Here is a 115,343-nt window from a genome sequence, read left to right on the forward strand (position 1 = left end):
GCTGATGGATATTGAGCACAAGCTTCGAGATGAGACGCATGTTCTGTTCCTGCTTCATAAGAAATATCAGATGTACTATAATCCGCATATTAAAGGTATCGGTGTGAATTCGCTGGGCTGGATCGACTTCAAGGACATTTGGCTGGAAAAAGTATCGGGTTAATGTATATGCGCTATTGATCGAATTAGATGATCAAAACTTATAAAGAATGATCAAATTGATAATCAATATGATCATTCTTTTTATTGCGAAAAGGGGGGATAGACCTCTTATGATCGACAAGCTCCTGTTTATTTCTTTTAAATGTAAGGAGAATCAATGGACTGGGGGTACTTAAAAAGGGAAAGGGACCTCTTTTTGTCGATTAAAGAGGAATTAATCGTTGAAACGGCAATGAAAGGGTTTACAATTCATGAAAAGTTGTTTATGATCATTTTAAGATTTATATTGATCAATTTATGATAATTATTGATTTGAATTTGATTGATGTGATATTATACAAACAAGGAGATTGATTGCCATGTCAACTGAAAGAGAGAAGCAAATCATCAGCTTATTGCATGAGAATTCGCCGCTTACCGTTGAAGAGCTTGCCGGATTTCTCGACGTATCGGAAGTGACGGTACGGCGCGACCTGGTCGCGATGGAGAAGAAAGGCGTCATCTCAAGACGGAGAGGCGGGGCTGCGCTACCTGATCAGGGGGCAGAGCCGTTGTTCGTCCAGCGGGAGAAGAAGAACCACGACCTGAAGCGGAGGATCGGCCAGTACGCGGCTGACCAAATTCGCGAAGGGGAGGTTATCGCTCTGGATGTAGGAACGACGACGGCCGAGCTTGCGAAAGCGCTCGTCAAGAGGAGAGGCATCACCGTATTTACTTCTTCCTTCCAGGTGGCATCCATCTTGTCCAAGAGCAATCTCCATGTGTATATGATAGGCGGACTTATTCGTTTTAATGAAATGTCGATGGTAGGCAGTGTCGCGATCGAATCGATCAAAAAATTCAACTTCGACCGTTATTACTTAGGCCTTGCTGCAGTGAATAAGGAACGCGGCTTAACGGATTACAGCGTGGAGGAAGCGGAAGTGAAGCAAACCTTCATCGCCCAGTCCAAGGAAGTGATTGCACTGGTGGACCGCACGAAAGTTGGCGAGTCCTCCCTGCTCAAAGTATGTGAATTTGATCAATTAAGCGAAATTATTACGAACCGAAGCGATGAGGAAAGTGAGCATCCGGTATTTGACCTCGGCTTCCAAGGGAAGATTACACTTGTATAGCCTTTAGAAACAGGAAGGATTCGTGAAGCCGACTGAGGGGGGACATCAGATGTCATACGTACTCGGCATTGACATTGGAACATACGAATCCAAAGGGGTGCTGGTTGACCGAGAGGGCAAGATCATCGCGCAATGCGCCGTCCCGCATAAGCTGGAAATCCCGCATCGAGGCTGGGCCGAGCATGACGCGGAAGCGACGTGGTGGCATGATTTTAAGCAATTGTCGCAAACGCTTACCCATATGGCGCGAATGAAATATGGCATATCGGCGGATGAGATCGCGGCTGTAGGCGTCAGCTCCATTGCTCCTGCTGTTCTGCCGATCGACATAGAAGGGAATCCGCTTCGTAAAGCGATTCTGTACGGCGTCGATACAAGGGCAGAACGCGAGATTGCAGCGTTGAATGATGCGATCGGAGAAGAGCGCGTGTTCCAGATTGGCGGCCAGTCACTCTCATCGCAGGCAGCGGGACCGAAGATCAAATGGATCAAGGATCATGAGCCGGAGGTTTACGAGAAGACATACAAGTTTTTATGCGGCTCCGGCTATCTGGTCTACAAATTGACGGGACGATGCGTAATCGATCGTTATACCGCTGTCAACTACGCACCATTGTTTGACATCCATACGCTGGAGTGGAATGACGAGACCGTCTCCTGTACGACGGAGGTCGATAAGCTTCCGGATTTGACATGGAGCACGGATATTGTTGGAGTTGTTGCTGCGCGAGCTGCAGAAGAGACGGGATTGGCACCGGGTACACGAGTGATAGCCGGCACAGCGGATGCCATGGCGGAGGCCATTAGTATCGGCGCTATCCATCAAGGCGATCTGATGATGATGTATGGCAGCTCCACCTTCTTTATCCTGACGACGGACCGGATAATGAAAACCAGAGAGCTATGGCCCAATGTCCATATCGTGCCGGGGGCCAATACGCTGACTGGCGGCACGGCGACAGCAGGTTCGCTTACCCGATGGTTTGTCGACCAATGTCTGGGACGTGACAAGGGAAGCGGGGAAACGTCAGGCTGGTCGGTGGAGCAGGCATACATCCATATGGCCGCACAAGCGGAACTAAGCCCGCCTGGTTCTAACGGATTAATCACGCTGCCGTTCTTCAGCGGAGAGCGAACGCCGCTTCATGATGCTTCAGCCAAAGGCATGATGTTCGGCTTATCCTTAAATCATACAACAGCGGATATGTACCGCTCGCTGCTGGAAGGCATCTCATTCTCTATACGCCATAACCTGGATGTCATGAGGGAGCTTGGCGCATCGGTTGAGCGAATCGTATCTGTGGGAGGCGGCGTCAAAAATAAGCTATGGCTGCAAAGCGTTAGCGATATCTGTCAGGTGCGTCAAGCGATTCCTGAGGTTACAGTTGGCGCCGCATATGGAAACGCTTACATTTGTGGACTGGCATTGGGCTGGCATGATCGGCTGGAGGAAATCGACGAATGGGTGAACATCATCCGTTATATTGAACCGGGGTCTGATCATCGGGATGTGTATGAACGGCATTACGCCATCTATCATCGCTTGTATGAGCGGACGAAGGATCTGATGAAAGACTTGTAGGACTTGTATGTATCAAGATTACAGAGAAGACAGTCAGATAAGCTTGGGAGGCTAGCGAATGGAAGAGCAAATGACCTACATGAAAAAGAGATTGCAGGAATTAACCTCGCTTGCGGCAGTTTCCGGTTATGAAGATCCGGTGATCCGGTATGTGACAGATCAGTTGAAGTCGACAGGGGAAGATGTTCAGGTCGACGCGCTCGGCAATGTGACGGTACGCATGAACAAGATTGAAGGCAAAGAGCCGTTCCGTGTCATGATCTTCGCCCATATGGATGAGTTGGGCCTTGTCGTAAACAAGATGGAGGAGGGCGGCTTCCTTCGGGTGGAGCGGCTGGGCGGCATTCCTGAGAAAAGCCTGGCGGGCCAGACCGTAATCGCGGAGGCGAACGGCCGGACATGGCAAGGCATTATCGGGACAAAGGCACATCATGTGACACCTTCAGAGGAGAAGTACCGCGTCCTGCCCGTAAGTGAAGTATTCGCAGACTTCGGGTTCCGGTCGAGGAAAGAAGCGGAAGATGCAGGCTTCGAGGTCGGCATGCCTGTCATGTACGCACGCCAATACTTCGATAACGGCTCACGCGTATTCTCCAATGCGCTCGACAATCGCGTGGGGTGCCTGGCTCTGCTTGAATTGGCAGACCGGGTGAAGGGTAGCGAGCTTCCTTGCGAGCTCTACCTCGTCTTCTCGGTCCAAGAGGAGTTCAATCTGCGCGGCGTGCTGCCGGCAGTGCGCCGCATTAATCCGCATCTGGCGATTACGCTTGACATTACGATTGCTACGGACACGCCGGATCTGAAATCGAAAGGTGATATTGCGCTAGGCGGCGGCCCAAGCATCGGGATGTATACGTTCCATGGCAGAGGCACGCTGGGCGGCTTGATTCCGAATCCGAAGCTGGTCAAACATATTAAGCAAGTGGCTGCCTGCCGCCAAATTCCGCTTCAGCCCGCCGTATTTATGGGCATCTTGACGGACGCCTCGTTCAGCCAGCTGGAAAACGACGGCTTGCCGATGGTCGATCTGGGCTACCCTGCGAGATATACGCATGCGCCGGTGGAATCCGTCGATCTGGACGATGTGAGCAAGCTGATTGAACTGCTGGAGCAATTGGTGCACACGCTTGACGGCAATGTGGACTTCAGCAGGGGATAATGACGCGTCGGCAAGCTCTAATAGAAGGAACTTAATCAACAAGATGAGATAGACACATTCTGGGGAGGATGAACGATATGACATGGTTGAAGGATGTACTCGGTACGGAGAAAGCGGTTATTGCGATGTGCCATTTGATGGCATTGCCCGGAGATCCCTACTTCAATAGCGAAAAAGGGATGGACTACGTCGTAGAGATGGCCAGAAAAGACTTGAAGGCGCTCCAGGACGGCGGGGTAGACGCCGTTATGTTCTCCAACGAATTCAGCTTGCCGTACCTGACGGAAGTGAAGACGGAGACGGTGGCAGCCATGGCCCGTATAGTCGGCGAGTTGAAGCCGGACATTCGAATCCCATTCGGCGTGAACGTACTCTGGGATGCAAAGAAGTCGCTTGATCTGGCAGCGGCAACCGGAGCGCTCTTCATCCGCGAAATCTTCACCGGCGTATATGCCAGCGACTTTGGCCTCTGGAATACGAACGTTGGCGAGACAGTGCGCCATCAGCAGCGAATCGGGGCCGGCAATGTTAAGCTGCTGTTCAACATCGTACCGGAAGCGGCAAAATACGTTGCGGACCGCGATATCGAAAGCGTCGCCAAGTCGACCGTATTCAACAACCGCCCTGACGCCCTGTGCGTGTCCGGCCTGACGGCAGGAGCGCAGACCGATTCGCAAATTTTGAAGAAAGTAAAAGATTCAGTCCCGGAGACGGTCGTGCTTGCCAATACAGGCGTTCGCCGTGAGAATCTGGTTGAGCAATTATCGATTGCCGACGGAGCCGTAGTCGGAACGGCCTTCAAAATAGACGGAAAATTCGAAAATCATGTGGATCAGGCAAGAGTGAAAGCTTTTATGGATGATGTGAAGGCGTTTAGGCAGCGGTAATTCCGCTGCTGGACGTTTTGACATAAAATTTAAATCATCTTTAGGGGGAAGCAATCAATGGTCAAGAAACGTTCGATGTCAGCAGTTGCTATGTTACTTATCTTTTGCATGGTGATCCTCACCGCTTGCGGCGGAAGCAATTCGGGAAGCAACAATGGAAGCGGTGGGACGAACAACGGCGGCAATGAAGGCGGCAAGAAATACAAAATCGCTACCGTTGTTAAACTGACCGGTGTAGCCTGGTTCGATCGGATGGAGGAAGGCGTAAAGGAATTCGGCAAGACGACCGGACACGATACGTTCATGCAAGGTCCTCAGAAAGCGGATGCGGCTCTCCAAGTGCAAATTATCGAAGATTTGATTGCCCAGAAGGTGGATGCGATTACGGTGGTTCCGTTTTCCGCGGAGGCGCTTGAGCCCGTGCTGAAGAAAGCCCGCGACAAAGGCATCGTCGTCATCACGCATGAAGCGGACGGTATGGTGAATACGGACTTCAACATAGAAGCATTCGACAACCTGGAATACGGCGCATTCCTGATGGATAACCTGGCGAAGGCTATGGGCGAGGAAGGCGAATATATGACGACAGTAGGCAGCTTGACAACCAAATCTCACATGCAGTGGGAAGAAGGCGCTTATAACCGTCAGCAGGAAAAATACCCGAATATGAAAGCGGTTGCCCGCCAGCTGGAGACGAATGACGACCAGAAGATTGCCAGCGAGAAGCTGCGCGAGACGTTCAAGGCATTCCCTAATCTAAGGGGCTTCCAAGGCGCATCCGGCAACGATGCGGCTGGCGCGGCGCTGGCGATTGAAGAGTCCGGCCTGATCGGCAAGGTGAACGTGGTCGGCACTAGCGTTCCGTCCGTATCGCAGAAGTATCTGGATAGCGGCGCGATGTCGATGATCGGTTTCTGGGACCCGGCTGAAGCGGCGAAAGCAATGAACTCCCTAGCTGTGAAGGTGCTGGAAGGTAAAGCAGGCGAGATCAAAGAAGGCTACGACCTGGGCGTGCCTGGCTACGAGAAGCTGATTGTGAAGGACGGCAAATATTTGTATGGCGCTGCATGGGTGGGCGTTACGAAAGAAAATGTAACCGATTACGATTTCTAGGAGAGGGTGACCCGAACATGCCTAAAGCCCTGATTGAACTGAACCATATTAATAAATCGTTCGCCGGCGTCCATGCCTTGAAGGATGTGTCGCTGCGGATCGATTATGGCGAAGTCCATTGTTTGGCCGGGGAGAACGGCTGCGGGAAATCCACTCTGATCAAGGTCATGTCCGGCGTTCACGCGCCGGATCATGGCGAGATAAGAATCGATGGAGAACTGCGCAGTCAGCTGAACCCGATTGAAGCGATCAATTCCGGAATTCAAGTGATTTATCAGGATTTCTCAATCTTCCCTAACTTGACGGTAGCCGAAAATATCGCCTTGAACGGCGAGCTTGCCGCGAGGAAAAAATGGATCAATTGGAGCAAGATGCGCGTAGCGGCGCGGCAGGCGCTGGATAAGGTTGGCGTTGACCTGGATCTGAGTGCGAAAGTGGAGCATTTGTCTGTTGCCGACAAGCAGTTGATCGCGATCTCGCGGGCGCTTATGCACGAAGCCAAGCTGATCGTTATGGATGAACCGACCACCGCGCTTACTCAGAAGGAAGTACGCGCTTTATTTCGTGTCATTGAGGGATTGAAGCGGGATGGCATCTCGATTTTGTTCGTAAGCCACAAGCTGGAAGAAGTGTTCGAGCTCTCGGAGCGAATTACGATTATGCGTAATGGAAAAAACGTCATCTCCGAACGCGCGGATCAATTGAACCGCGAGAAGCTGGTCTATTATATGACCGGGCGTCAAATTGACGAAAGCTATTATGAGATCGGAAAGCAATCAGGCATGCCGCTGCTCAGAACAGACAACTTGTCGTTAAAGGGCTGCTTTGAACATATATCGCTTAGCATTCATCCCGGTGAAATTGTGGGCTTAACGGGCTTGCTCGGCTCTGGCAGGACGGAGCTGGCGGAAGCGCTATTCGGTCTGACTCCCGCAACATCGGGAGGGATCTATCGTGACGGTGAGCCCGTCAGCATCCGGTCCGTTCAGGATGCGGAGGCGCACGGAATCGCCTATGTGCCGGAGGACCGGCTGACAGAGGGACTATTCCTGGAGCAATCGATTGAGCGCAACATGGTTGTCAGCGTCATCGACGAGCAGAAGGACAAATGGGGCATGATCGACAGGCGCAAAGTGAAGTCGACTGTTCGGAGCTGGATTGAAAAGCTGGGCATTGTCGCTCATTCGCCGCTCTCTCCGGTGAAGACGCTCTCCGGCGGCAACCAGCAGCGCGTCGTGCTTGCCCGATGGCTTGCAGCGGGACCCAAACTGCTGATTCTCAATGGTCCGTCCGTCGGCGTAGACATTGGCTCGAAGGAAGATATTCATCAGGTCATTCGGGAGCTGGCGGGACAAGGGCTGGGCGTTCTCATGATCTCTGACGATTTACCGGAGCTGCGGCAGAGCTGCAATCGGGTGCTGGTTATGAAGCGCGGACGAATCATCGGGGAAGCGGAAGGCAAGACGTTCACGCAGGATGTATGGTCGCGGCTGCACGACGCTCATGAAGAAGAGGCAGGGGCTGCAGAGCACAGGGGGAACACCGCATGAGAAAATGGACAAAAACAAGCGAGTTTTATGTGGCGGTAATTATACTGGTGCTGTTCGCCGCTATCGGCAGCCAAAACGGCGCTTTCTTCAGCTCTGCGAATATGTTCGATCTGATTCGGAGCAGCATTGTTCCGGGCATCTTCGTGATCTGTACGATGATGGTCATTATATCGGGCGGCATTGATGTGTCATTCCCGGCCATTGCGACGTTCAGCATGTTCTCGGCTACGAAGATCATCTTGCTGCTGGGCTTTGATGTTCCTGTCTACGCGGCATTCCTGCTGGCGGGCATCATCGGGCTAGGCTTGGGTTTGATCAATGGCTTGCTGATTGCTTTCTTCAAGCTGCCTACGCTGATCGTCACCTTAGGCACCTCATCGATGTTCAGCGGCTTCCTGCTTACCTTCGTTGGCAGCCGCCAAATTAGCAATCTGCCAGCACCGCTGGAACAATTCGGTAAGACATCAGTGATCAAATTTACGACGGATGCGGGCATTACGGTCGGCTTGCCGATGTCTGTCCTTATTACAGCAGCTGTCATCATCCTGGTGGCCATTATGATGAAGTATACGATGATTGGCCGCGGCATCTACGCGCTTGGCGGTGATCCGGTATCGGCAGAGCGCATTGGCTTCAATACAAAGTTCCTGCAATGCTTCGTATACGGCTTCGTCGGCTTCCTGGCCGGCATCGCCGGCATGATCCAGACAACGATGATGAGAAGCTCCAATCCGGTCGATCTGCTTGGCACGGAGCTCCTGATCATTGCGGCGGTGGTGCTGGGCGGTGTAAGGATTACGGGCGGCCACGGCACGGTAACGGGGGCATTGCTCGGTTTGCTGTTGATCGTAACGATTCAGAACAGCCTCATTCTGGTCGGCATTCCGTCTTACTGGCAGCGCTTCGTGATCGGCGCGCTTATCCTGATCGGAACAGGCATCGCCGCTTATCAAATTAAACGTTCGTCATCAAACCAATCATCCATCTTGACCTGACGACAGTCTTTAGGAGGTACTTATGACCAATCAAGCTACAAAACGTACGGGACCGGATGCGTCATACGACGATCTGTCGTTCTCCTTGAAGCGTTGGCTATCCTCGGACGGAAACCTGACCCGGCTGTTCGTCATTATGGTCCTGGTATTCATTACGATGACGATTCTTAGTCCGGGCACGTTCTTGACGCTCGACAGCTTCAGCTCTATGGCATTTCAATTTCCTGTCCTCGGCATCCTGTCGCTTGCGATGATGCTGACGATGGTCTCAGGCGGTATCGATCTATCGATTGTCGGCATTGCGAATTTGACATCGATCCTCGCTGCCATGGTCATGGTCCGGCTTGTGCCGGAAGGAGCATCGGCTGGAACAAGCCTGTTGTATATGCTGCTTGGAATCGTATGCGCCCTTATCGTAGGGGGGCTGTGCGGCTTGCTCAACGGATTTGCCGTTGCGAAGATCGGCATTCCGCCGATTCTTGTGACGCTGGGCAGCATGCAGCTGTTCATGGGTCTTGCTATCGTCATTACGAAGGGGCAGGCTGTTGTCGGATTGCCGGAGCAATTCTCCACAATCGGGAATGGCAGTCTTATCGGCATTCCCGTTCCGCTCCTGATATTCACTCTCTGTGTAGTAGCCGCTTATCTCTTGTTGAATCGCCGTCCGTACGGCATGAAGCTGCAGCTGCTCGGCAGTAACCCGACTGCCTCGCGCTATGGAGGCATCAACAATACGGTAGTTCTGTTGAAGACGTATGCATTTAGTGGTCTGCTTGCCTCTATTGCCGGTCTGGTCATGATTGCATTGACCAATTCGGCCAAAGCCGACTATGGAACATCATATATTCTGCAAGCAATTCTTGTCGTAGTGCTTGGCGGCGTCAATCCGAACGGAGGATTCGGCAAGATCGCCGGCGTCGTAATGGCCGTTCTGACGCTTCAATTCCTGTCCAGCGGTCTCAACGCGCTTCATGTGGGCAACTTCTTTAAGGATTTCATTTGGGGAATCGTACTGATTCTTGTGATGGTGATCAATGCAGTTAGTCCGAGGTTGAAGTGGAAGAGGAGATCCGCGAGATCATCAAGCTCGTCTTCATAGTAATACTGTAACAGGATAAGAGCCGGTCCAATTCAGCCATTGCTGAGTGGGATCGGTTTTGCTTTATGCCCAGCAAGTCGGTATTCAATGTACACGAAATGCCATGCCAAGCGTTCTCTGTTAAAATAAGGAGATCACTATTCTGGCATAAGCGCCAGGGTACGAGTGGGGAGGTTATTGCTTTGAGCAAAAAGCAATGGATTGCAAGATGGAGCGAGGATCAGATCATAGATTTGAACCAGGCGCTGGATGCAGTTACGGGCAAGCAAAACTTGCATAAGAAAGGACGCGCTTTTCCATCGTCTCCCTTCGGCTTGACTGATGATGGACGGGAAGATTATCGTGGATTCACGTTGAATACAACGATTCAATATTTGAAGACGGAGCGAATCGATCTGTCATATGCTTTATTTGCAGAGTCGAGCCTGAATACTTCCGAATTTACGAATTGCTGTTTTGACGGGGTAAAGCTGGATGGCAGATATATGACCAGGCAATTCAACGAGTGTTCGTTCCGGGGGGCGAAGCTGAACAATGCCAGACTTGGCGAGCGCTTTGAGGATTGTGATTTTACAGGCTGTAATTTAAGCAAGGCAATAGCGAGTGATGCGACGTTCATCCGATGCCGGTTCGACGATGTGCAATTTCGAGGTGCGATGTTCATGCACTGCCGCTTTGAGGATTGCAGCTTTGAAGGGGCCAAGCTACATCATAGCTCATTCGCTGGAAGCCGGTTCTCGGGCGAAGCCATCAGGCTTCCCGAATGGGGCAATACAATCATTGAAGGTGTCAAGCTCAATGGGGAGGCACTAGGCGGAAATTGAACTTATTCCTTCAAACAGCTGACTGCTATCCGCTTCTGTATGAAAAAACCAGCCTATCTCAGCGTTTGCTGAAATGGGCTGGATTTTGCTGTCCGTCTAAACGTTAGCGATCGATTGCTTTGGCGGCTGTTCTCTTTTGCAGCAAATGCTTACGCCACTTCATGAATAGGAAGATGGTGAGCGCTGCGCCTACGCCGATGGTAATGTACAGCAAGGATTGCTCTACCCATACCAGCACATGCTTCCACTGATCGCCGAAGAGGAAGCCAATGCCGGTGAACAGGATAACCCATATAGCCGCTCCTGTGTAGGCGTAGAGTGCGAATGTGCGGAAAGGCACACGAATGATGCCAGTCGCATAGCCGATAAATTGCCGTACACCCGGCATCAAAAATGAAAAAAGCAGCAGCTTGTTGCCGTGTTTTTCATAAGCTTGCTTGGTCCTCTCCATATGTACCGGCTTCAAGAACAACCGCTCGCCATACCGGTCGATCAGCGGCTGCCCGAACTTGTATCCAATCCAATAGGTAACGGTCATGCCGATAATCGCGCCAGCATACGCCGATGCTACAGCCGGCAGCCAGTGAAGCACGCCTTTATACGCCAGATAACCGGTATACGTCAGCGTTGTGTTGCCCGGCGGAATCGGGAGAGCGATGGCATCCAGCGGCAGACCGATCAACAACACAAGATAGCCGTATTGAGCAAATAATTGTTCGACGATTGCAAGTAGCTTCAACTGCGATAACTCCTTTTGCTTAAATCCGAGTGGCTTATTGTCGTGCGGCATTACTGGGAGCCGCTTCTACTAAAACAGCGTGCCCATGTCTGCCATTGTTAGCATACCTTACAGGCTGCCTGTGTGATAACCGACCCGCGAAGGGACGGAGACTGGTCTTAGGTCTGGGACGGAAACTAGACCTCCACCAATTGTTGGATTGCGGTTATACCTATAGGATTACAGTAGACGTATTTACGGCGTTGTACGCAGGTCAAAAAAAGGAGTCACCGACAGACTGCGGGATAGGAGCACGGGGCAATTGCTAGAGGATATCATCAACTATTTACTGAATTATGGCGCTTGGGCTTATTTATTCACTCATTCGCAGATGCGGTGATCTTCCCGATTCCCGCTTTGTTTACACAAGTATCATTAAGCTTGCTTGATCCGTCCAATGCGCTGTGGCTGGCGACGATCGGATTCATCGGATGTTTGCTGGGCACACCGCTGGGCTATTGGATTGGAAAAGGGCTAGGGCATTCGGTCATGAACAGGATGCTGAAAAAATCATGGGTCGATGCCGCCAGCAACTTGATTCAGAGAAACGGAGAAGCTGCGATTCTGCTCGGCTCCTTTACGCCGATTCCTTTTAAAGTGTTTACAATCTTGTCCGGCTGTCTGAATTTCCCGTTATGGCGATTGATGGCTTATGCAGCTATAGGGCGTGCGGCCAAGTTCTACATTGTAGGCACATTGTTCTATCTCTACGGCCGGTCCGCCGAAGGAATGGTCAAGGATGTATCGTTATATTTGTTGATAGGAATTGTTCCTATCGTGCTCATTATTATCTATATTCGGAAGCGTAAAAAAAGAAAAGCGAAGCAAGTGGAACTTGCGCAAGAAGGACAACAAGAGCAGCTTGGGCAGGAGATCGGTTCCTAAGCCTGAAGAACAGCTCTCCTCCGTCTGAGGTCGGAGGGCAAAACAATACCTTAGCCTGTTAAGGGATCATCATGGATGGGCTATAATGACCATATTGATAGAATAAGAGCAATTCAGTATCGGAATGAAGACGGCGCCCGGCTCCAAGATGCGTCCGCGTTGGCAGCGTCTCATCTCACATTAGGAGGACGAATAATCATGAAACAAGAGAAAATATTGATTTTGTCCGGGACGCTGGGCGACGGGCATATGCAAGCGGCAAAAGCGATTGTAGAGGCATCGGAAATCTGCAAACCCGGCATGTCGGTTAAGGTCATCGATCTGATGGAATGGATTCATCCCCGGATGCATGTCATTGAACGTTATTGCTTTCTGCAAGGCGTGAAGCATCTTCCTTCGCTCTACGGATTCCTGTATCAAAAAACACGTGAGGCCAATCCGCTCACCGGATGGCTTAAGAAATTCCGCCAATCCAGTCTGCACCGGCTTCTGGAGTTGATCCAGCAGGAGCAGCCGACCGTGCTTGTCAGCACGTTCCCGCCAGCGTCCGCCGCGCTTTCTTTGATGAAAGAAAAAAGGTTGACATCCTTGACCGCTGTGACGATCATTACGGATCACTCGGATCACAGTTACTGGATTCATCCTTATACGGACTTGTATTTGGTCGGTTCGCAAGAGGTTGGCGAAGCGCTGCTGAAAAAGGATGTTCCGCTGCACAAAATCGTAGTAACGGGCATTCCGGTTCGTCCGTCCTACCATAAGTCCAGCTGCAAGAAGCAGCTGCGCGAGAAGCTGGGTCTGAATCCTGATGCTTTTGTCGTCATGGTCATGGGCGGAGGCTTCGGGATGATTAAGGGGAGCTTTATCGAGCAACTAAAATCCAATAAATTCCCATCTCATGTGCAGTTTGTGTTCGTATGCGGCCGGAATGTGAAGCTGCTGCATCGGATGAGCGAAGCGCTGCATGGGCGCGATAACGTCTTACTGAAAGGCTATATCGACGGCATCCAGGATTGGATGGCTTGTGCGGACGTGCTCATTACAAAGCCGGGCGGCCTTACAACTTCCGAAGCGCAGGCGCTCCAGCTGCCAATGATGCTATTCGAATCGACGCTTGGCCAGGAGCAAGATAATGCCAATTATTTGACTCGCAAGGGCGTTGCGGTATGGTGTCAGGATGATCGTCTTCCGGAGCAGCTTCAGCAATTGATGAACAATCCTGCATTGCTGCAAACGATGAGAGAGAAGGCGGGAAAAAGCAGGCAGCAGCATGCTGCAATGCTCGCTGTCAGGCAGATTATGAGCCTGTCTGCGCCTGCTATGAAGTATGGGTATGTCTGATGCTTTGATCAACATAGGGAAGATCAGCAATTAGTGAGCTGTGTGATGCACCAAACCTTCTGGATTGACGCGGTTCCATATTTCATCTACGGTCTGCTCAGGTGTCAGTTTAGACGTATCCAGCCAAAGCCCCAGCTTGGGCGTGTCCTCTTGAAGGAGACGATTCAATCCTGCTACGGTCCAGATGCCGTAGCCTTTTTTGCCTCGCTGCGCTTCTCTTCGGGCAAGCTCTTCTTCATCCGGCGCCAGCACGATCAGGTAGACCGGACGGCTCTTGATGCGGGAGATAAATGTCACGAGCGCAGGTCCAACGATGACGTCCTGGACGACAACGGCAAATCCCGCCTCGTAATAGACATCAGCGGCTGACGCTGTCAGACGATACCTCAGGTCAAGCTGCCTGAGCGCCTCATCCGACGGTTCGGGAAGCATCTCCTCCCGGCCCTTCACAATCATTCTTCTAAAGGTATCTCCGCGCAAATGAACGGCTCGTTCCAGACGGCGGGCCAGGAGCTCGGCTACGGTCGACTTTCCGCTTGCCATGGCTCCTGTAACGATATAAATGCCCCTTTCCATATCTGTATCCTCCTTCATTCCATGATTACGGCCCTGGTGGGATTACCGCTCACATTCTTATTTTCTATTGTACAATACATCCAGTAAAAGGAAGTGCCAAACAGAATTGGGGACATCTGATGGGATGCCTTCTTTTCAGGCTGCCCGCGGCATGAGAAGTTCTTTAAATCTTCATAGTTTTGTGATTGGATGCTGAACAATGACCAAAAAAATCCACTACAATGAGAGTGGTGCTATCATAGTGTGATTAAAGCTGCGCCACGCCCGTTTCTGTTACATACATCACTTCTGAGCATAGGAGCAGGAAACAATGAAAAAATGCCCGTTCTCGGCTATATCAAGCCAACTGATGGGGAATAAGAAGCCGTTCGAGCTGCCGGAATGGCAGGAGACGGAAGTGCTGAGGACGGCGACAATTGATATTGACGATCCGGTTATTCTGAAGCAGCTAGAAATGATTGAATTAACATTGGATGACATTCGGCTGGCCCAGTCGTTACAAACCTTGATTGCCAAGCATATCGATACGATTGTAGCTGCGTTCTATCGTACGATTACGAATGTGGATCAGTTGAAAAAAATTATTGTGGAGAATAGCACAATCGAGCGTCTTCAATTGACGCTGAAAGCTCATTTGATTGAGATGTTCAGCGGTCATATTGACGAGGATTTCCTGATGAAAAGGCAGCGCGTTGCCAGTGTTCACTACCGGATTGGACTGGAGCCGAAGTGGTATATGGGCGCTTTTCAAAACTTGCAGGATACGCTCCTGAATTTGGTCTATCGTCATATCGAGGATCGGGACGAGCTTATGCGCATAAGCACGGTTATTACGAAAATTCTTAATTTCGAGCAGCAAATTGTGCTGGAAGCTTATGAGAAAGAAAATTTGCGTCAAAGAGGGCTCCAGTATGAGCGGGTTAAAGCGGAATTAAAGCATAAAATTACGATTGTGAGCGAGGATATGACAGTCATTGCGGAGCAGACAAGGACATCCGTACAGCATCTGATTGCCAGCAGCAGCGAAGTGAACGGTTCCGTCCAGCGCGGGGCGGAGGCGTCTAGACTTACGCAGGCGCTTGCAGCGGAAGGCCAATCCAAGCTTACGGGATTGGAGAATCGCATCGCATCCATACTGCAGCGGACAAGCTCGATAGAAGATGTGGTGAAGCAATTGAACCATTCTGTGCAGGATATCGGTCATGTCGTAAATCTGGTACAGGATATTGCGGTACAGACGAATCTGCTGGCGCTCAACTCCGCGATTGAAGCGGCACGGGCGGGTGAGCACGGACGGGGATTTGCGGTTGTCGCCCAAGAAGTGCGCAAGCTGTCGGATCAGACGAAGCAATCCGTCAGCCAGATCCATACATACATCATGCAAACCCGTGATTATTCGGAGAAAGTGGCGGCTTCAATCGCTGACGTTCACCGCATCGTGCAGGAGAGCAAATCGGAATCCGAAGCGACTGAGGTTTCTTTTCAGCATATTGTACAGTCCATGTCGAGCAGTCTCGACAATGTTGAGATGGTTGAGAAGGGGATGCAGGCGCTAGTGCAGTCGATTGAAGAGATTGGACAGGCTACCGATAAGGTAGTCAATTCGGCGGAATCCCTGCATCAAGCGGCACAGCTGGCGTAAGTGCGGGTTGGGTCATTGGATAGATGTGTTATCAATAAGTTCAATCGCAAGAAGCTGCTTCCACAGAGCTTCTTTTTGCTGATCAGAAATATTGGATTAAAGTCAAGGATTGGTGGGACGCTATACACGTACATTTTGGGGAGAAATAGAGCGAAAGGAGTATGAAAACTTTGCTGAAATTTTTATTGAAATGGCTTGTAAATGGAGCCATTGTGGTAGCGTTGCTGCTTTATTATTCCGAAGCGTCGTTTTGGGGAGCGGTATTGGCTGCAACAGGACTAACGGTAATGGCTTATGTCATAGGCGATCAGCTGCTGCTTCGCTTAACCAATAACCTATTCGCTACGATTGCAGATTTTCTGTTAGCTGCTGTCTATCTTTATGTGATATCCGACATGTTCAATTGGACGTTAAGCATGGGTGAAATTGTGACCATCTCGTTGATTCTTGGATTGGCTGAATGGTTCTTTCATCGTTACGTGTTTAATGAGGAGCTTGAGGTTCCTGCCTAACTATCCGCAAAAAAGGAGCGTTGTATGTGTATTATTACAAAGAGGAATTGATTAATATTATTGAACCGGATCAGCCAGATCCGGCAGCAGCCAAAGTGTTGCAGGAAGCATTAGGCGGACAGTTCGGCGAGATGCGCACCATGATGCAGTATTTTTTCCAAAGCTCGAACTTTCGAGGCAAAGAAAAGCAGTTCCGTGATTTGTTAAGAGGTGTATTTCTGGAAGAAATCGCTCATGTGGAGCTGGTCCAAAACACGATTAATCAGCTGTTAAACGGCGCAGGTGATTCTGCTCCCGGAAATGCTGGCGTAGATGGCGCACCTATCGATGAGGCAATCAAGCACGCCAACCCGCATCACTTTATTATGGGTGCGCAAAGCTCGCTGCCTGTCGACGCAGGCGGGAATCCATGGAACGGGTCATGGGTGTACAGTCACGGGAATTTGATTAGCGATATGCTGAACAATGTTGTGCTTGAATCAACCGGTGTTCTTCAGAAGACAAGGATTTATGAGATGAGCTCTAACAAAACATTCCGTGAAACGCTTGGTTTTCTAATTGTAAGAGATAATGCGCATCAGAATGCATTCGCCAAAGCGCTGGAAACGCTAGGAGTGGAGTGGGGGAAATTGTTCCCGATTCCGAATTACGATATTAATAAATATCCGGAATGTCGGAAGTACGTTGATTTGGGTTATCATAATGTTCAATTCAACTTCCGACTGGATCAGACTCGCATAGCTGAAGTTTTGCGAGGCCAATCGCCTAGCCGCAATGGCGGGGAGTATACGGTAACTGAGCCGCCTGCGGGATTCCCTGTGCCGCAAATGCCGGAAATGCCCAATGAGCATAGCCCCGGATTAGTGGATATGTACCGATAGTTGATAGAAGACGAAACCCGTTGCCCAGTGGCAACGGGTTTTTGTCATGATCAATCAAAATTGACACATGAACCAAAAACCATTACGATAAAATTAGTACTAGGTACTAAAAAGTTCTGATCAGTGTGGATCAGAGGAGGTACAGGAAGATGCAAGGACTAATGAATGGAAAGACCATTGTTGTGATGGGTGTGGCGAATAATCGCAGCTTGGCTTGGGGTGTGGCAAAGGCATTGCATACGCAAGGCGCCAAGCTCATCTTCACGTATAGGAAGGAACGCTCCTTCTTGAAGCTGCAGGAGCTGCTGCAGGAGAACGGAATAGAGCCGCTTATGTGCGTATCTTGCGATGCGAATGATGATCCCAGCATCGAGGGCGCGTTCAGGGAAATAAAAGAGAAGACCGGGGTTATTCACGGGCTTGTTCATTCCATCGCCTTTGCGGACAAGGAGGACTTGAAGGGCGGCTACATTGCTACGACGCGAGAGGGCTATACGCTGGCCCAGCATTCGAGTTCTTATTCGCTGGTTGCAATAGCAAGAGCGGCAAGTCCAATCATGACTGAAGGCGGAAGCATCGTTACCCAATCCTATATCGGCGCTGAGCGCGTCGTCAAAAACTATAACGTTATGGGTGTCGCCAAAGCGGCGCTGGAAGCCAGCGTCAGATATTTGGCGGAGGATCTGGGGAAACTCGGAATTCGGGTCAATACGATATCGGCTGGGCCAATTCGCACCTTGTCTGCGAAGGGCGTATCCGGCTTCAACGACATTATGACAACGATCGAGGAGAAAGCGCCGCTTAGACGCAATGTCGACCAGGACGAAGTGGGGGACGCGACGCTGTTCCTGCTTAGCGATCTCGCGCGCGGCATTACCGGAGAAGTGCTACATGTCGATGCAGGCTATCACATTATGGGGATGTAGCGCGAGCTGCCTCCCTTTTTTTATGTAGCTTATTGCGATGCAGATTAGGAGGCAGTGCGGGAGATGTGAACGCATTATTTTGAGAGTCTAACCATTGAGCTGCAGTTTATTGAGGTTGCTTTTGAAGTAGTTGTATCCAGAATTTGCAATCATAGCTACAGCAGTTACCATTAGCATGTAATCGATCGGAACATTGGTGAGATAGGAAAACGGGTAATTGCCTAACAAGACAGCGGTAATGGCAGCCACCTCGGGGCCGATTACATAAGCTTCCGGCATGTGCATGGCATCACCCTTTCTGTTGGCGGCAAGTCGAACAAACGCCTGCAATACAATGCTTTTGTTAGAGGAGAATGGCTGTGAAAGAAGTAGATATTGCCGCAATTAGAGCGGGTCAAGCAGGTCTGGCTGTCGGCTATGAGCTGGTGCGGGCGAATCGGGACGTGCTTCTACTTGATCAAAGCAGCTTCATCGGCGAAAGCTGGAAAAATCGCTATGATTCGCTGGTATTTCATTATTACCAATCGAGGTGAGTTGGCCGCCAATCAAGTCGTTGTTACGACCGGACCGTTCCAGCAGCCGTTCCTTCCTGAATTTCATAATGGGTTATTTCCCGATATTGAACAGCTGTACAAATCGGCGTATAGAAACCCGGATCAATTGTTCGGCAAAAAGATTCTTGTGGTAGGAGCAGGCAATTCCGGCGCTCAGATTGCGCTTGAGCTAGCCAGAACGAAGCATGTCTTCTTGTCAGCTTCTCATGATTCGGTATTTCCCTAGGCGCGTTCTGGGGCGAAGTATGTTCTGGTGGTACGATATGTTGGGCTTGCTGGGCAAGGGACCGGATAGCCGAAGGCTTATGGCGCAGAAGGACCATCTGTATGGCTATGAGCTGAGGAATGCGATCGAGCGCGGCAATCTGGAGCTTCTTCCCCGGACGACAGGGGCGGAGGGGAGGAGGGTTAAAGTAGAGGTAGGCAGGATCGTCGAACCCGATACTATCGACTGGATTTCGATCCGACTACAGCTGGATCAGCATACCCAAGGCGTTTAGCGCTGGAGGAGTCATTACTCAAGACCGTGGCGTGAGCCCTGTTACAGGTCTCTATTATGCCGGCGCCTTGGCAAAGCTCCCGCGGTTCGACCCTCATCGGCTGGGTTGGCCGCGACGCGAAATATATTGTGGAACGGGTTTGCAAGGTGGAACGGAAGGTTTGGGTGGGGGAAAGGCTAGAGGTTAGTCTATACCAATAATTACTATATGATCCCGTAGCACTGATTAGGTGCTACGGGTGTTTTATTTCTCAGGATCTCAGAACAGGACTGATGCAGATCGCGCATTTTATATGACATTTTTGCCGCTCTCATCAATTGGTATGAACGGCATAAGTCATGTCTTAGTTGGTATCTGATTTGACATCTCCCTGCGATATTCCGTCGGAGACATCCCGTTCCATTTTCGAAATTGCTTGGTAAAGAAGAGCGGATCGTTATAGCCAACAGAGGAAGCAACTTGAGCGATGGTCAGATCGCCTTCCAGCAGCTTCTCTGCCTTTTTCATCCTCACTTTGAACAAATATTGCATAGGCGACATGCCTGTTGCCTCTTTGAACAGCCTTGTCAGATGCGAACGATGGTAGCTTAGCGTTCGTGCAATGCCTTCTATGGTCAGCGGATGTGCATACTGCAGCGTCATGAGACGAATCGCCTGATCAATACGACGATAAGGCAGTGGATGGCTCCGCTCTTCTTGCTCCCGTTCTGCTCCCTGTTCTGAACCGCTTTCTGCCCACAACGTTTTGCCCAGCGCATGTAAAATAAGCCGCAGCCACCCCGATGCCTCAAGGTTGCCGAGTGCCGACCGCTGATTGCCCTCCAAGGCGGCACGCAATCTCTTGAAATGACGTTGCATCCTTGATTGTCGACATCCTCGAATGACCGCATGATCCGGCGTTATCCCTACTTCCGAGAGAGCTAATTCAACGAGCTCCCCCGAGAAGCCAATCCATATGTACTTCCAAGGACGCTCCATGCTCGCCTGATATTTCACAAGAATATCGGGGAAGATGACAAAGGCATCGCCAGCCCCTAACTTATGTGTCTCTCCCAGCGTCTCGAATGTTCCTTCTCCGTCCAATACAACATGGATTAAATAATAGTCATGAACAGCCGGTCCTATGTAGTGGCCCTCTCGCGGTTCTCCCTCTCCGCTGAATAAAAGGGACATTTCTCCCTTTAACGGAGCCTCGTTAATTGTATTGGAGTGTTGGTAATGTGTGGCATCCAATGTTCATTCCCCCGTGCATTGTTTCTCTTCATTGTAGCTAATCATGCAACATTACTCCATACTATGTCTTCTTCCTTCCATATGAATCAACGGTTTCAGAACTTATACTGAAAGTGTTATGAGGAGTACAGGAAATCACTATTAGCCATATGAGGAGGACGTATAACCATGTCCAAAATTACTTTTATCGGAGCGGGAAGTACCGTGTTTGCCAAAAACGTGCTCGGTGACGTAATGCTGACACCAGCTCTGCAAGGGTTTGAGATCGCACTGTTTGAAATTGATGCCGAGCGACTGCGTGATTCCGAGATGATGCTGCTTAATATGAAGAAGAACTGCGGCAGCACATGCAGCATTAAGTCTTATTCCGACCGCAAAGAAGCGCTTAGAGACGCCAAGTATGTCGTTAACGCCATTCAAGTCGGCGGATATGATCCTTGTACCATTACGGACTTCGAAATTCCGAAGAAGTATGGCTTACGCCAAACGATCGCCGACACGGTGGGCATCGGCGGGATATTCCGCAATTTGCGTACAATTCCGGTCATGCTTGATTTTGCACGCGATATGAATGAGGTGTGTCCGGATGCCTTGTTCCTCAACTACACGAATCCAATGGCCGTGCTCACGAATGTTTTGAATACGTATGGCGGTGTGAATACAGTTGGTCTATGCCATAGCGTTCAAGTATGCGTACCAGGCATTCTTCATGACCTTGGCATGGAGGACCAAGATGTAAAGTGGAAAATCGCAGGCATCAACCATATGGCTTGGCTGCTTGAAGTGAGCAGAGACGGCGTCGATTTGTACCCGGATATTAAACGCCGTGCAGCAGAGAAGCAGAAGGAAAAGCATCATGATATGGTCCGCTACGAAATGATGCTTAAGTTCGGCTACTATATTACAGAGTCTTCCGAGCACAATGCCGAGTATCATCCATACTTCATTAAGAAGAGCTATCCAGAGCTGATCGACCGCTTCAACATTCCGCTGGACGAATATCCGCGCCGCTGTATCAACCAAATTCAGCATTGGGCTGAGATGCGCGAATCGCTCGTTCACGACAAGAATCTGGAGCATGTGCGCACGCATGAGTATGCATCTTATATTTTTGAAGCGATGGAGAGGGATGTTCCATTCAAAATCGGCGGCAATGTCATGAATACGGGCCTTATTACCAATCTGCCGAAGGAAGCTTGCGTAGAGGTGCCATGTCTGGTTGACCGCAACGGCGTAACGCCAACTTATGTAGGCAATCTGCCACCGCAATGTGCTGCTTTGAACCGAACGAACATTAATACACAGTTGCTTACGATTGAAGCTGCAATTACAGGCAAGCGCGAGCACATTTATCATGCAGCAATGCTTGATCCCCATACGTCAGCTGAACTGTCACTGGATGATATTGTGGCCATGTGTGACGATCTTATTGAAGCACATGGCGATTGGCTGCCTAAGTATAAATAAGGAGTTTACGGAAGAAGAACCTTCTGAAATCGTTAAGAGTGAACTGACCCCGTAAGAAGGACACTTTGGAAAAAGTGACTTTTTGCGGGTTGTTTTGTGTTTTGTTGGCTGCAGGTATTTTCTCCTGATAGAAAAGCGAGAAAAAGAATCTGAAGGTGGGTGATTCATCAAACAGTATAAATATATGTATATTTCAAATGGTCTTCCTGAAATATGTTAAGCTAATTGACCCATGATTATAACTATTCATATTTTTAATGGTAAGCGCTAAATGAATTAGTACATCTCAATAGCTCTGGCTTCATTTTAAAGAAATTCGATTATGGTTATGATGTTAACGGGAACATCAATAAAAGAGTAGAGTTTGTTGACGAAGGTGTAACAGAGTCGTTCACTTTTGCCTACGACCATATGAATTGAATATTGACTTCTTCAATATTTAATGAGACTTATACGTAAGATGGAAGAACCATTCGAGCTTCATTTAGCCACAGATAGCTTTCTAAATATGCTGTCAAGCAATGCGAATTATTAATATGCTTCCTTCAACAGACTATCGAAGTAGATTATAAATATGACGAAGGTGGCCGGCTAACCGGAACTGGTATTACGATGTTTCATATAATAATGCTGGTGTTCAAGGAGGTAAGTATGGAGATGGTAGGCAATTGAATAAAGTTAGAATTGTAGTTAACATGACAATCAGATAATAACAGCATTCCCTATCTGATGTCCCTATAAGGAGATAACAATGATTGAGAGATTTGAACACAAAGTTGATTGGTGTGAAGTGTGTGGACAAGGTTGGGTAGAAATAAAAAGAAATAGTATTTCCAAAGATATTAATTTTAGATGCTCGGAGTGTTTTGTGGAATATGATAGTTACGAGCATATAAATAAAAAAACACTTCATGGAAAAGTGGATTACTCACCGATATCACTAACTGAACAAGAAATAATAGTGGAATTTGGTTATTAAAGAATGGGAAAACTACAAATTAGTTAGAAATGACCGAAAGGTTATAAAAATTTGGTCACGTGAAAAGATGAAATTTGAGTCAATAACGTTTTAAGATATTATCATAGCCTTAAGGGTTTGCACCCTTAAGGCTTAATTTTTCTATAAAAATCTTGAAAAAGGAAGAAGCATAAAGTTCGATATTGCACCTCGTTAGTTGTTTTTTGTAGATAATGTTATACAAAACTAAGTTTATGTTGATACAGTTGGTTATATCATCATGATATATTATAATCACAATGCGAACTTGTTACCATGAATATTACTATGTTAACTTAGTCATTTCATTATATAATAGGAATTAAGAACTAATGGCAGGCCATCAAGCGCCTAAGCGAGACAAAGGAGCGTAGTGGAATGAGTATTACGAACCGCGGAATCCATATTGGACCGCCACGATTCAAGATAGCCGTTCATGCGGTCATTTGGCTTGCAAAGAGCGGTGGTGTGTTATCCAGCGCCAGAATTGCTTGCCTGGTCAAGTCGCATGCGACCTTCATGCGCCGAGTGCTGCAATCGCTTGCCACAGCCGGGATCGTCGAATCCAAAGGCGGGCGAGAGGGCGGTTATGCTCTACTTAAATGCCCGAATGAGATTACGCTCGGTGATATTTATTACGCTGTCAATCGGGAAGCCTCGGAGATCGAATTGGAGATGCAATGCGGCGATGCGGGGGAGCAGCTGGATATGGAGCTTGAAAAAATCCTGTTCGAAACCGAACAACATACCATCAATTACTTGCGAAAATATACAATCGATGATGTAGCCAAACGAATTGATCATTGCACGCTTTGAGAAGCGCATTTGCCCCACGGCAGATGCGTTTTTTTCATTCTAGATGAAATTATGATGAAAATGTGACGAAAAATCTGTTAATAACGATAAATAAGCTACTTTCCTTAAATTAGTGTGCTTCTATTAGTTGCAATTAGAAAAACGATGCTTTATAATGTGCTTTGGATAGGCACATTATAAGGATGAACTTAGGATGAAGGAGCAAATAACCATGGCAAACGTTCTATTTATTAAAGCTAACAACCGCCCGAGCGAGCAAGCGGTAAGCGTGAAGATGTACGATACATTCCTGAAACAATACAAGGAGGCTAACCCTTCTGACTCGGTTTCCGAGCTGGATCTATTCCAGGAGCATCTTCCATACTACGGCAACGAGGCGATTACAGGAACGTTCAAGCAAAACCAAGGCTTCGACTTGACGCCTAGCGAGCAAGCGGCAGCGGAGACAGCGAACCGTCTTCTGGAGCAGTTCCTGGCAGCGGACAAAATTGTCATTGCATTCCCGCTTTGGAACTATGTAGCTCCTGCACCATTGACCAGCTACATGTCGTACATTGCGCAAGCAGGCAAAACATTTAAGTATACAGCAGAAGGTCCGGTTGGACTTGTCGGCGACAAAAAAGTAGCATTGCTGAATGCTCGCGGCGGCGTATACTCTTCCGGTCCAATGGCTGAAGTGGAGTCCGCTGTTAGACCGCTTCTCGGTGCTTTCGGATTGTTCGGCATTAAACCTGAAGTGGTCGTAATTGAAGGCCATAATCAATTCCAGGACAAAACGGCTGAAATTATTGCAGACGGATTGGCTGAAACAGCTAAAGTTGCGGCATCATTCTAATTTTGCCTGAATGTACGGACTTCTTTATGCACTCATAAACCCAAGATCAAAAAACCGCGATTTTCGCGGTTTTTTTGTTGTACATTGGTAAAGAATAACTATAGCTATGTTGTTGTTAGACATCAGCGGGCTGCAGACCTATAATAAAAATCAACGAAACCCGAGGAGGCTGTTAGATATGAGAAACTTGAACATGACAATCGTTCGCTCCAGAAACTCAATATGCTTCGGCCCCTATAGATCTATGCATTCTATTAGCTAAAAAGACCGTCGTTTGTTGCTCGTATTCATCATGAGCAATGGATTTAACTTATTTTTAAGCTAACAGCCGCAGGAGAGCCGAAATTAGGCTTACTGCGGTTTTTTGATGCCGCCGCAGGAGTATTTCCTGCGGTTTTTCGTGTTTATTTTTAACTAAAAGGAGAAATGAAATGACTACTCAACTTACAGATTTGCAAGCATTCGGCTGGAATGAACAATGGAGCAATAAAAGCGCCGCCTGCTCCGAAAAGCTCGGAAATGCAGCTCCAGCAAGGGTCATCGCCCAATATTCACATGCCTACAAGGTAATCACATCGACTGGTGAACGACTGGCGAATGTATCCGGCCGATTCGAATTTCAAGCAACGGGCAAGGGAGATTTCCCTGCTGTAGGCGACTGGGTTATGGCCGATATGCTGGATGAAACTCCGCCTCGGGCTGTGATTCAAGCTGTCTTACCCAGACAATCGTCGATGGCGCGCAAGGTTGCCGGATCGATCCCGGATGAGCAAATTATTGGTGCCAACATGGACTATTTGTTCATTACATTAGCTATGAATGGCGACTTTAATGTACGTAAGCTGGAACGGTATCTGATTGCCGCTTGGGAGAGCGGAGCAACGCCTGTTGTCCTGCTTACGAAGTCGGATCTGTGCGAAAATCCCGAGCGGTATATAACAGAGGTGGAGGATGTTGCTCCGGGCGTAGCTGTGCATATGGTTAGTGCTTTGGAGGATCAAGGGAAGGACGCGCTACTGAGCTATTTGAAGCCTGGCAAAACGGTTGCTGTAACGGGTTCCTCGGGAGTCGGCAAGTCGACACTTCTGAACTGGCTGGCGGAGGATGAATGGCAATCGACTTCAGGCATTCGGGAAAGCGATGCAAGAGGCAGACATACGACGACACACCGCGAGCTGTTCCTGCTTCCAAGCGGCGCGTTGATGATGGATACGCCGGGTATGCGGGAGCTTCAGCTTTGGGATTCCGAGGAAGGCTGGCAGCAAGCTTTTTCAGATATTGAAGACTTGGCTGGCCAATGCCGATTCCGCGACTGTAAGCATGAGGGGGAAGCGGGCTGTGCAGTTCAGGCAGCCATTCGCAGCGGCGAATTGGATGGCGACAGATACAGCAATTACAAGAAAACGGAACGCGAGCTGGCAAGACTAGCCCGGAAGGAGAATTCCACGCTGCGGCAGCGAGACAGGAAGCAATCGGCGTCGAAAACTTCCCGATCGCGCGGCCATAGCCGGAGCATGATGGAGGATTGGGGGGACTGATTTCCATTCGAATTGACTCGCAAATAGAGGATTTTTGGAAGAAAAAGACGAATAAGGTTATTTAATCGCTTGGTTATGTCCAATTGTTTGCTTTCATGGCATCAATCAGATAGATCACCAAATCTTGATGAGGAGTGGCATGACCATGAAGGAAATTATAATCGGAGCGTCCTTCCATTCAGAAGACGACGAAAGCGAGCTAATCGAGCGGGCGCAGAGCGGCGACCAGGATGCCTTCAGCGAACTGGTTCGCCGCCATCGAGCGAAAGCCCATAATTGGGCGAAGAGTCTTGCTCAGGATCCGTATCTTGCGGAGGATATTGTACAGGAAGCGCTAATGAAAGCTTTTGTACATCTCGGGACGTTAGTAGATGTCACTCGTTTTCTTCCCTGGCTTCACCGCATTGTGCGCAACCAGGCGATGATGAAGCTGCGGCGAGGCGGAGCGTATCGTCATGAGCAGCCCTTCACGAGCCTGGCAAAGCGCTCCTCTTCCAACCAAGTGGACTGGGAAGATGTGGAGAGCATCATGACTTACATGATGAGCGTCAGAATACAGGAGACGGAGTCTGCCTCTAACCCGGAGGAGCAAATCGTCCGCCAGGAGACCATGGAGACGATTCTGAATCTTTTTACCTGTCTTAAGCCGCGGGAACGCGGTATATTCGAAGCTTATTTCTTCCGGCAGCTCTCCCCGCAGGAAATTGCGGCTTTGTTCGATATGACCATGAGCAGTGTCTACAAATCGATTGCAAGAACACGGCAGAAGCTTCAGCAAGAGCGTATTCGCGTGTATATACAGGAGCATTTGATCAGGCGAAGAGACGAGAAGGCCACTTCCTTTCGATTACTTGGACGACCGAATATTTACACCCAGCGGATAGGGGACAGTCATTTTCTAGGAGCGAGACCTTCGGTTACGTATTGCTTATGGGGAATGCTGCAGTATACAAATCAAAAGAACCTGTCGCTTGCGGAAGTGAATGCGTTGACGGGTCAAGCGTTCAGCCTCCATATTATTAAGGAAACCGTACATATCGGAGGTCCGTTCACACTTGCTGGTGATCCATCCTTTCATCGACTGCTTACGAACTTAGGTTTTGAGTTTAAAGTGCTGACTTATCTTCCGGCGCAGCCGAATATCGTTACGGATGTCATTCAAACGGCACAAAAATCGATTGATCGCGGACTTCCGGTTATGGTCTGGGATCTGTTTCATGCGGAATATGGCATGGTTTATGGCTACGATGATCATGAGCAGAAGCTGACTGCGCTCGATAAGCTTCAGGAAGGCGAAGTGCCATATGAGCAGATTGGCAAAGGTAAAACATCGGAGATCGGACTTATCGCCATTCAAGAGGAGCGTCCTGTCGATCGTAAATCCGCGCTGTTGCGTCTGCTGGATGCCGTTCTTGAGTATGGGTATTCGGAGGAATCACGTAATTCGGGCGATGGCGCGCTTGTGCGCGGGTTTTCCGCCTATGATGCATGGATGGAGGCTTTTCGTGGAGACAGGATTGTCCCGTTCTTCAATGCCTACAACGCAGCGGTATACGCAGAGCTTCGCGGCTTCGCCAGGGATTTTCTTCAAGGTCTGTTGGATGAGCCGGATTTTGAACAGGACCGTGAGTTGTTAGAGAGTGCGTGGACTTGCTACAAGTTAACGGCCCATGCGTTGAATGAGCTATCTAACTTATTCCCATTCCCGATGGGCGGTGATCCGAAGAACGAGCAGGCAGTCCAGAAAGCCATCTCCTTGCTCCAACAAGCCAAGGCAGCGGAGCAGGATGGGTTCATCGTATTAGCGAAATGGCGGGATCGGTTGCAAATGCTGATGTACTGATTCATGGTGTTTTTTCAAACGCGTTTCTTCTAATGAGCTGTCCGATTATATACAATAGAGTTAATTGTTGGATCTATTTAATTATTTCAACTTTAAAAGGAGATAGGGGGAAGATGATGAAGATCGTGTCCAGGCTGGCGATGCTGCTCCTAGTTCTTATCTCAAGTGTGGGATGTGTCGCCTCTAACTCTTCCAATGATAGTGTGAAAATTAAAGCGGAGTTTGCACCAATTAATGAGGACGCTTTTCTGGCGGACAGTATGCATCAGGACTTGGATGGCGACGGGGAACTGGAGCAGATTCGTATGTACATTGATCCGGCACCTGTCGAGGACCAGAGTAAGCCCGGCCAATACTTGTGGAATGAACGCCATCATTGGCAGCTGGTCGTTAAGCGCGGCGACGATACCTATTTTTTATACAACAATTATTTGAGCGGTAAGCTTAAGTTTTGGATAGAGAACCGCGGCTCCCATAAAGCCATAGTATTGTTGGAGGAAGGCAAGGGGCTGCGCATGGATAGCTTTACATTAAATAATGAGAAAATGTTTGAAAGAAGAATGGATTATCATCAATATGATTCTGTACTCGTGAAGAGCTCCACCACATTCAAATAAATTGTTCGATACACTATCGACAAATTTCTCCAGAAGTGTTACGATATCGTCAATGAATATCTACTAAGTCGATTTCGGAAGCACCGAGCGGATAGGGATTTATTTTCCTATGTGTTTGGTGCTTTTTTGCGTCTATGATGAGCGCTTTGTTGATTTGGTAGAGATTAAACATGAGAGAATTTGCGCTGATGATTGACAATGATGGAACAATATGTCGATATATAAGGGTCAGTGGTTTTCTCTTAGGTGTAACATGCGAGGTTGAGAGCATATATCATTTTAACGATTGGAGTGAATGACATGAAGAAGATGACGTATGTAGTAGCTTTTTTCCTATTAATGAGCGTACTGATGGTTCCCGCTGCAGGTGCCTCAGGCAAAGTGCCGCAAATCAAGATTAACGGAACTGTATTCGTGACACCCGCTGGAGAGCCTCAGCCTTATATTAATAAAGATTATCGCACAATGGGTTCCGTACGTCTGGTCGGTAACGCGCTTGGCGTGCTTGATGACCATATCGAGTGGGATGACCAAGCCCGTACGGTGACCATGGAGAAAAACAAGACGGTCATCGTCATTACAGTAGGGCAGCAGGAGCTCAGAGTGAATGGTAAGACGGTTACCATGGACACCGTTGCGGAGTTGAAGAACGGACGTGTGTTTATACCGTTGCGCTTTATTGCGGAGTCACTTGGGGCTGGGATTGATTTTGATGATAAGACGAGGACAGTACTGATTACGTCGGATGATCCTTCGGTGGGGAAGCATAATTTGAGTGCATTTAAGGAATTGAAGGTTGTCACGAATTTCCCTATTATTCTGGAAGCTGCTGGTTTGAAGTTAACTGTACATGATGTTTATTTGTATAAAGCAGACTCAAAGGAAGCAAGGGATCTCCATAAAAAATATAATCTCCAGTATTTTTCTCGCGCAAAGTATATTGTAATGAGCAAGATCACACTGGAGAATACATCCAAAAAAACAATTAGATATGATGGGCTAGACTTAAATGAAAAAGTTGGGTGGTTTATAGCTACAAGTGAAACTAATGGACGTTCACTAAACTCTAGTTCTATTACTTATGGAACGATGAATAATACCGAAATACTGGATGGTTGGATTCTTAAACCAGGTGAATTAATTATGAGCACTAATGTTCAGATTGACTATTTAAGTGAGAAGTCATTTGACACGATTGGAGTTTTCTTAACTTATAATAATGTAACATCGAGTGAATTAATTGCGGTTGGAAAGGAATAACTGCATTGAAGAAGACATTAACTTTGATCTTACTATTTAGTGTTTTATCGTCTCTTCTTTTAATTACTAACCCCACTGTAAATGCTAATACGACTTTGCAAAGCACCTATTTTATAGCGGATTCATCATCTGATAAAGAGGCTCAAATTGAACTTGCAATTGAGTGGCCCAAAGAAGCCGGAACTATTATACCAAGTGGCTATTCTCTAAAAGGTAAAGGCAGAATTGTTGCGTTTAAATCAGATGCAAATATTAAAACAATAAATGTCGTGATCGCAGGAGAAAAGAAACAAGTTAAAGAAACAGTCAAAGGCTTTGACTCTGCATTCAATGGAAAAGGCATGGTGTTTGAAAAAACTCCAGGTAATGCATTTTGCCGGTATAGTGATGGTCGGAAGTGGCAGATAAACAGTTTCAGTACCGATACACATTCTCAATTTAGAAAAGACTATTTTCGGGAGGCAGCTGCTTCCCTGCCAACGTATTACCCACCATATGAGCAAATGGCAGAAATAGTGGGATACATAAATATAGACCTCAATAATCACCCTGCAGTATGGCTCAACAATAAAGGTGAAACTGTTGATGCAAAATTCGTGAAAAAAAATACGGTCATTATTCCGCCTAAAACTCATTCATCTTCGATGAATAAGCATACTGCACTAGGATTAAAGGATTATGACCCGAAAAATCCAAGATTGGCGTTACAGTACAAAGCGGAATTCTATCCATTCTCAGATAAGAACCAAATTCCAGCATCTAAACCAGAGTTTTATACGGGTCATGCCCAATGTTACGGTTATCCATTCAATTTGCAATATTATCTTCAAGCAGAAGCAGAATATGAAAACTATACTTACGGCGGTACAATCACATTTAATTACGCCAAAACTGCAACAGCTTATATTTCAGGAGAAGTACAACCTGATCCTAATAGTGTTCGCTTCGAGAACAAGGATGTAAAAGTTAAGGTTACCATTAATGCTGAAATATCAGACATTAAAGATCCCGGAGCAATTGATTACTACGATGTGTATTTAAACAACGAGCTCGGTGATCAAAAGTTTGAAGCCAAAGCGATTCCTGCAAACAGAAACATGAAGATCAGTAAGACCTTTGATTTTGTCATACCGGCCTCTAGGATGACAAACAAGAACTCACATGATGAAGTGTATATTGGGCGTGTAAGAGCTTGTTATAAACCAAGCTCGTATTATGTTGATCCTGTAAACGGTAAATGTATGGACACGGGCAAAATTCATGCTTCCACCAATGTGTACAAGGAGAAAGCGCCTGACCCGCCTGTTAAGGGCTTGGGGCCAGTTGCCATTATCAATGCGCCAACCGAGGTCATGCTTGGTGACGATATCACACTTGATGGTACAAGCTCCTACGATCCGGACGGCACAATTGAAAAGTATGTATGGAATACGCCGAATGCGATCGGCAGTCTTTTTGATGTTCCTGCTGGAGAAATCTATTACAACAAACTTGGTCCACAGAAAGTACAGCTTTGTGTTTGGGATAATGACGGTGAGCGAGACTGTGCGCAGCATAGTCTAGTCGTTACTGAACCATTCGTTAAGGCCAATATCTTTCAGTCTGGAACGCTTAAAGAAAATCGAAAAGTTACTTTTTCCGAATTTTCTTTTACCTCATCACGTTATCCGGTTGTCGAAAGTAAAACCAAATGGACAATTAAATCGTTGTATGATGATATACCTCAGAGCATGATCAAATATAGCGGCAGTTTAAATGGCAGGAGCAGCTTTGATGTGCTATTTAAGCAGCCTGGGGATTATATCGTTAGTATCAGTGTCGAAAATACGGCTGGTTACAAGGACAGCACTTCGCGCATTGTGACCATTAAACCCGACCTGCCGCCTGTTACGGTCATATCGGCTGAGTCCATGATTGAATACCGTGATCCCAAACATATGAATAGAGCGAAGTTTGTATTAAAAGACAATTCTTATTCTCCAGATGGAGACATTGTTGCCTGGGGAAAATGGTATGTTATCTTTGATGCTAATAATGACGGAATATTCAGAGAACAGCGCAAGCTGATTTACGAAGGCGATGCAAAGGAAGTTATCTATTATGCCGATCATGTGGGAAAGTATCAATTTCATAAAGAAACGATAGAAGAATTTGGTCAGGAGACTATTCCGGCTTTTGTTACGGCAGATGACCGTCGTCGAAGCCAAACATGGGAATGAAGGAGATCATATGTACAAACCACTTGCCCAAGAGGGCCTGATTAAACGCAGGCCCTTTTCTTTTACACTCATACTGATATGGATATTAATCATTACGCTTTTTTTGCCTTCCGTAAGCGCGAGCCCTATAGATACAGAGGTCAAGAACTTAGCTCCATTCGTCGACTTCGAAGTGAAGGAAAAGAAGAAAGTAGACGTAATCGTGGATGTAGGCAATACCAAGTATAAAAAGAATGAGGTGCAGAGTCGGGTGAACGAGTTGCTTATCCCAGCCCTGCAAGCATCCGGCGTCGATTATAACGTCATAGTCGACGAGTCTAACGAAGGGAATAATGCCATCTATTTTACAGGTAGTAATGGACAGCCTGGTAGTCGCACTTCGGATTTATATAAATACGATTTGATCACGGATGAAACTTCTTTAGTCGTAGCAGGAGCCGTAGAAGCTGGAGGCATGGTGTTACCTAATGGTTTGATCCTTATGAACTATCATCAGGGTTATATGGGGGTACTAGATCCTCAAAGTAAACTTTTTAATTCCGTACCCAATACAACTGAATCTTATGGCGATTGGGTAGTTGCACCGGATGGTAATATCTATGTTTTAACCGGCGGTCATCCGATTTGGTCAGGAACTTATCGTATAAATTGGCAAAATTATAAGGTTGATCCGAATGCTAGTTACAATAAAGTTACTTTTCCGGACTCTGAGAGGATAGTCTCTCAGTCACCATCTGAAAATTCAAAGAACCTAATTATGGGCAAAAACAATTATTATTATCAATATCACTTCTGGAATGAAACGAGCAAAAGCTTATATGTTCTAAAAAACTACCGGACACCACAACAGCAACAGATATCTTTAGGAAGTTCGAATGTAGATAAATCGATGCAGCTATCGCGCGATGGTTTATTTTTTTGGTCGGTAAAAACACCGGGAAATTCATCTTCCACGTACGATATATGGGTTTACAACCAAGAAGATGATTCTAAGACCAAGATATTAGAGAAATTGCCTTATATCTATGATTTTCGGGCTCTGGATGATGGTCGGTTATTATTGATGTGGCCGAAAGAGGTGTTTGTTGACTTCACCAGAACATATTGGATTATGGAGGATGTTTACGATCCCAACTCTCTTCGTCCAATTTCGTTTCAGTATCCTGGTTCATCTAACATGGTAAGTATAAACAGTATACAAGGCTCAAATATTATTTACAGCCATGGGGATGATAGAACCGGTTACGGCCTTAGAATACTAAATGTTGATACAGGTGAGGAAAAGAAAATTGCTAACTTTAGACTCAATAGTATTCTGAGATATCCTCACTGGTACAATTCGAACACTCGCACGATCCAAGATATTATCGCTGAAGCTCCATTGAGGCCTGATGCTGAAAAGATTTATGTGCGGGTAGACGACATTTCCCTGAACACCATTGCCCGAGCAAGTGGCATGGGCGAAATTGCGGCATTGCTCACGCAACACAATATGTCCTTCATCGGACTTGGTACACCATCCAATCAGGATCAAATCTATAGGCTGCTGGAGAACATTGGCCACAACGGAACCTTCTTCAATAACGGGAACTTGAAAACGGCTTTCTCCGATCTCAGCAGCTTCATCACCGACCGGAGAGAAGTCAACTTGCATGTGATTATCGGTGACACGCCTTATACCGAGCAGGAAATCCGCAATCGATTCAACCAACGCCTAATCGACCTGCGGCTTGCGAACATTCGCGTGAACATGCAGGTCATCAAGGCAGATCGGAAGAACCTGCAGGAGCTGCTATACCTGGCTCATTGGGATTACAACAAGAACAACTATATTGCCTATGTCCATAGTCCGTTGATGCCAGCGCTGGACGATGAACTGGTCTATGACGATACCATTACAACATTGAAAGAGTATAACGCTCACTTCTTAGGCATTGGCAGCATGACGAATCGAACGACCCTCAATAACATCGTCGCTTCTAACAATAAATGGGGAGCCTTCTATGACAACATTAATTTAATTTCTGCTGTCACGAGCACGATAAACTACATCAAGGGTACGGCGATTACGAATGTCAAAAAGCTAACTAACTATATCGTACTGAATGCAGATCCAGCCACAGGGGAGTATTCATCAGAAATTGCCGTTCAGACGTATTACGAGGATGCCGAATCCGATCCGAAGCGAACGGAACGCTGGCGAACCACGCATGACCCGAATATTTACGAGAACAACATGGGGATGCTCGAAGGGACAGGCCAATATATGCTGGAGCCGATCAAGCATTTTACGAAGGTCGGCATGTATGAAATCGTAGCCCAAGTACAAGACAATCCCTCTGCGAATCCGCTATTTGATGAATATCGTCAGTGGAGCAAGGATTCACTTTCGCGAATGGTTGTGTACGTGCATCGTGCGCCTGTGGCCGACTTCAAGGCCATTGTTGATCCAACTCGCAAGCTAACAATTACAGACTTATCCTATGACCTTGATCGTTATTCCTATCCCGATCGAGGCGTTATTCAAAAGGTATGGAAGTGGAAGCGCGTAGACGATGCCGGTTGGACAGACGGCCAAGCGTCAAGCGTGCTAAATCCGAACACAGATTATTTTATTTCTTTAAGAGTCAAGGACTTGGACGGCGCGTGGTCGCCGGAGACGATTCGTTTCGTATCCACGAATCCATTTAACAGGCCGCCGGTTGCGCTCTTTACGATTGACAACAAAACAATATCCTTAAACGGTACGGCGACGTTCTTGGACCAATCTTATGACCCGGACAACGATCCGATCGGGCAAAGGGTATGGACAGTGAAGAAAGGCAGCGTACAGCTTTATCAGGGTTCCAACAAACCGTCAAGCACGCTCATTAAACAGTATGCAGCGCAGCAAGGTTTACCGGCTCTTGGCAAATACACCATCACGCTCCGCGTAAAGGATCACCCGCGCGTGGCAGAGCCTTTGTGGTCTAATACATATACGGACTTTATGGATATTGTGAACCATCCGCCAATTGCGCAGTTCGATTCGCTAGAGCCGGTTTATCGGGACGATCTGAACAAGGCTATTAACCGTACTATTAACCCGGACAGGGACGGCGATCCTGTCAGCTATCAATGGACGCTCATTTATGGCTCTAAGGAATTTGCAATGGGAACAACCAAGGACTTGTCATTCCGGATCCGCGATCGAGGACTTGGCAAAGCGGCGGTCGGCACATGGATGCTTCAGCTCAAAGCTTCCGACCCGCATGGAGCTTCGACCTACGAAACCCATTCCTTCGATGTGCTCAATCATGCACCGGTATCGGCCATTACGAGCGGCACCTGGACAGGCTATATCTATGAGCCTTATACGTACACGTCTACACGAACAGATAAGGACACGGAAGACGTTGCCAGCCTGAAGTCTTACTGGAAGCTTACGGCACCAGACGGCCAAATTCGATCGTTTGATAAGCAAAATATATCGATCACTTTTGACCAAAAAGGTAAGTACCTGCTTGAAAATTGGGCAGTCGATCAACTGAGCGCGGTGAGTGAAATTGAATCGAGAGAAATCCATATCGTCAACCAAAAGCCGATCCCTGGATTTACGATGATGCCAACGCCTGCCTTTATCGATACGATTGTAAGGATCACCAGCACAGCAACGGATATGGATGGTTATATTGACAAGCATCAATACTTTGTAACGCCGCCAAATGGTGCACAGGGACCCTATACGCAGCTGGCCGACTTTGATCGCGTCTTTGCCTCAATCGGACAATGGCATATTCGTCAAATTGTTACAGACAATGATGGAGCGACTGCGGAGATTACACAAAACTTAACGGTTCATAATCGACCGCCAAGCGTTGTGATCACAACGCCAACCGGCGCAACAAGCGCGACAGCCACCGAGTTCAATACTTTAACGCCGCGTATCATTTGGCAGATGAGCGATCCGGACGGCCATACCGGACAACGGTATCGATTGCAGATCAAGCGTGAGAATGGAGCGCTCATCTATGATACTCAATCGGTTACGGCGTCGAGGAATTACCATGACGTACCATCAAGTGCAGGGCTTGCAGAACATACAAGATACCGGGCAGAGGTGCAAGTGTATGACGGATATGATTGGAGCCCATATTCAGCGCCAAAATACTTCTATATCGTATTGAATCGACCGCCGACAGGCGATTTCGATTGGTCACCTCAGCCTATCTATGAAGGAGATACGGTGACTTTCAAAACTAATGTCAGCGATGAAGACAAGGATGTATTGTCCATTCAGTACGAGCTCACCAGTCCCTCAGGCACTAAGCTTCCTTACAGCTATACCTTCAATCATACTTATCCTGCTAACGGGCCTGTTGTACGATTAAACCAGCTCGGGACATGGTCGATGAAGTTAACAGTTAGCGACGGGAAAGCAGCTCCTGTCATCGTTACGAAAACATTACAAGTATTGCCGCTAGGCGTTACTGGGGCTGTGGAGCATACGGATCTGTGGAATGAGCATCGCCAAGCCTTTAATATAAAACAATCCGGCAACAAGGAGTCACCGCGAGGTTACCATGTATTCTGGGCAGGAGAGAAGTTTATTCTCGAAGCGGGCACGACAGCTACGGGAACAGCCACAAGAGCGGAACGCGTTGAGGTAACGATGGGTGCATTCCGGACAGAGCTGAGGGCATCCGGGAATATCCATGTCAGATGGAAGGGCGAACTATGGGATTCAACCTTCGAGAACCTGCCGGACGGCACGCTAACTTTCGTTTTTATGGCACATTACAACAATGGAACGGTGAAGAGAGAGGAGATTGACGTCCAAATCGGGGGCAATATGAATGGCTATCTCCAAGTTCATCGTGTAAAGTGAGGGGCACATGCTCATTCTAAGGTTTGATACAGCCGCTCAAAATATTAGCTATTAAGTTAGCCTGCACAACTATATGATCACGTCAACATAAGAAGCCCCGCTTGAATAGCGGGTTTCAATGTCCTTGGGATGGGTATTCTTGTCTGCGTTCATTTGAACAGTTTATTCAGTTTGAACTATAATGGACAGTACACACCTGATCGAATGACCATGCTGCATGGGAATGACAACATCATACGCGTATGTGAGCGAGAAGAGGACGGTTGGCTTATGTTTCTAAGAAGAGAAAGTTTACGGGAGTATATGAGGCTGTATCCGGTGATCAGCATCATTATTGTAATTAATCTGGTTATGTTTGGCCTATTGGAATTGTCGGGAGGCTCTACGCAAGTCGAGACGCTGTACCGATTCGGCGCAATGTTCGGCGGAGGGGCGATAGAGCCGGAGCTATGGCGCTACATCACCTCGATTTTTCTGCACATTGGCTTTATGCATTTGCTTATGAACAGCTTCTCGCTATACGTTTTTGCGGCACCGCTGGAGAGGATGCTGGGTGTGTGGAAATTCGCCGTGCTCTACTTGGCCTCCGGTATTGTAGGCAATATCTTCAGTTATTTCCTGCATCATGATTTGTATATCGGGGCGGGGGCATCGGGAGGAATCTATGGCATCTACGGCGCGTACTTGTTCCTGTCGCTCTTCAGAAAAGATGTACTGGATGCGGATAGCTCCAAGACGGTCACGATTATTCTTATTGTCGGTATTGTATACTCCATAATTGTACCGAATGTGGATTTGTATGCCCATGTGGGGGGATTCGTTGGCGGATTCGTATTCATGGCGATTCTTAGTACAATTATTAAAAGAAGAGCAAGGCGTAATGGCATGTAACAAGCAGGGCAGCCTGCATTTATTTTCAGAGAGAGCCGCATGTATGACGTTGCGGTTCTTAAAACAAGGAGCTCCAAGCGCAAGCGCGCAAGGAGCTCCTTGTTTTCGTTGTCACGACAGATGCTATTGCAAATAATGAGGGTCCTCGGAAATTTCACTTAACGCGATACCGGCATCGCGTCCGGTTGTGCTGCCGAGCGACAGATCGCCAAGCGTAATAATACCAACCAGATTGCCGTCTTCCACCACAGGGAGCCTGCGAATTTGATGCTGAGCCATCAAATCTGCTGCAGCTTCTGCATCTTGATCCGGCGAGATGGTAATCAAAGAACCGCTCATGACGTCCTGCACCGGACAGGAGCCCGGACGTTTCTGCGCATACCCCCGAAGCACCAAGTCACGGTCAGTTACGACTCCGATAATTTTCTTGTGGTCTTCTGTCTCGACTACCGGTACGAATCCGGTATCATTCTCAGCCATTATGACTGCAATTTCATGGACATTGTCTTGCAGGGTTACCGTTTTACATTCGGTAGACATTAAATCCCGTACAGCTTTCATGAACATAGCTCCTTTGTTTCGATTCAACTATTGAGACATCCATGATCCCCCAATGGCAATAGGGTGCATCAGGAACGCTCAGATTATCCTTCGAGGTACAAGTCGATAAGCTTAATGTCCGCGCTTTCCATGTTTATTGAAATGCATAGGCATTACTTCCAAACATAGGAAATAAATGTTGATCATCTTGGAAACGCATACATTTTCCGTAGAAATGCTTCTATAGCTTCGGCGAATCCATTTCTATAATGAAAATGTATGGCAAGCAAGGCGGTGCCTGCTACTTGTCTGAAGGGAGGAGGAGAAGGATGGATATAGCGATACAGTGAACCCAATAAATTGTAATCGCTTTCAAACCTGGACATAGGATTCACCCTTTCTCGCATCTAAAAAAATGGAGGAGGAATAAAATGCGGACCAAGTATGTTGCATGGTCGCTTGTTGCAGCCTTGCTATTAACAACATTGTTCCAATCGATTGGACCGGGCGAACCGGCGGAAGCAGCAGGAGGACCTAATCTGACGCTAGGCAAAAACATAACGGCAAGCGGCCAATCTCAAACCTATAGCCCGAATCATGTAAAAGACAGCAATCAAGGGACGTATTGGGAAAGTACGAATAACGCATTCCCGCAATGGATTCAAGTGGACCTCGGAGCAAGCACAAGCATCGATCAGATTGTGCTGAAGCTTCCGGCGAACTGGGAGACACGGACGCAGACGCTCGCCATTCAAGGCAGCACGAATGGATCTAGCTATTCGACGCTCGTCGGTTCATCGAACTATGTGTTTAATCCGTCTGTAGCGGGCAACTCCGTTACGATCAACTTTGATGCCACAAGCACACGGTATGTCCGCCTGCAAGTGACGAACAATTCAGGCTGGCCTGCGGCACAGCTATCCGAATTCGAAATCTATGGCGCAAGCGGACCGACACCAACGCCTACTGCGACTCCACAGCCGACAGGCTCGTATCAAGCGGAAGCGGCTGCCTTATCCGGCGGAGCCAAAGTGAATACGGATCATACCGGTTACTCCGGAACAGGCTTCGTCGACGGCTATTGGACTCAAGGGGCGTCTACAACCTTTACCGTTCAAGCGCAAGCGGGCGGCAATCATAATGTGACGCTGAAATACGCCAATGCAAGTGGTAGCGACAAGACGCTTAGTCTCTATGTGAACGGCACGAAGCTGCGGCAAACCAGCCTGCCTAATCTCGTCAACTGGGATACATGGGGCAACAAGGTGGAGAGCGTCAATCTGAATGCAGGAACGAACACCATCGCATACAAATATGATTCAGGCGATTCTGGCAACGTTAATCTTGATCAAATTACCGTAGAGGCGGCCAGCTCAACGCCAACTCCGACATCCACGCCAACACCAACACCAACACCAACGCCAACAGCAACACCAACGCCAACAGCAACACCAACACCAACACCAACACCAACACCAACACCGACTATAACGCCAACCGCGACGCCAACGCCGCCTCCGGGCAGTAATATCGCGATCGGTAAGTCCATTACTGCATCCTCCAGCACATTCACATTTGTGGCTGCTAATGCCAATGACAACAGCACCGACACGTATTGGGAGGGAGGCAGCCATCCGAGTACGCTGACACTTGACTTGGGAGCGAACCATGACATTACGTCCATTGTGCTTAAGCTGAATCCATCGACGGCATGGAGCTCGCGCAATCAGACGATTCAAGTACTGGGACATAACCAGGCTGCTACGACGTTCAGCAATCTGGTATCGGCTCAGTCTTATTCATTTAACCCTGCGTCCGGTAATACAGTGTCGATCCCGGTTACAGCAACCGTGAAGCGTCTGCAATTGAACTTCACAGCGAATTCCGGCGCGCCAGCCGGACAAGTGGCTGAATTCCAGGTTTTCGGTACAGCATCAGCAAACCCGGACCTGGTTATTACGGGCATGTCCTGGTCGCCGGCATCTCCGATAGAGACCAATGCCATTACGCTAAATGCTACAGTCAAAAACAATGGCACAGCTCCTTCGGGAGCCACGACCGTAAATTTCTACCTGAACAACACACTAGCGGGCTCTGCGCCAGTTAACGGGCTTGCAGCAGGGGCATCGACAACGGTGTCGCTGAATGCAGGCAATCGGACTGCGGCATCTTATTCCGTTCATGCGAAGGTGGATGAGAACAATTCAGTCATCGAACTGAATGAATCCAACAACAGCTACACCCATTCTACACCGCTTGTTGTTGCGCCAGTCGCGAGCTCCGATCTGGTCGGTACGGTATCCTGGACGCCAAGCAATCCGGTAGCGGGCAATACTGTGTCATTGACCGTCAATTTGAAGAACCAAGGCAATATGGCTTCAACTGGCGGCGCCCATGGCATTACAGTAGCCCTGAAAAATCCGGCGGGTTCCACACTTCAATCGTTTAGCGGATCTTATAACGGTGTACTTGCTGCTGGTGCATCCGCAAACGTGACCTTGCCCGGGACTTGGACAGCAACACCAGGCAACTATACATTGACCACTACGATTGCAGCCGATGGGAATGAATTGCCAATTAAACAATCCAATAATGTCAGCAACACGAACCTGGTTGTCTACTCCCAGCGCGGAGCCAGCATGCCATATACCCGTTACGACACGGACGACGCCACGAGAGGCGGCGGGGCTGCTTTGCAATCCGCACCTACATTCGATCAAGCGTTGACCGCATCGGAAGCTTCTGGGCAACGTTATATCTCCCTACCTTCGAACGGCTCCTATGCTCAGTGGACGATTCGGCCGGGAGAGGGCGGGGACGGCGTAACGATGAGATTCACGATGCCGGATTCGGCTAATGGCATGGGCTTGAACGGATCGCTGGATGTGTATGTCAATGGTGTCAAAGCCAAGACGGTGCCGCTCACATCTTATTACAGCTGGCAATACTTCTCCAGCGATCATCCGGCCGATACGCCGGCTGGCGGCCGTCCGCTCTTCCGGTTCGACGAGGTTCATTGGAAGATGGATACGCCTTTGCAGCCGGGAGACACCATTCGCATTCAGAAATCCAATGCTGACAGTCTGGAGTACGGCGTAGACTTCCTGGAGATCGAATCCGTACCGGCGGCTATTGCCCGACCGGCCAATTCGGTATCCGTTACCGACTTCGGTGCGGTCGCGAATGACGGCCAAGACGATCTTGCAGCATTCGAAGCTGCGGTGGAGGCGGCTGTCTCTTCCGGCAAAATCCTGTACATTCCTGCCGGTACGTTCCATCTCGGCAATATGTGGAAGGTAGGCAGCGTAGCCAATAAAATCAACAATATCACCATTATGGGCGCGGGAATCTGGCATACCAATATCCAGTTTACGAACCCGAATCAGGCATCAGGCGGCATTTCATTCCGCGTGACTGGCCAGCTTGATTTCAGCCACATATATATGAACTCCAATCTGCGCTCACGTTATGGGGAGCAAGCGATCTACAAGGGCTTCATGGATAACTTCGGCACCAACTCCAAGGTGCACAACGTATGGGTAGAGCATTTTGAATGCGGCTTCTGGGTAGGCGATTATGCTCATACACCGGCAATTATAGCAAGCGGTCTGATTATCGAGAACAGTCGTATCCGAAATAACCTAGCGGACGGGGTTAACTTCGCGCAAGGCACCAGCAATTCCACTGTACGGAATAGCAGCATCCGCAATAACGGCGATGACGGTCTGGCTGTATGGACGAGTAACGTAAATGCTGCGCCTGCAGGCGTGAACAACACGTTCTCCTACAATACAATCGAGAACAACTGGCGTGCAGCGGCTATCGCTTTCTTCGGCGGCAGCGGTCACAAAGCGACCCATAATCTGATCGTCGACACGGTCGGCGGCTCCGCGATCCGAATGAATACGGTATTCCCGGGGTATCACTTCCAGAACAATACCGGCATCCTGTTCTCGGATACGACCATTATTAACAGCGGCACCAGCAAAGATCTATACAATGGCGAACGAGGTGCCATCGATCTGGAAGCGTCCAATGATCCGATCAAAAACGTGACGTTCACGAACATCGATATCCTCAACACGCAGCGCAGCGCCATTCAGTTCGGCTACGGCGGCGGCTTCGAGAATATCGTATTCAACAATATTAATATTAACGGCACTGGCAAGGACGGCATCTTGACCTCGCGCTTCACGTCACCGCATCCTGGTGCTGCCATCTACACGTATACAGGCAATGGCTCCGCAACATTCAACAACTTGACGACGAATGACATTGCGCATCCGAACGTGTACTTGATTCAAAACGGATTCAATCTGACCATTCAGTAATCAAGCGGGAACGGCAAGAGGAAGGGCTCATTAGAGCCCTTCCTCTTTCGATTGTATGGGAAGCTATATTCTCTTACCGGACTATGGTTAAATGAAAGTATCCGCCATTGTCGCCATTCTGCTTCTCGCGGCAGATGAAGAGACGATAGCATTCATCAAGCAATACGTTAAGGAGAAGACTTATGATTCGATTATTATCACCCGAGGAGATGGATGCCATCTTGGCTGTCATGGACAGAGAGAGGCACTTTTTATACTACTCTTATCTTACTGCGCGCAGAGCACGTACAGTTCAAGTTGGTCATTACTCCGCGAATGGAGAACTGCTAGGCGTGCTGGCTTACTTGAGAGGCATGCCCTTTCACGCCTTTTCCGTCTATCCGGTGCATGAATCCTTCCGATTGAAGCCGCTTATGATCGACATGTTAGAGAGGTTGAAGCTGCCACAAGAGGCGGTCGGGAGTTGTATGGTGAATGCGGAAGACAAGCACTTGTTGGAAGAGCAGCTGGAGATCATAAGCCCCGCTACTCCGATTATACTGATGAAGCATCGTCACCCGGAGGCGCTTCCGCCGGTTGATGAGCAAGTTGTTCGGCTTGAGCCGGAGAGCTACAACCGGATCGAATCGAGGCTGGCTGAATGGAACACGATGGCATTTACCAGGGAAGAGCTGCAGTATCCTTTTTACGGTATATGGGCGGGTCAGGAGCTTATCGCTCTGGGGGGTTATCATATTTACTCAGAGGACTATGTGGAACTGGGCAATATCGGCACGGATGCGAGCTGGCGAAATCGTGGATATGGCAGGAAGATATGCGCACAGCTGACACGTACGGGCTACGCGATTAGCGAGCACATTTATTTGAACGTTGTCGAGGATAATAAAACCGCGATTCGCCTATACCAATCCTTGGGATATGAGAACGTATGCCGTCAATACATCGTACCATTTAAGCTGTGAACGATAGAAAGTGGAGAAAAGTCGGTATCCGTAGAAGCAGAGCCTCGGCTACCTTTGTTACTGCCATGTCATCTGGATATTCACAGCGGGAATGGACAAGCTATTGCCAAATGAAGCCAGATGAAAGGCGGACATCAGCAAATGGGCAGCGGTCTTCTCCACCCATTCCCCAAGCGAAGGCAAAGGGAACGGTATAGAGGCATATTTTTCATATTGGGGCTGAATGCTGCAACGGATTCCTTTGCGGTGGGGCTGTACGAAGGTCGTACAATCGTACCGATGGGAGCCTTCCTTCGTGGCTTGAATGCAAGGGATAAAGAAACATTGAGGCAAACTATTCAGCAAAATCAAATTCAGTCTGAAGGAGCGTTCATAGCTGTCGCACCGGCCATCTGTGTCGAGTTATCCTTCCAAGCCGTCGAGCAGCGCGAGCTGATCGATCCGGCTTTTATCTCGTTTCAGCTGGCCGTACCTTCTGCGGAATGCACATGGGATAAGCTCATCAGGGATAATACGATCGTCCACTCCGAGGTTCGGATTACGCATCCCGAGAAGCTGGTATGGAAGGACCTTCATATCGACAAAGAGGGCTATCTTGCCTATCTCATTCAAATCTCGCCTTATATGCTGCCGTTTCTGCAGAACCGGACATTAACGCTAATTCGCTATCCGCAAGGGATACCGGGGGAATCGTTTTTCCAGAAGGATTGCCCTGATTATGCCCCTTCCTTCATTGCTACCGAGCGAGAAGGCGACAAATCGTATATCGTCTGCAATGATTTGTCCACGTTATGCTGGCTTGGCAATCAACTGGCGATCGAATATCATATTCCGTTTCAAGCGATTGGAAACGATCGTCCGCTAGAAATTGTGCTTGATCTGGATCCGCCAAGCCGTGAGAAGTTCCAGTTGGCGGTGAAAGCGGCTACGGAGATGAAACGCATTTTCGATTCGTTCGGAATTATCAGCTTTCCCAAGATTTCAGGCGGAAAAGGTCTGCAAATTCATATCCCTGTATCATCGAACAGCCAGTTGACGTATGACGATGCCAGAGTGTTTACGTCCTTTTTAGCGAATTATTTGGTCGAGCAGTTTCCGGACGATTTTACCATTGAGCGATTGAAGAAGAACCGGGGCGGAAGATTGTACATCGACTACATTCAGCATGCTGCGGGCAAAACGATCATCAGTCCTTACTCGACGCGCGGGAACGAAGATGCGACTGTCGCCACACCGCTTTATTGGGAGGAGGTTAATGAGCAGTTATCGGTACGAACCTTTAATATTCCGTATGTTCTGGATCGACTTACTCGCGTAGCCTGTCCGATGAGCGATTTTTTCAAGCAGGAGAACAAAGGACTCGAACAGGTCATTGCCAAGCTGAAGGAGCGGAGCATCGTCCGCTCATGACGGTCTGCCGGATGGGGATGAAACCTCTAATCTTGCATGATAACCGCAAGTATTGCGGTTTTTTGGTATGCCATGCAGCAGGATATCGCTGAACTTCTGTGCAACAATGATCGCTAATCGAGTATAATGGGTTAAAAATCTTAGTCGGGTGACGGTATGAAAAATATTGTTTTTACAGGGGGCGGGTCTGCGGGCCACGTCACTGTGAACATCGCTTTAATACCGAAGCTTGCGGAGAAGGGCTGGTCTACAACCTATATCGGGTCGAGTGACGGCATTGAAAGACGGCTTGTCTCCGAGCTTCCGCAGGTCAGCTATTATCCTATATCCACAGGCAAGCTTAGAAGGTACCTATCCTGGCAAAACGTGAAGGACCCGTTCCGAGTAGTCAAAGGTATCTTCCAAGCCTACCGGATTATAAAACAGGAAAAGCCCGATGTTGTGTTCTCCAAAGGCGGGTTCGTCTCCGTGCCGGTTGTCATGGCGGCATGGATGAATAAAATACCTGTGATTATTCATGAATCTGATATTACCCCGGGACTTGCGAACAGGCTGGCCAGCCCGTTCGCTACGGTCATATGCACGACCTTTCCGGAGACTGCGCAGGCGATCGGAGAGAAGAAGAGCCGTTATGTAGGAGCTGTAATCCGCGAGAGTTTAAAGAAAGGCTGCGCGGAGCGCGGACGGTCGTTCACCGGACTGCCGGATAACGGTAAGCCGTCGCTTCTCATTATGGGCGGTAGTCTGGGGGCCCGGCGAATTAATGAAGCTGTGCGCCAGGCCTTGCCAGAGCTGACGAAGGCGTATCAGGTCATTCATATATGCGGGAAGGGCCAACTGGATCAGAAGGTTGTGAGTTCGGAGTATCGCCAATATGAATATGTGAATGAGCAACTGCCCGATATATTGGCCATGAGTGATTTTGTTATTTCGCGGGCAGGCTCCAATTCGATCTTTGAGTTTCTATATTTAAGGAAGCCGATGCTTCTTATTCCGCTTACCAAGCAACAGAGCAGAGGCGATCAGCTTCTGAATGCGGCATCGTTCGAGCGAAGCGGGTATTGCAAAGTGCTGCTTGAAGAGAAACTAAATTCGGAATCGCTGCTGGCATCCGTGCAAGACATCTCCCGCAACAAACAAACCTATCTACGCAGCATGAATCGCTATGATGCACAAGATGCGTTGACGACCGTCTATAAGATCATTATTGAGACCGCAAAAGGCTAACAGAGTGCAATCATACGAAGCCCCTCGATCATTCTGTCGTGCGGCTTGACGGTTCCATTCGCTTCATGTAAAGTAATGTAAATTAACTTGGGATTGAGGAAGGATTGGAGCATGCCCGAAATGTAGTGTCCCTTGGCAACGGGTATTGAGAAGGGCAGTTCTCTCTTCTAGGTCATAAGCCCTGACTTCTGGAATGGAAGCAAGTCGCAAATTCCGCCCTATTCGTCGTCCCATCCTGCAATGAACCGCGAGTGATCGCGGTTTTTTTGATTGCGAATGAAAGGGGATCGTCTGTTGCGTCTGTTATTAGGTATAATAGGAGACATACAAGTTCATGGCATACGCACGGAAAGAGGAGGTCTATTCTTTGACTCTGCAGCAGTTGAAATATGTGATAGAAGTGGCCAATCGAGGCTCCATTAATGAAGCGGCCAAGCGGCTGTTCATCTCCCAGCCCAGCTTGTCCAATGCGATTAAGGATCTGGAAGAGGAAATGAATATTTCGATCTTCGAGCGTACCAATAAAGGCATCTCGCTCTCCAAGGAAGGCGCGGAATTTCTCAGCTATGCCCGGCAGGTGGTGGAGCAAGCCGAATTGCTAGAGAGCCGCTATCTGAATGCGAAGCCTTCTCCGCAGCACTTCTCGGTATCCACCCAGCACTATGCCTTTGCCGTTAATGCATTCGTAAGCTTGGTGCAGGAGTACGGCCAGGACGAATACGAGCTGGCTCTGCGCGAGACCAAAACCTATGAGATTATCGAGGACGTCAAGAGCATGCGCAGCGAGATCGGCATTCTGTATTTGAATGAGTTCAACGGGAAAGTGATCAACAAGCTGCTGAAGTCGGCCAATCTTCAGTTCACCAGCCTGTTCACGGCGAAGCCGCATATTTTTGTCAGCATTAAAAATCCGTTAGCAAAACAATCCAGCGTTAAAATAGAAGATCTGCAGCCTTACCCGAATCTGTCATTCGATCAAGGCGAATACAACTCGTTCCACTTTTCCGAGGAAATTCTAAGTACACTGATTCATAAGAAGAGCATTCGGGTGAACGACAGGGCGACGCTGTTCAACCTTCTGATTGGCTTGAACGGATATACGATCTCTACAGGCGTGCTCAGCTCCGATCTGAATGGCAACGAGATTATCCCGGTCCCGCTGGATGTGAATGAAAGCATTAATGTAGGTTGGATATCCCATAAGAACGTCGCTTTGTCCAAGCTGGGCACGTCATATGTAGAGGCACTGAAGCAAGCAATAGGGCAATAGCCATTCGTTAAAGGGGCTGTCAACCCCTATGCGCTTTGCTATAGCTATTGGCTATAACTAGTCATAGTATAATCCAGTTATGCTATATCCATAAATCCATGTTATCTTTCTTGTAACAATTCATTTAGGGGTGTTGCGAGAATGGTGAAGAGCAGTGTATTGGGATATCCGCGCATCGGAGCGGATCGTGAATGGAAGAAGGCGCTTGAGGCATTCTGGGGAGGCAAGCTGGAGGAATCGGCATTCGAGAGCCAGCTTCAAGATATCCGGTTGAATCACCTGCGCAAGCAGAAGGAACAAGGCATCGATCTTATTCCAGTAAATGACTTCAGCTATTATGATCATATCCTGGATACTGCGGCAATGTTCGGCATTGTGCCGAAGAGATTCCCTTACGAGGGCGGCGCTGTACCGCTTTCGGTATACTACGGCATGGCTCGCGGTACGAAGGAAGCGACTGCAAGTGAAATGACGAAATGGTTCAATACGAACTATCATTATATTGTGCCTGAGCTGGATGGCGCTACGCCTGCCCTGACGGAGAACAAGCCGCTGAACGCTTACCGTGAAGCGAAGGAGAAGCTGGGCATTGAAGGCAAGCCGGTCATTGTAGGCCCGCTTACCTTCCTGAAGCTGTCGAAAGGTTATGAAGCTTCCGAGACTGACGCATGGCTGGATCGCTTGGTTCCGCTGTATGTACAAGTTCTGACAGAGCTGGCGCAGGAAGGCGTACAGTGGGTTCAGATCGATGAGCCGATTCTGGTTACAAATGTGGATGAGGCGGATATTCAGCGTCTTAGCAGCATTTATGAGACGATCAACAGGGCTGTTCCTGGTTTAAACATTTTGCTGCAAACCTACTTCGAATCGGTCGACAACTATGAAGCGATCGTTCAGCTTCCGGTTCAAGGCATTGGCCTTGACTTCGTACACGGCTTGAAGGGCAATCTTGCAGCGATCAAGCAGTTCGGCTTCCCGTCGGACAAGGTGCTGGGCGCCGGCATTATCGACGGCCGCGGCATTTGGAAAGCGTCGCTTCGCGAGAAGCTGGCACTGGCACAGGAGCTGGCTGGACTCGTGTCCGCAGACCGATTGATCGTACAATCCTCTTGCAGCTTGCTGCATGTGCCGGTAACGGTAAGCAAGGAAGCGAAGCTTCTGCCTGAGCTGAAAGGCGCCCTTGCTTTTGCAGACGAGAAGCTAGTCGAGCTTGTATTGCTGACGAAAGCTTTGACTTCCGGAGAAGCTTCAATTGCCGGGGAAATCGCACAATGCGACAAAGATTTACTTGCCCTTAGCGAGTCTAGCCAGCGCAACCGCAATGATGTGAAGCAAGCAGTTGCGGCCATTAGCGCAGGCGAGCCAAGCCGTGTGCCGTTCGCGGAGCGTCATGTTGCGCAGCAGAACAAGTGGCAGCTTCCTATTCTGCCTACGACAACGATCGGCAGCTTCCCGCAATCCGCAGAGGTTCGCAAAGCTCGTCAGCTGTGGCGTAAGGGAGAATGGAGCGAGGCTCAATACGAAACATTTATCCAAGAGCAAATTGACCTTTGGATTAAACTTCAAGAGGAAATCGGACTGGACGTTCTGGTACACGGCGAGTTCGAGCGTACAGATATGGTAGAATTCTTCGGTGAGAAGCTGGCCGGCTTTGCGTTCACACAGTATGGCTGGGTTCAATCCTATGGCTCCCGTTGCGTGAAGCCGCCAATCATCTTCGGTGACGTGGCATTCGAGCAAGCGATGACGGTTGAAGAGACGAAGTATGCGCAATCGAAGACAGCTCGCCCTGTCAAAGGCATGCTGACAGGTCCGATTACGATCATGAACTGGTCTTTCGTACGAGACGATATTACACGCGAGCAGATTGCTTATCAGCTGGCTTATGCGCTTAGACAAGAAGTAGAAGCACTTGAGCAAGCAGGCATAGGCATGATCCAGGTGGATGAGCCGGCTGTCCGTGAAGGCTTGCCGCTGAAAGAAGAGGATCAGGCCGCTTACTTGGCATGGTCGGTCAAGGCATTCCGCTTGACGACGGCTACAGTACAGCCTGAGACACAAATTCATACGCATATGTGCTATTGCGAATTCCATGACATGATCGGTTCCATCGAAGCGATGGATGCGGACGTTATCTCCATTGAGACTTCCCGCAGCCATGGAGAGTTGATTCACAGCTTCGAGGAGAACACGTATGAACTGGGCATCGGTCTTGGCGTATACGACATTCACAGCCCGCGCGTTCCTGGTGTTGGCGAGATGACCAATATGATCGACCGCGCGCTGCGCGTACTTGATCCGAAGCTGTTCTGGATCAACCCGGACTGCGGTCTGAAGACACGCGGCCAGGAAGAGACAGTAGCATCCTTGCGCAACATGGTAGAAGCTACCCAGATTGCTCGCGAGAAGCATGCCGTACAGGCATAATACAAGTTCTATTCATCAGATATAGAGAACGATTGGATAGGGTTCATATAGAGGAGCAGACGCTTGGGCGTTCTGTTCCTTTTTTTATTTCCTTTTTACCGTAAATAATGATAGCTTTATCTCATCCTTCACACGAAAACAGCTATTGTGGTAATATGATTTAATCCATTTCATGGGTTAGCTCATCAAGGATAGGAGAGGCCAACATGTCCCATTGCTTAACGCCAGCGCAGCAGCTGGCAATTGATCATATTGCCGCATACGCGCAATCCCGCAAGGGCGATGCGGCGTCGGTCATAAAAGAAGTTCTTGCGATGTCCAATATACCCGGCGAGACGCTGGAGCAAGCAGTGGCTAGTATAAATCAATATGCGCGTGTCGCCTTGCATTTTCATCCCGACCGGCTGAATCCGGCCATGAAGAGTATTGCGGAAGCGCTGCTGGAGGAAGGCGTCTATAAAAGTCAGTTCGAGACGCTTCTATCGAATGGAAGTGTATCCGCCTATCCTGGCGGCCAAAGGGATATCTGGGAGGAGCGTCTGTTCGGAGGGGCTTATCAGACGAAAGGGACGACGAATGCTGATCGGCCTAAGTATGGAGCGCTAAACCTGATGCTTCATCCCGATGGTCCAGCTCCCCGATTCGGCTCATGTTATTTTCTATTGCGGCCGAATGTTACCCGCCGCTGTACGTTCACGTATATGGATTCGCATCAGGAGCCGGAGGAGAAGGGGACTTGCGAACAATTCAATATGGTATTGGCCGCTTTGTTGAAGGATGCCTTTCATAACGAGTGTGCCTTGGGGGAGAGAGAATTGACACCTGGCAAGCTGGTGGAGCATCTGATTCACAAGCTTGGCCTTCCATTTATCGAACTGTCGAAGAGACCCGCCATGCGCAATTTGAATCACTATATTGAAGCGCAAGTACATGGGGCCGTTTCATTGAAAGAAGATGCGGATACGCTTGTCGCCGACCCATCCTTTAAGGGTACGAAGACGGGCGAGCTGCTGGAGCGCATATGCCGCCTATATGACATCAGGCTGTATTGGCACATGGGATTTTCACTGAAGGCTGCGGATGTACCCTCTAATTTCCGAGGACCGGCGATGCCGTCCTTGGCCCAAAGAATTGCGGTGAACGGAAGGATCGATGCGCATGCCATCGGAGCGGCGGCAGCGGAGGTTGTTAGGCATCCCGATGCATGGAGCGATCGGGGTAGCGCCAAGGACATGCTGCAAGAGCTGAAATTGCTCTGGCATGTGCTGGTTCGATACGGCAGTCCTACTTCGTATTAGTTTGTGCGTGTCGGTCATAACGTTTCGGATTGCGATCAACTGACTCCCAGCTCGATTTAATAGATAAACGTTAACGACATTAAGGACAATTCAACTATTATTAGTAAAAGGGGACACACCATATGACTTATAAAATTGCAGCTTATCAAAGCAACATGCACGACCAGTTGGTCGACATCTGGCACCGGTCCGTCCGCGCGACGCATCATTTCCTGACGGAGGAAGATATTGCGTTCTTTTACACCATGGTAAGCGGAGGAGTCCTAGCCGCTGTGGAGATCTGGACGGCGGTTGATCAAGCCGGGAGTCCGCTAGGCTTTATCGGTCTTGACGGCAAGAAGGTCGAGATGCTGTTTGTCGATCCTCAAAGCCATGGGCAGGGAATTGGCAAGGCTCTGCTTACCCATGCCATTGAATTAAAGGGCACTGATTTGGAAGTTGATGTGAATGAACAGAATGAAGGCGCCCACGCGTTTTATATCAGATTCGGCTTCGAGCAGATCGGCCGCTCGCCGCTGGACGGTTCGGGAAAGCCTTATCCGCTGCTTCATCTGAAGCTGCGCACCCGCGAGGACAGCAATAGCTAGAATCTCAACAGCTTGTTAGACTATGCCGCCTATCAGAAAAATCGTGCCGACGATGATAAGAACAATACCGCCAGATCGGGTCATCATCAGATAGCCTTGACTAGGCTCCGAGTCGTCTTTCACCTTCCAGCTTTCATTGATATACCATGCAAAATCCGGTTTGACGAGATAAAGGATGCCAAATGCAATAAAGATCAAACCAATAAATACGTACATTTGATCAACTCCTTTATAGATAAATACACGCACAAGACAAGGATTAGGTCTAATATGTTCCTTTTTTTGAGTGGACTATCCGCTAGAGAGCCGTCTACAGTTGAGAAGCTTAGGCGGTTGTTATTTTCTGTAAAATTTTGGGCTTATGAAAGAGTCAAGGTTACAGCTATAATAAATGCATCCAAATGATAGTAGAGAGAGAAGGGACATTTGCTATGCCGAAAGCGGCACAGATGACGATTATTATTCCGGGCATAATCCTGTTCGTATGTCTATTCGCGATGATGCCAGTCGTGCTTCACTTCGGTTCCGGCGACGGCGGGCTGCAATTTTCATGGGGACAAGGCTTCCAGAGCTTCAAGGCATACGTTGCGGGTCTAGGAACAGGGGAATCATTCACCTATTATTCGGGCAAAAACGAACATCACTTCTGGGATCGCATTGGCAGCTATTTTCTCACTTCATTTTATTATGTAACGGCTGCAAGCATTCTGGGTACATTGATCGGCATATTCGTCGGAATCTATTTTGCCATCTCGAAGGCGGGGTGGGCGAAGAGCCTTGCCGATTTTGTCGGCGCGCTTCCTGATTTTGTAATCGTGCTGCTCTTGCAATTTATCATTGTGCTTATTGCCAAAGCAACCGGCGTTGTCTTGTTCGATGTAGCGACATTAAGTGCAGATGATCCAGCAGTCGTGCTTCCGCTGCTGGCGATGATTATTATTCCGGCAAATTATATGCTGCGCAATGTGGCCATGCAGATGAAGCTGACGCTAACGGAAGATTATATTAGCAACGCCAAAGCCAAGGGCTTGGGCAAGCTGTATATCATTTTCTATCACGGCCTGCCGAATGTGCTGCCTTATGTGAAAGGTGATCTGCATAAGCTGATGGGCATTGTGATGGGCAATCTATTTATCGTGGAATACCTGTTCAACAATAAAGGCGTGTCGATGCTTATCTTCGCTCATGCCTTCGTTGGAGGAGAGTATCAATATGACATCGTCGTAAACGGATTGTTGTCATTCCTTCTCCTCTATGGGCTAGGCTACAGCTTATTGAGAGTCTGTTTATTTGCATTGGGGAAGGTGTTTGAGCGATGAACAAGACGTTGCTTGCAGGCTTGATCATTACTGGAATGATGATCTTCATCGGTCTCTTTGGTCCGCTTCTTGCTCCGCACGGGCTGGAGGATCAGCTGAAAATTGAATACATAGTGGGTGAGGACGGGGAAGGCATGGTCATTGCGCCTCCCGTTGCTCCAAGCGCAGAATACCCGCTGGGGACGGATAAGAACGGTTATGATCTCTTGACGAAGCTCTTGCATGGCGCCAAGTATACCATCTTCCTTGCGATTGGCATTGCGGTCGCTCGGGTCGTTATTGGCGGATTAATCGGCTTGATGCTGGGCTATTACGGCAAGCAGGGCACGGAGAAAAAAGGCAATTCGTTCTGGAGTATGCTGAACGGGATTCCGATCTTTCTAATTGTATGGCTGATTATGATTGGCATCTCCATTAATCCGAATGCATCTTCATTTATGATGTCGATGTTGCTAGCGGTTGTACTGCTTGTCATCGGCGTGCCGTCTGTGGCTTCGACTATAAAGGAAAAGACAATGGTTATTCGCGAGAAGCAGTTCGTTCAGGCTTCCGAATCGCTTGGTGCGGGAGGCTGGAAAATTATTCGCTCCCACCTGCTCCCGCACCTGAAGGAAAGCTTCCTTATATTGATTGTGCAAGAGATCATACTTATTTTGACGTTGTTCGGACAGCTGGCAATCTTCCATATATTCGTTGGCGGTACAACGATGTATCCTGATCCGTTGGAATACTACAGCCGCACGAACGAATGGAGTGGGCTAATCGGCCAGAACCGAATGAACTTCTATGCTAATCAGTGGATCTTCTATGTGCCTCTGGCTGCTTATGTTGTATTGATCCTTGGGTTCCATCTGGTATCCCAAGGTCTTGAGAAGCGGTACGGCAAGATGTTTTCCAAGTTCTCTCATCTATAATCTGATCTGTGAAGGCTGGTGATCTATTGGATCATCAGCCTTTACGTATGCATTTTCTACATTTGCAGGTTGCCGGACATCCGTTCGGCAGCCTTTTTTATTTTAATGTGAAGGATGCGAGATGCAACATTTTATCCTCTCTTTGAGTTTATTGGTATAAGATGTAAATTGAAACGGGCGATGGGAGGCGGAGTAGTTGAGGCGTCAATGGATCATGGCTGTCATGTTAATCGGATTGTTGATATCCGGTTGTACTTATGAGCGTGAAGTATCGGTCACAAATGAATCGCTGCTGGAGACGGAATCAACACGATTACGCGCACAGCTTGAACAGTTACAAGCGGAGCTCCGTGCGTCCGAGAAGAATGCCGCGGCATGGAAGGCAAAGCTCGAAGCGAATCAAGCAACGCCCTCCGTAACGGAGCAATATCCGAAGCTGGCATTTTTGGCGAGCCTTCCCGAAATGGAGAAAATCGAGATAAGAGATGAACTAGGCTCCGTTTTCATAACGGATTCCGATGTTCTATCTTCTGTGTCGCATTTATTTGCTGTGCAGTCAACGATACAACCAGGCAGCCCGCCAATGCCTGATGTCGAGCCGGTAGAGTTAGTGCTGACCACCGATCAGGGAGTTGTACGCGCACGAATCATCCAGCGCAACATCATTCAATTCGAGGAGATGTATCCCAACGAGTATTATGTAGCAAACTCAGACGTCTATCTATTAGCAAAAGCTTTTATGCACCGGCCGCAGTATGTCCCAGCTGAGCAATCCACGACCTTGAAGATGATCGACAGTGGGCTTATGAGAGTGGACGCAGATGTCTATCTCACCCATCCCGGCAGGATGTTGGCTATGGCAAAGGCATTCTTTTACTTGGAAAATAAGGCTGTTGAAAAGCCTGTTGATCCGGCAATGCTCGAGATGGCACTCACGTTTTACTATTACGGCGAGGAAATTAAGCTTCATCTTTACCGGAACCACGCACAGCTTCTCGATGGGGAGCAGGAAATCTGGTTTGAACTGCAAGAAGGTGATTTGGCGTCCATGAAAAGCATTATAAATGCAGGCTGATGCAGAAATGAAGGAAAAGAGGTTAATGATGATAATGAAAAAGTTGTTCTACGGTTTTCTAATTATACTGCTCGCAGGATGCGCTGACCCTGAAACTGAAATCAATATTCCGCATTCACCTACTCCATCCAATACAACAATATCTTTGGAATCGGCACTGCCAATGCCGAGCAGTCAGCCGGATCTGCCTGTTTTTACAGAAGCAGAGATGCTTCAATTCGAACTGCTGAGAGCGGATTGGACCAAGGAACAGATGGAGGCAGAAGTGTTGGAGAAGGAAGTGAATGAATTAGCCAGTACGACGGTCTACTCCGATGAAAACATATCGTATACTTACTTGGATTGGTTTAAAACGCTAACGCCAGCTGTCGTAGATGTTTTTGGGGATATATCTGGTCCGCGAGGTTTGCGGGTAGGTGATTCATTTGAGGAAGTGATGACATTATTCCCTCAGGATAAGGATTGGAAATCCGATCCCCTTGGCTTTTTTTATGGAGATGTTGACAATGAATATGAGCAATTAGATTATGCATTAACGGGATATGTGACGGAATATGAAGCTGGTAATGAAATAACGCTAGTTGTTGAAGGCGGTTTTCCGTTTTTGAGAGTGTTTTTTGAGGATGACATCATGACTCATTATACGTTTTATTTGATATCAGCCCATTAGAAGAAATGAAATCTCCTGACTGGCGTTAGAGGCATCAAGTGAATCGTTGTGGTACGATAGAGTTCGAAGTGAAATGAACGGAACAGCGTGCGCAGCGAGAAGAAGGAGAGGATGTCGTTGAAATTCCGAAAAGCAGGGAAGGAAGATGTGCGGGAGATTGTTCGCCTCCTGGCTGATGACGAGCTGGGAACGAAGCGGGAGCGGTACGAAGACCCGCTGCCAGAGGTTTATTACGAGGCATTCGCAGATATGGAAGCGCAAAGCGGCAACCATATTTTGCTCGCAGTAGATGGGGATGCAGTATTGGGCTGTCTCCAGCTTGTGATTATCCCTGGTTTAGGCAGACAAGGCATGAAACGCGCTATTATAGAGGCTGTTCGGGTTGACCGGGCTTATCGGGGACAAGGCATCGGACAAGCGATGATGAAGGAAGCGATTGAACGGGCAAGGCAAGAGAACTGCCAATTGGTACAGCTGACAACGGACAAGACGCGAAGCGACGCTCACCGGTTCTATGACCGGTTAGGCTTTGTGGCGAGCCACGAAGGCATGAAGCTGTTTTTGTAAGAGGAATCGAGGCTGCCGAAAGGAATTAAGCAATGAAACTATTAGTTAGCTCCTGCTTGGCAGGCATGAAGGTACGATACAACGGAACGGATGCGCTGGACGCTACGATCCAGACCTTGGTAACAGAGGGGACGGCGGTGACCGTCTGTCCTGAACTGCTTGGCGGCTTTGCGACTCCGAGGGAGCCGGCAGAGATTGAAGGCGGTCTTGGCGAGGATGTGTGGAAAGGAAACGCGAAGGTCATCGAGAAGTCGGGCCGAGACGTGACCGAGCTATATGTGAAGGGAGCGCTGGCGACGCTGGAGCTTGCCAAGCGGCATGGCGCGACACATGTTGTCCTGAAGGAAGGCAGCCCCTCCTGCGGCAGCTCCTTTATCTATGACGGAATGTTCCGCAACGTTAAGCAGCCGGGAGACGGCGTGACGACAGCGCTGTTAAGACAGGAAGGCTACACCGTTCTATCCGAGCATGACCTGGCCGAATGGCTGACACAAGAAAACTTCCGCGCATAGCTACGCGGAAGTTTTTTTCCGTTTTGCCCCCTTGGATAGGGTGAAGCGACCACCATCAGTACGATTTGTCCCCTTAATAGACAGCTAGCAGCAGACCTATGAACGGACAGAGAACCGCAACGGCAGCGAGCCAGATGAACGAACCGCGGCGGTTGTTTTTATAGCTCAGGATAAGCAAGCTTAATGCCGTGACTCCCACGGCGAGAAGGGCGAGAGAAGGAAGGCTCCAGTGCCAGCGCATAGACATCAGCGGTACATCGCCGTGCAGCCAGGTGAACAGGAGGGACGGTACGGGATCTTCGAATTCACCTTCATGCGGAGGCTCTTGCATGCCCATGTACGCGGTTATAGCCAGAATAGCGACGGCGATAACAGTCTCTGCCCGCAGCCACCAGATCAGCTTACGCTCATTCGTGCCTTGATCCGTCACTTTCGATAGAAAGCCGTTCATAAAGGCGAGCAGCAGGAGCGGCAGAAAAACAAGGTGCTTGAGCAGAAGCGCTTCGCCATAATTGATTCCCCACGAACGAATATAGCCGTCCACCAAAATGTACATCATGGCGAGTCCGGCAATGAGGATCAGAATCATGCATCCGATAGCCATCGGCGTGTACCAACGGACGAAAGGCTTCCAGTTCAAGGCTCCTCTCGTATACCAGGCGACCAGAATCAAGACGCCCAGCCAGACTGATACGGCTCCAACGTGTACAGATTGGTAGACAAAGCCCCAACTGGAGAAGCCAGCAGGGTGGCTGGCCCAGCCGTGAGCCAGCACAGTCAGCACCCACAACACGGCAAGCGGCCATTTGAAGTGATGAATCTTGGTCTGGAACAGCTGTGTGATGACATACATGCCCGTCCCGCCGATCAAGATCCAAATCCATGCGTTTCCGTACTTGTAATCTTTCAGCACAATAAGCAGCAGCTCGTAATAAGGCATGGTTTCTGCAAATTCACGCAAAATGAAGCTGGTACGCAAGATGGACATAAACGAGAAGACGGGAATCGCCAATAATCCATACTGAAACAGGTCGAACGGTACGATTAATTGCGGCTTGGAGCGATCCGCTATGAACAGGAGCAAGATATAGCCGCCAGTAACGGCGAAGGATAAGTAGAGCAGCGTCTCAAAAAAGTAGATATACACGTCATCAGCTCCGACGGAAGAATAAATGCCAGAACTAATCTTATCATATCGACTCTTAAATCAATATATGTTCATATAAAAGTTGTTTTTTTAGCCGAGTATTCTGTGATAAGCTGTTTATATCCATATTTATCTAACCAATTGTAACCGGATTTGAGAGAGTCATAAGATAGGGAGCTGGATGTGCAGATGCTGCAATTGAAAAAAATCGTAGGAAACAAATGGGTGCGAGGGACGTTAGGTTTTCTCTTGGTGTTAATCATCGCTTTTGCCGTGTTGCTATACTTTCTGGCGAACTCGGCCCCGGTATCCTATGCAGAGGGAACCGTTGAGGCCAAGTATGCGGCACCAGGCGAATATCTGGTAGATACGCTGGAGGTTAAGGATGCTCAAGGAGCGTTGCTGTACAAAATTTATTACCAGCCAAACTCGCAACAGGCACATCCCCTTATTGCATGGGGCAACGGGACAGGGGCGCTGCCTGCCAATTACGATGAGCTGTTCCGCCATTTAGCATCCTGGGGATTTGTAGTGATAGATACGTATAGTACAACGACCGGTACGGGTCATGAAATTGCCAATTCAATCAGATATATGCTAGCCCATAATGGCGATTCAGCAAGTCCTCTGTATAAGCGTATCGATCCGGATCAAATTGCGGTGGCAGGCCATTCTCAAGGCTCCACCGGCGTTATTAACGCTCATACCAATCATGATGTCGGGGTTGCTATACGTACCGTGGTCTCGATTGCATTGCCTGATTTAAAGTGGTGCGACCCGGAGGACATCTATGATACATCGGCACTGAAGGTTCCATTTTTCATTATGGGGGGAACCCGGGACTTTATCGTATCGCCGACCTCATCCAATAAGCTGGCGCTGGAGAACGCTAATCCAGACATACCGGTCATGATGGCTATGGCGAAAGGGGCGGCACATACCGCCATCGAGGGAGACGGCGGTAAACACAGAGGTTATTTGACAGCATGGATGAGGTATCAGCTTATGGATGACCGTGAAGCGATGGCCGCTTTTGCCGGGGATGAAGCGGAGATATTACGGAACAAAGACTGGAAGAGTGCACAATCTACAGGACTAGAAGATAGATCATAACCTGAGTAAGCATGACAATTGCAGATGAAAGAGTTGAAGGATTGAGATGAGCCAATATCTATGGATCGAAAATGTGAAAGAGAACGAAACCTACCGAGAGAGCTTTTTTGAGCTGGCCAAGCTTGTGTTCGAATTGGACTTCCGTGCTTGGTATGATAACGGAGGCTGGAATGACCAGTATGTGTGCTATTCTTATGCAGACCAAGGCAAAGTCATCGCCAACGCTTCTATTAACAAGATGACCCTGGTATCGGATGGCAGGATATATCAAGCCATTCAAATCGGCACCGTGATGACGCATCCTGATTATCGCAATCAGGGCTTATCTGGCAAGCTGATGCAACGGATCTTAGACATCTATGAGAACAAATGCGACTTCATCTATCTATTCGCCAATGATACCGTACATGATTTTTATCCCAAATTCGGCTTTCAACGTGTGGCGGAGAGCAGCTTCTCGCTACAGGTAACGTCGCTTGGGCAGTTGCCGGCACCTTCAGGTCCGATTCGCCGGCTGGATCTCCAACATGCGGAGGATCAAGAGCTGCTTCAATCCATGGCAGCGAGCAGAGTGCCTGTCTCGAATAAGCTTGGCGTCATAAGGGATGAGCACTTGCTTACGTTTTACAGCACGTTAGCTTTCCCTGACGACTTCTATTACTTTGAAAAGCTAGAGGCGATCGTTCTTTTCAAGCATGAGGAAAGTGAGCTCCATCTATTCGATATAGTTAGCAGAACCAGCATCGATATCGAGTCTATAGTAGCAAGCTTGATTAATGAGGAGACGAAAATCGTCCATTTTCATTTCACGCCTGATGTGGAATGGAAGGAGCTTCGGGTTGAACCTCTGGATGGAGAGGACGACGCGTTATTCGTCAAGCCTGGGTTGCCTTGGCCTTCGAATCCATTCTTATTCCCGGTCACCTCGCATGCTTAACATTGTGTTAGCCAAGAAAGCTTCCGCTTAAGCGAAAGCTTTCTTTTTTTGTCCCGCAATGGTGATATATCTCACAGCACCGCCGCCGCGAAGCCTCTATACTACAAGGGACAATGAGCTGATTGAACTATAACTGGAGGTGGAGATGATGTTCCATACCCCGTCTAAAACAGTGAAATTGGACCCCAACGATTCTGCAAGGCCAAGCGCATTCATGCAGCTGGCCATTCGACTTCAGACGGAGCATGAGCAATTAAAGGCAAGCTGTGTATCGCTGGGCGAGCTCAGCGCAAGGACGGCAGCCAGCAACGGCGATTACGGCACGCTGCAGATGTTGAAGGAGCTTCGGGCGCAAGCGGAAGAGCTGCTGCAAGTATTGGAGCGCCATGCAAAGTGGGAAGACGAGGAGCTATTCCCTGTATTCTCCCGTTACTACAAGCAGAAGGACGAACCAACCATCTTGCCGTCCTTGTGGGTGCTGGAGAAGGATCATGAGCTGGCGCTGCAATTTTTTGATTCATTCCTGCAAACGAGCCGCACGTTGATCGGTATGCTGATGTTGGATAAGGGCCGTCCGGACTTGACGCTGATGAAGATGTTGAAGGACGGCTGTGACCAGTTGACGCAAGGCTGCTTGATCCTGACCGGACACTTCGAAATGGAGGAAGAGCTAATCTTCCCGCTGGCAGAGGAAATATTGACGGACCTGGACTATTTATTCTCATAAAAAATATTAAAATTTCCATTTAATTGTGATTTATGTCACCGTCTTCTATGCGGCATTCCGTTAAGATGAGGTCAACAAGGAGATAGAGAAACTAAACGGAGATCTCCAAGGAGGAGGAACCTATGGCGGTAAAAGCAAGCCAATTAGATGTTCAGAGTTCAGTTCTTGAGGAAGTGGGCCAACTGGTCGAACGCGCAAGAGCTGCACAGGAAGCCTATCTGTCCATGACACAGGAGCAAATTGACCGTATCGTTCAAGCGATGGCGCTGGCTGGTCTCGATCAGCACATGCCGCTGGCCAAGATGGCGGTGGAGGAGACGGGCCGCGGCGTCTATGAAGACAAAATGACCAAAAACATCTTTGCGACGGAATACATCTACCATAACATCAAGTCCGCCAAGACCGTTGGTGTCATCGAAGAGAACGCTTATGAGAATTACCGGATGGTTGCGGAGCCAGTAGGCATTATCGCTGGCGTAACCCCGGTGACGAATCCGACATCGACGACGATGTTCAAGGCACTGATTGCTACGAAGACGCGCAATCCGATCATCTTTGCTTTCCACCCGTCCGCACAGAATAGCAGTGCAGCCGCAGCCCAGACGCTATTGAAAGCAGCCGTGGCAAGCGGTGCGCCTGCTCACTGTATCCAGTGGATCGCGACTCCTTCTGTGGAAGCGACACAGCAGCTGATGAATCACCCTGATGTTGCCCTTGTGCTAGCAACCGGGGGATCGGCGATGGTGAAGTCCGCGTACAGTACAGGCAAGCCGGCGCTTGGCGTAGGACCGGGCAACGTACCGTGCTTTATTGAACAATCGGCGGACCTGAGGCAAGCTGTTACCGACCTGATTCTGTCCAAGACGTTCGACAACGGTATGATCTGCGCATCCGAGCAAGCTGTCATCATTGAAGAGCCTGTCTACGATCAAGTCCGCAAGCTGATGAAGGACAATGGCTGTTACTTCCTGAACAAGGCCGAGACGGAAGCGGTCTCGAAGCTCGTCATTAACAGTGAGAAGTGTGCCGTCAACGGCGTCATCGTGGGCCAGCCGGCAGTAAAGATTGCCGAGATGGCGGGTATCGAAGTGCCGCAAGGGACGAAGATATTGGTTGCCGAGCTTGGAGGCGTAGGAACGGCGTTCCCGCTGTCTGCCGAGAAGCTAAGTCCGGTGCTAGCCTGCTACAAAGTGAAGACGGCGGCGCAAGGCATTGAGCGGGCGGCGGAAGTGGTCGCTTTCGGCGGCCTGGGCCATTCCTCGGTCATTCATTCGCAGAGTGACGAGGTGATTCAAGCCTTTGCAGACCGCCTGAAGACGGGCCGGGTCATTGTGAACTCGCCTTCGACGCATGGCGCGATCGGCGATCTGTACAATACGAATCTGCCGTCGCTGACACTTGGCTGCGGCTCGTACGGACATAACTCCACCACATCGAACGTAACGGCCGTGAACCTGCTCAATATTAAGCGCGTGGCCTATCGTACAGTCAATATGCAATGGTTCAAGATTCCGCCGAAAATCTATTTCGAGAAGGGCGCTACTCAATATCTGGAGAAGATGCCGGGCATCTCGCGCGTGCTCGTCGTCACCGATGAGATGATGGTGAAGCTGGGTTATGTCGAGAAGCTGGAGTATTACTTGAGAAAGCGGGCAACCCCGGTATCAATCGAAGTGTTCGCGGATGTCGAGCCCGATCCGTCGGTTGAGACGGTTGAGCGCGGGACGCGGCTGATGGACGGCTTCAAGCCGGACTGCATTATCGCGCTTGGCGGCGGTTCGCCGATGGATGCGGCGAAAGCAATGTGGCTCTTCTATGAATACCCGGAGACCGACTTCCACTCGCTCAAGCAAAAATTCCTGGATATCCGCAAACGCGTCTATAAGTATCCGAGACTTGGGGAGAAAGCCCAATTTGTAGCGATCCCGACCACATCGGGCACTGGCTCGGAGGTGACGTCGTTCGCAGTCATTACCGACAAGCAGGAAGGTCATACCAAGTACCCGCTGGCTGACTACGAGCTGACGCCGGACGTCGCCATCATCGATCCTGAATTTGTCTATAGCCTGCCGAAGACCGCTGTTGCGGATACCGGCATGGACGTCCTGACCCATGCGATTGAATCGTACGTATCGGTGATGGCGAGCGATTATACAGACGGGCTTGCGCTTCATGCCATCAAGCTTGTATTCCAGAACCTGGAGAAATCGTATCATACGGCCGATCCGCTGGCCCGCGAGAAGATGCATAATGCTTCGACGATTGCCGGCATGGCCTTCGCGAATGCCTTCCTGGGCATAAACCACAGCCTTGCGCATAAGTGGGGCGGGGAATACCATACGGCACATGGACGGACGAATGCGATCCTGATGCCGCATGTCATCCGCTACAATGCGCAGAAGCCGACGAAGTTCGCTTCGTTCCCGAAATATAGCCACTTCGTCGCTGACGAGCGTTATGCAGAGATCGCCCGCATGCTGGGCTTGCCTGCCCGCACGACAGCGGAAGGCGTGAACAGCCTGATCGAAGCGATTCGCAAGCTGAATCAAGCGCTTGGCATTCCGGAGAAATTCCAGGAGCTTGGCGTAGACCCGGCCGACTTCGAGGCGAAGGTCGATTATTTGGCAGACCGGGCGTTCGAGGACCAGTGTACAACCGCGAACCCGAGAATGCCGCTGGTGAAGGAACTTGCGGACGTGTACCGCAACGCATTCTACGGCAACTTCTAAGAGAACAGGGAGAGCTGCCGATCGCTTTAGGATCGGCAGCTCCTTTTTCATTAACTTCAGATGGGAGGAGCAATTATGATGATGTCCGGCGTAATTTTGGCGGGCGGCAATCACCCCCGCATGAACGGTCGCAACCGGGCTTTCCTGGAGGTGGACGGAGAAATTATGCTTCATCGGCAAATCCGCGAGATGCAAACCTGCTGCAGCGAGATCACGATTGTGACCAACGATCCGCAGCCGCTTCTTCGCATTGTTGACCGGGATATCCGCATCATAACCGATTACTTCATCGGTCACGGGCTGCTGAGCGGCATGCATGCCGGTCTTGCGCTTGCAAGACACCGTCATGTGTGGCTGCTCGGCTGTCATATGCCTTTTCCATCCGCTGACGCCGCCAAGCTGCTCTTGACGCAATTGCAGGAAGGGCTGGACGCTGTTATTCCATGGGTGAAGGGCAAAGCCTATCCGCTGCATGGCGTCTATGACCGGTCCAGCGCCGAGCCGATTGAGAAGCTGCTGAAGGGCGGTTATTCCAGCAAGTCCGCATTACTCAATCAAATCAAGTGGCAGAGGGGCAGTGAATGGTTCTTCCAAGAGAACGGCATTCAGAGCGGATTCGTTCAATCCATTCAGACGGAGGAAGATTATGAACGAATCGTACGCAGCACGATGAAATCGTGTTAGCCTGCTGTGAGCAATGTCATAGAGAAGCATGTGAGAACATCGTAAGATTACCTTATAACGGAGGTGTTTCATATGGCAATGACAGAGAAGCAAATCACGGACCGGTCCGGCACACCTGAAGCCTGGCGCGGATTCGTGGCAGGAAGCTGGCAGAAGGGAGTTGACGTTCCGTCCTTCATCGAACGCAACCTTACGTCCTATGAAGGTGACGAGAGCTTCCTTGCAGGTCCGACGGAGAACACGGAATTGTTATGGAGACAGGTGAGCCAGCTGCTCAAGGAAGAGCGCGAGCGAGGCGGCGTCCATGATATCGACGTCAATACGGTATCGTCTATTACGTCGCATGCGCCGGGCTATATTGATCAGTCCAAGGAGAAGATTGTCGGCTTGCAGACGGATGCTCCTTTGAAGCGAGCGGTACAGCCGTTCGGCGGCATCCGAATGGCGGCAGATGCTTGTGACGCGTACGGCTACAAGCTGGCGCCCGAGCTGGAGGATCTGTTCACGACCATTCGCAAAACGCATAACCAAGGCGTATTCGACGCATATACAACAGAGATGCGCGCCGCGCGAAGAGCGGGCATCATTACAGGCTTGCCTGACGCATATGGGCGCGGACGGATTATCGGCGATTATCGCCGGGTCGCCCTGTACGGCGTGGACCGGCTGATTGCCTCGAAGAAGGAGGAGCTGCTCCAGCTGGAAGTGGACGCCATGACGGAAGAAGTTATTCTGCTTCGGGAAGAGCTTTCCGAGCAAATCCGCAGCTTGGCGGAGCTGAAGAAGATGGCTGCCACATACGGCTTTGATATTTCCGTACCGGCAGAGAACGCGAAGGAAGCGGTGCAATGGTTGTATTTCGCTTATCTGGCTGCGATCAAGGAGCAGAACGGCGCGGCGATGAGCCTCGGCCGGGTGTCCAGCTTCCTCGATATCTATATCGACCGCGATCTGAGAGAAGGCGCGTTGACAGAAAGCGAAGCCCAAGAGCTGGTCGACCACTTCGTCATGAAGCTGCGGATCGTGAAGTTCCTGCGTACACCGGATTACAATGAACTATTCAGCGGCGATCCGACCTGGGTTACCGAAGCGCTGGGTGGCATGGGACTAAACGGCAAGACGCGCGTCACGCGAAACTCATACCGCTTCCTGCATACGCTCTATAATCTCGGACCTGCCCCGGAGCCGAACTTGACGGTACTTTGGTCGACGCAGCTGCCGAAAGCGTTCAAGCGCTATTGCGCCCGCGTGTCGGCAGAGACTAGCTCCATCCAATACGAGAACGATGATCTGATGCGTCCGCACTTTGGAGATGACTATGGCATTGCTTGCTGTGTATCGGCTATGCGGATCGGGAAGCAGATGCAGTTCTTCGGCGCACGCGCCAATCTGGCGAAAGCTCTGCTCTACGCCGTAAACGGCGGAGTAGACGAGAAGCTGGGCGGGCAGATCGGACCTGCTATTGCGCCGATTACGTCGGATGTACTGGATTATGAAGAGGTGAAAGCGAAGTTCGATATTGTGCAGGACTGGCTGGCAAGGCTGTACATGAACACGCTGAACGTCATACACTATATGCATGACAAGTACTGCTACGAGCGGATCGAGATGGCGCTGCATGATCGGGATATCGTACGTACGATGGCTTGCGGCATTGCCGGTCTATCGGTTGTGGCGGATAGCTTAAGCGCCATTAAATACGCGAAGGTGCGTCCGATTCGCAACGAGCAGGGCATTGCGGTAGACTTCGAGATTGAAGGCGACTTCCCGCAATACGGCAACAACGACGACCGCGTAGACGATATTGCAGTCGGACTTGCAGAAGGCTTCATGAACAGACTACGCAAGCATAAGACTTATCGCGGTGCGATTCCGACGATGTCGGTGCTTACGATCACTTCGAACGTGGTATATGGGAAGAAGACTGGCAGCACGCCTGACGGCCGCAAAGCCGGCGAGCCGTTTGCACCGGGGGCGAATCCGATGCATGGCCGTGATCGTAAAGGAGCTCTCGCATCCCTCGCATCTGTCGCGAAGATTCCGTATGCGCACAGCCTGGACGGAATATCCAACACATTCTCGATTATTCCGAAGGCGCTGGGCAAGGCCGATGAAGAGCGCGTCTCCAATCTGGCAGCCTTGCTCGATGGCTACGCCTTAAGCGGCGGTCATCATCTGAACGTGAACGTCTTCAACCGTGAGCAATTGCTGGATGCCATGGAGCATCCGGAGCAATATCCGCAGCTGACCATCCGTGTATCGGGGTATGCCGTCAACTTCATCAGGCTGACCAGAGAACAGCAGCTGGATGTCATCAACCGTACATTCCACGGCGAGGTATAAAGAGGTGTGAACGTCATCATGAGAGGAGCGTGACCCGCATGAAAGGCCGGATTCATTCCATCGAAACGTTCGGTACCGTGGACGGACCAGGCATTCGCTTTGTCTTGTTCATGCAGGGCTGCGCGTTGCAGTGCCGGTTCTGTCATAATCCCGACACCTGGGATACTTCCATCGGACGGCAAGTAACGGTAGACGACATCTTGGAGGAGCTTGAGCCTTACTTGCCTTATTACCGGGCATCAGGCGGGGGCATTACGGTGACAGGAGGGGAGCCTACGCTGCAGGCCCCCTTCGTCACGCAGTTGTTCAAGGCATGCAAGGAGAAGTACGGTCTGCACACCGCGCTAGACAGCTCCGGCTTTTGCGAGCCGAGCCATGCGGCAGAGCTGATGCGTTATACAGATCTGGTCTTGCTCGATCTGAAGCAGATGAACAGAACGAAACACGAGTGGCTGACAACGCAACCCAATGACCGGATCATTGCTTTTGCGCAGTGGCTGTCGGTTCGGAGGCAGCCGATGTGGATCAGGCATGTGCTGATCCCCGGCGTGACGGATCATGCAGCAGATTTGCAGGCGCTAGGCGAATTTGTCGGCAAGCTGTCAACGGTCGAGAAGCTGGAGCTGCTGCCTTATCACCGGATGGGCGTATACAAGTGGCAGCAGCTTGGCCGTGAATATACGCTGGATGATGTACAGACTCCGACGGAGTGGGAGGTCACCCGCGCCAAAGGGATCATCGAGGACGCCAGGGAGCGAAGCTCTTTGCTCGCATAAGGCAACCAGGGAAATTACGGATGCCGCTTCTTCCTTTACCTGATCATAACAGCGGTATCCCTTCCAAGATATAGGGGGTAATTCCCCCGAAAGATCAGTGAAACCCCCGATGTACCCCTGACCCCTCTGAAGGTATGATAAGAATATAAGAACCGCTCGGAGGGAGAGGAACGAAATGGGTATGAAGGTGAGGCAACCGGAAGGACTTGCGCCCCTGCTGTCGCAAGAGAGCTTCGAGAAGCTGCAAGGCATCATGTATGTCAGGCACTTCGAGAAGGGCAGCTGCTTATTCTGGGAGGGCGACGCGGCCAATCATCTCTATTACATTATGGAGGGACGTGTCCGCACCACGAAGTCGGCAGACAATGGCCGGACATTAACTCTATATCTTCATCAAGAGGGCGATTTGATTGGACAGATGGACCCGTTTCTAGATTCGGTGCATAACTTCAGCGCAGAGGTTACGGAGGATGTCAAGGTTGGCGTCATTCAGCGAAAGGACCTTGAGGTGCTGCTGTGGCAGAACAGCGATTTGGCCATTGAGTTTATGAAGTGGATGGGTCTTATGCACAGGCTGACCCAGACGAAATTCCGCGATCTCATTATGTTCGGCAAAACCGGAGCGTTATGCTCGTTGCTTATAAGACTTAGCAATTCGTATGGCAAGGAGATCGAAGATGGCATCTTTATCGATCTGAAAATCAACAATACGGAGCTGGCCGATATGATCGGCGCGACGCGTGAGAGTGTCAACCGGATGCTCAGCGAGCTGAAGAGAGATGGCGTAATTTACAATCAAAGCGGCCATATGGTCATTAAGGATATCGCCTATTTGCGGGAAGTATGCCATTGCGAGAACTGCCCGAAGCAAGTTTGCCGCATGTAGGGCACCAAGGAGGATACGACGATGAGCGAAAAAGCATTTGTGATGATCAAACCAGACGGCGTAGAACGAGGACTAATCGGTGAAATCGTCAATCGATTTGAGAAAAAAGGACTGAAGCTCATAAGAGCCGAGCTGAAGTCTGTCGATAGAGCAGTAGCAGAGGCGCATTACGGTCATCTGCGGCATAAGCCGTTTTTTGAAGAACTGGTGGAGTATATTACTTCCGGACCTGTATTCGCGATGATTATTGAAGGAGTGGGCGCCGTTCAAAACTCTCGCTCCCTAATCGGTCCGACGAACCCGGCGGAAGCTCCTCCAGGCACGATCCGCGGCGACTTCGGTCTCGATGTTGCAGCCAACGTCATTCACGGCTCCGACTCGGTGGATAATGCCAAAGTGGAAATCGAAAGATTTTTCAGCAAGTTCGACTAAAGTGTGTGTCTTCATTAAGAGCGTCATACTAGCGGGAGGTCATGCGATATGGCAACGAACATTAAGCTTAACGTTGTGACGGAGAATATGATCAAATACTGCTACACTTGCCCCGAAGCGCATAAGTGCGATACGGAAGAGAAATGCATCGCGTGTTGGGAAGAGAAAGGCATCATCACAAAAGAAGACCTGGAGGAAACGGTCACGACAGAGAAGCTGCTGAAGCAGTATGCGGAATAGCTATTCCGCATCGTAGACTGGTTGAACGGGATTCATATCAGCAAGCCCATAAGGACATGTCCCCGAAGTCATTTGACGAACAGGGATATGTTCTTTTTGTTGTTCTTCGGATCAGGCTGAGAACAGCTGCCTAAGGAGCAAGCCATTCTTGTCTGTTCACTCTCCATTCATATTTCTGTGATAAGCTCCCTTCAGAGAGTCGGAGCTCCGTATCACCATTTATAGAAAGCTGGAGGGTTAATCATGTCTGCATTCAAGAGTAAGTTATCAATAAAAGGGATTGTATTCGTGTTGTTGTTCGTTTTGGCAGGAGCAAATATAGGAGGCCTATATACGACTGCGTCAGCTGAGGCATCAACCTCGATACAGCCAGTCGTGGAGTCTATTGACAGCTTGCCTGATCTGAATGACACAGCTGAGCTGGAAGCCTTCATCGATGGCATCATGGAGATTCAGATGGCCGACATGAATATTCCAGGCGCGGTAATCTCAATCGTTAAGGATGGAAGAAGCTTGTTTGCGAAAGGGTATGGCTATTCCAATATGGATGAAGGCAAGCCGGTCGATCCCGAGAAGAGTTTGTTTCGGATCGCGTCTACGACGAAGCTATTCACCTGGACAGCCGTCATGCAATTAGTCGAACAGGGAAAGATCGATCTTGATACGGACGTCAATACTTACTTAAAAGAGGTGAAGATACCGGCAACCTATAAAGAGCCGATTACGATGCGGCATCTGATGACCCATACTGCAGGGTTTGAAGATGGAGGCGTCGGTTATCAAATTACGACTGACCCTGAGAAGCTGCCGGTATCCATAACGGAGACGCTGGTCAAGCATAGGCCAGCACGCGTCATGCCGCCAGGAGAGATGATTGCCTATTCCAATTACGGCACGGCGCTCGCAGGTTTAATCGTGGAAGATGTTAGCGGGCTTGCCTACAACGATTATATACAGAAAAATATTTTCGATCGGCTAGGTATGAAATATGCAACGGTTCAAGAGCCAGTCCCTGCCGAATTGGCGCCTTATGCAGCCCTCGGATATGCGCGCGAGAATGGCCGGTATGTGACTAAGCCGCTTACCTTCGAAGGAGGCTTCCGTCCTGCGGGTTCAGGCTCGGTCTCGGCGATGGATATGTCGCGATTCATGATTGCCCATCTCCAGAGAGGACGATATGAGGATGCGAAGCTTCTTGAACCGGAAACGACCAGCCTCATGCATTCGCCTGCCTTTCAGTTCGATGAACGGCTGCCCGGCATGAACCTTGGCTTTTACGAGCTGAGATTGAACGGTCAACGCATTATCTCACATGGTGGCGCTGACCCGTTGTTCAACACGGAGCTGTACCTTGTACCCGATAAAGGGATCGGCATCTTTGTGTCCTATAGCGGCGGAGAGGGAGGAGCGGCTGCTAGCGCATTATCGAAAGCTTTCTTCAATCGTTACTTCCCGATCCAGGAGAGCGAGCTGCCGCCAGTGGCTGTGGAGCTTGAACAGGACTTGGAGAAGTACGCGGGCTCGTATCAGTTTTTGCGCCGAAATCACTCCGATATCGATAAGTTTTACAGTTTTTTGGCACAGATTAGTATTGGTGTTGCCGATAACCGCTTAGTAATTGGCAGCGGAGCGGAGCAACAGCTCTTTGCTCCTATAGGACCGAATTTATTCCAGGCGGTTGGGGGGACGAATCAAATCGGGTTCCGTACGGATGATTCAGGAAACGTTACTCATTTCCTCATGGATTTTCTGTCATCCGAACCGCTTGAACGTACACCGCTTATTAATCGCACGATGTTCTGGCTGCCCTTGTTAGTCTTGTCTTTCCTTGTGTTCGTCACGATCCTGCTGGGATTCATCTACCGGATTCGCGCCAATCAAGCGATGCCGAAGCCAGAGAGATGGACAGAGCGGCTAGCGGCATTCACCTCAGCTTGGGCGCTAATGACTTGTGCGGCAACTTTTGTTATCGTATTGAATATGGAATTGGTGGATCGGCTCAGCCGAATCACGACAGCCTTGCAGGTGTACTTGTTCATGCCGATCTTGCTTGTCGTGCTGGCAGTAGCAATGGTACTGGCTGCGGTATGGGCATGGAAAAAGAAATATTGGACGTTACTAAAGCGAGTCCATTACACGCTTGCGGCACTAGCGGCTATTCTGCTCAGCTTGTTTTTCTATCATTGGAACCTACTCGGCTGGCAGTTTGGTTAACACAAAGGTTTCCTTTCGCTTGAGGGGAGCCAGAAGCTATATTGGAGGCTTGAAGGCAGATGACCAACATTCTGATTGCGGATGACGATGCGCATATTCGCGAATTGCTCGCCTTATTTTTGAAAGCGGAAGGGTACGAGATTGTAGAAGCAAGAGACGGCGCGGAAGCGCTGGAGATCGTAGAGAATACTCATCTGGACATGGTCATTCTAGATATTATGATGCCGCATATTAATGGATGGGATTTATGCAAGGAGATTCGCAGCTATAATGCGAATATTCCGCTGTTGATGGTTACAGCTAAGGGAGAGTCCGGTCAGAAGGTGAAGGGCTTCCAGCTCGGGACGGATGATTATGTGACGAAGCCGTTTGATCCGCTGGAGCTTGTAATGAGAGTGAAAGCCTTGTTGAAACGGTACAGAATCGAATCCTCACAGAGCGTTCAGCTAGGGGACTTGCTGCTCGATCGCCGAAGCTATCAAGTGATGCGGGGAGAGGAGAGAATCAGTCTTCCGTTGAAGGAATTTGAACTATTGTTCAAGCTGGCTAATCATCCGGGACAAATCTTCACCCGCGAGCAGCTGATCGCTCAGATCTGGGGGAAAGACTATGAAGGCGATGATCGAACCGTAGACGTGCATATTAAGAGGCTGAGAGAGAAGTTTTCCGATGAAAAACAGTCCTTTCAGATTGAGACCGCCCGCAGCCTCGGATACCGGTTAGTTCTCTCATGATCAAAACGCTGTATGTGCGCATTATGGCTACGTTTCTTGCCATTATTTTGTTCAGCTTGCTGTCTTCCTTCCTAATCGGCTATTACTTCTTCAAGCAAGAAATTCATTCGACGGGACAAAATGATATGATTGCGGTTGGAGAGGAATTGATGCTTCTCTATGAACAAACGAAGCCGGGTGATCTGGATTCATTCATCCAGCGCATGGTGAACCTGTCAGCTCATCCTATTCAACTTCATAGTCAGTCGGGCGCTGTGAAGTACTATAGCATTGCCGATACCGAACATGTCGGGGTAGAGCCGGAAGCGATAAACGATGTGCTGCAAGGGAATGTGTACCGCTCGCCAGGCAATGGGGAGCCGACCTATATTGGACTTCCTTTCTTGATAGAGGGCAAGCCGCATGTTATGTTCATGCAATTTTCCTCACAGAATGAAGATGTCATGAATCGGATGATGCTGCTCATCTTGCTAGTTGGCTTATTCATTGGAAGTGTCTGTATGGTGCTGGCTGCCCGGTATTTGGTGAAGCAACTGCAAGCGTTGACACATGCGACCAAGCGGCTGGCAAAGGGCGATTTTGATGTTACAGTCAAAGCGGCAGGCGGGGATGAGATGGGGGCATTGACTTATCATTTTAATGTGATGGCGAAGGAGCTTAAGCAATTGGAGCAAATGAGGCAGGACTTTGTCTCGAATGTGTCGCATGAGATTCAGACACCGTTAACTTCCATCAGCGGCTTTGCCACGGCTTTGAAGCATGGCAGTCTTGTAGCTGAGGGGGATCGCAACCATTATCTTGATATTATTATTGCTGAGAGCGGGCGGCTGTCCAAGCTTAGCGACAATCTGTTGAAGCTGGCATCGCTGGATTCCGAGCATCACCCGTTCGAAGCGACCCGCTATCATTTGGATGAACAAATACGCGAGGTTGTTGTGACCTGCGAGCCCCAATGGTCAGCCAAAAAGCTATTGATCGACCTGGATTGGGAGGGTACATTCCCCATCATGGCAGATCGGGATCAGCTCAATCAGGTTTGGATGAATGTGCTCGGCAATAGCATTAAATTTACACCTGAAGGCGGTCATATCGTAATAAGCTTGTCGTACTCCGATGATGAAATCATATTCACGATTGCCGATTCCGGAATTGGCATTGCGCCGGAGCAGCTCGATAAAGTATTCGAACGCTTCTACAAATCGGATCAATCGCGTAATCGCAGTATCAGCGGAAGCGGGCTTGGACTTGCGATCGCCAAAAAGATTGTGACGCTTCACCATGGCAGAATCGCTGCAGCGAGCAAAGCGGACAAAGGCACGACGATAACGGTCCATATGCCTGTACGTCAAGATGATGTCATATAGTTGGTTCCAGAACAAGTGATTGAATAAAGTGAAGAAACCGTTCCTTTTGTAATGGGTGGGTCGAACCTCCATTTAAACGAAGGAACGGTTTTTTGTTGCAGATTAAATTCCTTCAGAGCCGTAGCAAAGGAATCAGGGTACAACAGCGATCGGAAGAATAGTTCTTGGGGAGTTTGTGCAATTAGCTAAGGATTGGTCTTTCTAGGAAAAAGGTTGAAGCTCTGCACGCATATTATCCAGAAAACGGGAAAATATAGTATGAAAAATGATGAGGAGAATCTGCCTTGAAATTAATCGATCAGGTCATCCTGCGCATAGGCCAAGATTCGGACTTCATGCGGTTTCCCACCACGATGGCAGGTGAATCAGTCGTATTGCTCGGCTATCAAACCTTTTTCGATTTTGCTGAGACACTGCGCCATCTTCAAGCTCAATCCGCGCGAATCGCGGATACCGATGGGAGAGATTCGCCGCCCCTCATTCAGGGATTAGGGCAATTTCTTGACGAACCGGATGCGGACCGGCTGGTTTCTCTCTTAATGCGCGGGCAATTGCTGATCTGGTTCGAGGGCAGAGAGCGGATTATCAGCTTCACGCCAACAGCCCGTCTCTTGTCCAGAAACATCGAAGCGCCCATTACCGAAAGCGTTGTGCGAGGCTCGATCAGCGCCTTTGTTGAAGACATGGATACGAATATTGGGCTTATCCGCAAGCATGCAGCTGCCGAAGATTTGAGAACTCAATCATATTGGACAGGAGCGGACAAGCAGAAGCAGATCGTCTTAATCTACCGGGAGAGATGCGTCATCCCTGGCCTGCTGGAGGGTGTAATTCAGAAGCTGGAAGAGAATATCAGCATGAATGTGCAAAACCTGCAAAATCTGAGCAGCATGCTTGGCTTTAATCCATGGACCAGCATCACCAAATTCAACTCGACCGAGCTGCCGCAAGAGGTGGAGATGGCGCTGCAAAAAGGGAAGGTGGTGCTTATGCTGGACCGCTTCCCGTTCGCGCTTGTTGTGCCGAGCCTGCTAACGGATATGTTCGCAGTCGAGAATGACCGGAACTTCCCGCTCCTATTCATGTATTTGACCCGTTTCCTCCGGATAATCGGTGTGCTTACCAATGTCATTATTCCTGGGCTGTATGTATCTCTAGTTTCTGTGAACCCGGACTTGCTGCGAATCGAAATTGCCTTGACGATCGCGAGAAGCCGGATGGATGTGCCTTATCCGTCGCTGGTCGAGACGCTGCTGCTGCTCATCATATTAGAGCTCATTATTGAAGCCAGCATCCGGCTGCCGAAGAGCATCGGACCTACGCTGACGATGGTAGGCGGCATCATATTAGGGCAGGCTGTCGTCAGCGCCAAGCTGGTCAGCAATATTCTCATTATTGTACTGGCGGCGACAACCATATCCAGCTCCACGGTAGTCGGATACCATAATTCGCTTACCATTCGTGCATTCAAATATTTGATCCTGTTTCTCTCTGCCGGATTCGGCTTATACGGGCTGGTAGCGGGCCTTATTCTCATATGCGCTTATATGGCGAGCGTTACATCGTTTGGCATTCCTTATGTACATTTGATGAAACCGAGCGGTGATTCCAATGGCTAAGACAGGACAGGTCATAGCCGTATTTTTACTTAGCCAATTTGGGATCATCTTTTTCTTCTACCCGAGCCAAATTATTGAAAGCGCCGAAAGCAGCCATTGGCTGCCTGTTGCGATGAGCTTCTTTTTCTACCTCATTATGGTCGGAATCTATCTGAAGGGGATAGGCTACTTCGGCGGGCAGAAAAGCATCCTCTCGATTTTGCAGGAAAAGGGCAGAGTTGTTGCGATTGTGATGCTTCTTCCGGTCGCCGTCTATTTTACCGTCGTGTCGATCATTACGCTTCGTGCGTATTCCGAAGTCATCATGTCACTCTTCCTCACCAGCACGCCGATATGGGCGATTATGGCGCTGCTTCTCGGAATTGCGGTGTATATTGCCTATCTAGGGCTGGAAGCGATATTCCGCACGGCATTACTTGTTGTTTTGCTGGCAGCGCCCATTGTCTTGTTCGTTTTGCTCAGCTCATTCCAGAATGCCGATTGGAACTATCTGTTTCCGCTGCTGGACAAGGAGGCCTTGTCGTTTTCGTTCATGAGCCATCCCGCATTCTACAAGAGCTTGCTTGCCTTCAGCGGAGGCTTTCTGTTTCTTGGATTCATCCAGCCGGCAGTAGCCTTCAAACCGTCGAGAGTTCTGATCGCATGCATCTGCATGCTTCCGGTCCTGCTCGTATCGGTTTATATCCCGATTTTGACCTATGGCAGATCGACTGCAGTGCTGTTCAATTTACCCTTTCTGGAGACTGCGGAGACGGTCGAGATTACCTGGCTGATGTTCGATCGTGTATCGATGTTTTTTATGGTGTGTCTGATCTCGTTTATTATGCTGCTGCTTGCGCTTATTATATGGATGACCGTACGTGTGCTGCAACTGACAGTCCGTACGCCGGATTGGGTACCGCTGCTCCTCCTTGCGGTGATGATCTATATAATCTGTCTGCTCATTCCGGATTGGCTCGTGCTGGATCGCTTGCTTTGGTGGAATGCGATTCCTCGTATCTATGCGATTATCATTTTGCCAATTGTACTGTTCGTGATGGGTTATCGGCACGCGAAGAACCAGAAAGCGAGGGAGAGCGGATGAGTCCATATACACGCAGGCGCATTGCGGCGCTGTTGCTGCTAGTTGCAGGTGTTGGGACATTAACGGGCTGCTGGGACAACAAAGATATCAATCACCGTTCACTTCCCGTTGTGATGGGCATCTCCAAGTCCGAAGATCTGTATACCGTTGTGCTGCAAATTCCGGAGCCCAGCCAAAACTCGAATACGGGGACAGATTTCCGGTTTGTGCAGGCAACAGGTAGTACGATCAACGAGATCGTGGATCGAATCGGTGCCAATATGGAAACGCAGATGGATCTGCTTCATCTGAAAGTGATTTTGATTGAGCAGGGATATGCAGAGAAAGGGATTAACGATGCCGTGTCTGCGTTTATGCGAACGAACGTCATTTCTCCGCGAACGATGGCCGTCATCTGTGATGAGCGGATCGAACATTTTTTCTCAAAGATCAAACGGTATAGCAAAAATAACGGCACCATATTGGAGGATTTCTTCCAATTCAATGCCGGATGGAGCCCGCAGGTGGCGCAGTCCCGTATATGGGAGCTGTTCCGAAGCATACACTCGTATACACATGACGAAGCGATTCCGATTATCAAATCCGGCAGCGGGACAGTCATCGAGACGATGGGCAGCGGCATTATCCGAAACGGGAAGATGGTAGGGCGGCTATCCGCGAATGAGACATTGCTGGCCAATATCTTCAATGGGCTGGATGTAAAGGGCAAGATTGAGGTGATGAACAGTGCGACTGTTCAAATTGTAGGCAGCCGAATTCGCAATAAGAGTTCTATGGAAGACGGGATACCGGTGTTGAAAAGCAAAATTCATCTGAAAGTAACGCTTCTGGAGATGAAAGGAAACCCGACAAAAGAGCAGGTCAAAGAACAGCTGCAGACGATTCTGGAGCAACGGCTCACTGGTGTGTTGAAGAAAATGAAGACCGAGCAAGCGGACATATTGGGAATTGGCCAGCTATACCGCAACAAGTTGACACGTGATCAGCTGCAGGCTTGGCGCTCCGATTATTTGCCGCATTTGAAGACGGACATTACCTTTGAAGTATCCATCGAAAGCGAGGGAGACTTGAAGATGGGCGCATGAAGCGGAAGATCCGACGTGTCCTGAGCAAGAGTGGGACTGATCCAGGGATAATTAGAAGATCCCCGGGCCAGTCCTATTGCTGCTGGAGCCCCGTTAATCACATCACGCGTTTTGGAAAAACTGAATAGCTTTCTCTATGTAATGCGACTCACTGGAGGGGACATCGTCTTCCTCGAATACGGCTCCTACAGGGCAAGCCGCTTCGCATGCGCCGCATGAAATACAGAGATCGGGATCAATGAAATATTGATCGTCGCCTTCGACAATGCAGTCTACCGGGCATACGTCTACACATTCAGCCGCTTTTTCCGGAATACAGGGAGAAGTAATGACAAATGCCATGCTTGAATCCTCCTTTGTGGGTATGGGAAGTGACACCATTAATCTTAGACACGAACGCCAACTTAGTCAACATTATCGTTTAAAAAGTTTACTTATTGACTCCTTCCGAAATTACGATTATGATTTACTTATAAGTTTTTATACCCAAACATATAAAAAGTGTGGATTCCATCTGAAATGAGGTTGAGATAGATGATAGAGATCAGTGAAAATGCATCTGAGCAGATTCTGGAGATGCTGGACAATTTGAATCTTGAGCACATGTATCTTCGTGTTGGTGTCGTCGATGGAGGCTGCAGCGGCCTGTCCTACGACCTGCGCTTCGATGATCAACGGACGGAGGAGGACATCTTCTTGTCCATGAACGGCTTTCAAGTGATTGTAGAGTCCAGAAGCATGCCGTTTCTGGAAGGTCTGAAAATCGATTACCAAAGACAAGGAATGACCGGAGGGTTCACCATGGACAATCCGAATGTGAAAGCCAGCTGCGGCTGTGGAGCAAGCTTCCGGACTGCCATGTATAAAGGAACCGCCAAGAAGTGCTAACATCATTGTTTTAGAGAGGAATGCAAGTCATGATCATGGAAAAGGAACAAGAAATAGTAGATATGCTTATTATCGGTGGAGGACCGGCGGGGATGTTCGCCGCCTTCTATGCCGGCATGCGCCAATCCAGTATGAAAATCATTGACAGTATGCCGCAGCTCGGGGGGCAATTGGCTGCTCTCTATCCGGAGAAAAATATATATGATGTGGCGGGATTCCCTGCGGTTACAGCCGGGGAGTTGGTGTCGCGCTTGGAGCAGCAGCTCAGCATGTTCCCAATGCAGGTGCATCTGGAAGAGAAGGTACAGCAGGTTGTGAAAGAAGAAGAACGGCGATTCAGAGTTGTGACAGATAAAGGCGTCCATTATGGCCGTACGGTTATTATTGCGGGCGGTGTAGGCGCGTTCGAGCCAAGACCGTTGGAGCTTGCCGAGGCAAGAGACTATGCGGGCAAGGGGTTGTATTATTTTATAAGCGACCTGCAAGCATTCGCCGGACAGGATGTAGTGATCTGTGGCGGAGGGGATTCCGCAGTCGACTGGTCGCTTATGCTGGAGCCGATCGCGAAGAGCGTTACGCTCATTCATCGCAGAGATAAATTCAGAGCCCACGAGCATAGTGTAGAGCAGCTCATGAGGTCTAGCGTGAAGGTTATGACTTCAATGGAAGTTAAGGGATTATCCGGTGATGAGCGGTTGGAAGGGATGACCGTTGTGAGCAGCAAGTCAGGCGAGGCAATCACGCTACCCTGCGATTCGCTCATTGTGAATTACGGATTTGTGTCTTCGCTTGGACCGATTGCAGAGTGGGGGATCGAGGTTCAGCAGGGCTCGATTCGAGTGGATTCCAGAATGGAGACCAGCATTCCGGGGATCTTCGCGGCAGGAGACATTACGACGTATCCCGGCAAGCTGAAGCTGATTGCGGTGGGATTCGGCGAAGCGCCGACGGCGGTCAACAATGCCAAGGTATATATCGATCCACAGGCGCGATTGTCGCCCGGTCATAGCAGTCATATGAAGTTTAAGTGACCTTTATATAGCACAAGAAAACGGCGAGTTCCCGATCGGGAACTCGCCGTTTCTATCGATTAAAGAGCTTGTTGTCGGAGGCTGTCATTCGTCTTGCAGTCGTCGGAGCAGTAGCCCTCATGCTTCTCCAGACAATCTTCGCAGACCAGATGCTGGTGATGACACAGATCATCAGCGCAATTAATGTAATGATCAGTCGGACTGTCGCAATGATGGCACTTGCCGACAGTGATATCTTCTTCCGTCTGGTTAATACGGACAGAGATGCGCTCATCGAATACATACATTTTGCCATCGAAGAGACGTCCTTGCACGACCGGGTCCTTGCCGTAAGTGGCGATGCCGCCATCAAGCTGGGCAACATCACTGAAGCCTTCATTCATCAAGACGCCTGTAAGCTTCTCGCAGCGGATGCCGCCTGTGCAGTAGGTCAGGATGGTTTTGTCCTTCGCATCTTGCAGGTTATTGCGAATCCATTCCGGGAATTCGCGGAAGGACTCTACCGTAGGACGGATCGCTCCGCGGAAGTGGCCAAGATCGTATTCATAGTCGTTTCGTCCGTCGATAATAACGACATCGTCACGCTGGAGCTGCTCATGGAATTGTTCAGGCGACAAGCGCTTGCCGCTAGTGACATTGGGATCGAGCGGCGTAGGATAGCGAAGCGTAACAAGCTCTTTCTTGGGACGCACGAACAATTTCTTGAAGGCATGCTGGTCGGTTTCGTCGACCTTGAAGACCATATCCGAGAAGAGGGGATGACTGCGCATATAAGCGACATAGGCATCCGTCTGCTCTACAGTGCCGGACAATGTGCCGTTAATACCTTCTTCAGCGATAAGAATTCTTCCTTTGACGCCAAGCTCCTTGCAATAAGCCAGATGCTCTGCGGCGAATGCTTCATAGTCCGTAATGGTGACATATTTGTAGTACAACAAGATGCGGTAAGGCTGGTTTGTTTCCATGTTCAGTACACTCCTCATAAGTTGACGCTTGTTTGATCCAGACAGATGGATTGCTGCGTTTCATTCGTTGTAAGACCAGGTTGCCCTGAGTAGAGCTGCGAATCTATATAATCAACATAGTGAATACTATTGTATATAAAGTAGAAGCGCAGAGCCGGTGTTATCATCTATTGCGCAGGATCGGAGGAGTTCTTCTTCCGAATGCGGTAGACGCATTTCTTGCCTTGCTTGGCCAGGCATTCCGTTCGTTTCACCTCGGCGCCTAGCAGCGATTCGAACAGCCGAAGCTCGCAGGTGCAGGCATGATTGTAGTTATTGGCTACTTGATAGATTGGACAATTATATTCTGTTAACTCATATACATCATCCGAGGTTTTCTCCCAGGTGGCCATGTAACCGTTATTGCTCTGAATCTGGGTCAAGGCTGCAATCTTGCTCTCCAGGTCCTTGCCGTCCAGATTGTGCAGATATCGCTTCTGCAAGGATACTTGCCGCAGATCGAACAGATGATTGACCATCTCTTCTCCGGCTTCTTCCTTGAGCTCGGACAGCAGATCAAGCGCAACGGCGTGATATCGCTTCGGGAAAAAATCCTCGGCTTTCTCCGTCAAGCGATAGACCGATACCGGGCGCCCCATCGGCTGCCGGACTGTCGTATATTCAATCAGCTCTTCCTTCTCCAGTACGGCGAGATGCCTGCGGACGGCCATTCCGGTAATGCCGAGCTGCTCTGTAATATCTTTGGCACTCAATTCGCTTTGGGTTTTGAGCATTTTCATAATAATTTCTCGTGTGGATAATTCAAGTTCCTCTTTCATTGCCCCTTCACCTCCCGCATCAGAATAGGCCCCAACATAAATAAGAGTAGGGAGATTGAAATAGAGTCCTTAGACCTTATCCACGTGAACCTACATCATCTATATTATATATAAAAGATGAAGCTATGTATACTAAAGAGCGGTCAACGTTCTTCTATCTCCGTTTGTAAGTTATGACAATTGTATTTGCTGCGTTATGAAGCAGAAGAGATGTGATTCCATTAAGGCTTAATGTCTATATTTACATCTCTCGAATACAATTGTATGTTGATTATAGATTTCATTTATGAACAGCGATAATTCCTTATCACGATAAAGGAGTATGGCATATATGCAGGTGCAGGTGAACAACTATATAAGAGAAGTTCTATCGTTCAAGGCTCCAGCTTAATTCAATTAATGGCATTAACTTTGTTCTGAAGATTTGCGGAAATACCTTTCATTCCCTCTTGATATCTTCGTAACCCAAGTGATTCCTTCGCGTATATAGTGGTGAGCATGATCCGGCGGTCGGCCAGGGCAGAATAGCCAAGACCGGCCCTCTATGGAGCGACCTCATCTGTCCGAATGGAACAAGTAAATCAAATTATCATAATAGAAGTTGAGGGAACCCACTGTATGAATGAGACGTTAATGGATGATGCCGATGCATGGTATCGGCGGGCGGAGCAGAAAGCCGCCCACTATTTTGCCGCCTTACACAGGCAGGTGACCGACAAGTTGTATGTACCTGCACTTACAGAAGATATTCGACATTGGAAAAGAAACCCGATCCACCAAACGGTGATGTCGCTAATGGCAAGAAGCGCACGCAAGCCGGACTCCCGTCACGATAACCGTTATATTCAGTGGTTGAAGTATACGGGCAAGCTGGATGATTATTTGGATCGAAGCGTCTCCTATATCTATATGAGAGATTTGGGCCAGGCGCTTGATTCTCCGAAGACCCAACAGAAAATACGCAGAGTAGTTAATGACGTTAAGAAAAGGTTAATCAGCTCCTCGAAGCAGGGCGAGGGAGGACAAGCAGACGAGTTCAGCATGGCAGTCTTGTATCGCTGGGCTCAGAAGGAAGGCGTCGAGGATGCTGTGATTTGGGTTATGGATAAGCTGAAGACGGTATCTTCAAGATTGCCGGAGGAGATGAACGCGGATCATGCCTTGCGCAAGCTGATCAAGATCATCGTCGGAGTCGTCCTGCATGTTACAGATGATCTGGATGAGGAGACCGATCCCGCCGAACGTTCCAAAAGGCTTGATGAAGCGATAAGGCTCGGCTATTCCTATGGCCTGACCTATCCGTTTATCGATGATTTGCTGGATTGCGGGCTCCTTGATGTGAATGAGAAGCAGCAATATTCCGAGATGATTCGCCGCTCGATTCTAGAAGGAACGGTCCCTGAGCACTGCGATTGGTCAGGGTCGAATCGGGAACTTGTGCGATACGTTCATGCGGAGCTTCGCGAAGCATTTAATTACATTAAATATTATCAAAAGCCGGACCGATTACAGACGTTCTATGAGCAATCCTATGTGTTTTTCCAATCTCAAGATAAGGATAGACGCAAAGAAATGGCGAACCCGGCTTACACGAATGAAGAGCTATATTACCCCATTATTCTGAAATCTGCCTCTTCGCGTTTAATCGTCAGAACCGTTCTAAGCGCCTCCGAGGATGAAGGCTTCGACCAGCATACCTTCTACTACGGCATCTATAATCAACTGGCGGATGATTTTGCCGATGTATTCGACGACATGCGAGACGGTGCAGTTACGCCGTATACGTATTACCTCACCTATCGTGACCAGCGACCGGATTTGATTAATCCGTTCGAATTGTATTGGACCGTCATTGCTCATCTGATCCATCATGTCTACCATGGCCACAGCAAGACGAGGGATATCATGCTCGACCGGGCGATTAACGGGCTGAAGCGCTGCAAAGAGAGGATCGGTACTGACAAATATAACGCAATGATGGACATCTTAGCATCCGGCAATCCGGAATTCAACCGTCTAATCCAGCACATGGTACATAAAGCGGAAGACGTAGACTTCTACGATAAGCTGCTGCGGGACCGGCTGATTGATGTGTTGAAGCGTAATCGAGAGGAGAAGGAGGCATTTCACGAAACAGTTGAATCGGTGCGGGAGGAGATCAACGACCAGCTGCTAATCTCCGCCGACACGGATATTCCGCCAATGAAGACTTCGCTTATTCACGCTGCGAATTACAGCCTTGAGGGAGACGGCAAGCGACTGCGTCCTGTATTGGCCTGGGTGATGGGTGTACAAGTGTATGGGCTGCTGCCATCTTCACTTACGCCGCTTATCCGTTCACTCGAATATATGCATACGGCATCCTTGATCTTCGACGATCTTCCATCTCAGGATAATGCGTCTGTTCGAAGAGGGAAGCCTACCCTTCATCAGGTGCATGACAGTGCAACAGCGGAACTGACGGGACTGTATCTGATTCAGAAAGCAACGCAGGAGCAGGCTTCTCTCACAGGTTTCGATCCAAAGGCGGTATTGTCACTAATGAGATATTCCTCCCAGAAGGCGGGAGAGATGAGCATGGGCCAAGCGATGGACCTGCAGTTCAAAGGCATGTCGCTGACACTGGAACAGCTCCGGGCCGTGTCCTATTACAAGACGGGTATCGCCTTCGAAGCTTGCTTGGTAATGCCTGCCATTCTGGCCCAAGCAGATGATGCCGAGATGGAGAGGCTGAAGGTTTTCGCGTATCATGCAGGTATTGCTTTCCAGATCAAGGACGATTTGCTGGATACAGAGGGAGATTCGCATACCCTTGGCAAGCCTGTCGGCAAGGATACGGACAACAATATCTCCTCCTTCGTCGCCATCCTTGGCCTGGATGCCGCCAGAAGAGAGATGTGGGATCATTATTGCCGAGCTACGGATGCGCTTAGCGAAATGGGGCGGCCGAGCGGTTTTCTGAAGCAGCTTCTGCACTACATGGTGAGTCGCGATCACTAGGTACCGGTTCGTAACGATACCAAAGAACCTTCAACAGACCTCATCAGGTGTTGAAGGTTCTTTTATGTTGTAGCTTTATGAGATGATGACGAGGGAATCGCTAGTTCTTGCGAAACGTTTTGCTGTCAATCATGACGGTCAGGCTGACCAAGGTGACGAAGATCGTTGCGCCCATATCGGATAGAATGGCGATCCACAGCGTTAGCCATCCCGGAATCGTTAACAGCAAGGCAATGACTTTTAAGCCTAGCGCGACGATTATGTTGAATTTGATGATCCGATTCACACGCTTGGCGATCGATACTGCTTCCGGCAGCTTGCCCAAGTGATCCTGCATCAAGACGATGTCTGCTGTCTCAATCGCGCTGTCTGTGCCTTTGCCCATTGCAATGCCTAGCTGCGCGGATGCAAGCGCAGGGGCGTCATTGATGCCGTCACCGATCATAGCGACTGTGCCTTGTGCGGACAGCTCCTTCACCCGATTGACTTTATCTTCGGGAAGCAGCCCGCCGTAATAGTCGGAGACGCCGACAGCTGCAGCTACCTTCTCCGCTGTCTTCGGATGATCGCCTGTCAGCATGACGGTATGCTTAATGCCAAGCTGATGCAGCGAGGCAATGACATTGCGGCTTTCTTCGCGGATCTCGTCAGAGATGCCGAACAAGCCAAGCACCTGCTGATCGTCAGCGACCAGGACGAGTGTCAGTCCGTCTTCCTTCATGCCGTTAATCCGGGCTTGAACAGAATCCGGTATGGACAGATGGCCAATGCTTTTTTCATTGCCCAGCCAATAGCGCTGTCCGTTGATACGAGCCTGTATGCCGCTGCCGGATAAGGTTTTGATCTCTTCCGTCTCTGGGAGGGCAGCTCCTTTGCTCTTGACTTCCTTCATGATAGCTTTCGCTAACGGGTGGGAAGAGGTGCTTTCGATAGCCCCGGCAATAGGGAAGAATCGTTCCTCATCATACACCTCAACTTGCGCGACATGCGGTTCGCCTTTGGTCAACGTTCCCGTCTTGTCGAAGGCTAGCGTGTCAATCTTGCCAAGTTGCTCCAGAAAGACGCCGCCTTTCACGAGTATGCCATTGCGGGCGGTACGCGTAATGCCAGACACGATGGCGATTGGCGAAGAAAGGATAAGCGCGCAAGGGCAGCCGACAATGAGAACGGACAGTCCTTGATAGAGCGAGCCCATCCATTCACCCTGGAAGAAGAGGGGCGGTACGACCATGACAATCGCAGCGATGAGCATAATCAGTGGCGTATAATACTTGGCGAATTTATTGATGAATAGCTCAGTAGGTGTCTTGGTCTCTTGCGCTTCCTGCACAAGATGTAATATTTTAGCCAGGGAGGAATCCTTATAGGCCTTCACAATACGAACAATCAGCAGCCCTTCATTGTTGATGCTGCCCCCATAGACAAGCTCGCCTGTCTCTTTCTCCACCGGCAAGGATTCGCCTGTAATCGCGGCTTCATTCACGGAGCTTCTGCCATCCGATACGATGCCGTCGGAGGGGATCTTCTCACCGGGCTTGATCTTAACCAGATCACCAACCTGCAGCGAAGCGATGGGGACGATCCGCTCTTGTCCATGCTCCAGCTTGATGGCCTCCTTGGGCGCTACTTGGAGCAAGGTTTCCATGGACCTTCTTGCTTTCTCCATGCCATAGCCTTCAAGCAATTCGTTCAGGCCGAACAGTATGGCCACTAATGTGGCTTCCTTCCATTCGCCGATTGCGACAGCGCCTATTAATGCGATGGTCATTAAGGTATCGATATTGAAGGTAAGCTTGAACAAATTCTTCAAGCCGCGAATGAAGGTGGTATAACCGCTGATGACCGTGGCCAGCAAAAAGAGAAGAATGATGGCTTGTTGATCCAGCAAGCCTTCCAGCAGCAAAGCGGCAGCATAGATGATGCCAGAGCCGATAAGCAGCTTGAGCATTCTGGAATTTCCTTCTCCATGCGAATGGCTATGGTCATGGCCGTCATGACCGCCATGCTCCCCCGAATGATCGTGGTCATGCGGCTTGGCGATATAAGCGCCGTCCGATTTCAGAATGCGATTCACATCGGTCATGGACACGTCGGGGTGAAGAGTCAGCTTTCCGGAGTTGTAGCTTAGCTTAGTGTCTTGCCCATGCTCCAGCCCTTTAATCTCATCTTCAATCCGCTGGGCGCAGCCAGCGCATGAAAGTCCTTTAATACGATATTCATTCATAAGGCAACCTTCTCTCAAAACAATGTATGAATACTTACTCATATATTATGTGATTCCACAGCATAAGTCAAACCTAATTTACCCAATTTCGACGGATACAATCAGTCCTTTGCACAAAAGAACAGGTACATTACTGTATGGGCAAGAGCTCCACATTCGTGCATATCCACAACCTGGTTGGACATACTGGAAGAAGATTACTGTTGATGAATGGGAGCTTCGCGTATGTCCAATCAAGAACCGCGCCAGGTACAGGAACCTTGCTATGACCGCCATGACCCGTCCGCATTTGTCGATTGGCTTCGGGATACGCTGCATAATCCGCCAGATCTCACGATTCATTCGCTAGTCGTAAGTCCGGATATTTCTTGCTACTGTGTGTTTCTGGATACATTGACCGATAAGAACAAGATTGAACAGGAATTGCTGTCCTTCTTGACGGATACGGATTCATTGGAAGAGGACCATTCGCCGGAAGACAGAATGGGTGTGATCCGAAACCGTCTCCCGTTCAGTTCAATTGCCTGTACCAAAGACCCCAAGCTATGCGTGGAAAGTCTGCTTAAAGGCTTCTGTCTGATTGTGTTGTCCGGTGCTCCGGAAATGATGCTGGTTCAGATCGCGCAGAGCAGCAAACGGGATGTGTCCGAGCCGCTCACGGAGTCTACGGTGCGCGGTCCCCAGCTTGGCTTTACGGAAGAGCTGGGCAGCAATCTGTCGCTGCTGCGCAAACGGATCAAAAATGTGCATCTGCACATTGAACAAGTTGTTCTCGGCACAGAAACGGAAAATCATGTGTCGTTATTATTCCTGGACAACCTGGCATCGGACGAGGTTGTAGAGGAATTCCGCAGACGCCTGCATGCCATAAAAAGCGACAGCGTGCTGGATAGCGCCTATGTGGAGGAATGGATTCAGGACCGTACATTTTCACCGTTCTCCACGCTGCTAAGCACGGAAAGACCGGATGTCGTGACGGCCCATCTATTGGAGGGCGGGGTTGCGGTATTAGTGGACGGCAGTCCGATCGCCCTTGTAGGCCCGATTACGCTGTTTCAATTTTTTATTGCCCCTGAAGACTACTATCAGCGGGCAGATATTGCGACGCTGCTGCGCTGGGTGCGCATTCTGTCGTTTATGCTTTCGATATTTGTTCCCGCCCTTTATGTGGCTGTCGTGTCCTATCATCAGGAGCTGCTGCCGACCTCGCTGCTTATCAGCATTGCCGGACAGCGGGAGGGCGTTCCTTTCCCGGCTTTTGTAGAGGCGACCATTATGATGGTCACCTTCGAAGTGCTTCGGGAGGCCGGGCTGCGGATGCCGCGCATCGCCGGGCAGGCGATCTCGATCGTCGGCGCGCTGGTGCTCGGACAAGCGGCTGTCACGGCCGGACTAGTGTCTACGGCTATGGTGATCGTCGTGGCGATAACGGCGATTGCTAACTTTGTCGCTCCATCGTACAGCTTTGGCATTACGCAGAGACTGCTGCAGTTTTTTTATCTGATGATGGCCGGCGCTATGGGATTGTTCGGCGTGTTATGCGGTGTGTTATTCACCGTCGTTCACTTGGCTTCGATTAAATCTTTTAATGTCCCGTATCTGTCTCCTGTGGCTCCTGCGGTTTTGTCTGATTGGAAAGATGTGCTCGTCCGTGTGCCCCGTCCATGGATGAGGAGCTATCCGCAAACGAATCAGACGAAGGAAAGAAGGAGGGGGCCATGAGAGCGGCGCTCCGGAGGCTGGCGCTGGCAGGACTTGCGATATGCTGTCTGACGGGATGCTGGGACCGGACTGAAATTAATGAACTGGCGATCGTCGGTCTAGTCGGCTCGGAGGAAAATAAGGATACCGGCAGCACCATCGTTTATTATCAAATTGTCAATCCGCTAGCGTTCTCCCAAGAATCGGGGAGAGGCGGCACATCTCCGGTCTACACGTACAAGATCGAAGGCAAATCAAGAGGCGAGATGGGACATAAGTCTGCCGAAAGCGTTCCACGCAAGCTATTCACAGACCACTATCAGACCCATATCATTACGGAGTCGCTTGCCCGCAAAGGGCTGCGGCAGTTCGTTAATTTCTATGAACGGCAGTATAACCGGCGTTCCAGCCTGCTGCTGTTTGTCACGGATTCGAAGTTATCCGATGTCATGATGACCTATACGCCGCTGGAACAGCTGCCGGGCCGCACGCTGAGATCGCTTGTGTACAACACGAATAAATCCACCGGGCGAATCAGCTTAAAGTCGAGGGTAAAGGACCTGGTGGAGAACATGGAATCCAGCACCTGTACCGTGCTGCCGATTATCAGCTTACGTGATGACAAGCCGTTTTTGACGACCAAGCGCTTTGAGTCCATTGAAGCGAATCGCAGCAATTTGGTCTTAAGCGGCGCCGCCGTATTCAAGCAGGATCGGATGATCGGGAAGATCGGGCTGCGGGAGAACGGCTTCTACAATTTATTAAAAGGCGAGACCAACAGCTTTTTTCAGTCGATCACCTTAAACAAGATGGACATTGATTTGTCCGCCAACAAAATCAAAGTGAAACAAAGCATGGCGTTGACGGGCGGAGTGCCTGTATGGAACGTATCGGTCACTGCTAATCTAGCGATTCATAATAACGAGCAGAACGAGAAGCTCTCATGGGAGAATCTGTCCCAGCTAACGGATCAGTTCAACCGCGAGGTCAGCGAGACAGCAGGGCAGCTGTATGAGAAAGCGCTGAAGAAGGATTGGGATCTGTTTGGCCTGGAAGACAAAATCAAGAACAAGCGAGGGAAGGCATGGAAGACGATCCAGGGGAAAGCAGATGCCTGGAAGGAGACCAAGCTTAATCTGACCATCACCAGCTCGGTGAACGATGTCGGAGAGATTATTAATCCGTATGAGGGAGGACTGGCTAATGGAAAACAATAGCATGACGGTATGGCAGTTTTTCGTCCTTACGCTTTCCTTTCTGGCCGGGACCTCCTTCTTCTTCTTGCCGGGCGGCCTGATTGCAGTAGCCAAGCAGGATGCCTGGATGGTTCCGATATGGGCCGGCGCCATAGGCATCCTGGCGGCCTTGCTCTGGCTGAGGCTTGCCCGCCAGCATCCGGGCATGTCCATTATTCAGATTTGTACTCAGGTTGCAGGCAAGCCGATCGGCAGTTTGCTGGCTATCATGTATATCTCTTATTTCATTCAGCTGTCGGTATTCATCACCCGCAATGTGGGGGACTTTATGAAACAAACCTTGATGCCGATCACGCCGCTTACTGTATTCCATGTCATGTTTTTGATTATTACGGCTTATGCCGTGATGAAGGGAATCGATACGATCGCCAGATCGTCCGAATTGCTGTTCATCATTATGGCGATTACCTTTATTCTAATCTTCTGCATGGCGCTGATTGAGTGGGACTGGAATCGGTTCCAGGGCAGCTTTCGCATGAACGTTTGGGAGACGGTGAAGGAGACGCGCTACATATTCGGCTTCCCATTTCTGGAGTCGCTGGTGTTTTTGATGTTATTCCCATTCGTGCAGTCTAAAGTGAAGCGAAGCTTTATTCTGGCGATTGTGGTAGCGACGGCGATGCTTAGCGTGACGACGCTTTTTACAATTGGGGTACTCGGTGTGCCGCGCGCTTCCCATGATACCTATCCGCTGTTCGTTATTGCGCAGGAAGTACATATCGGGACATTCTTTGAGCATCTGGAATCGACGGTTGCGCTAATCTTGCTTGCCGCGATCTTCATCAAGCTCTCTATCGCTTATTATTGCTCGGTGCTGGGCTTATGTCAGCTGTTCCGTATTTCAAGCCGGTTTTGGGTGACGCTCCCCTTAATCCTGCTTATATCTGGACTTGCGCTCGGCTATGATAATGTGGTCGAAAATATCGAATTCAGCCAAAGATATGATTTTGAATACACGTTGCTTTACAGCGTGTTCATTCCGTGTCTGCTGCTTGTAGTCTCATGGATACGGAAGGGCAGGGGCAAAGGGAGGGAGGGGTCTGCTTCATGATGTGGTTTATCTTCATGTTTCTGGTCATACTTGGCGGATCTCTGACAATTATGATCAGACAGCGCGTCGCAACAAAGGAAATCGTGCTGGTGACAGGTCTGCTGCTGCTCGGCTTCGCCGATTGGATCAGCATCTTCATGAATCATAAATTCAAGTCGAGCAAGGTGATTGCGCTCCTGATTGATTTGGTCGGGCTGTAGGGTAGTTTGTCAGCTTTTCGGGCATATCCAAATTTTTTCAAAAATAATAGTACACAAATAGTAGAATTTGCATTATAATAGAATTATTCTAATACCTCAGCAGAATTCCGAACGGGAACCTATCCCAATCCGGTAAGATTCAGCTTGTTTCGACCCCACATTTTCCGCGACTATCCATCAGTCCCACTTCATTTGAACCGATTAACGCTTCAGCATCCGTCCTTACTTCCGATATGCCCTCATCAAGACATTGGCTATACAGTTTTATTTAGAAGGAAGCCATTCAACCGACTCCGTTTTTTGCCGTGCCCAGCTTCGCAATATTTGATCCCTCACCATAATGACAGCGCTTACAATATATGCTTGTGATGCTTGTCATATTAGCTGTGTATTTCAACTCGGTTAGTGCATTGTTCATCCCGTGCTACATACTGCTACCCGCGCTTGCGACCAAGCGTACGTGCGATGAACCCGTCTCAACTCGATTGTGCAGGGGTTACTATGCGTATATAGGCTCTTTATGAGTTTATATAAATCGGTTGTAAAAGGGGGTTGGTCTATTTCGTTATGTTTTCCCGCTAGGTTTGGCCGCGACATAGAGAGGAGGCAGCCCGCTACAAGCACTCCATGATGTGTAAGAGATAGGTGGACACCCATACCAACCTAAACCCAAGGAGGTAATGTGATGATGGTTCAAGTCCGTATGAATTCGACTCTGATAAAGCGCGTTCTGATGGTTAGCGGTGGTCTCTTGCTGTTATTTGCCTGTATGCTTGCTTTTGCCAAGTCTGCATCTGCCCATGGTTATGTCGATAATCCGGCAAGCCGGGCCATTCAATGTAAAAACGGTCTGAATACGAATTGCGGTCCGATTATCTATGAGCCGCAAAGCCTTGAAGGACTAAAAGGCTTCCCGAATGCAGGGCCGGCTGACGGCAAGATTGCCAGTGCGGGGCTCGCGGCCTTCTCCGCCCTCGACCAGCAATCGGCGACTCGCTGGAACAAAGTCAATATGACAAGCGGCACGAATACGTTCACTTGGAAGTTCACGGCGCGTCATGCCACGACGAGCTACCGTTACTTCATCACAAAGCCGGATTGGAATCCAAATGCGCCTCTGACTCGCGCGCAGCTGGATCTGACGCCGTTCTGTACGGTTAACGGCAATGGACAGCAGCCTCCGGCGACGCTGTCGCATACTTGTAGCGTTCCAGCGAGAACAGGCTATCATATTATTCTTGCGGTATGGGATATTGCCGATACGCCAAACGCATGGTATATCGCCATCGATGCGCAATTCGGCCCATCGGACACCATCGCTCCAACAACGCCTACGAACCTGACAGCGGGTACAGTGGGCATTACGACTGCTGCACTTTCGTGGGGAGCTTCCACGGATAACAACAGCGTAGCCGGTTACGAGATCTACTCCGGCTCTAACCCGTCGCCAATTGCTACTGTTCCGGGCAATCAGACCAGCGTGAATGTGACGAATCTGCTCGCCGGCACGACGTATAACTTCACGGTGAAGGCCTTCGACGGATCAGGCAACCGCTCACCAGCGAGCAATAGCGTTACGGTGACGACGGTTGCGCAGCCGATCGACAATACGCCGCCGACCAACCCGACAGGACTGCATGTCATGGGTACGCCGGGCTCCAACTCGGTAACGCTCATGTGGAATGCATCCACAGATGCGAACGGCATTGCCGGCTACCGGATCTACTCTGGCAACACGGTGGTCGCTACAGTGGTGGGAACGGATACGGAAAAGCTCGTGACGGGCTTGTCGCCGAACACATCGTATACGTTCACCGTCAGAGCCTATGACCCGTCGAATAATGAGTCCGGCAACAGCAATTCCATTACGGCTACGACGGCTCAGGGCCCAAGCGCGACGCCATGGGCGCCGAACACGTCGTATGCGGTGAATGCACTGGTTTCCTATAACGGAAAAGTCTACAAATGCATCCAGGGGCATACTTCGCTTACAGGCTGGGAGCCAAGCAATGTACCAGCTCTCTGGCAGCTGCAGCCTTAGAACGTCTTCATAAATAAGAAGGGCCCTCATTCCTCCCTCTGGAGGAGCGGGGGCTCTTCGCTTATGCAGAAGCCTATACAGGCATAATTGCGACAAGGAATCAAATAATAACCATCTAGGCTTGGTTTGGCAGCATTGCTATGCAAAGGAGCAGGGGTATGGAACTGTTTTTGCTTGTATTCATCATGCTTGGTTTTATCGGATTGTCGAATGTGCTGAACCGATTTGTTCCCTTTATTCCCATTCCGCTCATACAGATTGCGCTTGGCATGGCGATCGCGCTAACACCCGTCGTGGAGCATCTGGAGCTGAATCCGGAGCTGTTTTTTGTGTTGTTTATCGCTCCTTTGCTCTTCAATGACGGTAGACGGACGCCGAGGAATGAGCTGTGGCAGCTGCGGGCGCCGATTCTGCTGATGGCCCTTGGCCTCGTCCTGGCAACGGTGCTTGTCGCAGGGCCATTCATCCACTGGCTTATACCGGATATTCCGCTTGCCGCAGCGTTTGCGCTGGCCGCCATTCTGTCGCCTACCGATGCGGTTGCCGTAGGCTCGCTGGCAGGACGCATCCGGCTTCCGTCCTCCATTATGCGACTGTTGGAGGGCGAAGCGCTGATGAATGACGCTTCAGGTCTGGTTGCTTTCAAATTTGCGATAGCGGCTGCCGTTACAGGGGAGTTCTCAGCAATTGGCGCGACAGTAAGCTTCTTTCTTATTGCGGTCGGCGGCTTGGCGGCAGGCGCTTTGATGGCGTTCCTGATCATATGGCTGCGCGTCTATCTGCGAAGGCTGGGCATGGAGGACGTCACCGTACACATGCTCATTATGATCATGACGCCGTTCCTGATTTATTTGGTATCGGAAGAGATCGGTGTATCGGGCATCTTGGCCGTCGTGGCGGCAGGCATCGTCCATGCGATCGAGCGGGATCGCCTCCAGGCGGCTTCTGCCGAGCTAAGGATCGTGTCGGAAAGCACATGGACCGTTATTTTGTTTATTCTAAACGGCTTGGTGTTCGTCCTCCTGGGGCTAGAGGTGCCGAGCGTCGTGTCTGTTATTATTGAAGATGAGGCCTACCGAAATGGCATTGTTATAGGGTACATTCTGCTTATAACGGCGGTTCTGCTTCTGTTGCGATTCATATGGGTGTACCTGTTCGCCTCCGGACGGAAGCTGCAGGACGCGCTGCTCACATCGCTGTCAGGCGTACGAGGCGCAGTAACACTGGCTGGCGCATTCTCAATTCCGCTAGTCGTAGCGGGCGGAGCCGCCTTTCCTCAGCGTGATTTGATCATTTGCCTGTCCGCGGGCGTCATTCTGCTGACGCTAGTCTTGGCCAGCGCGATGCTTCCGGTTCTTACCCGCAATCCGCAGGCAGAAGCTGCGGAAGAAGAAGGCTTCTCGGAGAACCAGGTGCAAATCAAGGTGTTGAAAGCGGGCTTGAAGACCGTGCGCGATCAGATGAATGATGATAACCGGGCTGCAGCGTTGTCCATCATGTCTCAATATCAGCAGGAGCTGCAATGGTTAAAGGGCAAGGAGCAGGGGAATTTCGCAGATATTCAGAAAAAGACAGTGGAGATGAGACTGCTCGCCCTGCGTGCAGAGGCCAGAACCGTACGCCGCGAGCTGGAGCAGGGAGAAATAGATGAAGAAGTTGCCGATGTATGCAAATATGCGCTTAAGCAGACGGAGGTGGCGCTGACGAACCGGCTTAAGTTCATGTTCTCCGCCGTGATGCTTACTGTACGTCATTTCATCAAGAAAAGCCTGTATCCCGGACGCAAACCCAAGTGGACCAGGGAAGAGCTGGAGCAGTATAAGGAGCTTAAGCTTCAATCCATCCATGAAGCGGTAGAAGAAATTAAAGCCTGCACCGACGACACCAACCGCGCAGCGGCCATGTCCGTTATCGCCCACTATCGGCAGATCGAAGAGATGCTTCGCTCGGAGCAAATAAGGCCTTCCATGAATGACGAGCTGCAGGAGCAGAAGAAGGAGCTGCAAGCGAAGGCTATTCAGAGCGAGCGCAATGTCATCCAATCGCTTTATGAGCAAGGGGAGATCGACCGCTCCATGACCGGGAAGCTTCGCATGTTCATCAACTACCGGGAAGCGAGCTTGTTCGAACATGAGACGATGGAGTCTTAGCGGTCCTTACCATAAGCCAAACTACGGCGAAACGAAAGTTCCGGGAATGGATACGACGCGTGCTTTATGATAACGTCCTATAGACGATTTGAAAATTGTCTTCAATAATGGCGATAATTCCGATTGGATATTGAGGCAAAGGGCTGCGATAATGATTGCATGTGCAGCTAATTGTGAGTTCAAAATGAATTGGCAGGCGTATGCCAATGATCGTGAAGGGGGTGCTCGACATGAGCAGACAATCGGCAGTTATTGTAGGTGCGGGACCAGGTATCGGGCTAAGCGTGGCAAAAGCGTTCGGCAACAATGGCTATCGGGTAATCCTGGTATCGCGCAATGCAGAATCACTGCAGCAGCTTGTAGGTAATCTGCTTGCATCGAATATTGAAGCATACGGCGTACAAGGAGATGCGGGAGATACGGAATCTATTACGGCTGCTTTCCAGAGTATCAAAGCAAGTTACGGCGCGCCTGAAGTTCTGGTTTATAATGCGGCGGCGCTTCAATCCGGGCTGCCGACCTCTCTGACGCCGGATCAGCTAAGCCGGGAGCTGACCGTCAATGTGTCAGGCGCTTTGGCGAGTGCGTTGCAAGTAATTCCTGGCCAGGAAGAGCGGGGCAAAGGCACGATCCTGTTCACGGGAGGGGGCTTTGCCCTGCATCCGTCTGCGAAATATGCGTCCCTGTCGCTAGGAAAAGCCGCTTTGCGCAGCTTGGCCTTCTCTTTGGGAGAGGAGCTGGCGCCGAAGGGGATTCACGTAGGCGTCGTCACCATTGCCGGATATGTAGCGAAGAATACGTACTTCGACCCGGACCGTATTGCCGAAATCTATTGGGACCTGCATGCCAATCGGCTGGAGCATGAAGTGGTCTATGAGGAATCTCAGGTGTCCTGATCGCAGGAGCGAGCTGTCCCAAAAGGAGGCGCTTCATTGATCGAATCCCATATATGCTGCAAATGAACCTTCAAAACCACTATGAATGTGGGATGAAGGTTCTTTATTGCGCAAAATCACGTATGAAGGGGAGCGAAATCCTGAATCGACGGTTGGGCATCCTCTTATGTTGCCATGCGTGAATGAGGAAGCAGTCTATATCTCTGCCAAGAATGAATTTGGCATTGCATTGGCGCCCCGATAGCTGCAAGCCTAGAAACTCGGCTTAGAGCAGATGCAAGCGGCGCTCCGAGGGCTGCAAGCCTAGAAACTCGGCTTAGAGCAAGCGCAAGCGGCGCTCCGAGGGCTGCAAGCCTAGAAATTCGGCTTAGAGCAGGCGCAAGCGGCGCTCCGAGGGCTGCAAGCTTAGAAATTCGGCTTAGAGCAAGCGCAAGCGGCACCCTGAGAGTTACAAGCCGTTCTTTGCATCATTTCCTTCAAGTTGTTCTGAACAAAGTGTTTTTAGTCAGTAACAGACGAGGATAAGCCTCACTAGCCATAGGATTTCCATTTGGAGTGAGGAGTGAGACATAAAGTTGAGTATAGATTTGCTGGAGTGCTGAGTTATGAAGGAACATCTGAGCTCAAGACTACAATTGAGGAAATCATGGCTTTTGCCTTCTTTGAGAATCATAGCTCTGGCCACAGTCGAAGATCATGACTCTTACCTTACTTGAGGTTCATAGCGCTTGCGTCAGACAAGGACCATGGCTCTTACCTTAATTAAGGATGAAGCTTCACGTGAGGCGGAGGATTGAGGAAGTGATAGGATATGCCAATGCTGAGCAGTTTTTGAGCTTGTTTGCGAGTTTTTGATCGTGGAGCTTCCTGCTGGTTCATTCTTTGATCCAGACGGTTTTACAGAAGCACTTATTTTATTGTATATTCTATAGAAGGGAAAGGAAGAATTCCCCAAATACACCTGAAAATTTCCTCGCATCATAAATAAAAAAGACAGGCGTGCGGCTGAGCGAGTGACCGCGCACCTGTCTGATTCAAACTTCATGAATAGGATTCAATCACAATAAGTGGAACATTCTAACCTAATTCGATCAAGCTTAATGCATCAAAATCATTGTTCCATTAGCAAGTGAGGTTGCTGCCTGTGGAAACACCCAGTATGTTGGCGAAGTTCGTAAAGTAGCTGACACGGTTGTTGACGGACTGCGGACTGCCGCCGTTGCATTCAATCGATCCATTGATTGTGCGGATCGTCTCGCCGAAGCCCACGCCATTGACGATCGCGTTATGCGAAGTCATCGTGCCGGCGCCTGTTTGCGTTACCCAGAACCAAAGTGCGGTTTTCCACGCGACAGAAGCGTCTTGCGCAACCAGATCCGGGTTGCTCAGCAGCGGCAAGCCGAGTGCTGCGCCCGCAGCGCCATAGTTATAGTTCCAGCTTAGCTGAATCGGGCCGCGTCCATAATATTGCTTGCCAGGAGCACAAGGATATTGTGCATGCGAGGCACAGTAGAAAGGATAGTTGGCGGTGTTTATTTCGACAATGTGTTGAAGATGGCCGGTTTCTTGAGCGACGTTGCCCAGGAAGGCTGCAGCTTCCCGTTTCTTAATGGTGTCGCTGCCGGTATTGGTGAATGCAGGGAAAGAGGATAAAGCGGCTACTAAGCCGGAGTACGTATAGAAGGAATTGCGGTTAGGGAACATTTGATTGAATTGAGCTTGGGAGACGATGAATCCGCTTGGATTGGTTGTGCCATTAGGCGTACAGTTCTTGCTGGCGCTTTGCGGAGAAGTAACGATCGGTGTCGAGTTGGCGTTCTGAGCGGATACCGTGTACGTATAAGTGGTTCCATTCGACAATCCGGAGTCGATGGTCGATAAGCCGTTCACCCATCTGTACCAGGTGCCGTTCCGGAATACATCGTATCCGGTCGCGCCGGATACCGAATTCCAGCTTAGGCTGCAAGTGGCGCTAGACGCGCTGACGTTCAGGGTTGGAGCGGATAAGGAGCCTCCGCCTCCGCCGGAGCTTGGCGTACACGTCTTGCTGGCGCTCTGCGGTGATGTGTCGATCGGAGATACGTTGGCGTTCTGCGCGGCTACGGTGTACGTGTAGGTCGTGCCGTTGGATAATCCTGTGTCGGCAGTCGATGTCGTGCTTACCCATCTGTACCAATTGCCGTTCCGGTAAATATCATAGCCTGTTGCACCGGATATGCCATTCCAGCTTAGATTGCACGTTCCGCTTGAAGCGCTGACATTCAATGTGGGGGTAGCTAAGGCGCCGAAAGCTGTAAGCGAATATAAGGGGATGGTTCCTATCACGATAACGATGATTAACAGAAACTTGACCATACTACTTTTCATTGCAAATCCCTCCCAAAAGTGATGTTGTTGTCGGACGATCCTATCTAAGCTGAGTGAAGCTTACCTCGCTCATAACGGTTCGTTCTGAATCACTCCTTTCGCAGGAAGAATCTATGAAGTTAAAGCGCTTGCACTTCAATAATAATTCATTGTTTTTATGTTATCAATTGTAAATTATTGATTATATTCACTTAACTATATTAAACATAACAGTTAATCATATAAATGCTCGTAATTTCAATGTGAAAACCATACTAGGGGGAGTGCTCGTGATAGAATTAGTAGAAGTGAAGGTTGAACAAGCCGAAGAGCTGCATGCGATGCAGAAACGTACCTTTCTGCCTTTGCTGAACAAATATTTGGACGATGATACAAATCCGGCAAATGAGCCGCTGGAGCGCCTGATCGATAAAATTCGAAATGGGCGTTTTTACAACATCTTGGTTAACCGTGTCATCGTGGGGGCGATTCGTATCGTCCACCGTCAAAACAGCGCATGGATCAGTCCGATCTTCGTGCTTCCGGAATTCCAAGGACAGGGTATCGCTCAGCAGGCGATCCGATTGGCGGAGGGATTGTTCCCCGATCATAAGGTGTGGGAGCTGCAGACGATTCTGCAGGAGCGGGGGAACTGCCGATTGTACGAGAAGATGGGTTATAAGCGCACGGAATACAAACATTCCATTAACAACCGCATGACCTTGGTCGGTTACATGAAGCGAATCGGTTACTCGTAAGCTGCATGGACGACAGTCCAAGCATGGCTTGCATGAAGGTTCCCGGAATGGCCTGACCTATTGTAAGATAGGGAAGAGTCTACATACTGATTTCAATGGGGGAACGGAAGATGGACGCTCAATTCTATTTGCAGAGAATCGGATATACTGGAAGGTTGGACGGGAGCGCAGAGGCGCTGGCGGGACTTCAGGAACGTCATCTGCAGGCTGTACCGTATGAGAATTTGGACATATTGCGAGGCAAGCCGCTTTCATTGGAGCCGGAGAATCTCTATCATAAAATCGTGGAGCAGGGACGCGGCGGCTATTGCTTCGAGCTGAATGCGCTTTTTGGATGGCTGCTGCGCGAGCTTGGCTATGACGTGACAAGCTGCTTCGCCCGATTCTGGAGGGACGAGACGGATCTGCCGCCTAAGCGCCGGCATCATGTTCTGTTGGTAAAGGCAGGAGACTCCCGCTATCTATGCGATGTGGGAGTAGGCGGAGTGGTGCCGAGGAGGCCGCTATTGCTGCAAGAAGGGCTGGAACAGCCGCAAGGCAGCGAATGCTATCGCCTGGATCGGGATGCTGAATTCGGATGGTTCTTAATGGAGCGGAAGGATGGGCAGTGGTCTCGTCTGTTCTCTTTTACAGAGGAACCGCAGCTCGCGAAGGATTTCCTCATGGCATCGTTCTGGTGCGAGCATGCGCCGGAATCCATATTCAGAACTGTCAAGATGCTTGCCATCCAGACAGAGGAGGGCCGCAACACGATTGCGGACGGAGAATTCCGACTGTTCAGGAAGGATGGCGTACAAGCCTTTAAGCCGGGCAATGAGTCGGAGTACACGGAGGCGCTCAAAACTTATTTTGGCATTGTACTGAATGATGAGCTCTCGAAATAATGGTGCAGCATAGCTGAGATATGAACATTCTTTGGACCGCATTCCGATGCGGTTTTTTTGTTGCGATAAAAAAATAGAGGAAGTTCATAATTAATTTAACATCATTAAATACTTATAAATACTTAAACATACGTGTGAATTACTTAAAAAACATGGTAGAATGTGTGTAAAGTGAGGTGGTTGGATGTATCAAGAGGAAAGGCTGCTTAAGATTCTTGGATACTTGAAGGAGCATCACGCCATAAGCGTGATGGATATTTGCGCTCTGCTGGACATCTCCCGAGATACCGCGCGAAGGGATATTGTAAAGCTGGTGAAAGAGGGGGTTGTCATCCGAACGCATGGCGGAGTCGCTTTGCCTCAATTGAAGAGAGAAATAGCGACTTACCAGGATCGATTAATCGAAGAATCCGATCGCAAACGTCTCATTGGCAAGGCAGCCGCGGAACTGATTCATAACGGGGAGACTGTTATCCTGGATGTGTCGACGACCGTGCAATGCCTGGCTGAACAATTGAAGGCGGCTGAGTTAATAGCCATTACGCATTCAATAGATATCGTTAGCATTCTCTCCGGAAGAGAGGATATGCAAGTCTATGTGCTCGGTGGTTATTTGCATGCCAGGGATCGGCGGCTATATGGTCCGTCCGTGTTAGACAAGCTGAAGGAGATAAGAGCTGACAAAGCGTTCATTGGGGCATCTGCGATCCACAATGATGGCTTGTACTACCCTCATGAAGATGATGTTTCTCTTAAAAAGGAGATGGCGCGGCGATCCGATCAGGTCATTGTAGTGGCGGATTTCACCAAATTCAATCGCAAGTCGGTCTATCGGTTGGATTTTGATTGTATAGATATTTTGGTAACGGACCAAGCCGTCCCTGCCGAAATCCATGAAGTATTGGATCAGAAAAACATTACCGTGATTGAATGCAATGGCAACTTGAATGAGGAGGAGAACCAGCATGGATCTTAAGATAATTGAGAATGTCCGTATACCACTTTCCGGTGATGAGGTTCAGGCGGCTGCAGTATGGATTAGGTCCGGGAAGATCGCAAGGGTCGAGCTCGGCGAATCAACACGGCCTAGTGGCGAATACGAACGGATTGACGGCAACGGCTGCCTGCTTATTCCCGGCATGATTGATGTTCATATCCACGGAGCGAATGGCTTCGATATGATGGACGGCAGCGAGGAGAGCATCCAGGAAGTGTCGCGCGCATGCGCTGCAACAGGATGTACGTCCTTTTTGGCAACCTCTGTAAGTTCATCCATGGAAGACTTGTTAGCGATGATCCGCAGTGTCAAGCGTGTCGTTGGGAATGAGACTGGTGCACGAATCGCCGGACTGCATCTGGAAGGGCCATACTTGAATCCCAAGCGTAAAGGGATGCAGAATGAGAAGTTTTTGCGTCACCCCGATCTGGAGGAGATGGAGCTAGTATTCCGCGAAGCTGAGGGACTGATCAAGATGGTGACGATCGCGCCGGAATTGCCCGGAGGGATGGAGCTGATCGCTTACCTGAGGGAGAAGGATGTCGTTATCGCCATTGCCCATTCGGATGCTACTTATGAGGAAGCGAAGCAGGCGTTTGAAGCCGGTGCCAGTCATGTCACGCATTGTTTTAACGGAATGCGTCCCATTCATCATCGCGACCCTGGGGTCGTCGTAGCCGCTTTTGAGGAAGCGCATGTCAGCCTGCAAGCCATCGTGGACGGCATTCATCTGCATCCTGCAATTGTTCGTATGATGCATCGCTTGAAAGGGGCTGACGGCATGGTGCTCATTACGGATGCGCTCCAAGCGATGGGTCTTGGCGATGGTGAGTATATCTTCGGCGGGCACCAGGTTCAAGTCGTCGATGGCGTAGCGAGGCTAAAGGATGGGACGCTGGCTTCCAGCACCGTCACGATGAATGAAGCGCTCAGGCTTGCGGTTGAAGCCGGAATTCCGTTAAGCGACGGCGTTCGAATGGCTTCGGCAACGCCGGCAAGAATCTTAGGACTTGATAATCTAGGGAGCCTCGCCACCGGATATGATGCCGATCTGGTCTTGCTGAACGATCGGTTCGAGGTGGAGTGGACAATGATCAATGGCGAGCTGTTCCGGGTCTGAGTTCGTGAGGAAGTACGACCAGAATCCGGATACAACTCCTTCTTATATCAAAAAAGACGCATATGCGATTCCATACGCTTCAGCAACCTTCGCAGGGCAATAATAATAGTTAGGCAGGAGATGTTCGTCTCCTGCCTTTTCTGTTATCGATATGAAGTTTATTCCGCTAAGTCTGCTTTCCCATAATCTTCGAATCTTTGGGAAGGAACAGGGCGAACAGACCGAGCAGCGGCAGGAAGGCGCATACCTTGACCATCAGCTCTACACTGTGCGTATCCATGAGCCAGCCCATGACAACGGAGCCAAGACCAGCAAGGCCGAAGGAAAGTCCGAAGAACAAGCCGGCAATTGTGCCGACATGACCCGGCAGCAGCTCTTGCGCATAGACGATGATCACCGAGAATCCGGACATCAGGATCAGACCAATGGCCATACACAGCAGGATCGAGCCTGTTGGTCCCGCATAAGGGAGCAGCAGGGAGAACGGCGCTGTGCCCAGTATGGAGAACCAGATGATCCGCTGTCTGCCGAACCGGTCTGCTAGCGGCCCGCCAAGGAATGTTCCGACCATGCCGGCGAATTGAAGGGCGAAGAGCGCCAGCTGGGCCCGTTCAAGCGGGAGCTTGTACGTATCCATGAAGTAAAAGGCGTAGTAGCCTGTCATGCTGGCCAGATAAACGAATTTGGAGAACAGCATCATGATCAAGATTCCGAGTACAAATGCGATAAAAGACTTGCTGAATCGCTTAGGTGCAGCGGCTGATGTGCTCGCTTTGCGCTTGGCGACAGCGGCTGCGGAGGTTTGCTCGCGGTACCATCTGCTAATCCGGTATTGAATCACAATGCCGATGGCGGCAAGCAGCGTGAACCAAAGAAAGCCGTATTGTCCCCGCGGGCTAATGACGAAGGCGACCATGAGCGGAGCGAGAGCCTGACCGGCATTGCCGCCTACCTGGAACACCGATTGAGCGAAGCCTTTTCCTCTGCCGGCTGCCAGATGGGCGACGCGGGATGACTCCGGGTGAAGGACAGAGGAGCCTACTCCGATCAGAGCAGCTGCGAGCAGAAGGAAGCCATAGCTTGGAGCGACAGCGAGCCCGATCATGCCTAGCAGCGTGAATACCATGCCGAGCGGCAGCAGAATGGGGATCGGTCTCCGGTCCGTATAAATTCCGATCAGCGGCTGCAACACAGAAGCTGTAATATTCAGTGTGAATGCCACCCAGCCGATCTGGACGAAGCTTAGCTGGAGCTGTTCCTGGAAGATGGGGAAGACGGCAGGCACGACTGACTGCATCGCGTCGTTCAGCAGATGAGCCATGCTGACGCCGAGCAGCACGGTCATCGCCGTTTGGTTGGCCCGCAGGGCCGTTGCGGTTTGCGACATGATTCTCAACATCCTATCTCTGTAGATTTAGATTTCATCATAGCGGATAGAGGTTGCCATGCGCCTCGCAAAAAATGCTTTCTATTCGCGCAATAATTGCTATAATTACTCCAGGGTGAGTGCCATGCAGACACAAATGCAGATTAGATTGCCGAATATCGAGCTGTACAAAATAGAAAATGAATTTGTTAATATCCCTCATGCCCATCATCATGAATATCAAATTACCGTGCCGATCAAAGGAAGCTGCGAGTTCTATTACGAGAGCCGGCCAATGGAGCTGCGCGCGGGCGAAGGGCTGGTCGTCCATCCAGCGGATCGCCATTGCTTCCAGATGAGCAATGATTCAGGCATTATTATTGTTATTGCAAAGGAAAAGCTGATTACGCAAGCATGTCGGGAAGAGCAGCCAATTCAGAGGCCGTTCGCGCCTGCTGCGATACTGACTTATTTTCAGAGATGCGCGTCCCGGTTCATCACGATGGACCATATGGATGCATTGGCCGTGGAGGAGACAGAGTCTTTGGCACTTGCCGAGCTTGGGGCTATGCTTGCGTCAAAGGGAAGACTGAATGCTGAACCGGCGTTAAAGGCGGAGCGGGCAACGGATTGGAGCATGATGCAAGTGCTCGACTATATCCGTACTCACTATACGGAGCAGTTGGAGATTGACCAGCTTGCGGCCATCGCGCTTCAGAGCCGATATCATTTCATCCGCTCATTCAAGCTGGCTACGGGAGTTACGCCCTATCAGTATGTGCTCCGCCTGCGGGTAGAGGAAGCGAAGCGGCAGCTTCGGGGGAGTACGCATACCGTAACGGACATCAGTTATATGGTTGGATTTTCCAGCACCAGCCCATTTTATCGGGTTTTTATGAAGTTCACAGGCATGACTCCTGAGCGATTTCGGGGGATGTAAGGTTCGTAAATCGGATGTTGGGGCGTCTAAGCGAGCATACGGGAGCAACTTTTCGATCATCACTTCTCTGTGCGGCATTTTCAGGAAATGGAGAGAATTTTCAATTTTATTGTCGTCATATGCGGTTTTTCATGTTTTTTCATCTCCGATATAATAGATAGGAAATATAGAGGATGGTGATTGGACATGACTTACAAAGAAGTGTTGGGCCGGAGAAGTGAACTGTTGAAGCGCAATATCTACCGAATGATTTTGAAGGACAACCGGCAAGGGCTCAGCGTGAACGAAAGCAATGTCTATCAATCCATGCTGAAGAAATTGCATCACAACGAGAGCGCATTGCAGACAGCGAGAAACAAAGACGCGTAGAACCACAGAAGAGAGCAAGATCGCAGCAGGATGCTGCCAGCCCACGGCGATGAGCCGCGGGCTTTTTATTTTTTGCCGCAAAGTTTGAGCTGGGAGAAGGGATGAGGCCATTCTTCTATTGTGCTGGGGACATATGTCCTTTCCTGCAATTGTCTCCTTATCGTTAAATAAGAGGTAGGATGTAAGAAGGGAGAGCGGAAAATGAAAGGCGTAATCTATGCGGTGCTCGGTGGAGCATTCTTGACCCTGCAAGGGACAGCTAACGCGTCGATTGGCGAACGGATCGGCACATGGCAAGCGGCGACTCTTACGCAAGGAACGGGATTTATAGCCGCGTTGTTGATTGTGCTGCTGCTCGGCGACCAATCGTGGCGCAATCTGAAGGAGGTCAAGCCGGTCTATCGCTTCGGCGGGGCGTTTGCTGCGTTTATCTTGTTCAGCAACATTACAGCCTATCACATGAATGGCGCGGCATTGACTGTGGCATCGCTGTTAATCGCGCAGATGATCGCGACCTTGATGATGGAGAAGGCCGGCTGGTTCGGAGCAGCGGCTGTCGTTCAATTGCGGGGAACACAATGGGCCGGCTTAGGATTGATGGTTATTGGCATCCTATGTCTAACCTTGTAAGCTGCCGCTGTATATGGAGATGAAGGAATGATGAGCGGATGAAAGCGAGCCATAACGAAGAGAGAACGGAAGCCTATATCCGGCAGTTTCAGCTTGCCGATGTATTGCCCGAATTACTGCAAAAACATTTGATGCTGTTCCGTTTTGGGCCGGAGGAGGAACTGTGCAAGCAAGGGGAAGAGCCTCAGTACATTCATTTCCTTGTACAAGGTAAGGTGAAGGTCTATACAACCTCGTTCGAAGGGAACACCTTACTGGTCGCTTTTATGAAGCCTCTAGGCATTTTAGGCGAGATCGAGGGTGTCCGGGGGTGGGACAATCTCAATACCGTGACGGCAGTTACGGAAGTGGAGACGATTGCCTTCCATAAGCGCTGGCTGAGTGAATTAGACGGGGAAGCCCGATTTTTGCGGTTTCTGCTTGATAAGGTTACCGAAAAGTTTTATTCGAAATCCTTGTCGCTCAGCTTCAATCTGCTTCATCCGGTAGAAGTCAGGCTCGCCAGTTATTTGTTATCCGTTACCTCATCAAGCGGCGAAGGTGCGGAGGATGGGGTGGCGATATCGACTATGAAGGATACGGCAAGCCTGCTCGGAACGAGCTACCGGCATATGAATCGGGTGTTGCTTGGCTTCATTACTGATGGATTAGTGAAGCGGGACAATGGAATGCTTATCGTGAGGGACCGTCAAGGCTTAAACCGGGTAGCGGGACGAAATATTTATGAAACTGAGGACAGGAGAGATAGGCCATGATTTGGGGAATTGTAATGGCAATGGCGGCAGGCTGCTTGATCAGCGTGCAGACGATGTTCAATAACAAAGTCAGCCTAGCCGTAAGCTCGCATACAACATCGGCGCTTGTGCTGGGCATGGGCTTGCTTGCATCGTTCGGAATGGGCGTATGGATGGAAGGACGGGCGTTCTTCGATATTGGCACCATACCCATGTGGTACTGGTTCAGCGGCTTGCTCGGAATCGGCGTTGTCACATGTGTGGTGAACGGGGTCAAGCAGCTTGGCGCCAGCTACGCGATTGCGATTGTAATGGCATCCCAGCTGCTCTGCGCGTTGTGGTGGGATTCGCTGGGCTGGTTTGGCTTGCAGGAGGTCCCTTTGACCCCGCAGAAAGCGATCGGCGCTGTATTGCTCATTGCCGGATTGGTGATGTATAAGGTCAAGTGGCAGCGAAGAGAACCAGTCAACAAGGCGGAGCAAGCGAATGCTCAGACTGCCAATGGTTGAATCCCGGTTGAGGATATGGTAATATGGCTGTAATTTAAGGATTGGAGTGAAGAGGATCGATGTAGGATTTCTTGCGCACGATACGAGACAATAAAACAAGATGGACCGAACGGACAACATCGCTTGTTTTATTTTTTGTATGCAAGAAAGACTGCATCTTCTTCACTCAAACGGGATACCTCTATTCATTTCTGGCGTTGGCTGGCTGGATAGGGCTGTATGGCTTGATTTGAGCTGCGAGAGGGCGTCTTTCTTGCAGCTCTTATTTTTTTATACAGGGAGGGCATCCTATATGTCATTAATTCAAGTATCGAACCTGACGTTTGCCTATGATGGCAGCTACGACAATATATTCGAAGGGGTCAGCTTTCAGCTCGACACCGATTGGAAGCTGGGATTCACAGGCCGAAACGGGCGGGGGAAGACGACGTTCCTGAATCTGCTGCTGGGGAAATACGAGTACAGCGGCACGATATCGGCCAAGGTAAGCTTTGACTACTTCCCGTTTCACGTTGAAAATCGGGACCATATGGCGATCGACATCGTCGATGAGATCTGCCCGGATTACGAGTATTGGAAGCTGGCGAAGGAGCTTACGCTGCTGGATGTCTCGGAAGAGATCCTGTACCGGCCGTTCTCGTCCTTGTCGAACGGCGAGCAGACGAAGGTGCTGCTTGCGGCCTTGTTCCTGAAGGAGAACAGCTTCCTGCTCATCGACGAGCCGACGAACCATTTGGACATGGGCGCCAGACAACTGGTCAGCGATTATTTGAAGTCCAAGCGCGGATATATACTGATATCGCATGACCGGGCGTTTCTGGATAACTGCGTTGACCATATTTTGTCCATCAACCGGACCAATATTGACATTCAGAAGGGCAATTTCTCCGACTGGTGGGAGAACAAGCAGAGGCAAGACAACTACGAGCTGGCAGAGAATGATAAGCTGAAGAAGGATATTAAGCGGTTGTCCGAAGCGTCCAAGCGTACGGGCAACTGGTCGGATGAAGTGGAGAAGACGAAAAACGGCACCCTAAACTCCGGCTCCAAGGTGGACAAAGGCTACATCGGGCATAAAGCGGCCAAAATGATGAAGCGCTCCAAGTCGATGGAGCAGCGCCAGCAATCGGCGATTGACGATAAATCCAAGCTTCTGAAAAACCTCGAAAGCTCTGAAAGCCTAAAGATCGCACAGCTTAACTATCACAGGGACCAGCTGGCCGAATTCGATCATGTGTCGATTCAGTACGGTGACCGGACGGTCTGTGAGGATATCAGCTTTGGTATTGGGAGAGGCGAGCGAATCGCGTTATCCGGCAAAAACGGCTCCGGCAAGTCCAGCCTGCTCAAGCTGCTGCTTGGCGAACCGATCACCCATACCGGCACATTCCGAGTGGGGAGCGGACTGAAGATTTCATACGTCTCGCAGGACACGTCGCATCTTGAGGGCAATCTGACCGATTACGCCAGGGAGCATGGCATTGATGAGAGCCTGTTCAAGGCAATTCTCAGAAAGCTGGACTTTTCCAGATTGCAATTCGAGAAGGATATTTCCGCATACAGCGGCGGTCAGAAGAAGAAGGTGCTTATCGCCAAAAGCCTGTGCGAAGAGGCGCATCTGCATATATGGGATGAGCCGCTGAACTTTATCGACGTCATCTCCCGCATGCAGATCGAAGAGCTGCTGTTGGAATACGAGCCGACCATCTTGTTCGTCGAACATGATAGAGAGTTTGTAAGCCGTATTGCAACTAAAATTGTAGAGCTTTGAGGGACGGATTTAGTCGATTAGAAATGGGTTCTAACGAATCAGCATTGCCGTTCGTTCTCATCTAACAACATCTGGAACAGAGGACATTCTACAGGGGTGTCCTTTTTTTAGTAAATTTGTGTGCTATAGCAAAAAGCTATTGTGAGTAAAAACATGAAGAACCAGCATCTTAGCTGGTTCTTTTATTTATTATGCCGTGTATACGTCTTTGAATCCGGTTTCCTTTCTGGTAACCGGACGTTTGACTCATTGTTCCGGCAGCGCTTAGGCATGTAAAATAATAGGGGATGCGAACGCTAATACATATTTTGTGTAGCTAAGTGTAAGGACATGACGAGATTACGGATGAAGCTCGTGGAAAGGCGTGGGATAATGAACACATTGCAGGAAGAAGCATTGGAAGAGATGAAAACCGCGATTCATACTTGGTTTGACGAACAGGAAAATCGAACGGACGTGGAGAGCGCGGTCAAGCGCACTACACTGCAAATAGGCATCTTTAACGAGGTTACGCTGGATTACCGGCCCGGCAGGTCTAACGTGGACAGTTTGAATTTTGGCTGGGATGCTGCGGACAAGAAGCCTACGCAGGCTTCACCTTTTACGAGGGAGCAGGTGGTGCATGAAGTTCAGCCGCTGCTTGCCGAATTCGTAAAGAAGAAGCTGGACAAGCTGGTGACGTCGCCACTCATCGACTACCGGTTCACCATGCAGGGCAGCTTTGCTTCGACAGACGGGACTGTGGAATTAGTGGTGCTGGAAACCGTAAATGCAGAGAAGAAGAGGCAGCTTCTGGAGCGTATTCATTCCTACATCGAGCAAAAACTGGAGCAGAGTTCCTACCCGACCAAGCCGCTTGAAACCTTTTTTTTGACGCGACATCTGCTCGATCCGCAATTATTTCGAGAATTGGAAGTTGGAAAGGTAATTGCGATATTTGACCGAATTCAGGAGCTTAACAAAGAACGGACAAAAGCGCTCTCAGAGCATCGGAGCAATATGATCCAGGCTTTGACCGATTGGGCCGAGGATGTATTCTTGCCGCGTTACATCGAGATTACCCGTTCCGAATACAGGACTAATGTATATGTTATCAAGCCGGGTGCTGCTTTGGAGAACAAGGATGAGCAGAATCAGCCTATCGACCTTTTGTTGTACGGTGCGGTAATGATTCTTCGTTATGAGCCGAACTATAGCAAATCAAGGGGTCAGACGTACCTGGAGCTTGCAACGCAGCTTGGCAGCAGCAAAGCCGGTCGCATGCTGAAGGAAGGCAGCGACAGCTTCTCGCCTGAGGATGTGCATATGCGTCATGAGTTGGCGGAATGCAAGGCTAATGATGTATTTTCGCTCATTACGGTTGTGATCCGCAAGGAGGAAGCCCGTGCGTACGAGCTGGCAATATCGTTTATTCTCTCCTTGCTGCGTAAGGGTTTCCCGAAAAGCTACAAAATTAAGCTGAAATCCAGCGTAAGAGAGGTATTGCCTGTGAAGGGGCTTGCCAAATCGGATACGCATCGTTTCTTTGCGAATGCGCTGGCTTATTCCGAGCTGCATCCGTTACTGGAGGAATATGCTCGTGCGGCGATGCAAGAGTATGAATGGTATGTGGATGCGGAAAGCGAAAAAAGCGTAATGCCAGGCAGCTATGCGATATTCGGTCTTGGACTTTCGGATGAACGGTATTTTCCGCTAGTCGAGGATTACATGGCGCTTGTGGATGATGAGCATCAACTGGCACACGACAAGTTCACGGCCGTATTTGCCGAAACACATGGGATAACCGAACGCTCGGCTCCTGCTCTGGTTGCCTGTTTGCGGCGTTCCCACGATTCGTTGAAGCTGAAGATCCAGCCGGAACTGGAAAGCGATGACAAGCTGTTCATATTGGTGCAGCAAATTGAGGCGCTGACGGATTACGAAGCTGAACGGGTACTGTACCCGATCTGGGGCAAGGCGGACAAGCTGGCTGCATGGGCACGCAAGGCGCAAGAACCGCGCAAAGAGCTGCTGCTTCGCCTGCTAAAGGCGACGGGTAAAGGTTTGTGAGTAGCAGTGCCATTTTTATCTAGGAGGGATTATGTTGCAGCAGCTCTTTAACGAATTGATCAAGCAGGACGTTAAGCCGTTTCTTTTCAAGCATGGCTTCGCTAAAAAAAGCTTGAATTACTATAAGGGGACAGAAGGCCTTATCTACCTATTCAACTTCCAAAAGTCCTCTGGAAATTCAGTGGACAATGTGATGTTTTATGTCAATTGCGGGATCTATTCAGCGGATTTGGCACAGCTGCAAGGGAAGCCGATATTGACATCACCCCAGGAAGCGGAGTGTCACTTCAGGGCAAGAATCGGGGAAATTGCGGAGTCTGCTCCGGACCGTTTTGCGATTACGCCTGAGACGAATATGGATGATGTAAGAGAAACGTTGTTAAGCGCTCTAGAAGAAGTTATCCCCTTCTACGATACAATGACAAGTGCCAGAGCGATTGTTGATTATTACACTGCAGGTCCATATTTGCATCTGGGGGAAGAGAGCTTTCATGTGCTCTTGCAATCCAATGATGTTGCGGCAGCTAAGCAGTATTTGAATGCATTGCAGGAAAAACACGGTGCGGAAAACCGTTGGACCATCTTTGAAAAGAAGTACGAGGCCATCTTCAACCAATATGGAGTGGCATTCGAAAAGCACATGTAAGTAAAGCAGGACAACTTGAATGAAAGCAGTTATAATGGATAAGTTATTCAAATGAGCATGGACGGTAAAAGGGGAGCTAATGCAGATGATACAAATCACAATTCCAACGCCAGATGTCACCATACACAAGCAGAAAGAGCCTGAGCTAAGCCATATTTACGGGTTTACGGATTTCCACCTGATTTCGAGAGAAACGGGAGGAATCTTCATGTTCTATAATGATCAGGATGAGCTCCTGTTCGTAGGCAAAGCACGTAAGCTTAGACCGCGAATCAAAAAACATTTTGAAGACACGGTATCCGTCATGAAAAATCACAGGAACGAAGTCACGAAGATCGAGGTATGTATCGTGGAGGACCCTGTCCATAGAGAAATTTATGAAACGTATATTATCAATGAACTGAAAGCCAAATACAATATAGAAAAAGTGTTATACAAGTAACGATCGTTTACACCTTTGAGCCTCCTGTTGGGGGCTCTTTTTTATAGGCATGGTTTAAAAGGTTGGCATCGCATGAAGCCAACCTTTTTGTGTTTTTTGCAGGTGTACGGTGAGTAAATTAGGGGGCTGTCTATCAATTATCGTTGATTACTCCTATAGAAAACGCTTATCTACTTGACTATAATTGGAATCGTGCTTTGTTTCCAGAATTGGAGGTTGATTATGAAAATCGGGATGACATGGAAGAGAGTTCTTTTTATAATCGCTGTTGCACTGACTGTTGGGTTGTTGTTCACCTATTTAGCATCAAATCCCTTTTCACATTCTGCGAAAATAAAACGACAAGCACCCATAACGCTCTCATCTGAAGAGAGGACTGAAGGGGGAAGTGAAATGGAATCTGAAGCTTTAGATGAATTGCGGGTTGGCCAAAGCCGCATACTTTCTGATTCCGAGGTATTATCTTTGTGGGACGGAATAGATCCGCAATTTTCACCAGCCAATGCCGTAGCCGCCGTACAAAGCGCACTGTCGCGAGAGAAATATGAACAATTGTTTCCCTACCGGATTGGTACGAAGGAATGGCATACATTTGCCGCTGACCAAGCTTATTACGATGCAGATCAAATCGACTATTACTCTTATGACAACTTGATTGCGGCCATTACGGATGTCGCTAATATCAAATATAAGGTGGAATACAGAGAGGATGATACTGCCAACAGCCGCGTATTTCGCCTGGACAAAGAAACAAAGACAGAAACACTGATCTACCAAAACGTTAACTTTCATACACTCCCCAATAAGAACGTTCCGATTTTGTCGCAAACGGTTGATTTTGGTTCCTTTATTAAAGAAGGGTCTGACTTGAACCGAAAGCGAGAGCTTGCGGCATTTCTTGCCAACATTGCACATGAAACGGGCGGAGGTGCGCCAACATCCCCTGGAGGTCCGCTTGCATGGGGACTGTTTTGGAATGAAGAAATTGCTTATATAAACACTAACACGGTCAATTATGTTGAAGAAAATGACAACTTTCCGCCAGCAGCAGGCAAATCCTATCATGGGCGTGGACCGATTCAGCTAAGCTGGAATTACAATTACGGATTGATTAGCGGAATTATCTATGGCACCAAAGATACGCTGCTTCAGCAGCCTGAGCTTATTGTTAATGACGGCAAGCTAGGCTTTATGACGGCTCTCCTGTTCTGGATGACACCTCAGCCTCCCAAGCCCTCCGCTCATGATGTGATGGTGGGCAGCTGGACGCCAACTGAATCTGATCGTTCGAAAGGAAGAACAGAGGCGGGATTTGGAATTACCATTATGATTATTAACGGCAATCTGGAAGGGAACCTCGACGAAAGCGACCGACGCATCGCTCGACGAGTTGGGTTTTATCATAAAATTACATCACAAATGGGGATATCCATAGAGGGGGAAAAAGTAAACACTGCAGGTATGAGCCCATTTTAAATCAAGGACAATTATGCTGGAAACGGCACAGCGACAGTCCTGGACAGAAGAAGGTCCTGGATTGTCGCTGTTTTTCGTTTTTATATCGCAGCATAATTCCTGTTCAGACCAAATAATTAATTGATCAATTAATAAGTGATTGACCAATTACTAATTTCGTCATATGATAAGGACATTCAATTGAATCCAATAAGGGAGCTGATGGGGATGAAGAAAGCAATTGTGATTGGTGCAACAGGGGGCACGGGCGCCGCAATTACGGAAGAGCTGGCGAAGCAGGGCATTCCGACGATCGCATTCGGGCGTTCGCGCACGAAGCTGAATGAATTGTCGGCAAGCATAGGCGAGTATGCGAACTTATCCTTTGCAGAGGGGGATGCTCTGAAGCCAGAAGATATTATTGCCGCAGCCCAGGATGCGGATGTGTTGTTTCATTGCGCGAACGTTCCATACAACGAGATGCAGAGCAAGCTGCTCCCGCTCGGGGAAGCGATTATGGAAGCGGCGAATCGGCTTGGCATTAAAGTTGTAGCGATTGACGGCATTTATCCGTATGGCAGGAGACAGTCGGAGCGGGTGGACGAGAATCATCCGAAGGCGCCGCATACGAGAAAAGGGAAGACCAGATTGCAATTCGAGCATATGCTGTTCGACAAGAGCCGATGGACCCGGTCGAGCGTTATCATTGCGCGATTGCCAGACTATTACGGCCCAACCGCTAATGCCGCTTCCTATTTGGGCTCTACGCTAGAAGCCATTGCGGCAGGGAAAATGGCCTTTTTTATCGGCAACATGCGTACTCCCCGCGAATATGTCTATCTTCCGGATGCCGCTGCAATGGTCGTAGAGCTTGCCAAGCATGATCACGCTTACGGCCAGAACTGGAATATTCCTGGCGCTGGTCTGATCTCGGGCCGCGACATTGTGCGTATTGCGCAGCAGGCTAGCGGAGCTTCCAAAGCCGTCATTCCGCTTGGACGGATAGGACTCTCCCTCATTGGCATGGGCGTCCCGGTTATGAAAGAAGTCGTTGAGATGTTATATTTGACCGAAGAGCCAGTGGTATTAAACGGAGAGAAGTATGAGCGGCATATCGGCCCGATCCGGAAGACCGCGTTCGAACAAGGCATCGCGGCAACGATAAAGGAGCTGCAAACCTCTTAAGCGTGGAACATATTCGGTAAAAACTTATTTTTAAGCTTAAAAATGATTGGTCAATCAATAATAAATTCCTTCTATCGATAATTGCGCTGGTCTAATGACATATGATTCGATTTGACGGCAGCTTCGTAAGCTGTTATGGTGTTGATTGTACGTATTCTTATGTTTTGGAAGGAGGATGAAGTGATGTGTGAAGTTGTAGATGTGGTTGTGAACCTGTCAAAGAAAGCGATTGTCGGCATGGTTCACCATTACAATAAACAGCTACCGGAACTTTATCCTCCTATAGATCGTCGCCATTAGCGCTCTTTGTCATAAGCAAAGTGTTCTTCGATGTGACGTATAGTTGGTTAATGCAAGATGCAGAAAAGCACCGGTTCGCTGGTGCTTTTTTTGTGCTTTCTCCGAGCTAGAGGGAGATTAAGATGAAGCCAACATCAAAATATGAAAAGATTCAACACATCCTGCAAAGCTTGAAACAGCCAGGGTATCGATATAAGCAAATTACTGAAGCAATTTTTAAGCAGAGGATCGGCGAATATGAACAGATGCATATGCTGCCTCAATTCTTGCGGCATGCCTTAGTGGAACAACTGGGCAACCGAGTGTCCTCTGTAACCCCGGTTTTGGAGCAGCGATCGGAGCAGGCCAGCAAGTTCTTGTTCGCGATTGCGGGCAATGAAAGAGTCGAAGCCGTCAGATTAAGCTACAAGAGCGGATGGGATTCCTATTGCATATCTTCTCAATGCGGCTGCGGATTCGGCTGCCGGTTCTGCTCTACCGGAACGATGGGGTTGAAACGTCATCTGACCGTTGACGAAATGACCGACCAGCTCCTGTACTTTCATTTGAACGGGTATGCTCTGGACAGTGTATCCTTTATGGGCATGGGAGAGGCGCTCGCCAATCCTAATCTGTTCGAAGCGCTGAAGGTGATGACCGATCCCCGGTTGTTTGGATTAGGCCAGCGCAGAATTACGGTATCCACCATTGGCATCCTGCCGGGAATGCAGCGGCTTAGACGGGAGTTTCCGCAAGTGAACTTGACGTTCTCGCTCCATTCGCCGTTCGACGAGCAGCGAAGCGCTCTTATGCCGATCAATGAGCGGTTTCCAATACGCGATGTCATGGAGGAACTGGATAAGCATATCCAGGAGACGGGACGCAAAGTGTACATTGCCTACATCATGTTAAGAGGAATGAACGACGGGGCCGAGCATGCCGAAGCTGTGGCAGAGTTATTGAGAGGAAGAGGAACATGGGAGCACCTGTATCATGTTAATCTGATTCCATATAATGCAACGGAAGAGACGCCTGACTATGAGCAATCCGACCGCGAGCGGGTCCGATCCTTTGTGCAAGTGTTGAAGGCCAGGGGCATTCAGGTTACGGTCCGAACGCAATTCGGCTCGGATATTCAGGCAGGCTGCGGGCAGCTGTATGGCCTGGAGCCGTCACCTTCATCGTCGGAATAGTGCTGTATGGCATGCTTTTGGTATACTTTAGTAGGGTACCTTGAAGTCTAGCTTTGCGGATTCACGCCGCTATTGAAGGTGTAGAGTGTTCGCAGCGGCTTCAAGGGGAGAGGATGTGGTGATCCGAATGAAACGATTGTTCGGGATCGGCAGCGGGATGATCGGAATAACGTATGCCGTTCTGATCATTCGCGGAATCGTGCGGGAAACTTTAACCATCAGCAGCGGGTTGTTATTGACACTCATTGCTGTCGCTGCCGTATTGTTGTTATATGGGCTGACGCAATGGATTAACCATCTTCTTGACAAGCTGTACAAAAAGCTGCTGCGTATGATGAAGTAAAGTGTGAAAGTTCACTAAATTGTAATAGTAGACGGGCTATACATGTGCTGCAGTTTGTCAGCATGTGCATAGTCCTTTTTTGCGCCCGATAGGACCGCCAATACAGCGGGAAAAGGGTGAAAAGATAGGAATGGACGGATGCGGGCCCGGCATACTTTACTAGGAGGCTTTGGATTATGGCGGCCTATTCCGTAAAAAGGAAATCGGCGTCTCCGTGTA

99 protein-coding genes and 1 pseudogene (1 of these 100 cut by a window edge) are annotated in these 115,343 nt (G+C 49.5%); 87 read left to right on the forward strand and 13 right to left on the reverse strand.

Going from position 1 to position 115,343, the window contains the following annotated elements; genetic code table 11:
• The 10 genes from ACFVSO_RS15480 to ACFVSO_RS15525 form a co-directional block, all read left to right on the forward strand.
• Positions 1–163: the final stretch of an SgrR family transcriptional regulator gene (locus ACFVSO_RS15480; protein WP_387475026.1), read on the forward strand. 1,628 nt of this gene lie to the left of the window's left edge; the window shows 163 of its 1,791 coding nt (coding positions 1,629–1,791); its start codon lies off the left edge, out of view; the stop codon is at positions 161–163.
• Between the two features lie 358 nt (positions 164–521).
• Complete coding sequence (locus ACFVSO_RS15485; RefSeq protein ID WP_387475028.1) at positions 522–1,277, forward strand: DeoR/GlpR family DNA-binding transcription regulator; 756 nt, start codon at positions 522–524, stop codon at positions 1,275–1,277.
• 49 nt (positions 1,278–1,326) lie between these two features.
• A complete protein-coding gene (locus tag ACFVSO_RS15490; RefSeq protein ID WP_387475030.1) occupies positions 1,327–2,859 on the forward strand; it encodes an FGGY-family carbohydrate kinase in 1,533 nt (510 codons plus the stop codon).
• Between the two features lie 58 nt (positions 2,860–2,917).
• On the forward strand, positions 2,918–4,018 hold the full coding sequence (locus ACFVSO_RS15495) for a M42 family metallopeptidase (RefSeq protein ID WP_387475032.1): 1,101 nt from the start codon (positions 2,918–2,920) through the stop codon (positions 4,016–4,018).
• Positions 4,019–4,095: 77 nt separating this feature from the next.
• Positions 4,096–4,905, forward strand: coding sequence for a BtpA/SgcQ family protein (locus tag ACFVSO_RS15500; RefSeq protein WP_387475034.1), 810 nt, complete (start codon positions 4,096–4,098; stop codon positions 4,903–4,905).
• A gap of 57 nt (positions 4,906–4,962) precedes the next feature.
• The gene (locus ACFVSO_RS15505) at positions 4,963–6,018 is read left to right on the forward strand and encodes an autoinducer 2 ABC transporter substrate-binding protein (protein WP_387475036.1); all 1,056 of its coding nucleotides are present in this window, start codon (positions 4,963–4,965) and stop codon (positions 6,016–6,018) included.
• 17 nt (positions 6,019–6,035) lie between these two features.
• The gene (locus tag ACFVSO_RS15510; protein WP_387475038.1) at positions 6,036–7,568 is read left to right on the forward strand and encodes a sugar ABC transporter ATP-binding protein; all 1,533 of its coding nucleotides are present in this window, start codon (positions 6,036–6,038) and stop codon (positions 7,566–7,568) included.
• Complete coding sequence (locus ACFVSO_RS15515) at positions 7,565–8,563, forward strand: ABC transporter permease (RefSeq protein ID WP_387475040.1); 999 nt, start codon at positions 7,565–7,567, stop codon at positions 8,561–8,563. Before ACFVSO_RS15510 ends, ACFVSO_RS15515 begins: the two co-directional genes overlap by 4 nt.
• 22 nt (positions 8,564–8,585) lie before the next feature.
• Complete coding sequence (locus ACFVSO_RS15520; RefSeq protein ID WP_387475042.1) at positions 8,586–9,662, forward strand: ABC transporter permease; 1,077 nt, start codon at positions 8,586–8,588, stop codon at positions 9,660–9,662.
• Positions 9,663–9,844: 182 nt separating this feature from the next.
• Positions 9,845–10,486 (forward strand): pentapeptide repeat-containing protein, encoded by a 642-nt coding sequence (locus ACFVSO_RS15525; protein WP_387475044.1) that lies wholly within the window; start codon positions 9,845–9,847, stop codon positions 10,484–10,486.
• 103 nt (positions 10,487–10,589) lie between these two features.
• Here the strand turns inward: ACFVSO_RS15525 and ACFVSO_RS15530 are convergent, their stop codons facing one another.
• A complete protein-coding gene (locus tag ACFVSO_RS15530; protein WP_387475046.1) occupies positions 10,590–11,225 on the reverse strand; it encodes a DedA family protein in 636 nt (211 codons plus the stop codon).
• A gap of 301 nt (positions 11,226–11,526) precedes the next feature.
• Here ACFVSO_RS15530 and ACFVSO_RS15535 point away from each other — a divergent pair.
• Positions 11,527–12,149: pseudogene (locus ACFVSO_RS15535) on the forward strand (YqaA family protein).
• A gap of 198 nt (positions 12,150–12,347) precedes the next feature.
• Positions 12,348–13,490, forward strand: coding sequence for an MGDG synthase family glycosyltransferase (locus ACFVSO_RS15540; protein WP_387475048.1), 1,143 nt, complete (start codon positions 12,348–12,350; stop codon positions 13,488–13,490).
• Positions 13,491–13,520: 30 nt separating this feature from the next.
• Here the strand turns inward: ACFVSO_RS15540 and ACFVSO_RS15545 are convergent, their stop codons facing one another.
• Positions 13,521–14,066, reverse strand: coding sequence for an AAA family ATPase (locus ACFVSO_RS15545; protein ID WP_387475050.1), 546 nt, complete (start codon positions 14,064–14,066; stop codon positions 13,521–13,523).
• Positions 14,067–14,376: 310 nt separating this feature from the next.
• On the opposite strand from ACFVSO_RS15545, the gene ACFVSO_RS15550 reads away from it, so the two are divergent.
• The 4 genes from ACFVSO_RS15550 (at position 14,377) to fabI (ending at position 18,027) form a co-directional block, all read left to right on the forward strand.
• Complete coding sequence (locus tag ACFVSO_RS15550; protein WP_387475052.1) at positions 14,377–15,708, forward strand: protoglobin domain-containing protein; 1,332 nt, start codon at positions 14,377–14,379, stop codon at positions 15,706–15,708.
• Positions 15,709–15,878: 170 nt separating this feature from the next.
• A complete protein-coding gene (locus ACFVSO_RS15555) occupies positions 15,879–16,220 on the forward strand; it encodes a DUF2512 family protein (RefSeq protein WP_387475054.1) in 342 nt (113 codons plus the stop codon).
• 26 nt (positions 16,221–16,246) lie between these two features.
• A complete protein-coding gene (locus tag ACFVSO_RS15560; protein WP_387475056.1) occupies positions 16,247–17,101 on the forward strand; it encodes a manganese catalase family protein in 855 nt (284 codons plus the stop codon).
• 149 nt (positions 17,102–17,250) lie between these two features.
• Positions 17,251–18,027 carry an enoyl-ACP reductase FabI gene (gene fabI, locus ACFVSO_RS15565; RefSeq protein WP_387475058.1) on the forward strand — a complete coding sequence of 259 codons (777 nt, stop codon included), beginning with the start codon at positions 17,251–17,253 and terminating at the stop codon, positions 18,025–18,027.
• 87 nt (positions 18,028–18,114) lie between these two features.
• Here the strand turns inward: fabI and ACFVSO_RS15570 are convergent, their stop codons facing one another.
• Positions 18,115–18,306 carry a hypothetical protein gene (locus ACFVSO_RS15570; RefSeq protein ID WP_387475060.1) on the reverse strand — a complete coding sequence of 64 codons (192 nt, stop codon included), beginning with the start codon at positions 18,304–18,306 and terminating at the stop codon, positions 18,115–18,117.
• A gap of 80 nt (positions 18,307–18,386) precedes the next feature.
• Here ACFVSO_RS15570 and ACFVSO_RS15575 point away from each other — a divergent pair, with 80 nt between their 5' ends.
• The 3 genes from ACFVSO_RS15575 to ACFVSO_RS15585 are packed head-to-tail and all read left to right on the forward strand — an operon-like array spanning position 18,387 to position 19,081.
• On the forward strand, positions 18,387–18,560 hold the full coding sequence (locus tag ACFVSO_RS15575) for a hypothetical protein (protein WP_387475062.1): 174 nt from the start codon (positions 18,387–18,389) through the stop codon (positions 18,558–18,560).
• Entirely contained in the window at positions 18,523–18,807 is a 285-nt protein-coding gene (locus tag ACFVSO_RS15580; RefSeq protein ID WP_387475064.1) for an NAD(P)-binding domain-containing protein, read from the forward strand. The genes ACFVSO_RS15575 and ACFVSO_RS15580 overlap by 38 nt, the downstream gene beginning before the upstream one ends.
• Before the next feature lie 37 nt (positions 18,808–18,844).
• A complete protein-coding gene (locus ACFVSO_RS15585) occupies positions 18,845–19,081 on the forward strand; it encodes a hypothetical protein (protein WP_387475066.1) in 237 nt (78 codons plus the stop codon).
• A gap of 336 nt (positions 19,082–19,417) precedes the next feature.
• On the opposite strand, the gene ACFVSO_RS15590 is transcribed toward ACFVSO_RS15585, so the two are convergent.
• On the reverse strand, positions 19,418–20,314 hold the full coding sequence (locus ACFVSO_RS15590) for an AraC family transcriptional regulator (RefSeq protein ID WP_387475068.1): 897 nt from the start codon (positions 20,312–20,314) through the stop codon (positions 19,418–19,420).
• A 168-nt stretch (positions 20,315–20,482) separates the two neighbouring features.
• Here ACFVSO_RS15590 and melA point away from each other — a divergent pair, with 168 nt between their 5' ends.
• From melA to ACFVSO_RS15645, 11 genes are all read left to right on the forward strand, one after another.
• A complete protein-coding gene (melA, locus tag ACFVSO_RS15595) occupies positions 20,483–21,781 on the forward strand; it encodes an alpha-glucosidase/alpha-galactosidase (protein ID WP_387475070.1) in 1,299 nt (432 codons plus the stop codon).
• Between the two features lie 751 nt (positions 21,782–22,532).
• Complete coding sequence (locus tag ACFVSO_RS15600; RefSeq protein WP_387475072.1) at positions 22,533–22,760, forward strand: hypothetical protein; 228 nt, start codon at positions 22,533–22,535, stop codon at positions 22,758–22,760.
• 396 nt (positions 22,761–23,156) lie between these two features.
• A complete protein-coding gene (locus ACFVSO_RS15605; RefSeq protein WP_387475074.1) occupies positions 23,157–23,594 on the forward strand; it encodes an RrF2 family transcriptional regulator in 438 nt (145 codons plus the stop codon).
• Between the two features lie 211 nt (positions 23,595–23,805).
• Positions 23,806–24,429 (forward strand): FMN-dependent NADH-azoreductase, encoded by a 624-nt coding sequence (locus ACFVSO_RS15610; protein WP_387475076.1) that lies wholly within the window; start codon positions 23,806–23,808, stop codon positions 24,427–24,429.
• Positions 24,430–24,860: 431 nt separating this feature from the next.
• The gene (rsgA, locus tag ACFVSO_RS15615) at positions 24,861–25,967 is read left to right on the forward strand and encodes a ribosome small subunit-dependent GTPase A (protein WP_387475078.1); all 1,107 of its coding nucleotides are present in this window, start codon (positions 24,861–24,863) and stop codon (positions 25,965–25,967) included.
• A gap of 145 nt (positions 25,968–26,112) precedes the next feature.
• Positions 26,113–27,810: a sigma-70 family RNA polymerase sigma factor gene (locus ACFVSO_RS15620; RefSeq protein ID WP_387475080.1), complete on the forward strand. Its 1,698-nt coding sequence runs from the start codon at positions 26,113–26,115 to the stop codon at positions 27,808–27,810.
• A 113-nt stretch (positions 27,811–27,923) separates the two neighbouring features.
• Positions 27,924–28,427 carry a hypothetical protein gene (locus tag ACFVSO_RS15625; RefSeq protein WP_387475082.1) on the forward strand — a complete coding sequence of 168 codons (504 nt, stop codon included), beginning with the start codon at positions 27,924–27,926 and terminating at the stop codon, positions 28,425–28,427.
• Between the two features lie 300 nt (positions 28,428–28,727).
• Positions 28,728–29,687, forward strand: coding sequence for a copper amine oxidase N-terminal domain-containing protein (locus tag ACFVSO_RS15630; protein WP_387475084.1), 960 nt, complete (start codon positions 28,728–28,730; stop codon positions 29,685–29,687).
• Positions 29,688–29,692: 5 nt separating this feature from the next.
• The gene (locus tag ACFVSO_RS15635) at positions 29,693–31,906 is read left to right on the forward strand and encodes a hypothetical protein (RefSeq protein WP_387475086.1); all 2,214 of its coding nucleotides are present in this window, start codon (positions 29,693–29,695) and stop codon (positions 31,904–31,906) included.
• A gap of 1,456 nt (positions 31,907–33,362) precedes the next feature.
• The gene (locus ACFVSO_RS15640) at positions 33,363–36,773 is read left to right on the forward strand and encodes a fibronectin type III domain-containing protein (protein WP_387475088.1); all 3,411 of its coding nucleotides are present in this window, start codon (positions 33,363–33,365) and stop codon (positions 36,771–36,773) included.
• Positions 36,774–37,043: 270 nt separating this feature from the next.
• The gene (locus tag ACFVSO_RS15645) at positions 37,044–37,664 is read left to right on the forward strand and encodes a rhomboid family intramembrane serine protease (protein ID WP_387475090.1); all 621 of its coding nucleotides are present in this window, start codon (positions 37,044–37,046) and stop codon (positions 37,662–37,664) included.
• A gap of 123 nt (positions 37,665–37,787) precedes the next feature.
• On the opposite strand, the gene ACFVSO_RS15650 is transcribed toward ACFVSO_RS15645, so the two are convergent.
• Positions 37,788–38,225 carry a CBS domain-containing protein gene (locus tag ACFVSO_RS15650; protein ID WP_387475092.1) on the reverse strand — a complete coding sequence of 146 codons (438 nt, stop codon included), beginning with the start codon at positions 38,223–38,225 and terminating at the stop codon, positions 37,788–37,790.
• A 410-nt stretch (positions 38,226–38,635) separates the two neighbouring features.
• Here ACFVSO_RS15650 and ACFVSO_RS15655 point away from each other — a divergent pair, with 410 nt between their 5' ends.
• From ACFVSO_RS15655 to ACFVSO_RS15690, 8 genes are all read left to right on the forward strand, one after another.
• Positions 38,636–42,535 (forward strand): galactose-binding domain-containing protein, encoded by a 3,900-nt coding sequence (locus ACFVSO_RS15655; RefSeq protein WP_387475094.1) that lies wholly within the window; start codon positions 38,636–38,638, stop codon positions 42,533–42,535.
• A gap of 182 nt (positions 42,536–42,717) precedes the next feature.
• On the forward strand, positions 42,718–43,497 hold the full coding sequence (locus ACFVSO_RS15660; protein ID WP_387475096.1) for a GNAT family N-acetyltransferase: 780 nt from the start codon (positions 42,718–42,720) through the stop codon (positions 43,495–43,497).
• A gap of 141 nt (positions 43,498–43,638) precedes the next feature.
• On the forward strand, positions 43,639–44,907 hold the full coding sequence (ligD, locus tag ACFVSO_RS15665) for a DNA ligase D (protein ID WP_387475098.1): 1,269 nt from the start codon (positions 43,639–43,641) through the stop codon (positions 44,905–44,907).
• Positions 44,908–45,063: 156 nt separating this feature from the next.
• On the forward strand, positions 45,064–46,134 hold the full coding sequence (locus tag ACFVSO_RS15670) for an undecaprenyldiphospho-muramoylpentapeptide beta-N-acetylglucosaminyltransferase (protein ID WP_387475100.1): 1,071 nt from the start codon (positions 45,064–45,066) through the stop codon (positions 46,132–46,134).
• A gap of 367 nt (positions 46,135–46,501) precedes the next feature.
• Entirely contained in the window at positions 46,502–47,404 is a 903-nt protein-coding gene (locus ACFVSO_RS15675) for a LysR family transcriptional regulator (protein WP_387475102.1), read from the forward strand.
• 141 nt (positions 47,405–47,545) lie between these two features.
• Positions 47,546–49,831 carry a 5-methyltetrahydropteroyltriglutamate--homocysteine S-methyltransferase gene (gene metE, locus ACFVSO_RS15680; protein ID WP_387475104.1) on the forward strand — a complete coding sequence of 762 codons (2,286 nt, stop codon included), beginning with the start codon at positions 47,546–47,548 and terminating at the stop codon, positions 49,829–49,831.
• A gap of 206 nt (positions 49,832–50,037) precedes the next feature.
• On the forward strand, positions 50,038–51,129 hold the full coding sequence (locus tag ACFVSO_RS15685) for a DUF3626 domain-containing protein (RefSeq protein ID WP_387475106.1): 1,092 nt from the start codon (positions 50,038–50,040) through the stop codon (positions 51,127–51,129).
• A 122-nt stretch (positions 51,130–51,251) separates the two neighbouring features.
• Positions 51,252–51,716, forward strand: coding sequence for an acetyltransferase (locus ACFVSO_RS15690; RefSeq protein ID WP_387475108.1), 465 nt, complete (start codon positions 51,252–51,254; stop codon positions 51,714–51,716).
• Between the two features lie 15 nt (positions 51,717–51,731).
• Here ACFVSO_RS15690 and ACFVSO_RS15695 read toward each other — a convergent pair whose 3' ends face one another.
• Positions 51,732–51,932, reverse strand: coding sequence for a DUF6199 family natural product biosynthesis protein (locus ACFVSO_RS15695; protein WP_387475110.1), 201 nt, complete (start codon positions 51,930–51,932; stop codon positions 51,732–51,734).
• Between the two features lie 215 nt (positions 51,933–52,147).
• Here ACFVSO_RS15695 and ACFVSO_RS15700 point away from each other — a divergent pair, with 215 nt between their 5' ends.
• The 6 genes from ACFVSO_RS15700 (at position 52,148) to ACFVSO_RS15725 (ending at position 56,773) form a co-directional block, all read left to right on the forward strand.
• Positions 52,148–53,035 (forward strand): ABC transporter permease subunit, encoded by an 888-nt coding sequence (locus ACFVSO_RS15700; protein ID WP_387475112.1) that lies wholly within the window; start codon positions 52,148–52,150, stop codon positions 53,033–53,035.
• Positions 53,032–53,949, forward strand: a complete 918-nt coding sequence (locus tag ACFVSO_RS15705; RefSeq protein WP_387475114.1) for an ABC transporter permease — start codon at positions 53,032–53,034, stop codon at positions 53,947–53,949. Before ACFVSO_RS15700 ends, ACFVSO_RS15705 begins: the two co-directional genes overlap by 4 nt.
• A gap of 196 nt (positions 53,950–54,145) precedes the next feature.
• Complete coding sequence (locus ACFVSO_RS15710; protein ID WP_387475116.1) at positions 54,146–55,024, forward strand: hypothetical protein; 879 nt, start codon at positions 54,146–54,148, stop codon at positions 55,022–55,024.
• A complete protein-coding gene (locus tag ACFVSO_RS15715; protein ID WP_387475118.1) occupies positions 55,014–55,694 on the forward strand; it encodes a YajG family lipoprotein in 681 nt (226 codons plus the stop codon). The genes ACFVSO_RS15710 and ACFVSO_RS15715 overlap by 11 nt, the downstream gene beginning before the upstream one ends.
• A gap of 111 nt (positions 55,695–55,805) precedes the next feature.
• Positions 55,806–56,261 (forward strand): GNAT family N-acetyltransferase, encoded by a 456-nt coding sequence (locus ACFVSO_RS15720; protein ID WP_387475120.1) that lies wholly within the window; start codon positions 55,806–55,808, stop codon positions 56,259–56,261.
• 32 nt (positions 56,262–56,293) lie between these two features.
• Complete coding sequence (locus ACFVSO_RS15725) at positions 56,294–56,773, forward strand: 2-thiouracil desulfurase family protein (protein WP_387475122.1); 480 nt, start codon at positions 56,294–56,296, stop codon at positions 56,771–56,773.
• A 73-nt stretch (positions 56,774–56,846) separates the two neighbouring features.
• Here ACFVSO_RS15725 and ACFVSO_RS15730 read toward each other — a convergent pair whose 3' ends face one another.
• Complete coding sequence (locus tag ACFVSO_RS15730; protein WP_387475124.1) at positions 56,847–57,920, reverse strand: copper resistance D family protein; 1,074 nt, start codon at positions 57,918–57,920, stop codon at positions 56,847–56,849.
• A gap of 189 nt (positions 57,921–58,109) precedes the next feature.
• On the opposite strand from ACFVSO_RS15730, the gene ACFVSO_RS15735 reads away from it, so the two are divergent.
• From ACFVSO_RS15735 to ACFVSO_RS15810, 16 genes are all read left to right on the forward strand, one after another.
• Positions 58,110–59,033: a poly(ethylene terephthalate) hydrolase family protein gene (locus ACFVSO_RS15735; protein WP_387475126.1), complete on the forward strand. Its 924-nt coding sequence runs from the start codon at positions 58,110–58,112 to the stop codon at positions 59,031–59,033.
• A 46-nt stretch (positions 59,034–59,079) separates the two neighbouring features.
• Entirely contained in the window at positions 59,080–59,970 is an 891-nt protein-coding gene (locus ACFVSO_RS15740) for a GNAT family N-acetyltransferase (RefSeq protein ID WP_387475128.1), read from the forward strand.
• A 145-nt stretch (positions 59,971–60,115) separates the two neighbouring features.
• A complete protein-coding gene (locus tag ACFVSO_RS15745) occupies positions 60,116–60,697 on the forward strand; it encodes a hemerythrin domain-containing protein (protein ID WP_387475130.1) in 582 nt (193 codons plus the stop codon).
• 122 nt (positions 60,698–60,819) lie between these two features.
• A complete protein-coding gene (gene adhE / locus ACFVSO_RS15750; protein WP_387475132.1) occupies positions 60,820–63,426 on the forward strand; it encodes a bifunctional acetaldehyde-CoA/alcohol dehydrogenase in 2,607 nt (868 codons plus the stop codon).
• Between the two features lie 75 nt (positions 63,427–63,501).
• Positions 63,502–64,110 (forward strand): molybdenum cofactor guanylyltransferase, encoded by a 609-nt coding sequence (gene mobA, locus ACFVSO_RS15755; protein WP_387475134.1) that lies wholly within the window; start codon positions 63,502–63,504, stop codon positions 64,108–64,110.
• A gap of 72 nt (positions 64,111–64,182) precedes the next feature.
• Positions 64,183–66,453, forward strand: coding sequence for a formate C-acetyltransferase (gene pflB / locus ACFVSO_RS15760; RefSeq protein ID WP_387475136.1), 2,271 nt, complete (start codon positions 64,183–64,185; stop codon positions 66,451–66,453).
• A gap of 38 nt (positions 66,454–66,491) precedes the next feature.
• Positions 66,492–67,229: a pyruvate formate-lyase-activating protein gene (gene pflA, locus ACFVSO_RS15765; RefSeq protein ID WP_387475138.1), complete on the forward strand. Its 738-nt coding sequence runs from the start codon at positions 66,492–66,494 to the stop codon at positions 67,227–67,229.
• 175 nt (positions 67,230–67,404) lie between these two features.
• Complete coding sequence (locus ACFVSO_RS15770; protein WP_387475140.1) at positions 67,405–68,115, forward strand: Crp/Fnr family transcriptional regulator; 711 nt, start codon at positions 67,405–67,407, stop codon at positions 68,113–68,115.
• 21 nt (positions 68,116–68,136) lie between these two features.
• A complete protein-coding gene (gene ndk / locus ACFVSO_RS15775; protein WP_387475142.1) occupies positions 68,137–68,547 on the forward strand; it encodes a nucleoside-diphosphate kinase in 411 nt (136 codons plus the stop codon).
• Positions 68,548–68,595: 48 nt separating this feature from the next.
• Positions 68,596–68,787, forward strand: a complete 192-nt coding sequence (locus tag ACFVSO_RS15780; RefSeq protein WP_387475144.1) for a hypothetical protein — start codon at positions 68,596–68,598, stop codon at positions 68,785–68,787.
• 243 nt (positions 68,788–69,030) lie between these two features.
• Positions 69,031–71,001 carry a serine hydrolase domain-containing protein gene (locus ACFVSO_RS15785; RefSeq protein ID WP_387475146.1) on the forward strand — a complete coding sequence of 657 codons (1,971 nt, stop codon included), beginning with the start codon at positions 69,031–69,033 and terminating at the stop codon, positions 70,999–71,001.
• Positions 71,002–71,060: 59 nt separating this feature from the next.
• Positions 71,061–71,735, forward strand: coding sequence for a response regulator transcription factor (locus ACFVSO_RS15790; protein WP_387475148.1), 675 nt, complete (start codon positions 71,061–71,063; stop codon positions 71,733–71,735).
• Positions 71,732–73,099 carry a HAMP domain-containing sensor histidine kinase gene (locus ACFVSO_RS15795; RefSeq protein WP_387475150.1) on the forward strand — a complete coding sequence of 456 codons (1,368 nt, stop codon included), beginning with the start codon at positions 71,732–71,734 and terminating at the stop codon, positions 73,097–73,099. Before ACFVSO_RS15790 ends, ACFVSO_RS15795 begins: the two co-directional genes overlap by 4 nt.
• Before the next feature lie 284 nt (positions 73,100–73,383).
• Positions 73,384–74,718 (forward strand): spore germination protein, encoded by a 1,335-nt coding sequence (locus ACFVSO_RS15800; RefSeq protein WP_387475152.1) that lies wholly within the window; start codon positions 73,384–73,386, stop codon positions 74,716–74,718.
• Positions 74,711–75,802: a GerAB/ArcD/ProY family transporter gene (locus ACFVSO_RS15805; RefSeq protein ID WP_387475154.1), complete on the forward strand. Its 1,092-nt coding sequence runs from the start codon at positions 74,711–74,713 to the stop codon at positions 75,800–75,802. Before ACFVSO_RS15800 ends, ACFVSO_RS15805 begins: the two co-directional genes overlap by 8 nt.
• The gene (locus ACFVSO_RS15810; RefSeq protein WP_387475156.1) at positions 75,799–76,887 is read left to right on the forward strand and encodes a Ger(x)C family spore germination protein; all 1,089 of its coding nucleotides are present in this window, start codon (positions 75,799–75,801) and stop codon (positions 76,885–76,887) included. Before ACFVSO_RS15805 ends, ACFVSO_RS15810 begins: the two co-directional genes overlap by 4 nt.
• Positions 76,888–76,989: 102 nt before the next feature.
• On the opposite strand, the gene ACFVSO_RS15815 is transcribed toward ACFVSO_RS15810, so the two are convergent.
• Positions 76,990–77,229: a ferredoxin family protein gene (locus ACFVSO_RS15815; protein WP_387475158.1), complete on the reverse strand. Its 240-nt coding sequence runs from the start codon at positions 77,227–77,229 to the stop codon at positions 76,990–76,992.
• A 192-nt stretch (positions 77,230–77,421) separates the two neighbouring features.
• On the opposite strand from ACFVSO_RS15815, the gene ACFVSO_RS15820 reads away from it, so the two are divergent.
• Both ACFVSO_RS15820 and ACFVSO_RS15825 read left to right on the forward strand, forming a co-directional pair.
• A complete protein-coding gene (locus ACFVSO_RS15820) occupies positions 77,422–77,775 on the forward strand; it encodes a HesB/IscA family protein (RefSeq protein WP_387475160.1) in 354 nt (117 codons plus the stop codon).
• A gap of 29 nt (positions 77,776–77,804) precedes the next feature.
• Positions 77,805–78,806 (forward strand): NAD(P)/FAD-dependent oxidoreductase, encoded by a 1,002-nt coding sequence (locus ACFVSO_RS15825; RefSeq protein WP_387475162.1) that lies wholly within the window; start codon positions 77,805–77,807, stop codon positions 78,804–78,806.
• Between the two features lie 59 nt (positions 78,807–78,865).
• Here ACFVSO_RS15825 and trhO read toward each other — a convergent pair whose 3' ends face one another.
• Together trhO and ACFVSO_RS15835 are read right to left on the reverse strand one after the other, a co-directional pair.
• Entirely contained in the window at positions 78,866–79,771 is a 906-nt protein-coding gene (gene trhO, locus ACFVSO_RS15830; protein ID WP_387475164.1) for an oxygen-dependent tRNA uridine(34) hydroxylase TrhO, read from the reverse strand.
• Positions 79,772–79,938: 167 nt separating this feature from the next.
• A complete protein-coding gene (locus ACFVSO_RS15835) occupies positions 79,939–80,589 on the reverse strand; it encodes a helix-turn-helix transcriptional regulator (protein ID WP_387475166.1) in 651 nt (216 codons plus the stop codon).
• Positions 80,590–81,207: 618 nt separating this feature from the next.
• On the opposite strand from ACFVSO_RS15835, the gene ACFVSO_RS15840 reads away from it, so the two are divergent.
• Positions 81,208–83,589, forward strand: coding sequence for a polyprenyl synthetase family protein (locus ACFVSO_RS15840; RefSeq protein WP_387475168.1), 2,382 nt, complete (start codon positions 81,208–81,210; stop codon positions 83,587–83,589).
• 100 nt (positions 83,590–83,689) lie between these two features.
• On the opposite strand, the gene ACFVSO_RS15845 is transcribed toward ACFVSO_RS15840, so the two are convergent.
• Positions 83,690–85,813 carry a heavy metal translocating P-type ATPase gene (locus ACFVSO_RS15845; protein WP_387475170.1) on the reverse strand — a complete coding sequence of 708 codons (2,124 nt, stop codon included), beginning with the start codon at positions 85,811–85,813 and terminating at the stop codon, positions 83,690–83,692.
• 225 nt (positions 85,814–86,038) lie between these two features.
• Between ACFVSO_RS15845 and ACFVSO_RS15850 the strand changes: the two genes are divergently transcribed.
• From ACFVSO_RS15850 to ACFVSO_RS15880, 7 genes are all read left to right on the forward strand, one after another.
• Complete coding sequence (locus ACFVSO_RS15850; RefSeq protein ID WP_387475172.1) at positions 86,039–87,535, forward strand: spore germination protein; 1,497 nt, start codon at positions 86,039–86,041, stop codon at positions 87,533–87,535.
• A complete protein-coding gene (locus ACFVSO_RS15855) occupies positions 87,532–88,731 on the forward strand; it encodes a Ger(x)C family spore germination protein (protein ID WP_387475174.1) in 1,200 nt (399 codons plus the stop codon). The genes ACFVSO_RS15850 and ACFVSO_RS15855 overlap by 4 nt, the downstream gene beginning before the upstream one ends.
• Positions 88,718–89,821, forward strand: a complete 1,104-nt coding sequence (locus tag ACFVSO_RS15860; RefSeq protein ID WP_387475176.1) for a GerAB/ArcD/ProY family transporter — start codon at positions 88,718–88,720, stop codon at positions 89,819–89,821. Before ACFVSO_RS15855 ends, ACFVSO_RS15860 begins: the two co-directional genes overlap by 14 nt.
• Entirely contained in the window at positions 89,818–90,021 is a 204-nt protein-coding gene (locus ACFVSO_RS15865; RefSeq protein ID WP_387475178.1) for a hypothetical protein, read from the forward strand. Before ACFVSO_RS15860 ends, ACFVSO_RS15865 begins: the two co-directional genes overlap by 4 nt.
• Before the next feature lie 688 nt (positions 90,022–90,709).
• A complete protein-coding gene (locus ACFVSO_RS15870) occupies positions 90,710–92,062 on the forward strand; it encodes a lytic polysaccharide monooxygenase (protein ID WP_387475358.1) in 1,353 nt (450 codons plus the stop codon).
• A gap of 158 nt (positions 92,063–92,220) precedes the next feature.
• A complete protein-coding gene (locus ACFVSO_RS15875) occupies positions 92,221–94,212 on the forward strand; it encodes a Na+/H+ antiporter (RefSeq protein WP_387475180.1) in 1,992 nt (663 codons plus the stop codon).
• Positions 94,213–94,442: 230 nt separating this feature from the next.
• Positions 94,443–95,108, forward strand: a complete 666-nt coding sequence (locus tag ACFVSO_RS15880) for an SDR family NAD(P)-dependent oxidoreductase (protein ID WP_387475182.1) — start codon at positions 94,443–94,445, stop codon at positions 95,106–95,108.
• A 1,122-nt stretch (positions 95,109–96,230) separates the two neighbouring features.
• Here the strand turns inward: ACFVSO_RS15880 and ACFVSO_RS15885 are convergent.
• Positions 96,231–97,475 carry a glycoside hydrolase family 19 protein gene (locus ACFVSO_RS15885; protein WP_387475184.1) on the reverse strand — a complete coding sequence of 415 codons (1,245 nt, stop codon included), beginning with the start codon at positions 97,473–97,475 and terminating at the stop codon, positions 96,231–96,233.
• A gap of 269 nt (positions 97,476–97,744) precedes the next feature.
• Between ACFVSO_RS15885 and ACFVSO_RS15890 the strand changes: the two genes are divergently transcribed.
• The 4 genes from ACFVSO_RS15890 to nagA all read left to right on the forward strand — a co-directional run bounded on the left by ACFVSO_RS15890 (position 97,745) and on the right by nagA (position 101,213).
• Positions 97,745–98,212, forward strand: a complete 468-nt coding sequence (locus ACFVSO_RS15890) for a GNAT family N-acetyltransferase (protein ID WP_387475186.1) — start codon at positions 97,745–97,747, stop codon at positions 98,210–98,212.
• 110 nt (positions 98,213–98,322) lie between these two features.
• Positions 98,323–99,096, forward strand: a complete 774-nt coding sequence (locus tag ACFVSO_RS15895) for an arylamine N-acetyltransferase family protein (protein ID WP_387475188.1) — start codon at positions 98,323–98,325, stop codon at positions 99,094–99,096.
• Positions 99,097–99,280: 184 nt separating this feature from the next.
• Positions 99,281–100,072, forward strand: a complete 792-nt coding sequence (locus ACFVSO_RS15900; RefSeq protein WP_387475190.1) for a DeoR/GlpR family DNA-binding transcription regulator — start codon at positions 99,281–99,283, stop codon at positions 100,070–100,072.
• Positions 100,062–101,213, forward strand: coding sequence for an N-acetylglucosamine-6-phosphate deacetylase (nagA, locus tag ACFVSO_RS15905; protein ID WP_387475192.1), 1,152 nt, complete (start codon positions 100,062–100,064; stop codon positions 101,211–101,213). Before ACFVSO_RS15900 ends, nagA begins: the two co-directional genes overlap by 11 nt.
• A gap of 166 nt (positions 101,214–101,379) precedes the next feature.
• Here the strand turns inward: nagA and ACFVSO_RS15910 are convergent, their stop codons facing one another.
• Positions 101,380–102,600 carry an MFS transporter gene (locus tag ACFVSO_RS15910; RefSeq protein WP_387475194.1) on the reverse strand — a complete coding sequence of 407 codons (1,221 nt, stop codon included), beginning with the start codon at positions 102,598–102,600 and terminating at the stop codon, positions 101,380–101,382.
• Between the two features lie 124 nt (positions 102,601–102,724).
• Here ACFVSO_RS15910 and ACFVSO_RS15915 point away from each other — a divergent pair, with 124 nt between their 5' ends.
• The 13 genes from ACFVSO_RS15915 to ACFVSO_RS15975 all read left to right on the forward strand — a co-directional run bounded on the left by ACFVSO_RS15915 (position 102,725) and on the right by ACFVSO_RS15975 (position 115,124).
• Positions 102,725–103,519 (forward strand): helix-turn-helix domain-containing protein, encoded by a 795-nt coding sequence (locus tag ACFVSO_RS15915; protein ID WP_387475196.1) that lies wholly within the window; start codon positions 102,725–102,727, stop codon positions 103,517–103,519.
• A 186-nt stretch (positions 103,520–103,705) separates the two neighbouring features.
• On the forward strand, positions 103,706–103,888 hold the full coding sequence (locus ACFVSO_RS15920; RefSeq protein ID WP_387475198.1) for a hypothetical protein: 183 nt from the start codon (positions 103,706–103,708) through the stop codon (positions 103,886–103,888).
• 201 nt (positions 103,889–104,089) lie between these two features.
• On the forward strand, positions 104,090–104,518 hold the full coding sequence (locus tag ACFVSO_RS15925; RefSeq protein WP_387475200.1) for a DMT family transporter: 429 nt from the start codon (positions 104,090–104,092) through the stop codon (positions 104,516–104,518).
• A 38-nt stretch (positions 104,519–104,556) separates the two neighbouring features.
• Positions 104,557–105,273 carry a Crp/Fnr family transcriptional regulator gene (locus ACFVSO_RS15930; RefSeq protein ID WP_387475202.1) on the forward strand — a complete coding sequence of 239 codons (717 nt, stop codon included), beginning with the start codon at positions 104,557–104,559 and terminating at the stop codon, positions 105,271–105,273.
• Positions 105,270–105,761 (forward strand): DMT family transporter, encoded by a 492-nt coding sequence (locus ACFVSO_RS15935; RefSeq protein ID WP_387475204.1) that lies wholly within the window; start codon positions 105,270–105,272, stop codon positions 105,759–105,761. Before ACFVSO_RS15930 ends, ACFVSO_RS15935 begins: the two co-directional genes overlap by 4 nt.
• Before the next feature lie 292 nt (positions 105,762–106,053).
• Complete coding sequence (locus tag ACFVSO_RS15940) at positions 106,054–107,532, forward strand: Lsa family ABC-F type ribosomal protection protein (RefSeq protein ID WP_387475206.1); 1,479 nt, start codon at positions 106,054–106,056, stop codon at positions 107,530–107,532.
• A 372-nt stretch (positions 107,533–107,904) separates the two neighbouring features.
• Positions 107,905–109,581, forward strand: a complete 1,677-nt coding sequence (locus ACFVSO_RS15945; RefSeq protein WP_387475208.1) for a DUF6138 family protein — start codon at positions 107,905–107,907, stop codon at positions 109,579–109,581.
• 31 nt (positions 109,582–109,612) lie between these two features.
• Positions 109,613–110,227, forward strand: a complete 615-nt coding sequence (locus tag ACFVSO_RS15950; protein ID WP_387475210.1) for a DUF4304 domain-containing protein — start codon at positions 109,613–109,615, stop codon at positions 110,225–110,227.
• An 85-nt stretch (positions 110,228–110,312) separates the two neighbouring features.
• Positions 110,313–110,669, forward strand: coding sequence for a nucleotide excision repair endonuclease (locus ACFVSO_RS15955; protein WP_387475212.1), 357 nt, complete (start codon positions 110,313–110,315; stop codon positions 110,667–110,669).
• A 222-nt stretch (positions 110,670–110,891) separates the two neighbouring features.
• Positions 110,892–112,145: a chitinase gene (locus tag ACFVSO_RS15960; protein ID WP_387475214.1), complete on the forward strand. Its 1,254-nt coding sequence runs from the start codon at positions 110,892–110,894 to the stop codon at positions 112,143–112,145.
• 207 nt (positions 112,146–112,352) lie between these two features.
• Positions 112,353–113,309 (forward strand): SDR family NAD(P)-dependent oxidoreductase, encoded by a 957-nt coding sequence (locus ACFVSO_RS15965; RefSeq protein ID WP_387475216.1) that lies wholly within the window; start codon positions 112,353–112,355, stop codon positions 113,307–113,309.
• Between the two features lie 422 nt (positions 113,310–113,731).
• Positions 113,732–114,781 carry a Cfr family 23S rRNA (adenine(2503)-C(8))-methyltransferase gene (locus tag ACFVSO_RS15970; protein ID WP_387475218.1) on the forward strand — a complete coding sequence of 350 codons (1,050 nt, stop codon included), beginning with the start codon at positions 113,732–113,734 and terminating at the stop codon, positions 114,779–114,781.
• 127 nt (positions 114,782–114,908) lie between these two features.
• Positions 114,909–115,124, forward strand: a complete 216-nt coding sequence (locus ACFVSO_RS15975) for a hypothetical protein (protein WP_387475220.1) — start codon at positions 114,909–114,911, stop codon at positions 115,122–115,124.
• The last annotated feature ends 219 nt before the right edge of the window (positions 115,125–115,343 follow it).

The organism is Paenibacillus sp. NPDC057967 (assembly GCF_042887015.1).
In the GTDB taxonomy this organism is placed as follows: Bacteria; Bacillota; Bacilli; order Paenibacillales; family Paenibacillaceae; genus Pristimantibacillus.

Bases quoted from the DNA above. Each gene is read 5' to 3' on its own strand.
- ACFVSO_RS15485 (WP_387475028.1), top strand. From the start codon at position 522: ATGTCAACTGAAAGAGAGAAGCAAATCATCAGCTTATTGCATGAGAAT.
- ACFVSO_RS15490 (WP_387475030.1), top strand. From the start codon at position 1,327: ATGTCATACGTACTCGGCATTGACATTGGAACATACGAATCCAAAGGG.
- ACFVSO_RS15495 (WP_387475032.1), top strand. From the start codon at position 2,918: ATGGAAGAGCAAATGACCTACATGAAAAAGAGATTGCAGGAATTAACC.
- ACFVSO_RS15500 (WP_387475034.1), top strand. From the start codon at position 4,096: ATGACATGGTTGAAGGATGTACTCGGTACGGAGAAAGCGGTTATTGCG.
- ACFVSO_RS15505 (WP_387475036.1), top strand. From the start codon at position 4,963: ATGGTCAAGAAACGTTCGATGTCAGCAGTTGCTATGTTACTTATCTTT.
- ACFVSO_RS15510 (WP_387475038.1), top strand. From the start codon at position 6,036: ATGCCTAAAGCCCTGATTGAACTGAACCATATTAATAAATCGTTCGCC.
- ACFVSO_RS15515 (WP_387475040.1), top strand. From the start codon at position 7,565: ATGAGAAAATGGACAAAAACAAGCGAGTTTTATGTGGCGGTAATTATA.
- ACFVSO_RS15520 (WP_387475042.1), top strand. From the start codon at position 8,586: ATGACCAATCAAGCTACAAAACGTACGGGACCGGATGCGTCATACGAC.
- ACFVSO_RS15540 (WP_387475048.1), top strand. From the start codon at position 12,348: ATGAAACAAGAGAAAATATTGATTTTGTCCGGGACGCTGGGCGACGGG.
- ACFVSO_RS15545 (WP_387475050.1), bottom strand. From the start codon at position 14,066: ATGGAAAGGGGCATTTATATCGTTACAGGAGCCATGGCAAGCGGAAAG.
- ACFVSO_RS15550 (WP_387475052.1), top strand. From the start codon at position 14,377: ATGAAAAAATGCCCGTTCTCGGCTATATCAAGCCAACTGATGGGGAAT.
- fabI (WP_387475058.1), top strand. From the start codon at position 17,251: ATGCAAGGACTAATGAATGGAAAGACCATTGTTGTGATGGGTGTGGCG.
- ACFVSO_RS15570 (WP_387475060.1), bottom strand. From the start codon at position 18,306: ATGCCGGAAGCTTATGTAATCGGCCCCGAGGTGGCTGCCATTACCGCT.
- ACFVSO_RS15580 (WP_387475064.1), top strand. From the start codon at position 18,523: ATGATTCGCTGGTATTTCATTATTACCAATCGAGGTGAGTTGGCCGCC.
- ACFVSO_RS15585 (WP_387475066.1), top strand. From the start codon at position 18,845: ATGTTGGGCTTGCTGGGCAAGGGACCGGATAGCCGAAGGCTTATGGCG.
- melA (WP_387475070.1), top strand. From the start codon at position 20,483: ATGTCCAAAATTACTTTTATCGGAGCGGGAAGTACCGTGTTTGCCAAA.
- ACFVSO_RS15600 (WP_387475072.1), top strand. From the start codon at position 22,533: ATGATTGAGAGATTTGAACACAAAGTTGATTGGTGTGAAGTGTGTGGA.
- ACFVSO_RS15605 (WP_387475074.1), top strand. From the start codon at position 23,157: ATGAGTATTACGAACCGCGGAATCCATATTGGACCGCCACGATTCAAG.
- ACFVSO_RS15610 (WP_387475076.1), top strand. From the start codon at position 23,806: ATGGCAAACGTTCTATTTATTAAAGCTAACAACCGCCCGAGCGAGCAA.
- rsgA (WP_387475078.1), top strand. From the start codon at position 24,861: ATGACTACTCAACTTACAGATTTGCAAGCATTCGGCTGGAATGAACAA.
- ACFVSO_RS15620 (WP_387475080.1), top strand. From the start codon at position 26,113: ATGAAGGAAATTATAATCGGAGCGTCCTTCCATTCAGAAGACGACGAA.
- ACFVSO_RS15625 (WP_387475082.1), top strand. From the start codon at position 27,924: ATGATGAAGATCGTGTCCAGGCTGGCGATGCTGCTCCTAGTTCTTATC.
- ACFVSO_RS15630 (WP_387475084.1), top strand. From the start codon at position 28,728: ATGAAGAAGATGACGTATGTAGTAGCTTTTTTCCTATTAATGAGCGTA.
- ACFVSO_RS15640 (WP_387475088.1), top strand. From the start codon at position 33,363: ATGGGCGAAATTGCGGCATTGCTCACGCAACACAATATGTCCTTCATC.
- ACFVSO_RS15645 (WP_387475090.1), top strand. From the start codon at position 37,044: ATGTTTCTAAGAAGAGAAAGTTTACGGGAGTATATGAGGCTGTATCCG.
- ACFVSO_RS15650 (WP_387475092.1), bottom strand. From the start codon at position 38,225: ATGAAAGCTGTACGGGATTTAATGTCTACCGAATGTAAAACGGTAACC.
- ACFVSO_RS15655 (WP_387475094.1), top strand. From the start codon at position 38,636: ATGCGGACCAAGTATGTTGCATGGTCGCTTGTTGCAGCCTTGCTATTA.
- ACFVSO_RS15660 (WP_387475096.1), top strand. From the start codon at position 42,718: ATGATTCGATTATTATCACCCGAGGAGATGGATGCCATCTTGGCTGTC.
- ligD (WP_387475098.1), top strand. From the start codon at position 43,639: ATGGGCAGCGGTCTTCTCCACCCATTCCCCAAGCGAAGGCAAAGGGAA.
- ACFVSO_RS15670 (WP_387475100.1), top strand. From the start codon at position 45,064: ATGAAAAATATTGTTTTTACAGGGGGCGGGTCTGCGGGCCACGTCACT.
- metE (WP_387475104.1), top strand. From the start codon at position 47,546: ATGGTGAAGAGCAGTGTATTGGGATATCCGCGCATCGGAGCGGATCGT.
- ACFVSO_RS15685 (WP_387475106.1), top strand. From the start codon at position 50,038: ATGTCCCATTGCTTAACGCCAGCGCAGCAGCTGGCAATTGATCATATT.
- ACFVSO_RS15690 (WP_387475108.1), top strand. From the start codon at position 51,252: ATGACTTATAAAATTGCAGCTTATCAAAGCAACATGCACGACCAGTTG.
- ACFVSO_RS15695 (WP_387475110.1), bottom strand. From the start codon at position 51,932: ATGTACGTATTTATTGGTTTGATCTTTATTGCATTTGGCATCCTTTAT.
- ACFVSO_RS15700 (WP_387475112.1), top strand. From the start codon at position 52,148: ATGCCGAAAGCGGCACAGATGACGATTATTATTCCGGGCATAATCCTG.
- ACFVSO_RS15705 (WP_387475114.1), top strand. From the start codon at position 53,032: ATGAACAAGACGTTGCTTGCAGGCTTGATCATTACTGGAATGATGATC.
- ACFVSO_RS15715 (WP_387475118.1), top strand. From the start codon at position 55,014: ATGCAGGCTGATGCAGAAATGAAGGAAAAGAGGTTAATGATGATAATG.
- ACFVSO_RS15720 (WP_387475120.1), top strand. From the start codon at position 55,806: ATGTCGTTGAAATTCCGAAAAGCAGGGAAGGAAGATGTGCGGGAGATT.
- ACFVSO_RS15725 (WP_387475122.1), top strand. From the start codon at position 56,294: ATGAAACTATTAGTTAGCTCCTGCTTGGCAGGCATGAAGGTACGATAC.
- ACFVSO_RS15735 (WP_387475126.1), top strand. From the start codon at position 58,110: ATGCTGCAATTGAAAAAAATCGTAGGAAACAAATGGGTGCGAGGGACG.
- ACFVSO_RS15740 (WP_387475128.1), top strand. From the start codon at position 59,080: ATGAGCCAATATCTATGGATCGAAAATGTGAAAGAGAACGAAACCTAC.
- ACFVSO_RS15745 (WP_387475130.1), top strand. From the start codon at position 60,116: ATGATGTTCCATACCCCGTCTAAAACAGTGAAATTGGACCCCAACGAT.
- adhE (WP_387475132.1), top strand. From the start codon at position 60,820: ATGGCGGTAAAAGCAAGCCAATTAGATGTTCAGAGTTCAGTTCTTGAG.
- mobA (WP_387475134.1), top strand. From the start codon at position 63,502: ATGATGATGTCCGGCGTAATTTTGGCGGGCGGCAATCACCCCCGCATG.
- pflB (WP_387475136.1), top strand. From the start codon at position 64,183: ATGGCAATGACAGAGAAGCAAATCACGGACCGGTCCGGCACACCTGAA.
- pflA (WP_387475138.1), top strand. From the start codon at position 66,492: ATGAAAGGCCGGATTCATTCCATCGAAACGTTCGGTACCGTGGACGGA.
- ACFVSO_RS15770 (WP_387475140.1), top strand. From the start codon at position 67,405: ATGGGTATGAAGGTGAGGCAACCGGAAGGACTTGCGCCCCTGCTGTCG.
- ndk (WP_387475142.1), top strand. From the start codon at position 68,137: ATGAGCGAAAAAGCATTTGTGATGATCAAACCAGACGGCGTAGAACGA.
- ACFVSO_RS15780 (WP_387475144.1), top strand. From the start codon at position 68,596: ATGGCAACGAACATTAAGCTTAACGTTGTGACGGAGAATATGATCAAA.
- ACFVSO_RS15785 (WP_387475146.1), top strand. From the start codon at position 69,031: ATGTCTGCATTCAAGAGTAAGTTATCAATAAAAGGGATTGTATTCGTG.
- ACFVSO_RS15790 (WP_387475148.1), top strand. From the start codon at position 71,061: ATGACCAACATTCTGATTGCGGATGACGATGCGCATATTCGCGAATTG.
- ACFVSO_RS15795 (WP_387475150.1), top strand. From the start codon at position 71,732: ATGATCAAAACGCTGTATGTGCGCATTATGGCTACGTTTCTTGCCATT.
- ACFVSO_RS15805 (WP_387475154.1), top strand. From the start codon at position 74,711: ATGGCTAAGACAGGACAGGTCATAGCCGTATTTTTACTTAGCCAATTT.
- ACFVSO_RS15810 (WP_387475156.1), top strand. From the start codon at position 75,799: ATGAGTCCATATACACGCAGGCGCATTGCGGCGCTGTTGCTGCTAGTT.
- ACFVSO_RS15815 (WP_387475158.1), bottom strand. From the start codon at position 77,229: ATGGCATTTGTCATTACTTCTCCCTGTATTCCGGAAAAAGCGGCTGAA.
- ACFVSO_RS15820 (WP_387475160.1), top strand. From the start codon at position 77,422: ATGATAGAGATCAGTGAAAATGCATCTGAGCAGATTCTGGAGATGCTG.
- ACFVSO_RS15825 (WP_387475162.1), top strand. From the start codon at position 77,805: ATGATCATGGAAAAGGAACAAGAAATAGTAGATATGCTTATTATCGGT.
- trhO (WP_387475164.1), bottom strand. From the start codon at position 79,771: ATGGAAACAAACCAGCCTTACCGCATCTTGTTGTACTACAAATATGTC.
- ACFVSO_RS15835 (WP_387475166.1), bottom strand. From the start codon at position 80,589: ATGAAAGAGGAACTTGAATTATCCACACGAGAAATTATTATGAAAATG.
- ACFVSO_RS15840 (WP_387475168.1), top strand. From the start codon at position 81,208: ATGAATGAGACGTTAATGGATGATGCCGATGCATGGTATCGGCGGGCG.
- ACFVSO_RS15845 (WP_387475170.1), bottom strand. From the start codon at position 85,813: ATGAATGAATATCGTATTAAAGGACTTTCATGCGCTGGCTGCGCCCAG.
- ACFVSO_RS15850 (WP_387475172.1), top strand. From the start codon at position 86,039: ATGTCCAATCAAGAACCGCGCCAGGTACAGGAACCTTGCTATGACCGC.
- ACFVSO_RS15855 (WP_387475174.1), top strand. From the start codon at position 87,532: ATGAGAGCGGCGCTCCGGAGGCTGGCGCTGGCAGGACTTGCGATATGC.
- ACFVSO_RS15860 (WP_387475176.1), top strand. From the start codon at position 88,718: ATGGAAAACAATAGCATGACGGTATGGCAGTTTTTCGTCCTTACGCTT.
- ACFVSO_RS15865 (WP_387475178.1), top strand. From the start codon at position 89,818: ATGATGTGGTTTATCTTCATGTTTCTGGTCATACTTGGCGGATCTCTG.
- ACFVSO_RS15870 (WP_387475358.1), top strand. From the start codon at position 90,710: ATGGTTCAAGTCCGTATGAATTCGACTCTGATAAAGCGCGTTCTGATG.
- ACFVSO_RS15875 (WP_387475180.1), top strand. From the start codon at position 92,221: ATGGAACTGTTTTTGCTTGTATTCATCATGCTTGGTTTTATCGGATTG.
- ACFVSO_RS15880 (WP_387475182.1), top strand. From the start codon at position 94,443: ATGAGCAGACAATCGGCAGTTATTGTAGGTGCGGGACCAGGTATCGGG.
- ACFVSO_RS15885 (WP_387475184.1), bottom strand. From the start codon at position 97,475: ATGAAAAGTAGTATGGTCAAGTTTCTGTTAATCATCGTTATCGTGATA.
- ACFVSO_RS15895 (WP_387475188.1), top strand. From the start codon at position 98,323: ATGGACGCTCAATTCTATTTGCAGAGAATCGGATATACTGGAAGGTTG.
- ACFVSO_RS15900 (WP_387475190.1), top strand. From the start codon at position 99,281: ATGTATCAAGAGGAAAGGCTGCTTAAGATTCTTGGATACTTGAAGGAG.
- nagA (WP_387475192.1), top strand. From the start codon at position 100,062: ATGGATCTTAAGATAATTGAGAATGTCCGTATACCACTTTCCGGTGAT.
- ACFVSO_RS15910 (WP_387475194.1), bottom strand. From the start codon at position 102,600: ATGTCGCAAACCGCAACGGCCCTGCGGGCCAACCAAACGGCGATGACC.
- ACFVSO_RS15915 (WP_387475196.1), top strand. From the start codon at position 102,725: ATGCAGACACAAATGCAGATTAGATTGCCGAATATCGAGCTGTACAAA.
- ACFVSO_RS15920 (WP_387475198.1), top strand. From the start codon at position 103,706: ATGACTTACAAAGAAGTGTTGGGCCGGAGAAGTGAACTGTTGAAGCGC.
- ACFVSO_RS15925 (WP_387475200.1), top strand. From the start codon at position 104,090: ATGAAAGGCGTAATCTATGCGGTGCTCGGTGGAGCATTCTTGACCCTG.
- ACFVSO_RS15930 (WP_387475202.1), top strand. From the start codon at position 104,557: ATGAAAGCGAGCCATAACGAAGAGAGAACGGAAGCCTATATCCGGCAG.
- ACFVSO_RS15935 (WP_387475204.1), top strand. From the start codon at position 105,270: ATGATTTGGGGAATTGTAATGGCAATGGCGGCAGGCTGCTTGATCAGC.
- ACFVSO_RS15940 (WP_387475206.1), top strand. From the start codon at position 106,054: ATGTCATTAATTCAAGTATCGAACCTGACGTTTGCCTATGATGGCAGC.
- ACFVSO_RS15945 (WP_387475208.1), top strand. From the start codon at position 107,905: ATGAACACATTGCAGGAAGAAGCATTGGAAGAGATGAAAACCGCGATT.
- ACFVSO_RS15950 (WP_387475210.1), top strand. From the start codon at position 109,613: ATGTTGCAGCAGCTCTTTAACGAATTGATCAAGCAGGACGTTAAGCCG.
- ACFVSO_RS15955 (WP_387475212.1), top strand. From the start codon at position 110,313: ATGATACAAATCACAATTCCAACGCCAGATGTCACCATACACAAGCAG.
- ACFVSO_RS15960 (WP_387475214.1), top strand. From the start codon at position 110,892: ATGAAAATCGGGATGACATGGAAGAGAGTTCTTTTTATAATCGCTGTT.
- ACFVSO_RS15965 (WP_387475216.1), top strand. From the start codon at position 112,353: ATGAAGAAAGCAATTGTGATTGGTGCAACAGGGGGCACGGGCGCCGCA.
- ACFVSO_RS15970 (WP_387475218.1), top strand. From the start codon at position 113,732: ATGAAGCCAACATCAAAATATGAAAAGATTCAACACATCCTGCAAAGC.
- ACFVSO_RS15975 (WP_387475220.1), top strand. From the start codon at position 114,909: ATGAAACGATTGTTCGGGATCGGCAGCGGGATGATCGGAATAACGTAT.